Raw genomic sequence first — 94,223 nt, 5'->3', positions numbered from 1 at the left:
TTCGTGAAGGCGGCCGTACGGTAGGCGCTGGTGTTGTTGCTAACGTATTGAACTAATCACTTATTCTCAGTAATGAGATTATGAGTTAGTCATGAAAAAGCCATCCTTATAGGATGGCTTTTTTTTGGCTATGAAAATAGGGATTTGTTTATACAAATATATAAACGCACGACTTTGTAAGCATACTTGCGATAAGCTTTGAATATATAATTTAAGCATAACCAAATGATAAAAATAAAAGGAGGGGCCGTGTTTACAATAGCGCATTTACCACTCAATACAGAAAAGCGTCAGCAGGTCATTCAAGCAGTCGCACATATTGAAGCATTGGTTCAACAGCACGATGCGTGGATTTATCAGACGTTGGCTGAATTGCTTGAACAAGACAGTATCGATATGCTAATCGTTTATGAGCAAGCGCCATCTACTATCATTATTGATAATAAAGTGGTTGGCTATTGCTTATATCAGGTGGTTTTTGAGCAAGCAGAGATTTTGCGTATTGGCACCCATCCTGACTATCAACGTCGAGGCATTGCCTCACAAATTTTTGCCAAATTGAATGCAGAATTACAAGCCAAACAAGTAGAGAGTCTGTTGCTTGAAGTACGTGCAGATAATACTCCGGCAATCGCCTTATATGAGCAGCAAGCGTTTGCTGTGATTCATCAGCGTAAAGGTTACTATCACTTACTAGGCCAGCCTGCTGTGGATGCACTCATTATGCAGCGTGTTTATACCCAAGGAGATTGAGTATGGCTTAATAGATTCTCTTTTATGTTGACCTGATTTGATTATATCGACTAGATATTAGCCAGCGTGATTTTGAGCATTACAGTTTTAAAGATTATGGTTTTAAACATCGTGAGGCAGTTTCTTTTTGCATATTTCCACATCAAACTGGTAGTCATTGTCTATTTTCATACGTTCTAGCACATCGATTCGTTCGCTTAGCAACTCTATCATAACGCTGATATTGGCTTGTTGCTTGCGGACTTGTTCTAACTTTTGCTGAGTAATCGTCAGCTGCAAATCAATATCGAGTTGACCGTCATAATAATCATTAAGGTTTTCTCCAATTTCAGTCAGCGTAAAGCCAATAGCTTGTGCGCTTTTGATTAGCTCGATACGTTCAATACATTGTGGATGAAACTCTGTATATAGACGAGAGCCTGCCTGACGTTTACGGGATTTCAGCAAGCCCAGTTGGTCATAATGGCGAACCGTATCTTTGGTGGTATTGGCTTTTGTCGCTAGTGTACCAATGAGTAAAAATGATGTATCAGGTGCCATAATAACCTCGTCGGCAGGTAACTATTATTCTTAGGTAGTATGAGTAATAGTAGGCGATATGAGTAGTAGGGTGCTATAAGCTGTATAAAAGTCACGCTCATCTCATTTGAGCTGCCACGGTTCTGTCGTATCAAGTAGCGATACCGCCAATGGCTTGTGAGAATGGTTGTGCCATTTTACGGACTGATGACTTATTAGTACATCCAATTGAGAGAGAAAATCTGCGCGCGGTAAAGTGGTGGCGCCTAAGCTCATAAGATGGTCGTTTGGTAATTGACAGTCAATGAGTGCTACTTTGCTTTGTTCACATAAGCGTGTTAAGCCCCAAAATGCGAGTTTTGAAGCATTAGAGGCCTTATGGAACATGGACTCACCAAAATAGATGCCGCCTATTTTTAATCCATAAAGTCCGCCAATCAGCTGCCCTTTATCATCCCAAACTTCAATACTGTGCGCATAACCTTGAGCATGCAACTCAGTGTAGGCTGCAATCATTTCCTCATGAATCCAAGTATGTTCACCTTCAGGTAATTCATCGCTACGCGGTAGGCTACAGGCATGTATAACCTCATCAAACGCTTGATTGAGGGTTAATTGCCAACGGGTGCGAGTTGCTTGTTTACGTAGGGATTTACTTGGCTGATAGCCAGTCGGTGCTATCACACAGCGAGGTTCAGGACACCACCATGCAATAGGCTCGTCTTCATTGAACCAAGGAAATAGCCCCTGCGCGTAAGCAGAAATCAGTGTTTCTGGTGCTAAGTCTCCGCCCATAGCGATGATCCCAATGCCATCAGGATCGATAGCAATAGGGTTAGGAAAGTCATAACGCCCAAGACTTTTTAGAGCCTCAGGCGTGATGCTTTTATCATTTTGGTGTGAGAAATTGCCCATTTAGTCTTCTTTATCGGCTGTCAATGTTGATGCGTAGGTATGGTCGGTTGCAGTCGCTTCACCAATAGCGTCTAAATACTTTTCAGCATCAAGCGCTGCCATACAGCCAGTACCCGCAGACGTAATTGCCTGACGATAAACATGATCTGCGACATCACCTGCGGCAAACACCCCTTCGATACTGGTTTGTGTGGCATTACCATTTAGGCCACTGTTGACAATAAGATAGCCGTCTTTCATGTCGAGCTGACCTTTGAATAACTCTGTGTTGGGCTTATGACCGATCGCAACAAACATGCCCATCGTGTCTAGTGTCTTGGTGCTACCATCGATCATCGATTCGATGACCACGCCATTCACACCCATATCATCACCGACGACTTCTTTGACTTTGTGGTTCCACTCGATTTTGACGTTACCATTTTTGACTTTTTCAAACAGCTTGTCTTGTAAAATCTTTTCAGAACGTAGGCCATCGCGGCGATGTACTAGAGTGACTTCAGAAGCAATATTGGATAAATATAACGCTTCTTCGACCGCGGTATTACCACCGCCAATGACAGCGACTTTTTGATCTTTATAAAAGAAGCCGTCGCAAGTGGCACAAGCTGACACGCCCAAACCTCTAAACTTGGTCTCTGACTCTAGTCCTAAGTACTGAGCAGAGGCACCTGTTGAGATAATCAAAGCATCACAAGTGTAATTGCCATTATTACCGGTCAATTTAAAAGGACGTTCATTCAAATTGACTTCATTGACATGATCATAAACCAGCTCCGTGCCAAAGCGTTCGGCATGGGCTTTCATGCGCTCCATCAAAGCAGGGCCCGTTAAGTCATGAGCATCACCTGGCCAGTTGTCGACTTCGGTGGTGGTGGTTAACTGGCCGCCCACTTCCATACCAGTGACCATGACCGGCTTTAGGTTGGCACGTGCGGCATAGACAGCGGCAGAGTAACCTGCAGGGCCTGAGCCTAAGATGATGAGCTTTTCGTGACGTGGAGCTGTAGTGACCATGAGTTGTTCCTTGCTAAATTTGATAATGAAAAGTGTGAATTATAAATATAATAAAAGATACGCGACAAAAGAATCGGCTAATATGGTTTTTCTAATTGCTGTGTGATAATAACATAAGGGCATACGGCAAAAAGTGCAAGTTTGCTAAAACAAACACAAGTATCATTAGAATCAAAGCATGTTTGCCTTGAAATACAATGACGAAAAAGCGCGAGTCTTTTACGGAGTTTAGGCAAAATGGTTAGTAGGATGTGGTTAGCTTTTTTATCTAACAGTACGATTTTTTGCCCAAATCGTATCTTGACTTACTTTCTTACACGCTTTCTTTAGAAGACGGTCGCCACTATAGCTATGTATTTGTTATTATAAGAAGTTATGCCAAGTGTGCGCGGGGTTAAAAGATAACAGGTCTGTACAACTGTTTGAACAAATAAAGCCTCTTAAACATTTCGCTAGGTACGTTTATGTCAGCACTTTATGTCAGCATGATTAGACTTAGTCATGCGTTGACGACCATTTAGTATTAATAACAAGGCAGATCTTACGTGATATCAGCACCGCTTATTGAGTATTTGAAAAAAGGAATATTTACCCTCCTTGGGTTAATACTGGCCGTTTATCTGTTTGTCATTTTGATGACTTACACAGGTAATGATCCAAGCTGGTCGCACATCAGCAGTGATATGACCACGATTAATAATGTGGGCGGTGAGACAGGTGCGTGGTTGTCTGACTTGCTTTATAGCTTCTTTGGGTTTGGTGCATGGTGGCTGCTGGCGTTTGTGGTTTATGAGTCTATCCTTATTTGGTGGGACAATAAGCCTACGTTTTGGCTGATGCGCTTGGTGGCGTATGTGTTTTTGTTGTTGAGTGCCAGTGCATTATTTGCACAAATTTTAGCGCTAGTGCAGCAAATTACCAATCCTGCGTCGACAGAACTGGAAGGTTTGGCTGGCGGCATTATTGGTCTTGAGTTACAAGCACGTTTGGCACAGCTTTTATCGCAGTGGGGGAGTGTGGTTTTTTTGACAGTATTTGTCGTGATTACCGCCACTTTTGCCTTTAATATTCATTGGCTGGCGATTTATCAGAAGATTACGGCGTTATCATGGCTTGGCTCAGGTATAAAAAACACAGACATGTCGCCTGACAATGGGTCAACGACTCAAGAAAATGCCATCACCAAGCAGAATGATAAAAACACCGCAAAAACGACTACAGAATCGGCCGCATCAGAGTATGAGCAGTTGCCCCTTGAGTTGCAATCTGCTGACCACGCTAACCATAGTCAAGCGGCAGATAACAACGGTCGGTTTGGTAATGTATTGTCAGAATTTTTAGTCAATTCGGGACTTGCCGATAGTGTGAAGGCTTCTATGGCGGCGACGCAAGCCGCTATGTCTAGTAGTGATAAGAGTGAAGATCTAAATACGTCAGCAACCGCTAACGGGGCTATAACTAACGGGGCTATAACTAAAGGGAGTATGGCTAACGGGAATATGGATAATATGGTTAGTCAAACCAATACATCGGTGACTGCTAACCCTACCATGCTGCCAGCTCGTAAAGTTGAGCCAAGCTTTGCATGGAACGATGCCAATACTGTAGATGATTTATTAGCAAGTGAGCAAACGGCTTATAGCGCGAATGGCATCAGTCATGCTAATGCTGCTTCGATTGCTAATAATGATGCCAGCACAAATTTTATAAGCACTGAATCACTAAGCACTGAATCAATAAGCACTGAATCAATAAGCACCGAGTCATTAGATGAACCATCATCAATTACTACGTCTGCTGACGAGCAGTTGGTGGCTCAATCGACTGGGAGGCTAAAAACAAAAATCGTCGAGCAGCCTATTAAAGAATGGGAAGACAATGAGACCGTCAATCGAGTGGTTACCGAATCTACCTCATTTGAATCAAAAAATATAACGGTAGGTGTGGATACCTTGGCAGATGCATGGTTAACAGAGCATGCTGACGTATTGAAACCTGCTGATGTAGATACTGATAAAGTCGCTCAGACAGACAACATAGCTGAGTGGCCAGCAACAGAAACCGTAGCCGAACCTGAGTTAGAAGTGGTTAGTGATTTTTCAAATGAACCGTCTCATCATGCTGAGTCACCGACAGTATTTAAAACCCCAGCTGTTTTGGCCTCGACAGCAGTTGCTTCACCAGCATCAGAAGCGGTTGTATCGCTATCCGCTGTCTCAGATATGACGCCGACCAATACCCCACCTGCCAATCCAAAAGCTGCGGGGGCGGTCAATCCTACCACAATCACACAGCCCGCCACGACTGCCAAACCAACCGTCAGCTTTGCCGTGCCAGAGGGTGATAGCAGCAACCATATCACCGATATGATGCCAGACGATGATTTGAGCGATTATGATTATAATGATGCACCAGTAATGCCGCATATTAGTGACGATGCAGCGTTTAGTCAAAAATCGCGCTCGATGCAAACTGCTGCCTATCGAAGCAGCTTAACGCCTATTCCAGAAATATCTATACTCGATAAACCGGATCCTGACCGTCAGCCTAGCTATACCATTGCAGAGCTTGAGCAACTCTCGGAGCTGTTAGAGATTAAATTGCAAGAGTTCAACGTAAAGGCGGCTGTGGTCAATGCTATTCCAGGGCCTGTAGTAACCCGTTTCGAAGTGGAGCTTGCTGCTGGGGTAAAGGCTAGCAAGGTCACGGGCATTTCGCGTGACTTGGCGCGTTCACTATCAATGGCGTCTTTGCGTGTGGTCGAGGTGATTCCTGGTAAACCTTATATTGGCATCGAAGTTCCCAATAAACAGCGGGAAATGGTGCGTTTGATTGAGCTGCTCAATACCGAAAAATTCAATGACCCCAAAGCCCAAATCAGTATGGCGATGGGTAAAGACATTGGTGGCAATCCAATCATCACCGATCTTGCTCGCGCACCGCATATGTTGGTTGCTGGCACGACTGGTTCTGGTAAATCTGTATTGGTCAATTCAATGCTGCTATCGATGCTGCTCAAATACACACCAAATGAGCTGCGGCTTATTTTGATTGATCCAAAGCAGCTCGAGCTTGCCAATTATAATGACATTCCGCATCTGCTAACACCTGTGGTGACCGACATGACTGAAGCGGCCAGTGCCTTGTCATGGTGCGTGGCAGAGATGGAACGTCGATATCAGCTAATGAGCTTGCTTAAGGTTCGCAAGCTGAACGAGTTTAATAAAAAAGTCATCGCAGCTGAAAAGTCAGGCAATCCAATGCTTGATCCTTTATGGCGACCGCATGATAGCGTGAGTATTAGCCAAGCGCCAAAGCTCAAAACCTTACCGATGATTGTTATTGTCGCGGATGAGTTTGCCGATATGATTATGCAAGTTGGTAAACAAGCCGAAGAGTTGATCACTCGCTTGGCACAGAAATCGCGGGCAGCGGGTATTCACTTGATGCTTGCTACCCAGCGCCCGTCAGTAGATGTTATCACTGGTTTGATTAAGGCCAATATCCCAGTACGTGCGGCACTACGAGTGAACTCAAAAGTCGATTCACGGACGATTTTGGATAGTGGCGGTGCTGAAGACATGCTAGGTAACGGTGACATGTTGTTCTTAGGGCCAGGGCAAATTGAGCCAGATCGTGTGCATGGGGCTTATGTCAGCGATGAAGAGGTCAATCGAGTGTGCGATGCTTGGCGTGAGCGCGGTGCACCAGATTATATTGACAATATGGCAGGTAATTTTGAGTTGTCTAGCCCAAGTAGCGGTAGTACTGCCAATGCGTCTGGTGAAGACGATGACTTATATAATGACGCGGTTGCCTTTATTATGGAAACGCGTAAAGTCTCTGCCTCTAGTATTCAGCGTAAATTCAGCATCGGTTACAACCGTGCTGCGCGCATTGTGGATTCGATGGAAGAGGCTGGATTGGTCAGCTCAATGGGCAAAAGCGGTAAGCGCGAATTATTGATGTAGTAACGCTTGAGTTTGACTGAGTGATAAACATGCTAAAAAAGCGAGTTGCGAAAGTGGCTCGCTTTTTTAGCATAAGCGTGAAAAGTTGTTGGACGGATAAATGTTTTTAGGATATTTGTCCAACCGTTCTGTAATTCGATATACTAAGTAAAGTCACTTACCAAGGAAGGTTTATTATGTTTAAAGAGTATACCCAGTACGATGCCATAGGTTTGGCGACCTTAGTTAATTCAGGCGAGGTCAGTGCAAAGGAGCTATTGGACGCAGCCGTTTATCAAGCCAATAAGCTGAATCCAAAGTTAAATGCCATTATCCACCGTTTTGATGAGCGTGCTTATAATGCGGCGCAAGCAGGATTACCGTCAGGGGTGTTCAATGGCGTACCTTATTTGCTCAAAGACTTATCCTTTAGTTTCGCTGGTGAACCTATAACTATGGGCAGTCGTAGCGTCAATATCATCTCAGAAAATGACAGCGAAATCGTCAAACGTATGAAAGCCACAGGTGTCAATACCTTTGGTAAGACCAATACCCCTGAGTTTGGCTTGATTATCACTACTGAACCAAAAGCCCATGGTGCGACTCACAACCCTTTCAAAAAAGGCTATAGCTCTGGCGGCTCATCTGGCGGTAGCGCCGCGGCAGTGTCTAGCGGTATTGTGCCAATGGCAGGTGCGGGTGATGGCGGCGGCTCGATACGTTTCCCTGCCGCTTGGTGCGGTGCATTTGGATTAAAGCCGAGCCGTGGTCGTAATCCAATGGGCCCCAAATTTGGTGAAGGCTGGGAGGGGGCAGTTGCGGATCACGTGATTACCCGTTCGGTACGTGACAGTGCCGCGATGCTTGATGCTACGAGCGGGGCAGAAATTGGCGCGCCCTTTGTCATTGCCCCGCCCAGCGGCACGTTTTTGCAAGCAGCGATGCGTGCGCCGCGACCATTGAAAATTGCTTTGCAGCAGCAGCCCTTGATCGCCAATACCGCAGTGGACAAAGAAGTGCTTGCCGTACTTGAGCAAACGGCCAAGCAACTAGAAGCGATGGGTCATCAGGTGATACCCGCTGAGCCTAATATCAATATCGAGCAGTTTTGGCATGATTTTATCGTCGTGGTCTGCGCGCACACGGCCTTTACCATTGACAATATCGAGCGTGAGTTTGGCGCAAAGCACATCAAAAACCTAGAGCCGCAAACCTATAATATGGCATTGCTAGGACGTTCGTTATCAGCAGTTGATTTGGCGCATGCCAAGCATGGTTGGCATCACACTCAGTATCAAACAGGCTTACTGCTCGAAACTTACGATATGATCTTGTGTCCAACCGTTCCGACTGTTGCTGTAAAACATGGCGTGCTACCACCTAGCCGTATGGATGAGATGATGATGCGTAGCGCTGGGATACTTAATAAAGGCTTTAATATGGGGAGATATGCCTTTAGCTCAGGCATGATCGAAAAGCTCAGCCAACCTGTGCTTGGTAAAATGGCCTTTACGTTATTGGGTAATGTCACAGGATTGCCAGCGATGTCATTGCCCGTTGGCATGAGCAAAAAAGGCTTACCTATTGGTATGCAATTGATCGGGCGTATGAATGATGAGGCGACGCTATTGAGTCTGGCAAGTGAGATGGAACGGGCAGGTTTGTTTACCAAACCGGCGTTTGAAAAGTAGGTTTGTTTTTCTGGTTAGCCCATTTAGATGACTATCGATTGAATTGAATACATGCCCTAATCAAAGCGATAGATATCCATGCCCAAACTATGATGAGCCATGCTTTGATGAACGACCGAGACGCGCTGACCTGCTCCCAGTGCAAAAAATAATGGCAGCAAATGCTCATCGCTTGGATGGATGTTTTTATAATCAGGGTACTGTTGCCAATCTAGTGCAGTAGGAATGTCGGTTTTGAGCTGCTGCAATAACCACCGCTTAAACTCTTTTGCTGTCTGATCAATACTGTCCGCTTGCCAGCGTAATGACTGCAAATTATGGGTGATACTACCGGAGCCGATAACAAGTATTTGTTCTTCGCGCAGGCGGGCAAGCTGTGCGCCCAACTGATAGCAAGCCATACTGTCATAGTGCTGCGGTAATGATATTTGTACGATAGGCACATCTGCCTGTGGATACAGATGTTTGAGCGGCGCCCAAACCCCATGGTCACAAGCACGCATTGGATTGACCCTACAAGTGATACCGCGTGTCGTGAGCTGATGCGCAAGCGTTTCCGCAAGTGCTGGCTGCCCAGCAACGGGATACTGTAACTCGTAGAGCTCAGGCGAAAAACCTGAAAAGTCGTGCCAAGTCTTTGGTTGTGGGTTGCTACTGATTTCTAATTTTGCGGACTGCCAATGCGCTGACATAATGACGATGGCACGAGGCTTGGGTAAATTTTGCCCGATACGTGCTAGTGCACTGGTCGTAGAAGATTGTTCAATCGCAAGTGTGGGCGCGCCATGCGAGATAAACAATGCGGGTAGTTTGGCCAAATTGGTAGCATTGGACACGGCAGCAGACGTATCTGCCCAAGCGGTGACAGGGCTATGTATATCACCCTGATAGTTGTCATGGTGATTGGTATGAGAGGCGTTGGGTGTTGCGTGTTTTGGATATTTCATGTTTCCTGTATTAGGGCACGCGCCAGTTTTTCAATCTGTTTTACGATGGAGATTTTTAGAATAGCGTGCGCTCACTTTTAATCCATTTAGGTGGTTTTCAATTGAATTGAAGACATGCCCTACGATTGAATTGAGTACACGCCTTAGCCATCCTAGCTTTTTGCTTTATTTAATTGCCACGATGATAAGGGTGGTTGTTATTAATACTCATCGCTCGATATAATTGTTCCATCAACACGACGCGTACCAAAGGATGTGGCAATGTCAGCGCTGACAATGACCACTTTACATCGGCTTTTGCTAAGACTTCGGGTGAGACACCATCTGCACCGCCAATGACTAGGGCAATGTCGTCGCCTTGTTGCATACCCTCTGCCAATTTATCTGCCAACCCTTCTGTTGATATCATCTTGCCTTTAACATCCAATACCCATAATTGCTCACGTCCAGCCGCATTATGAGCGGCCAAAATTGCCTGACCTTCTTGCTCACGATATTGTGACAAATTGGCCTCTGAAGGGTTTTTTGCTCGTTTTGCAGCGGCAATTTCGATGATTTCTGTACTGAGCATGGGTTGAATGCGCTTGTGATATTCGTCAAAACCAGTCTGCACCCAGTTCGGCATTTTATTGCCAACGCTCAAAATTCTTACCTTCATAGTACCTGTCACTCCTAGCGCTTTAATAATGGGAGAAATATCATGGAAAATGCTTTTTTTAAATAAACCTAAGCAATAACTTTTTATAACCTATAATCTACATCAAAGGCGCAATGGTTTGTGAGACGTCGTTGTTTGCATTTTGACTGCTATCGCTGTCGTCGGTCGAGCTGGGTTTTGGAATAATAGTAAGTTTGGCATCAGATTCAAAGACAATGGCTTCCACATCATCGAAGCTGTTTATCCCATCAGAACGCATCGCACATTCTATCTCTTGCCGAGTCAGGCGCTCAGCACGCATAGCGTCTGGCAAAAACTGTCCTTGATAAAAAACAATACGTGGCTCGGACAAAATAAAGCTGCTGAATTGCGGTGAGATAGACGCATATTTGGTCACCAAAAACTGTAATAGATAAAGTGTCAGAATAGCAGAAACCCCTTCAATAAAAGGGATTGCTTTGAGCAAAATGGTACTGGCACCCAAAGAGCCAATCATGACGGTGACAATCCAATCAAAATTGTTGAGCTGTGACGTAGAGCGTTTACCTGAGGCCTTAGTAACCAGCACGATTAAAACATAAACCATAACCGTCGTCAGAACAATACGTCCAAGCTTGTCTATGCTGTCAAAAAAAATCATATCCATGACGATATCTCCTATTATAAATAAAACAGCACTTTTTATAAATAAAACGGCATTTTGTTAAAATTTATACCTAAAAATTTAGCCTAACGGATTTTGTGCCGCAATAGGAAAATATTTGTGCCAGTCTCGCGTCACAATATTATTTATCTATTTTATTTGGTATCGACTATAGCAATCTCGCTATATTTAAAGCGTTTTACGTTTGGGGTCAAGCAAGCGATTGAATACCCAAATGCTTATGCGCGCACCGACCAATGTCAGTATCATTATCATGATGAGTGACGAGAGCAGCGGTAGCGGTCGTTGTGTTGCCATTTCAAACAGCACTTCGCGGCTCACTGCATCAAACAACCAAAACCATATGCCTAAGAAATAAATAATGGTTAGCAACCAAACGACCGCAACGCCGCCAAGCATCAACCGATTAAGCTCACTGATATCCAATGCGCGCTGCTGATGTTTGACAAACTTGTGTACAGCGATATAAGCGCCAATAATGATGGATAGTACCGTGACCAATTGTGAGTTTAGCGCCATTTGGGTTTGTATCATCATAAATATTGCGCTGGCTAGTGTATAACCGATCGCGAAAAACCCAATATATGACGCCATTTTAGGGTGAGTGGCACGATGGTTTTGCGGCAAGCCATTAGAACCTAAATGCGTGTTAGGTTTGCTGAGATTGGTTGTCTTACGTGACATAATCTGACCTTTATAAAGGGTAAAAACAAGGGATTAAAATAGGGTGTGTTTCACATTCACCAACAGGTATTTCCGATAGAAAAAATCAATGCTTTGCTGTCCAGTCAAGCATGGTATCTAATACAGTTCTGGCTGCATAGGTATTTAACGCGTGCTCACTATTGATAAGGCCAACGACAACATAGTCCTGTCCTGAAAGCCCTTTGACATAGCCTGCCACAGACGTGACATTGTTCAAAGTACCTGTTTTTATCCACGCGCGGCCGATGGCTGCCGACTCAGGTAAACGCTCACTATGAGCAGTAATAGTGCCACTGACACCAGCCACGCCTAATGAGTGGACGTAAGCGTCAAAACTTGGCTGATTATAAGCATAGGTTAGCAATTCGCTTAAATTAGCGGCAGTAATGGTGCAGTCTCGGCAAAGCCCTGAGCCATTGGTTAAGTGCGGCGGCGGGGTGTCTAGGTGATTTTGCCACCATTGATTGATCGTCTGTAATGCCGCAGGATAGTCCGTTGCCATTGGTTTGCCGAATTGATACAAACTGCTGGCTTTATGGTGACTATCCTTATAATTCATGGTTTGGTTGTTAATCGTTTGGCTATTTACGTTTTTATTAGCATTGTTTTCTGTTGGATTTTCTTGATGATAAGCGCCTATCGATAGTGCCACTTGCTCAGCCATGACATTGTTTGAGAAATGATTGATGTCATGAACCTGCTGCCTTAAATTTAGCGAGGCATAGCTAACAATGGGCAAGGGTGACATAGGCAAAGCAGCTAGACCTTGTGCTGGCTTTATCTTTTTTGCTGGATCGTAAGGGGTTTCTTGGGTAATGACGCTGCCACTCAGAGTATTGCCCAGCGCTTGCCATTTAGCGGCCATGACCCGTGCCGCAAACTCCTTGGCATCAGGATACGCAATATAAAAAGCGTGCTCTTGACAGCTGTTTGGCAGATCAGTATTAAGTACCAAGCGATTGGGTTGCCACTTTGGTGCGAGACTGTAGCGTGCTTGACCACAGGCCGCTGGGCGCACATCTATCCTGCTGGGCATTTGATAGTTTGCCAATTGCGGTGTATAGGTGAGGCTTGCTGTACCGTTGTCCGCCGGATAGCTTTTGATACCGATGGTGCTAAAATTGACCAAAAAACCATCAGGACTGGCGTTATAAGGACGAAGCGGTGCATTATCAAAGGCCGCGGGGTCTTTAGTCACGTTGTGAAAAATGGCACTATCGACAATCATATCACCGTTGATATGGCGAATACCTGACGCTTGTACTTGATAGAGCAGCTGATTTAGACGCTCATGAGTCATCTTGGGGTCGCCACTTCCTTGAATAATCAAATCGCCATACAGCGTATCTTCTATAATCAAGCCAGTATGATAGACACGCGTATGCCAGACAAAGTCAGCGCCGAGCGTATCTAAAGCAATAAAACTGGGGACAAGTTTCATCGTACTGGCAGGGGTGCGGGCGATATCAGGTTGATGACTCAGTAACGGAGAAAACGAGATTTTGATAGTTGAGGCAGTCGTATTAGTATTGGTGTTTTCTGCGCCACTATTGCTATTATCCAGTGTTGCTTGCTCATTGGTTGATTGATGATGAGCTGATTGATGATTAGCTGATTGATGACTATCAGGTATTAGCGTTGGGATACTCTCCAAGCTTTGATAAATATAAGGATCGTCCGTATAAGCGTTTAGCCTTTGCTCGTGCTTTTTAATCGTTCGCTTCTCGATAGTCGTCAGGGTATTGGGCGTGAGAGCAACCTGCTGGCTCGATGTGTTTTTACCTTCATTGTTATGATTCTGACTGGTTTTTTGATGGATGGTTTTGGCGCCAGAATTGATATCTGTTAGCGCCGAGCTACCGCTATCGATCACTTGGATGGGCGATGGGAGGTGGCTGGCATTTTTGTCACCGATTGGTGTGATGACAATACTGATGTCAGACGCTGACAAATCTGCACGTAATGAAGCCGCTTGTATGGTCTCTGGTAGCGCTGCTTGCGCATAGAGGGGTGTTGCCATAATGGTGGTTACTATGACAGACAACGACAAGCGTTTTCCCGATTGAAAAAATGCTCGAAAATAGTGCTCAGCCGGCTTTGATTGGCTGCCAGTTTTGGTATAAAGGGCGTCAGTTTTTTGGTAGGTGAGACATTGTGTAGAGGTGGGCGGCATAAGCATATGTCTATCAGGTAAAAAAATAGCTTATGGTAACACGAGTTGCTGTTTGCGCGTAGAGGCGGGGCGTCGTTTGCCGTCTGCGCTGTCGGTCTATATAGTCAGGTCAATATAAAAGAGAGTCAGAGAGATGAGGATGCATTTTGTCGCCTCTGGCAGCAAACGGAACAGTAAAAAAGAAAAATTTGTGCCAGTCCCGCATCATAATGTTGTGCAGCCATTTTATTTGGTATCGACTATAGCTTTCATCATGAGCGTGAGCGCAGATGCAAAAACGCCATCGCTGTCATAATGGCGTCATTATAAGCATCATGCGCACCCAGTTCAGGAATATTATAATGCGCCAAAATATTGGTCAAACGCTGCGATTGACTGGGGATACCTTGAGTACGGTCGCCCATTCGCTGACTATACAACTGACGAACATCAATGATTTTATTTGGCAATGTTGTGCCCATATAGCGCTTGACCACAGGATTCAAAAACCCAATATCTATTTGGGGACAGAATCCAACGATTGGCCGATTGTCTATAAAGGGCAGCAAGAGCGCCAGCATTTCATCGTAACTCATACCGTGCTCAACATCAGCGGTACGCAGACCATGAATAACAATAGTGTCACGGTCTGGCATCACAGGGGGTCTGCACACCAAATGCATACCATTACCTGTATCGATGGTATCGTCATTGATATGAATCGCTGCTACCGATAACAAATGATGCTTTTTTGGGTTAAGCCCAGTCATTTCACAATCAATCGCCACCCACTGCTTAGCTAAGGGTTCGCCAAACATTGATGCCAACTCTGGACGTTGTAGCTGCGTCTTTTGCCAATGACACGATAACTGCTGTAGCCAATTCATATCCGTTACTTATCCATTTATCATGCTTTTATATAGTTAGGTCAATATAAAAAAGCGTTAGCGAGACTGGGATAAATTTTTTGTAGCCTCTGTCTCCAACGGCACAGCAAGCAAGAAAAATTTGTACCAGTCTCGGATCGTCATGTCGTGTAGCCATTTTACTTGGTATCGACTGTACTTCTACATTTATTATCATTTTCAAAAAATTGAGTAGCAAGGAAAACGAGTACAAGTTTTAGCGGTTATACACTCAGCGAATTTGATAATGATAATCATATTTTTTGGCATTGGTATTATGAAATCTCTAGTTGATAGTGCTGGCGTAGCTGCGTTTTGAAGCTTTTGACCACTGCCAGACACTCTTTTAACAAGTCACGCTCAAGCGCGGTTAAGGTGGTTGGATCGACTTGCCGTGCCTGCCTATCATCTGTCGAGAGTGCCACTGATAAACGCTGTGCCATAAAAAACTCCAACGCTTCTAATAACGTGTCGGCACGCTCTTGGTTGATGGCTTGAGCTTGAACCAAAGCTTTTAGACGGTCTTTGGTACTGGGTACTTCTAAAATGTCATTTTCTAATGCCAAAGTGCGAATGCCATGAACCAGTGGAAAGATACCGGCTTTTTTTAGGTCGATGTCTGGCGCAACAGATTTGCCACCGAGCAGGGGCATAAACTTCTGCCACCACTGATTGACATCACCAAACTGTAGCGCTGCCCGTGCGAACTGACGGACAAACATGGGATCTGACTGACGGTGGGCGATTTTGAGGTGTTGACGTACTTGCGTCAGAAGAGATTCATCACCGCAGACGTATTCGCCGTCGAGTATGGCGGCCAAATAAATACCATGCATCGGATCGGTGTTTTTAAACCATAAGCCAATTTGGGCATTAAACTGCTTTAGTGGTTGCCGCCACATGGGATTGGTCATCATGATATTGCCGTCACACAATGGATAACCCAGTTTTTCTAAATGGTTATTAAAGCTATCAGCAAACTGTGCCAAATTAGGATGGCTGTAGCCATCACGCAGGATGAGTGCGTTATCTTGGTCAGTACGCATGATTTGCTCGCCGCGACCTTCTGAGCCCATGACGATGAGGCAGCTATTTACCACGACTTCGTCAGGTACGATCAGTTGCCAAAGCTTGGTAAATACCTGTGCATTGAGTGTCTGTACCATGCGGCTGATATTACCAATTTTGACACCGTTTTGATGCTGAGCACGAATATAGCGACCGATAAGCTCTACGGCAGTATCTAAGCTCGATAGGTCTTTTGCTTGCTCAATCTGCATACTAATGAGCTGTGAATGGTGGCTAATATGAGCGAGCATGTCGCTTTGTCCAAGCACGCCTACAACGTTGCCGTCATGGTCAATGACCGGCAATCTATGGATGCGATAGCGGGTCATGGTGAGTAGGGCATCGCCAATCTCGTCATTCGCTCTGATCGTACGTAGATTAAAGTTGGCGTAACGCTGGCAAGGTGTCGTGGCGGGATTTTGCTGATCACTCACCGCGCGGCAAATATCCGTGTCGGTCAAAATACCTAATAGATGACCTGTACGCTGTGGCAATGACATGGTATTTTCCGCATGATCTGATGGTCGCACCAGTACATGCTTTAATCCCGCTTTTGTCATGATAGCAGCGGCTTCATAGAGACTGGCGTGGGCATCGACAATATGTACTGGCAATAACGTTACATCAATCACTGGTTGCAGCATGATTTGCTGCACTTCTTGCTGCTCATTATAATGAGAGGAATCGATGGCCTTGCCACGACGCCGTTGTTGTAAAGCTTTTAGGCGTTCGGGCAGTTTGTCTGATAATAGCTGGCGTACCAGATGGTTTTGTGCACTGATTTTATCAATGGCATCGCCCGCTACTTGCAACAGCAAAGTATCTTCGGCCGCTCGAAACTGGTAGGTTTGTACGCCCTCAGTGTTAGAATCATCTGCTGGTGAGCTGTTTTTGCTGAGTGATTCAGGCAAGCGGCGGCTATCAAACCAGTCATTGTTGCTGGGGTTGTCAGAGTGGTTGCTACCCAAGTAAGCGGCCACAAACTCTCCGTTGAGTAATTGCTCAATTTGTCCTTTTATGACCACGTAAAGGTACGCTGACTCTTTTACAGATAAGCTTTCATCTTTGGCAAGATAGCGGATTTGAGTGTGTTTTCTGATGCTTTGGCGCTCCGCTAAGCTCAGTACATCAAAGGGCGGTTGGGTAAAGTCAAGATGGGGCATGGCATCATCCTTGATGGCGCATTTAAAAGACAGTTCACTATATAGTCAATCTAGAATAAAAATGATATATACGTTAACTACGTTCTGCTGGTATAAATTTTCCTCGCTGGCTGTTCGCAAGCGTGACAGATGCTTCATAAAATCCATACCCGCAGAACGATAACGATTTTAGAATGGATCGACTATAGCGCTATTCACTATAGCATTATCCAAACAAAAAGCCTCTAATAACCATATTTATATTATGGTTATTAGAGGCTGGTGTTTTTTTGAAATTTTACGCGTGTAAAGCGACTGCTTATGCACCCAGCAATGTACGAATACGATCAATCGCCTCACGGCTTTCATCGACACTAGCGACCAACGCAATACGGACATAACCTTGCCCAGGATTGTAGCCATTAATGTCACGGGACAAATAGCGTCCGGCTAAGGCGTGAATGTTGGCCTGCTCATAGAGCGCTTTGACAAATAGCTCATCATCACCATCGAACTGATCAGGGGCTTTTATCCAAAAGTAAAACCCAGCTTCAGGCATACGCAGCTCTAACAGCTCACCAAGCTCAGACATCCATAACGCAAATTTTTCTTGATAAAGCTGACGATTGTGTTCCACGTGCTTTTCATCTTGCCACGCCGCGATAGAAGCGAGCTGATGCGGTATCGGCATCGCACAGCCTTGATAGGTGCGATATTGCAAATAAGCCTGCAAAATCTGCGCATCACCTGCCACAAACCCTGAGCGCAAACCGGGCAAGTTTGAGCGTTTGGATAAAGAGTGAAATACGATACAGTTATGAAAATCATGTCGACCAAGAGCCGCACAGGCTTGCAGTAAGCCAATGGGCGCGGTATCAAAATACAGCTCGCTATAACACTCATCACTCGCAATGACAAAACCGTATTGATCTGACAGACGAATCAGATGCTCCCAATCCTCCATAGTCATGACAGAGCCTGTCGGATTGTTGGGGCTACAGACAAACAATAACTGTGTGCGAGTCCAGACCTCTCTTGGGACAGCACGGTAGTTACCTTTAAAGTCATTGTCGATGCTACAAGGCACAAAATAAGGGGTCGCTTGTGCGAGTATCGCGGCGCCTTCGTATATTTGATAAAACGGATTGGGCATGACAATCGTTGGCGGTTGCATTTGCTTACTTGAAGATTTTTGATGATTCTCAGAGGCAGCGTCTTTATGGTCAATAACCGCCTGCACCAGACTAAAAATGGCTTCGCGCGTGCCCATGACGGGTAGGACTTGCGTATTGGCATCGACGTGATTGAGATAAAATCGCTTTTCAAGCCAGTGCGCAATGGTTTGACGCAGCTCGAACATCCCATTGGTGGTTGGATAATGACTTATTTTGTCCAAGTTTTCGTGTAGTACGTCCAGTACAAAGGCTGGCGGCTCATGTTTTGGCTCTCCAATCCCCAGCTTAATTTCGTTGTAGCCTTTGATTGGCGTGCTATTGGCAAGCAATGCTGCCATCTTGGCAAAGGGGTAAGGGTGCAAATGCGTTAAGTTGTGATTCATAAGTGTGGTAACTATAATAGACAATTAATAATAAAGTTATAAAGAAAAATTACATTTGAGCAGTGTAGCACTTCTCTTGTTTTTTGTCCTTTTCTTCTTATGTTGCTACGGCAGAACAGTGAACCACCCTCATTGATTGAGAGAAGATGGATTTGGAAGTGCGCAAAAACGTTAAATAAAGCCTATAAATTGGTAACTTATAACGATAAAAAATATCGCTGTCAGCCCTAATAATAGAGTATTGTAAGGATGATTTGATATGCCAAGTATGTTAAGAACTGAAGATATCCATAATGAAAATAGTAATGTAGAAGATATTAATATTGTCGAAGATATCCATAATGAAAATAGTCGTGCGAAAACTATCAGAAATGCCCACGTTGATAATAGCCAACAACGTACGAAATTGTACGAACTATTGGAACAGCGGGAACAATGCTGGTGGCAGGCTCGCCAGCAACTGATTACCCAGAAAGAACGAAAAATAGTTTGGTATGGCGAAAACAGTTTAATGATGTGGTTGCTGTGGCAATTGGTCGGTTATGTAGTCGTGGCTATGGTGCTGATGTTGCTCAATAATGTGTTAGATATCTCACTAACTTTGTGGCATTACTTTGCCTTATTTGTTTTGCAGACCGTGATTTTTATCTTTATGTTGGCGGCCAAAGGACGAACGGCAAGTACCTTACAACGCAAAATTGACAAAGATGAAATGGTGCGCGAAGAGACATTTAATGAGATGGCTATTTTAGCAGAAGACAGCTTGTATCCAGATGTCCATGTTAACTCACCCATTTCTTTAAGACAGTTGCATGAGTATTTTGACGGTCGCTTTCATCTTGCCACGTTACATTGCTTATTACAGAAAGAAGTCGATGCGGGACGCCTCGTGTTAGGGGAACAGCAGATCGATGCCAAAATTTTGCCACCAGATCTTGCTGACGATGAGCTTGATGAACATGCCAGCGAGATGATATATAAAAGCACGTTATAAACGGCTTGCTGCTACTATAGAGACAGAACGAACACGAAAATATCGCCTGCTAACCCATATTGAAGCATCAGTTTGGTTCGTTAACGGTAGGGCATGCTCCACATGCCCGAATAATGCTATCTATAGTGACTTGTTATATTTTACCCGTAATATCAATTAAGTCACACGAGTATCTTTTTGCACACTCAAACTCGCAGTCAATGCGGACTTCAATGTTTCAAGCCGGTCGGCAGATAGGGGCTCATCATTTTGGTCACTGATATAAAACATATCCTCTGCACGCTCGCCCAAAGTAGTAATACGAGCAGCATGTACCTCGATTTGTTCCTGCAAAAATACTTGTCCCACTCGTGCCAATAGCCCCGGTTGATCCAGCGTTTCTAAGCTCATAATATGCTGATCTGAAGCATCATTAAACTCAAAATTAATCACTGTGGTCACTTCAAAATGCTTAAGCTGGCGCGGCATACGTTTATTGGTGAGTTTTAGCACGGTCGGGTCTTTAAAAGCATCAATCAAGCGCTGTTTCAGCTCTTGCTGACTGTCTTCATCAACCAATAGCGTGCCACTAGGATCTAGCAATACATAAGAGTCCAATGCAAAATCACGAGTGGCCGTAATGATGCGAGCATCTAAAACATCGAGGTTCATCTGGTCAAATACTGCCATGGTAACGGCAAACAGATTTGTCTGATCTTGGGTATACACAAAAACCTGTACGGCATCAAGCGCCAGCTCTCGATGCTCACGCAGTACAACCAATGGCGGGCTGTCTGCATTGGAGGCAAGCCCAATCGGTGGATGATTCAAGATCGCTTCGGTGTGCCATAAGATATCCTCAGCAATCTCGCGCAAAAAGTATTCATCGCCCAGATCGTCCCATAGTCGCAATACTTCATCGCGATTCATATGCTGGTTATCAACCTTGTCTAACATCACCAGAGCTTGTTGCCGTGTGGCGCTAATCATGTCTTGGCGATTGGTGGGCGCATCGATATCAGCGCGCAAAATGCGCCGAGTTTGTGAGTATAGTTGTTTCATGAGTGTGGCGCGCCAACTGTTCCACAACTGTGGGTTGGTGGCGTTCATGTCTGCGACAGTCAATACGTACAGATGATTGAGGTGGGTAACGTTGCCGATTAAGTTGGCAAAAACGGTGACGACTTCTGGGTCTGATATGTCTTTTTTCTGGGCAGTCAGTGACATCAATAAATGATAGCGGGTTAGCCAGCCGACTAAGTTGGCATCTGCCAAACTCATGCCATGAGCCAAACAGAAATCAACCGATTCCGTTTGCCCAAGCTCACTATGATTGCCGCCGCGACCTTTGGCAATGTCATGAAACATGGCGGCCAGTACTAAGATTTCTTTGCGCTCGATACGTTGAAAGATAGAGCTGACCAGTGGGAAGTCTTCATAAAAACGTGGATCAGTAAAACGGTGCAAAATGCGAATCAAAAACAACGTATGCGCATCTACCGTATAACGGTGAAACAAATCGTACTGCATGAGACCTGTGACTTGAGCAAACGCAGGAACGTAGTTGCCTAACACGCCACAGCGGTTCATGGTACGTAAGCGATGAAAGAGATAATTTTGTTCTTTTAAGTTGGCCAAAAACAGTGCTTGGTGAGTGGGGTTATCACGATAAACCTGATCAATACCGCGGGCGGCGACTTTTAGGGCGCGTAAGGTATGCGTACGGACGTTTTTGATACCGTATTGACCCATCAGCAAAAACATCTCCAAAATTGATTCAGGATGCTGGGCAAAGACCCTGTGATGCGATATGGCGATTTGGTCACCGACTTGATTAAAGCGGGCATTGATTGGCTGCTTTTTGGGGCGTTCCTCATCTGGCAGCTGCGGCTCTATAATCGTCTCATAATAGTGATTGATCAGCATCTCAGACAACGTCGATATCCGCATGGCACAGCGATAATAATCGCGCATAAAACGCTCAACCGCCGCATTGGGTTCGTCATCTGGCTGGGTCTCATAGCCCATCAATTGAGCAATCTCACGTTGATAATCGAACAGTAGCTTGTTTTCATTACGGCCCGTTAATACATGCAAATAATGACGTATTTGCCATAAGTAGCCTTCTGCAAAGCTCAGATCATCAAATTCTTTTTCGGTCAAAAAGTTTTGTTGGACGAGATCATAAAGCTTGCTAACGCGAAAATAGCGTTTGGTCACCCAACCCACGATATGAATGTCTCGCAGGCCACCGGGAGCTGTTTTGATATTTGGCTCAAGATTGTACTCTGTGGCATTGTGCTGCAAGTAACGTACTCTGGCTTCTTCGATTTTTACATCGAAAAAGGCACGCGGTGACCACTGCTTATTGACAATTTGAATAGGCACTTCTTGTAAATCTGCATTACCGATCAGTAGCCGAGCTTCTAACTGGGCACTGGCAATGGTGTGGTCAAGTACCGCTTCCAACGCATCACTGACGCTACGCACCGAGAGGGCAGGCTCTAGCCCTATATCCCAGAGTAGTGCCACCAAACGATCAATTTTGCCACTAGTGTCGCTGTCAATCTCATCAGGAGAGAGCAGCAAAATATCGATATCTGAATACAGCGACAGCTCACCACGACCATAGCCACCAGTAGCAAATAATGCCAAATCTGTCTTGTCTAACTCAAACCAATTAAACAAAGCAATGAGCAAGCTATCGATAGCGCAGGCACGTGCCGCGACCAATTGGCGGATATTGACCCCACGTTCAAGTGCGCGACTGATATCGTCATTGATTTGTGCCAGCCACTCAGGAATACCCAGTAGCGACTTTTCTGGCGCATTGGTGTCTGCTGACACAGGTGCGTCTGCCGCCACATCATTTGATAGCAACAATAAAGGTAAGGGCGTCAGATCAATAGAGGCGACATCACAAGTAAACATGAGTGTTATCCAGTTATGAATGTATAAGTAAATCGGTCAAGCTAAAATGTCTAGGACAACCCGCGTACGGATAGCTGACGGATAGCTGATAACAGCCATCAATAAAAAGTATAAGCTCATCAGAGTATAAAGATAAAAAGCCTGTCAGTACAATACTCAAGATGGCTTAATTATCAGCCAAAAAATAATAAGCCAAAAAAAAGACCGCCTAGGCGATCTTTTGTGACATTACTGAGTCAAAAAACTCAAATCTTCTTCAGGGCGGGTAGTAAATACTTCACAGCCATTGTCGGTCACCACCATGGTGTGCTCCCACTGAGCAGACAACTTACGGTCCTTGGTAATCGCAGTCCATTCATCGGGCAAAATCTTCGTCTGCCACGTGCCTTGGTTAATCATAGGCTCGATGGTAAAAGTCATGCCAGTTTTTAGCTCAAATCCTGTGCCTTTTTTGCCGTAGTGCATGACTTGTGGCTCATGGTGAAATTCATTGCTGATGCCATGACCACAAAACTCGCGCACGATACTAAAGCGTTCAGGTTCGACCACTGCTTGAATAGCAGCACCGACATCGCCTAGACGTGCGCCGTTTTTTACCACGCTCATACCAGCATACAGCGCTTCTTGAGCCACTTTGCAGATACGCTGTGCCATGATAGAAGCATTGCCAACGATCCACATTTTTGAGGTGTCACCATAGTAGCCGTCTTTAATCACCGTGACATCGATATTGATAATATCGCCATCTTTTAACAGCTTGCTCTCAGTTGGGATACCATGACAAACCACGTGATTGATTGAGGTACAAATGGATTTTGGGAAACCATTATAGTTAAGCGGCGCAGGAATGGCTTGCTGCACATTCACGATATAGTCATGAGCAATTTGATTCAGTGCTTCGGTACTGATGCCTACTCTAACGTGTTCGTCGAGCATCACCAAAACATCGCTGGCAAGTTTACCGGCCACGCGCATTTTTTCTATGGCGTCGGCGGATTGGATAAGAGATTTTTTATTCATCATTGTCTGTCTTATAATTATGGGTTTATTGTGGATGAATTATACCATAAACGTACGGGTGACACTTTGACGTTAAGTGATAGCGAACCTATCATTATTATTAATAATAATTACTTTACAACGTGGTGAACGCTTATATGACTCATTAGTCATACTAATATATTCATATTTGCGAAAATTGGTTGAATGTTGCAAATTATATAAGTATTGTAAATTTAGTTGCTAAAGGAATTAGCAACCATCTTTACCGCTTTTGTGAGTACATAGGCAAGGTAAGGAAGATCAAACTTAATGACAACAAGGACGTTGCGATGACTATCAAAACCTATCTCTGCACGGCACTAAAGCCAAACCTATTTTTACCATCACTTGGTGGCATTGGCGCAGGTGTCTTATTGCTCACGATACAAACCACCTCTGCGCAAGCGGCAGGCCAATATTATAATTGTGCCAATGCTAACGGCTGCACGCTAGTCGATAGCAAATACTTTACTTCTAGCTATACAAAAACCCAATATCCTGTCGTTATGGCGCATGGACTCGGCGGTTTCACCAAGCTATTTGGGGTCATTGATTACTTTAATGGCATTCCGGGTGAATTGATAAAAGGTGGCTCAGAGGTGTACACCACCAAAACCTCTGCCGTCAATAACAGCGAGGTTCGCGGTGAGCAGCTGCTGCAACAAGTCAAAACCATCACGGCCATTTCAGGCAAAGCTAAAGTCAATTTATTCGGGCACAGTCAAGGCGGTATAGATATTCGTTATGTCGCTGGCGTGGCACCAAAATATGTCGCCTCAGTCACAGCGGTATCCAGCCCAGAACAAGGCTCAAAAACGGCAGATTTTGTCAAAAATACGCTTGAGCCAAATAACACATCAGGCAGTCCGTCAAACGTCACGACAGAGTTGGTATCAGGCGTGTTTAATTTAATTGGAGGCTTTACCGACATTGGCTCGGGTATCAGTTTTAATCAGATACAACAGCAAGATGGCTGGCAAGCACTCGTCGCGTTATCAACAAGTGGCGCTGCGAATTTTAATGCAAAGTTTCCAGCAGCGATGCCAAGATCGTATTGTGGTCAGCCCGCGAATACCAATGTTAATGGCATTAAATATTACTCATTTAGTGGGGTTGGGCAACTCACTAGCGCACTCGATCCTAGCGACTATCTATTGGCAGCAACAGGCGTCCCGTTCGTAGGTGAGTCTAATGATGGTTTGGTCTCTGCCTGTTCCAGTCGCCTTGGCTATGTGATTCGTGACAACTATCGAATGAATCACTTAGATTCTGCCGATCAAGTGTTAGGTTTGACCGCATGGGGAGAGTCTGAGCCAAAGTCTATCTATCGCACTCAGGTCAATCGCCTCAAAAACGCAAATCTCTAAACTGACTGATAAAATAAGAACTCTCACTTATGTCAAATGGTCGCCGTTCCGCTTATTTATCAATCGCTATCATCGCTATGGTAATCATAGTCACGGTGGCGATTATCCTGTGGTTCAAACCCAGCGCTGGTAAGAATTTGGCGCAAGCCATTCCTCTCTCTCTTGCCTTTAATAATAAAGCGGGTGGCTCAGTCCCTATCCTATCTGGTGCTGATAAAGCCATCCAAGCCTCTGATACCCAAAACTTTACCAGACTTACCACAGGTTTAGAGGATTTGCCGCAATCTTTACAAGGGGCAGAGGTGGATGGTGAAATTATTATTGATGAAAATAAACAACTGGTCGTCACCGAAGGCTTACGGCGGCTGTTTGATTATTTTTTATCGGCACTCGGAGAGGAGGACGAAGCTGCAATATCAGCGCGTGTCGACAGTTACATTCGCCACCACACGCCAGAGCCTGCCGCCAGTCAAGCAGTTACCATATTTAAGCAATATATTGCCTATTTAAAAGCGCTTCCAGAGATAGAGAAGCGCTATGGCAATCTTCAGCTACAAGCGACCAAAAACGGCGCGCTGGATTTGAGCGTCGTCACTCAGCAAAAGCAAGACGTCGCCAATTTGCGTCAGCAGTATTTTGAAAAACCAACCATCACAGCTTTTTTTGGCGCTGAAGATGAATACGATGAATATAGTATGGAAATGATCAGAATTGGGCAAAACGAGCAAATGTCTGACAGTCAAAAACAAGCCGCAAGACAAGACTATGTCAGCCGTATGCCAGACAATACCGCCAAAGCCAATATCGAGCAGCAAGCCAATTTAAATGAATTGATAAATCGTACAGAACAGATGAAAGCCAAAGGCGCAACGCCTGAAGCCTTATATAGTATGCGCCGTGAGCTGGTAGGTGCGCCAGCAGCAGCAAGGCTTGCCCAAGTAGATCAAGAAGATGCCGATTTTGACCAGCGTTTTACTCAATATGAAACACAAAAACAGCGCCTTTTGAGCCAACAGACGGACAGTACACAAGTTCAAGCTCAGATTGAGCAAATCGAACAGCAGTTATTTAATGACAGCGAACGCAAACGTCTGGCAGGGTATGCAGCGCTACAACAACAAGAAGCGGCCAATCTCAACTAAAGCGTCGAAAATTTTATCCCAAAAATCAGTTAGCAGCAAATGCACTGTCTCGCAATGCCCATTAGCAAAAAATCATAAAGTAAAACAAATCATATCGCAATCATACACCCAACCTATAATGACAGTAAGACAAGTGCTGTGCATAATAGCCATATTGTTTAGGTATATGAATAAAACAATAAACAAATCATAATAATAGAAGCCATTCTGCATAAAAATATGCCAGTTTTTTATACTAGGACACGCCCTAAATAAAATAATAGAGGAATTAAGATGAAAAATATGACTAAAATGATGATGGCAACAACCCTTGCTGTCGGTACGCTTGCGGCTGGCTGCCAAACTATCCCCAATGTGACGGCTCCCGTGACGCAGCCAGTGACTTCTGATATTCTACAAACATATAACTGGCAGCTTGTTGATGCCAAACGCACCAACGGTGATAAAGTTAGCCAGCTTTTCTTTAATCCTGCTAAGCCCTTAACGCTAAGCTTCTTCACCGATAATGGCAGTAACCGTGTCAGCTTTATCAATACTTGTAATAACATGGGCGCTGAATACAGTGTGGTGAATGGTAACGTACAGATTGCCAATGGCATCAGCACCATGATGGCATGCCCTGAGCCGCAGGCAAGCTTTGATACGGCGACATTGGCAACCGTACAAGGTAAATACAGTCTCAATAAAAATGCTAATAACACGCCTATTTTGACCATCAAAAATGACAGCCAAGTGGCGTATTTTAAAGCCATTGCCAAATAACTTGGTGATTGAGTAAAGCGATATAGACATTCTGGTTAGATTTGATAAGGCCTCACTAATAAGTGGGGCCTTTTTTTATCCAAAGTTTGATTTAGTTTAGGCTACACTAGAGTAATGCTGCTGTCATACTTTAGAGATTTTATTGGATACTACTTTATGTTTAAAACCATTATGTCAAAACCACTTACGAATAGAATCACGATAAAAGGCGCTACGACAATCGCTGTATTGACGGCTCTCACTGGCTGCCAGACACTGTCTAGTGCTGAAATTAAAAAGCCGACCAGTCCTATCAGTAATCCGCTGACGGCTCAAATGTCCGTACCGGATCGTCAAGGACATATCGCGTATGTGGAGGAGCAAGGCGTCGGCGCTGCAAAGATATCGACGCTTTATAGCATCCGTCCTGATGGTAGCGACCGCCAACTGATAGATCAATTAAATGGTTATATCTATGCGCCAGCGTGGTCAGCAGATGGGCAGATGCTTGCTTATAGTAAACAAGCCTCGCGTGAGCATCCTATGATTTATATTTATGACCGCAAAAGCAATGCGCGTCATTTAATCGTCAATGCTGAGGGCAGTAATCTGTCGGCCTCATTCTCACCCGATGGACAAAAACTGCTTTACAGCTCCACTGTGGGTGGCAATGCCGATATTTATGAGATGCATCTGAGCGATGGCAGTACCAAACAGCTCACAACTTTACCCAGTACCGAAGTACAACCGAGCTATGCCGCTGATGGCAAAAGCTTCGTTTATACCAGTGACAAAGTCCGCGCAGGTCGTCCCAGCATTTATCGTTATCATTTTGATACTGGTAATGCCGCACTCCTATCCACAGGCAGTTATGCGGCCAGTCCTCAGCTTAGTTTGGACGGTCAGCGTATGGGATATCTTAACGGTCGCAAGGCTGCGGTCATGACGCTTGCCACAGGGCAGATTGTCAATCTGGCAGAAACTGGACTGGATGAGCCAGTACGACTGTCACCCTCAGGGCAATATGCGATTTATCCAACGCGCACCTCACGCGTAAGCGGACAAAGTGGCGGCAGTTTGGTTATTCACTCTTTGTCTGTTAACACCAGCTATGCCATTAGCAGTCAGGCTGGTGGAGTCGTGCGCTCACCCGTCTGGGGACGTTAATGGTAAAACCTATGTATTATGTAAGGGAATGTATATATAATCATCCATAAAGAAACATAAGTTGATTCTATAGCCCTAAGTTTTTGGGGTTGCTTGGTTAAAGAGATAAGGTGTCAAAATGGTTTAAGCCAATTAGGGTAAAGCCCAATCACTTCAAGTTGTATCCTACCAAGTGGTATTGCCGAGTCATAAAGATAGCCAGTTAGATGAACAAAAGGAGCGTGCCATGCAGGAATCTTTTTTAGTATTTATCACTAAAATCAGTTTATACCCCACGATTATTTTTACGGGGCTTGTGATGTTCGTCACCTTATATTGGGTGGTGTCTTTACTCGGTATGGCAGATATGGACACCGTAGAGCTTGGGGAGTCAGGAGGGGAAGTTGCTGACTTATCCTCAGCTGGCTTTTTTACAGGTCTCATGCTCAAATTTGGTCTTTATGGCGTGCCTTTAATCATCATACTAAGCTTAGTTAGTTTAATTGGTTGGTTGTTAAGCTACTTATATACCAGTTTTCTACATCAGAATTTTGACTCGGGTATTTTATATTATGTCTTTGGCACAGGAGCGCTTATTTTTGTATTGGTCGTATCCATGTGGCTGACAGGAATGATCATTTCACCCATTCGCAAAAACATAGCCAAAATTCCCAAACGTAATTCGTCTAATAATGTGGGTAAAGTCGCTGTGGTACGCACGCTCAGTGTGACCGACAAACATGGTGAAGCAGTGCTGAGTGATGGCGGTGCAGGATTGATACTCAAAATTCGATCAGACATCAATGACAACTCGCTAAAACAAGGCGATAAAGTGGTGTTGGTAGAGTATTTGGATGAGGCCAATACCTATCGCGTAACACCTGTTAAAGAGAAATAACACGCCCTAATAATTCAACCCTGATGGTTTTTATAATTACTTTTAGCGCAAATCAACCGCGATCAAATAAGAAAAAGAAAACTAATCGACTGGCAAAAAATATTAACGGTTTTAAATTTGGTTATAGTCGGTTTAAGGTAATTCAGAGACAAGGAAGGCCAGTGAGAGCACTATAAATAGTATGCTGAACAAGCCTGACACCGTAGCTGGTTTATATAGGATTGACTATAGAATGTTTTAATTAAAGGAATGAACATGGACATACTCATTATCGTCGGCGTGGTTGTGGTGCTGGCGTTTGTTTTCATTATGGCAGCACTTTTGATGCTCAAAGCCTTTTATATCAAGGTGGATCAGGGCACAGCGCTCATAATCAACGGCGTCAACAAAATCGCTGTACGCTTTGATGGTGGCTTTGTGTGGCCAGTCATCAACAAAAAAGAACTCATGAGAATCTCGCTGCTCACTCTAGAGGTGGACAGACGTGGTAAAGAAGGACTGATTTGTGCCGATAATATGCGTGCTGATATCACGGTGGCATTTTATTTGCGTGTCAATGAGACCGAAGAAGACGTCCTAAAAGTAGCCAAATCAGTTGGCGTAGACAGAGCGTCAGACAAGGTAGCGGTCAACGAGCTATTTAATGCAAAATTCTCAGAAGCGCTAAAAACGGTTGGTAAACAGATTGATTTTGTCAAGTTGTTTGAAAACCGCAGCCAGTTCCGTGACAGTATCGTTCAAGAAATTGGTAACGATCTAAACGGTTATGTCCTAGAAGATGTGGCGATTGATTACTTAGAGCAAACGCCAAAGACATCATTAGACTCAAGTAATATCTTAGATGCTGAAGGTATCAAAAAGATTACTCAGCTAACCGCCTTTCAAAACGTTATCACTAATGAGCTGGAGCGTGACGAAGAGCTGGCTGTTAAGAAAAAGAACGTTGAAACCAGAGAGGCGATGCTGGAGCTAGAGCGTCAACAAGCTGATGCTGAAGCCAAGCAAAAACGTGAAATCTCATCTGTGATTGCGCGTGAGACCGCGGAAACGCGTAAGATTGAAGAAGAAGAGCGTAAAAAGTCAGAAACTGCCGTTATCATGGTTGAGCAAGACTTGGCGATTCAGCGTGAAAATCAGCAACGCGAAGTCGAAGTGGCTGGGCAAAATCGTCTGCGTGCCGTGGTCATCGAAGAAGAAAAAGTGACGCGTGCTCGTGATTTAGAAATCGTCTCTCGTGAGCGTGAAGTTGACTTGCAACGTATCGAAGCAGAGCGTGCAATTGAGCTTGAGAAAAAAGAAATCGCCAACGTCATTCGTGAGCGAATCGCAGTAGACAAAACCGTGGCGCAAGAAGAAGAGCGTATCAAAGAAGTTCGCGAAGTCAGTGAAGCCGAACGCTCTAAGCAAACGCGCGTACTGGCAGCAGAAGCGGACGCTGAAGAAATCAAAGTACGTCAGGTGAAAAAAGCAGAAGCAGAAGAGTTGTCAGCCAAGCATAAAGCCGTCGAGATTACCACGCTTGCTACTGCCAATCTTGAAGCCTCTGCTAAAGAGTCAGAAGCCAAAATCAAGATGGCGGAAGGTATCAAAGCCGAAGAGTCTGCACATGGCTTTGCTGAAGCGGCTATCCAAGAAGCCAAGTCGGTTTCTTTGGAAAAAGAAGGCATTGCTAGAGCCAATGTTATTAAAGCGACTGGACAGGCTCAGGCTCAGACAGACCGCGAAAAAGGGATGGCTGATGCCGAAGTTATCGCGGCTCGCGGCGCCTCTAAAGCAAAAGCTGAGCGTGATATTGGTATGGTAGACGCAGAAATTATCGCGGCTCGCGGTGAATCTAATGCCCAAGCCGAGCGCGATGTCGGTATGGCAAATGCTCAGGTTATTGCCGCTCGCGGTGAGTCAAATGCCAAGGCAGAACGTGAAGTTGGACTGGCAAAAGCCGAAGTGACTCGTGCACATTTCCAAGCCGAAGCAGATGGTTTGGTCGAGAAGTTTAATGCCATGGGTAGCATGAGCAAAGAAGCACGCGAGCACGAAGAGTTCCGCATGAGTCTTGAGACGGCCTTGCAAGAAGCGCTGGCGTCAATCGAAGCAGGTAAAGAGATTGCCAAAGAAAATGCTGAAGTCTTGGCAGTGGCGCTACAAAAAGCCAAAATCGATATCGTGGGCGGTGAAGCACATTTCTTTGATAACTTTGCTAAGTCACTGTCGATCGGTAAAGCCATTGATGGCCTAGCGGGTAAGTCAGACACATTGAGCGGTATTATCAATGGCGTAATGGCCAATCAAGTGATGAAAGCCAATCAGTCAAATGATGACAAAACAGCTTAAACGATGGGCGATTGGTATAAATTTCAGTATTTATAAGCAATTTGTCATTTAGGTGGCAGATTGCTTTAACCAACTTACTTTCAATGTTTTCGCTGAAAATGAGTTGGCTAATCTAAAAAATCAGCAGTGATGACGCGTTTTTTTAGATTAGCCAAGTGCTTTTTTACGCATAATACTTCTTTAATATAAATATAGTCGGTTCAATATAATTTAGATACAAGGAAGCTGAGTGAAAGTACTACAAGTAGTAGACTGAACGAGACTGACACCGTATCTAATTTATAGAGGATTGGCTATAGCTTTTTATTTTCCTGATTGCCCAATAATAAAAATGGACGAGCAACAATGGCGGACACGCAAAAACCAACCGATGCGGCTAGCAAAGACACTCACAACCAAGCCAATCAAACCGATCAGGCAGTTGCCTCTGGTAATGCTTATGAGCTCATCAAAAAGCGTCTGACCGAGCAAGGCAGTCGTCTAGAGCAACAAACGGCTACCCTGAATAATGCACGCTTGCAAGAGTTCGGCAGCACCCAAATGCAAGTCATTGCCCGCACGCGTATTCGTACCGAACATAACTGTGTGGCGCAGGATATGGTGCAAGTCGGTGATTATCTGCTATTTGGCTACAACGTGTTTATGGGGCTAAAGCGGGCAAGTAACATTAAAGATGTGCTGTCATTATATCGCTTGATAGACACTGCTGATAAAGATGGTCGTGATGAAAGTCAGCAGAGCGATCTCGGTAGTGATGATAGCATTCATAAAGAAAGCACTGAGCAAGACTATCAGCTTGAAGAGGTCGATTTAAAAGGGACTTTTTTAGCTCAAGATGCCTTTGTCCAAGACTTCAATGAGTTATATCGATATTACAAGCAAACACGCCTCATTCAACTGACCGTTAAAGACAGCAAACTGCTGTTGGCGTTTCAAATTGGTGAGCGCATCACCGATATTCGAGTGTTTCGTTTTGCATTAGATTTTAGCCAAGGCACACCAAAGTCAGCGCAAGTCGCCTACGTCGATAATCGAGGAGAGCGTGACATTGAGTTGCCGCCTGCTTATGACTTTGATTGGATCGATACCACACGTGATCAGATGGTCAATGGTAAGTATCCACACATGAATATCTTAGATACGATATTTGTGGAAACGGTCGGTGGTGATTTGACCATTAAGATTGAGGACAATACGCAATCAGGGCAGGGTATTTATAGCGAGCCTGTGAATGATCGTACTCAGTCGCTGACTGATGCTGAGATTGCTTATGCCAAAGTCGGTAGCCTCATACTGCTCAAAATACTGCCTTATCGCGAGGACAGCTATCGTTATTTCGTTTATAACACCTTAACCGAAGCGGTGCTGCGTTTAGATGCGATTGGTCAGTCGTGTGTGCAGCTGCCAGAAGACCACGGCATTATATTTCCGGGTGGTTATTATCTGCAAACGGGCGAATACAAGCTTTTCGATGCCAACAGTGTCGGCGCCACAGACTTAAAGTTTAAACGTAAGATCATATCGCCAAATGGTGAGGATGTTTTATTCTTATTTTATGATAGAGATTTAGGTGTCACGGGGTTATTTCCGTATAACTTGATCAAAAAACAATTGGCAAATCCTATCTATTGCAATGGTATGGCCTTGGCAGACAATGGTCGCTTGGTGCTGTTTAGTGATCAAAGTGAGCCGTCGCGCATTCATCCGATGCAAATATGGCATACGCCTTATGCCTCGCCTGAGTATGTGAGCGAACTGCCTGAGAGCACCAGCTTTTATGGCAAAATCGGGAACAAAGAGCTGGTGCGTGGCATCTCTGATCTTTATAGCATTACGCGTCTTATTGACAATCAAAGCGTGTCGCAAAAACTCTATGAAGAACTGTCGGACAATACCAGTCGGCTTTTTGATAGCTATTATTGGCTGTCTGAGCCTGAGTTGACTGACGTCGCCAGTAGTATTAAAGAAGTGACGGCGACCGCTGAGCTGGTCATTGATGAATTTGCCAAAGTTCAAAGTATCCAAAAGCAAACGCAAACCGCGCTCGCGGATGCCGAAGCTCAGCAAAATGAGATTTTGCGGCAGATACGGGTCACGACGTTTGAGTCTGCCAGCGATTATGTCGATCAGCTGTCGGCATTAAGACGACAAAAGGGTCGCTTGGTCAGCTTGGAGGATTTGCGCTATTTAGACAGTGGTAAATTAGAAGCGTTGCAGGCGCAGCTAGAAGAAGCAGAAAGCGAGCTTGCCGAAAAAACCGTGCTGTTTTTAAGCGGTGAAGAAGCATTATCAAGCTATGAAGGGATATTGGTAGATGTCAGTGAGCGCTTAAACACGGCAGAAACCAATGCCGAACTAAAACCTGTACTAGAAAAAATTGACGAGACAGCGCAAGGGCTAGATTTATTGACCGAGTTGCTAGGTACGTTGGATGTTGCTGATGCCACAGTGCGTACGCAAATCATCGATGACATATCGACCATTTATGCCAGCCTGAATCAGAGCAAAGCCAAGCTCAATCATAAACGCAAAAACTTAGGATCGGCTGAGGCCGTTGCGCAATTTGGCGCGCAGTTTAAGCTGTTTGGTCAGTCGATTGCTAATGCTTTATCGATCGCCAATACACCTGAGAAATCAGATGAGCAAATGGCAAAACTGCTGGTGCAGTTAGAAGAATTGGAAAGCCAGTTCGCTGATCCAGAGACCAATAGTGGCGATCAGTTTTTAGCAGATATCATTAGCAAACGTGAAGAGATTTACGAAACCTTTGAAAATCATAAGCAGCAACTGCTCGATGCCCGTAATCGCAAAGCGCAAAACTTAGGCGATGGTGCGCTGCGGATGCTTGAGAGTATCAAAAAACGCACGCAAAGCACAGGCGTCACTGGCTTTACAGAGGAAGAGGCGTTAAACACTTACTTTGCCTCAGATGGTCTGGTACAAAAAGTACGTCACATCGCAAAAGAGCTGCAAGCGATGGGCTTTAGCGTCAAAGCCGATGATATCGACGCGCGCCTGAAAGCCATTCAAATCGAGAGCTATAAGAGTCTAAAAGACAAATCGGACTTGTTTGAAGATGGCGGTCAGATCATCAAACTGGGCAAGCACCGTTTTTCGGTCAATACGCAGCCCTTAGATTTAACCTTGCTCAGCCGTCAACAGTCAGATGGCAAGCGTGTGCTGAATTTGCATCTAACGGGGACAGATTATTATGAAGTGCTCAATAATACTGAGCTAAACGCTTTGCGCCCGTATTGGGATATGAATATCGCCTCCGAGTCTGACAAGGTGTACCGTGCGGAGTACTTGGCTTATAGCATTATCGAAAGTGCTAAGAATAGCCAAGATGGCTTGACTGAAACGCGTCTATATCGTGCGTATGACGAGACCGTTATTACCCTAGATGTTAATGGTGATATTGATAATGACAGTCCATTGTCCAAATTGGTCAAAGCCTACGCCACCCCGCGCTATCAGCTGGGTTATGACAAGGGCATTCATGACCATGATGCCACGCTATTATTGATGCAAATATTGCCGACATTACGCGCGGCAGGGCTACTCATTTATACGCCGCAAGTACGAGCACTGGCGCAATTATTTTATTGGCAGTTAAATATCGTACAAGCACTTGGTTTAGACAGCTTGCGCCAGTTCGGTTATGACAATTGGCTGAATGAATCAGTGCTGACGCGTGCGAGCAACTGGACGGATAGAGCGGCTACCGCTGAGCAACTGCGCCTCGCACTCGGCAGTGACACGGCGAAATCTTTGCTAGTTGAAGACATGAGCCAAGTGATGCGTCACTTCGTCATAGCTCATAATGACGATGCTAAAAAGCCGTCAGATGCCGCATTGGATTCAGAACTCAATTCAAATACCAGCGACATTCATAAGAGCAATATCTTTAAACCAAGTTATGTTCAGCTGGCTAGTGAATACTTAGTTAGCGTCATGGGGCAGTCGGCTGAATCGAATGCAGGCGCATATAACGCAATAAGCTGGCAAACCAGTCAACAAGCGCAGCAGTTGTGTGAGCAACTAAGCCAAACGTTGAACAGTGCTTCAGGCAGCGCGCAACATACTGCCAGCTTTGAGCAACTACAATCTGCAATCGGTAAGCTTGGCTTTCAACCCAAATCTGCTTATGAGCTATTAGCCACATGGTTTCATGCGTTACTTGATAAGACTTACGGTAATACTGAGACGCCTAGTGATCAAACGGATGGTAAAGAAGGCGCACTCAGTGAAGAGCAGATTGCTGAGAGTAAGGAAAAAGAGGCGCTACGCAAACAACAGCTAGAGAGTGGTCGCCATTATGTGCCTGAAGCCATTGCTGTTTTACTTACCCAATTAAATGATACCCAGCGTGAAGCCTTGGTACAGCGCCTTATTGACTCAGGCGCGAGCTTTGATAAAGGGGCGCTTAATAAAGGTCAAAACAATAACGGTCTAGGTAATCAAGGTACAAATGCTACGCCATCTGCCTTATCATTTTCCTCAATCACCTCATCACCCATGTCATTGACCAGTATCAATAACCCACTCAATCCAGTGCAGAGTTTTGAGCGTAGCACGGGTAAGGTATCGCTTGAGAGTCAAGTTAACAATCTATTGGGTGAGCATGCGCGTATTCATCAGCAGACTTTAACCTTTGCTGTCGATGATTTCTTAAATCGTCTGCATCATCATGATACTCAAGTCATCCCTGCTTACAGACGTTATCTGGCGATGCGTTCAGAGATATTGCATGACTCAAAAGAAACGTTGCGACTGGATGAGTTTATGCCGCGTCCATTGTCCTCATTTGTGCGTAACCGTCTGATTAACGAGAGCTATCTGCCACTGATCGGTGACAACCTCGCCAAGCAGATGGGCACGGTCGGCGAAGATAAGCGTACCGACTTGATGGGTATCCTCATGATGATATCGCCACCAGGTTATGGTAAAACGACCTTGATGGAATATGTAGCCAATCGTCTCGGCCTTATCTTTATGAAGATTAACTGTCCGTCACTCGGTCATGATGTCACCTCATTAGATCCAGAAAAAGCACCCAATGCCACCGCAAGAGAAGAGCTGAATAAAATCAACTTAGCCTTTGAGATGGGCAATAACGTCATGCTTTATCTCGATGACATCCAGCATACACATGCGGAGTTTTTGCAGAAGTTTATTTCATTGGGCGATGGCACACGCCGTATAGATGGCGTCTGGCAAGGTAAGACCAAAACCTATGACATGCGTGGCAAAAAGTTCTGCGTGGTCATGGCTGGTAATCCGTACACCGAAAGCGGTGAAGCGTTTAAAGTGCCTGATATGCTCGCCAACCGTGCCGATATCTACAACTTAGGCGATATCATGAGCGGCATGGAAGAGATTTTTGCACTCAGTTATATCGAAAACTCGCTGACTTCTAATACGGTTCTAGCACCACTGGCCAACCGTGATTTAAGCGATGTACATCGTTTGATTAAAATGGCAAAAACGGACAATGCCAACCTCGCGCAAGCACAAAGCAGCGATCTGACTTATCCATATAGCACCTCAGAGATTAATGAGGTTGTCGCCATCTTGCGTCATATGTTTCGGGTGCAAGCAGTCATTCTCGATGTCAATCAAGCCTACATTGCTTCTGCCTCGCAAGATGATAAATATCGTATTGAGCCGATATTCAAGCTGCAAGGCAGTTATCGTAATATGAATAAGATGACTGAAAAGCTGTCGGCGGTCATGAATGAAGCAGAGCTTAACCAGTTGATAGACGATCACTATTTGGGCGAGTCGCAACTATTGACCCAAGGTGCAGAGAGTAACTTGCTCAAGCTTGGCGAGATGCGCGGTGTCTTGACCGAAGCAGAAAAAGCACGATGGTCGCAAATCAAAGCCGACTTCTTACGTAACAAAGCCATGGGCGGCGAAGACGGTGATACGGGCGCGCGAATCGTCGCGCAGTTGGTGGATTTGGCGAGTGGCTTCAATGCCATCAGCAGCCAGTTTGAGACGTACTTAACCAAAAATGACCCAGAGCAAATCGCTCGCTTACGAGAAGTAGAGCGCCAAGCCCAGTTAGAGACTCAGATTGAGGCGCAGTTAGCCTCACAAAAAATCCTAGCCGATAGCGTGATCAATAATGCCAAAGTCGTCAGCGATAGCATCGATAATGGCTTTGAGAAAAGCGTGAGCCAATTGCTGCAAATATATAAGCACGATCATAAAGCCGAAGGCGAGTATCTCAAGCAAAACCAAGACGTGCAAAAAGCACTGATGACACAGCTGGTCGATGCCGTTGAACAGCTGGCACAAAACATGGCGGATAGCTTGTCTCATAGCTTAACGGAGAACCTGATTAAGAGTAATGACGATCAAATAGCAGATAGCGATACGCCTGATATTCATCAGCAGACCGCACTCATGGCAAATGCCCTTAAGCAAGCATTAGAACCGCTGACTATACGTATGGACGAGAAGCTGGCGATTGATAGCAGTACCGATCAATCTGGCAAGCTAATCGTCAGTAGCCTCAACAGGCTAAACAAAATCTTCGATGACTATGAGTAGTATGTAGATGATTAGACTATACTGGCAAGTGACTAATGTCGTAAACAAACCAATGAGAAATGTATGGCGCACAAAAAGAAGAACGTTCGAAAAAAACTCTGTCCTGTCTGCGAGCGTGAGTTTAGCTGGACTAAAAAGCTCGATAAAAACTGGGAGAGTATGGTCTATTGCTCAGACCAATGCCGTCGAATTAAGAAGTATGAAGGGTTGGATCATCAAAAAGAAGATAAATAGGCGTTAATAATCAGTTAGAGATATATGGGAAAAGGGAGCAGACAATGGCACATAAAAAAGCAAACTTACCGCAAAAAATCTGCCCCGTCTGCCAGCGCCCGTTTACGTGGCGTAAGAAGTGGGAGAAAGACTGGGATCAGGTGATTTATTGTTCTGAGAAGTGTCGGCGGGGGAAGAAAGGCGACAAAAAGTAAGTCGCCTTTTTATCAGATGTCTACAGATAGCTTTGAATAATAACGTACTTTCTGCCTACGCTTGCATCGATAAGAGCTTGAGCTTGTGAAATACGATCTTGAAGTTCACTTACCGTATTGACTAATTCAATTTGTTCATCAAGACTTGGTAATGGAATTTCGAGATTTTGATAAAAGCTAGCTGGTACACGACGATGACCGCTTGAGCCTGTCACATGCTTTTCAGCTTCTTGTCTAATGGTTTCACGATTTAAAAAAGCGAATACATAATTACTTGAACTAATCTCGCTATCTACTCTAATGACATGGAACTCTGAACTACCGAAACCTATATTATTGGTAAGTCCCGTAACTATCGCACATTTACCGTTTTCCATACAAGGTGTAATTTTGGCAATAATGATATCATTTTCTGCAAAATATTTATAACTGCCTTGCTTAACATCTTTAAGTAGTCTGTCTTCTTTGTAGTCGATATAGCCTTTCTCATTAACAGATGACATTTCAATAAAAGATACTTCTAAATTATCCTGCCTTGAACTTACCTCACTTTTAGAAGGATTAAACAGAGCAAAGTCATTCAGTTTTTTAATTGGATAACTTTTTCTATAATACTCATTAATACCTTTTTCAATAAGCTGCGATATATCTTTAATACTGTCTTTTGCTTTCTCGACTTCATGATCTACTATCTGACATTCATCAATTATCTGCTTTTGAACGTCTATAGGAGGTAATGGGAGATTACTATTTTGAATAATACCTTGAGATAAATTTAACCGTGCAACACCTATTCTTAGTTTTAACAAGTTTTCAAGCTGAGTTGATAAAAAATAAAATAAATACATAGGTAGGCATTTTTCGTTCGTTATCATTCCACATACAGCTTGATTTGTACTTGATGTAAACTTTAAGATACCTACTTGACCAGCAGTAGCACCATACATAGCCACAAGCACAGTATCAATTGGAAATATTTTAGCCGATGAGTTCTTTAATCCTTCCTCCGTAATGTAGTTTTTAGTTCCAGTTATCAAACCATTCTTTACTTCTCCACTATTGAGCCAAGGAATAGTGCCACCATCATAAAATTGATGATTATCTGATTTCGGTGTACCGCCTGAACTAGTTTCAGCGATATCTGATATACGAACTAAATCCCATTTAGTATCAATTTTAATATCTTCTTTAAGAGTCAAACTAATTGCCTTATTAAAATCAACCACGGTAAAATCAAGCATATCCATCAACCGCGCTTTGGTGACAAAAGGCTTTAACTCCTCAGAAATACTAATTGCTTCTTTCTGAAAGTTCTGGCTGATTAAGTGATTGATCTTATTGGCATCCTGTTTATCCTTCGGGTTATAAAGCGGTGTATTGATATTCTCCAAATTATATAAATTGCTAAGTACTCGCTTGTCTTCCTCTTCTAGTGCTACCTCGCCACTATCTTCATCAACTGGTTGTTCTTCAGGTAATTTTGTCCCGCCCAAGTATTTGATACCTTCATTGCCTTTGGCGCTACTCCACTCATAACCCAAAAATGCCTTCATCTCTTTGGTTTTACTAGGACTTTTGATAATCAAAACAGGCTGAGGATTTAGGCTGGCTAAAACGAAATAATACATCTTGTCCTTTTCAGCGGTTTTCAAATACTCAACCAAACGCATATCCAGCACTGCTTTTTGCTCATCGGTAGATAACGCCTTAAAAGACTGACGCTTTTTGAGGTTTTTAATCTCTGACCATTTATCGAACTCTTTGACATAACTGGCAAAATACTCGCTATTAAGTAGCGCTTCATTAGGAGCACCCACGAGTAGGGTTTTATAATTGTCAGCATCTAACTCAAGATGAGCACAATAGTCATCGATAAAATGATTGTCATCAAATACAGTACTGGTATCTACAGACGTGCTTGTTGACGCGTTACTATTTTGAATAGGGTTAAACCAATGCTCTACTCGTTCTGCATAGTGGTCGGCTTCGCTGGGTGCATCCGTCGTTTTTCGTCTCAAAAACAATGTCACGGTATTAGTGCCTGTTTTGCCAAAAGTACCACTGCCAAACTCTGCTATCGCCACGATATCAAAGTATTTTAATAAGATTTCACGAGTAGCGACATAGATATTTTTGGAGGATGAGGTACTACTGGCTTTACCTTTAGTCAGAATGGAGGAGGGCACAATAATAGCCGCCACGCCATCCGTTTTTAGTAGCTGTTTGGCACGCTCGATAAAGAAAGTCTCGATGCTATTATTGACGGTATAGCTTTTTTCATCAATATAGTTGAGTAGTTCAAACTGTCTGCGCTCACTGGGCTTTAGCGTATCCAAAAATCCTTTAACGCTATAAGGGGGATTGGCTACCAATATTGAGTAAGTATTATTTTTGATGTCTTCGTTACCGCCCAAAGCATCAGCATAAATGATATTGATATCATCTTGTCCATACATAAAAGCGGAAACTTTAGCGACTTTTGACAGTCGATATTCTTTTTCAATACCAGTAATACTGTCATAATATTCTGCTAAATTTTTAGCAGGGTCATTTTCGATAATAGGTCTTATCGAGGAGGCATACTCGTTTAAAAAATGTCCTGCACCGCAAGCATAGTCAATAACTTTGGGGATTTCCTCTGAGGTAGCAATAATTTTATCCAAAGGTAATGCGTTCATGATGAACTTTACAATTGGCATTGGCGTAAAAAACTGCCCTTCTGACTGTTTAACGCCTTGGTCTAAAAAGCCTTCAAACATATCACCTAAGAACTGATTTTCTTCATTGGTTTTTAGGCGGATGTCTTGGAGCATTTTGACTATCTTAAGAAGTACCACTGAGTTTTGCTGAAACAGTCTTTCGTTGTGTACATCGATAAAAGCAAAGTCGTTGTTCGTAAAAAATTTAAGACGACGAAACATTGCTTTGATGGCTTTTTGGGTCTCTACTGGGTCGTTTTTATAGAATCGAAAGGCTGTTTCAACTTCATCATCTCGAACATAAGTAACTTCCTCATCCAAGAATTTTTTCATACCTTGCTGATAGAGCGCTTGCAAACGATCTTGCAGATCAAAAGGACTGTCGTAGCTGATACCTTTCCAGTGGAATTTTAGGTCTTGAGAGTTGTTTGTCTCATCAACGATTTTACATAAAAACAAATTAACAAGCTTATCGAATGCGTTTTCGCGACCTGAAACATTATGCTGACGCATGATAGTTGCAAACTCATTATATTTACCTTGAATATCGCTGCTACTGATGGTTATCAAATCATCCAGTGAGTAGTTTTTTTACCGATATGATAGGCTTGGATATCAGACTCAAACAATCCTCGCGTCGTGTAGTCGCGCTGATAAGTGTCTTTCCATGTGTTAAAGATATCTTCTACCGCACGCAACTTGCTGTCTGCATAGGTCAATACAGGAATATCACTAATTTCATTCAGCTCATTAATTAACCTCTCATTATCGTTTAGCGAAATAAGATAATAATCAGGTTTGACTTGGTCATCAATCCAATTAGATGCGTAAAGACAGATGAATTGAGTGGTACTGGTCTGCTTAACATAACTAAATAGTTGCCCACCATCTTGTAGTGTTCGACTCCATGCTTTAGTTAGCTCATTGCCGGCTGTTTTACACTCGATAATCAGTAAGGTATCGCCTTGATTGTCTTTGATCAGAACGTCGGCACGTCCACCGCTAGCACCATGACCAACTTGCCATTTTGGTTCAAGCTCGATATGTTCAGGCTTGTACCCTTGAGCCAGTAAGCGATGAACACATTCAAAGACGACAAAATTTTCATTCTGTGTAAAGTTGCAAGTTTGACGCTCATTAATATTCAAACCTCTATCTTCTGGATAAATTAGCTCTTTTTTATGGAAATCAACTTTTAGATAAGCATCATTATCATATCGTTGAATAAAAATATCACCATTTTCTTCAAAATCTAAAAATCTAAGTACATCTTTGAGATTGTTTTTGTCTATCATTTATTGTGTCCATTACAATGTATAGTTGTTAATTCATTACAAATTCGGATTTAACCACTTCTCAGCAGTTTTCATATCCCAGCCTTTACGCTCAGCATAACTCTCTAACTGATCGCGGCTGATCTTACCGACATTGAAGTACTCACTTTCAGGATGCGAGTAATAAAATCCGCTGACGGAGGACGCAGGCCACATCGCATAGCTTTCGGTCAAGGTCGTGCCGATAGCGTCAACGGTACCGAGCCAGTCAAACAGTTTGCCTTTTTCGGTGTGTTCAGGGCAAGCAGGGTAGCCAGGGGCAGGACGGATACCGACGTATTTTTCTTTGATCATCTCATCATTGGTGAGTGATTCGGTCGGTTGATAGCCCCAATAGTTTTTACGAATCAGCTCATGCAGATGCTCGGCAAAGGCTTCTGCCAAGCGATCAGATAGCGCTTGCACCATAATAGCGTTATAGTCATCGCCCGCCGCTTTATACTTTTCAGCCAATGCTTCTGTACCGACGATGGAGACGGTGAAGCCGCCCAAGTGGTCGGTATGCGTGTCTGATGGCGAGATAAAGTCCGCCAAGCTAAAGTTTGGCTTGCCACTGGCTTTGTCGCTTTGTTGACGTAAGTGCTCAAACTGATAGGTCGGTTTGCCGCCATCAGCAGGCGCATTGTCATAGACAGTCACGGTATCTGTACCAGTACGACGAGCGGGCATAAGCTTAAACACGCCTTTGGCCACGAGTGACTTCTCATCGATCATTTTTTGCATCAGCTCATTGGCATTATCAAACAGATCTCGTGCTGCTTCACCGACGACATCATCTTGCAATATTTTCGGGTATTTACCCGTCAGACCCCAAGAGATAAAGAAAGGCGTCCAATCAATATAAGGCAGCAGGTTGGTGATCGGGTAGTCGTCAAATATCACTTGTCCTAGCTTATTAGGGACAGGTGGGACGTAATTTTCCCAATCATACTGAAAGCCAATCTTGACCGACTCGGCATAGGTAACCTTGGCCGCTTTTGGTTGACGCTTGGCGAGGCGTTCACGTACTTTGACATACTCTGCGCGCGTCTCATCGATAAGCGCTTGACGGTGCTCTTTTGACAGCAGCTTGGTGACCACGCCCACGGAGCGCGAAGCATCAGTGACGTAGATGACACCATCGTTTTGATATTGCGGCTCAACCTTGACGGCAGTATGCGCTTTCGACGTCGTCGCCCCGCCGATCATTAGTGGTAGCGTCATACCGCGCTCTTGCATTTGCTTGGCGACATAGACCATCTCGTCGAGACTTGGGGTAATCAGACCTGACAGGCCGATGATATCGACTTTTTCTCTGATAGCGGTATCAAGGATAGTCTCACAGGGCACCATCACCCCCAGATCGACGATGTCGTAGCCGTTACAGCCGAGCACCACACCAACGATATTTTTGCCGATATCATGCACATCGCCTTTGACCGTCGCCATCAGGATTTTACCTTTGACTTCGCCTTCAACCTTTTCGGCTTCGATATACGGGTTTAGCCACGCAACGGATTGCTTCATCACGCGCGCCGATTTTACGACTTGGGGTAAGAACATTTTGCCCGCACCGAATAAATCACCGACGATGTTCATACCGTCCATGAGTGGCCCTTCGATGACTTCTAATGGTTTGGGATATTTCTCCCACGCTTCTTTGGTATCCGCTTCGATAAAGGTGGTGATGCCTTTGACCAGTGCATGAGCGATACGCTCTTCTACTGTCCCTTCACGCCAGCTCATATCAACCGTACTGTCTTTTTTCTTACCACCATCTTGGTAGTTTTCAGCGACCGTCATGAGACGTTCGGTTGCATCTTGTCCCGTCTCACCTTGGTTGCGGTTGAGCATGACATCTTCGATGGCGTCACGAGCCTCGGTAGGAATATCATCGTACAACTCAAGCATGGCAGGATTGACGATACCCATGGTCAGGCCGTTTTTGATTGCATGGTATAGGAACACAGAGTTGATGGCTTCACGAATGGGGTTACCACGGAAACTAAATGAGACGTTTGAGACACCGCCTGAGACCATAGCATTAGGCAGGTTTTCAGTGATCCAGCGTGTGGCATTGATAAAATCCGCGCCATAATTGTTATGTTCAGTGATACCAGTAGCAACAGCGAAGATATTCGGGTCAAAGATAATGTCTTCAGAAGGAAAGCCTACTTCATTGACCAATACATCGTAGCTGCGTTGACAAATCTGGATTTTACGCTCGTAGGTATCGGCCTGACCGTCTTCATCAAATGCCATAACGATAACGGCGGCACCGTAGCGCATACATAATTTGGCACGCTCAACGAACTCAGCATGACCTTCTTTTAACGAGATCGAGTTGACGACAGATTTGCCTTGTGTGCGTTTGAGACCTTCTTCGATGATGTCCCATTTGGATGAGTCAATCATCAAGGGCACACGGCTGATATCAGGTTCACCAGACACCAAATTGATAAAATGAATCATCGCCTGCTTGGAGTCGAGCATGCCCTCGTCCATATTGATATCGACGATCTGCGCACCGCCTTCGACCTGATCGCGAGCGACATCAAGTGCCTCAAGATAGGCTTCGGTTTTAATCAAGCGTAGGAATTTTTTGGAGCCAGTGACGTTGGTACGTTCACCCACGTTGACAAACAAGCTGTCAGCATTGATAGTAAATGGCTCTAGACCTGATAAGCGGCAGGCAGGTGCTATCTCAGGAATGACGCGCGGTGCATAGTTCGCCACCATTTTAGCGATTTGGCGAATGTGCTCAGGCGTCGTACCGCAGCAGCCGCCGACGATGTTTAAGATACCAGCCTTGGCAAAGCCTTCGAGTAGGGCAGCGGTTTCTTCAGCGGTTTCGTCATACTCACCAAACTCATTGGGCAGACCAGCATTTGGATGGGCAGAGACATAGGTGTCCGCGATATTGGATAGCGTCTGAATATGTGGCCGCAGTGCATCGGCACCAAGCGCACAGTTAAAGCCAACGGACAATGGCTTGGCATGTCGAATAGAGTTATAAAACGCCTCAGCTGTCTGACCCGATAGCGTTCGACCTGACGCATCGGTAATCGTCCCCGAAATCATGATCGGTAGCTCAAAGCCAATGTCTTCAAACACGCCAGTTACCGCAAATATCGCTGCTTTGGCGTTTAGCGTGTCAAAGATCGTCTCGATCAAAATGATATCGACGCCGCCTTCTATCAGGCATAAGGTCGCTTCACGGTAATTTAATACCAATTCATCAAAGGTAATGTTACGAAAGGCAGGATCATTGACATCAGGGGATAGCGAGCATGTGCGTGAAGTCGGGCCAATGACGCCTGCGACAAAACGTGGCTTGTCAGGGGTCTTAGCGGTAAATGCATCAGCCGCTTCCCGTGCAAGCTTGGCCGCCGCTTTATTCAGCTCAGGCACCAGATATTCCATATCGTAGTCGGCCATCGACAGACGCGTACCGTTAAAGCTATTGGTCTCGATGATATCTGCCCCAGCAGCCAGATGATCATCATGAATCTCTCTAATCATATGCGGCTGCGAGAGCACCAGCAGATCGTTATTGCCCCTGACGTCTTGGCTAATATCCGCAAAACGCTCACCACGATAATCGGCTTCTTCCAGCTTATAGGTTTGAATCTGTGTACCCATTGCCCCATCCAACATCAAAATTCTGGACGCCATTTGCTCGGTAATACGGGCACGCGCAGCCAACTGCTGCTCCTTATAAGGAAACACCGCAGGTGGCGTCAAGATAAAGCCATCTGTAGAGTGGGAGTCGTGAGAAGTAGTAACCGTTTGGGAAGAAGTTTTTGGCGTCATCGTTGGAGTCATAGGAGCGCTGCTTATATCGTCAATATTATGAAGGGAAGGAGTAATGAATAGCGTACAAAATCTCTAAAAGGAACGAGCAAATCCGCATTATTTTAGCATGAAAAATATGTAGTACACGGGATAGTACTTATTCTGCTTTGGCAACATGATAACCATATTGCTTACCCGTTAAATGACTGAGCATGACACCAAATGCTATTGCATATCACGGATAAATCGTCATGAATAAATATAATGGCCTTTCAAATGTTACACAAAGGGGTGCTTTTCTCCGGTAAAGGCAGCAGCGACGCGTATTAGACGGACACAATTTACATCGTTACTACAAAAAATAGCGAAAAGGGGAATTGATAAAGGTCTTGTATATGTTAGTTTAATTTCAGAAGGATTAATGTTTTGTAAGTAATGCTTACTAGTAAATGTTAATGATTTTTATTCTCTTACTATTTGCTCGTGGCAGTAGTATTAAATTAAGTCATTGCTTTGAGAGAAAGACAATTTAACCTGCAAAATCATAGTCAATAAAGACTCAATCATTAAGGAAAATGTTATGAAACTTACCAAAATCGCCACTATCGGTACATTAGCCATTTCAATCGCTGGTTTAAGTGCTTGTAACAATATGATGCCAAGCAAAAGCGCTACTGCGGCTACGCCTGTGCATAGCCAATCTATGGCAAAAATGAATGTGGTACAAGTTGCCCAAAGCAACCCTGATTTCTCATTACTGGTTGAAGCCGTTGTTGCAGCAGATTTGGCAGGTGCGTTGTCTAATCCAAATGCCAACTATACGATATTTGCCCCAACCAATGCCGCGTTTGCACAAGCATTGCAAGAAACTGGCATGAGCAAAGCACAATTATTTGCTAACAAGCCACTATTAACCAAAATTTTAGGCTACCACGTTATCAATGGTGCGGCGCCAGTATACGCAAAAGATGTGAAGCCTGGTAACGTTATGATGCTAAGTAAAGATACCCTAATGGTGACAAGCCAAGGTAAATTGATGGACGAAATGGGTCGTACCACTAATATCGTAAAAACAGACATTGCCGCTACTAATGGTGTGGTACACGTCATTGATAGAGTATTACTGCCTAAATAAGGCTTGGATTGTCGTGGTGAAGCGAATATTCACAAGGACAATGAGGTAGTACACGTGATCGATACAGTGTCGCTACTTAAATAAGCATCAATTTAAAATTAATCAGTTAAAATTACAGTTATTGGCATAACAGATTTGATGTACTCGATGCCATTTAATAGTGGCATTGCTTGCAGCAAGGAGGTTTTACAGTCAGGTGATTTTTGCATTGTTGTATTTATTACTTAAGACACCTTATCTGTTAAGCACATAATTTATCCATTTATCCATAAGGAACGACCTATGCTAAAGAAGAACCTATTATCTATCGCCGTTATTACTGCAGCCATGTCGTTGGCAGCTTGTAATGATACCGAAACCGTTGCTGATCCAGTTGAGCCAGAAGTCACTACTGAAGAAGTAGTAGTAGATCCAGTTGTTGAGGCTGAACCAATGGTTGAAGCAGATCCAATGGCTGATGCTGCTGCTACGCAAACCATTGCTGAAATCGCAGCTGGCAACGAAAACCTAACCATCTTAACCGCTGCACTACAATCGGCTGGTCTTGATACGATGATGATGGAAGACGGTACTTATACGGTATTCGCACCTACTGACGATGCGTTTGCTCCTGTATTAGAAAAGTTAGGCGTTACCAAAGAAGAGCTATTGGCTAACACAGAACTGTTAAATAAAGTACTTCCATATCATGTACTACCTATGATAGTTATGGCAGCTGATATTCCTTATGGTACTGACGTTGCTACTGTTAATGGCGCCACTATCAACATCAGCGATGCTAACGTGATTACTGATGCAGCTGGTAACACTGCTAATATTACTGGTACTGATATCATGGCAACAAATGGTGTGGTACACACTATCGATGCAGTATTAATGCCTGAGTAAGTTGTTTCTATAAACAATTTATTGATAACACTATAATAGTGAAGAAGCCTAGCCATTGTGCTGGGCTTTTTTGTGTCTGTAGAATGGTGATCCCAATCTTACAAATTAGGGTAGCAAGGAAAACGAGTGTAAGTATCATACATAGTATAGCGAGTTCAGTATAAAAACGACAAAGCAAGACTGGCATGAATTTTTTACCGCCTCTGTCTGCGAAGGCACAGCAAGCAAGAAAAATTTATGCCAGTTCAGTGTTGGAATATAATGCATCTGTTTTATTTGGAATCGATTATGGGCTAAAAAAATTTGATAAAGCTAACTGTATTTTTTGATTTGGTAAAAAATGCAAAAGCCCGAGACGATGGTCTCGGGCTTTTGCTTAAAATGGTAAATATTCACTACACTAGAAAATATTATCTATGTTCTTTACGTAATGGATCTGCGTTCATTCTTTTTTGTTCTGCTAAATGACGCTCTTCCCAATACGGTGCGTTTTTGATACCAAATTTTGCAGGATCAAAACTATAGCGCTCAACACCCGCTTTACGTTGTGCTTCGTAGTCTTTAAGCATGGTAAGAGTTGGACGAGCCACAATAAAGATGACCAAGATACCAACAATGTTGAGCCAAGCCATAAGACCAACACCGATATCACCAATTGCCCAGATGTAACCGGCTGAGTTTAGACCACCATAAGCAACCATCGCCATGATTAAGACTTTTACTAAGAACAAACCTGTCTTATTAGCACCGCGACCAAGAAAACGTGTCAAGTAAGCCACGTTTACTTCAGCGATGTAGTAGTAAGCCAAAATGGTAGTAAAGGCAAAGAAGAATACAGCGATGGCGATAAAGACATTACCAAACGTACCGTATACAGATTCCATTGCCATTTGCGTAAAGGCAGGCGCATTGATTTCAGTAGTAGCAGCGACGTTCTGTACGATGAACTGACCATCTGGTAATGTACCTTGAATGTTGTACATGCCAGTAGACAAAATCATAAAGGCAGTAGCAGAACAAACCAGTAGCGTATCAACATACACTGAGAATGCCTGTACTAGGCCTTGCTGTGATGGATGCTGAACTTCAGCAGCAGCAGCAGCGTGAGGGCCTGTACCTTGACCTGCTTCGTTTGAGTAAATACCACGTTTTACACCCCAACCAACTGCCGCACCAAAACCTGCTTGAGCGGTAAAGGCATCACCAACGATCATACCAAATACGTCTGGGATCAAACTGAAGTTGCTGAACATGATGATTAAGGCTAAAGCAATATAACCAACTGCCATAAACGGAACGGCGAATTCAGTAAAGGTTGCAATACGTTTGATACCACCGAAGATGATGATACCTAGTACGACTAAGATGATAGCTAAGCCGACCAAACGCATAGAGCCGACTTCTAAGCTGCCAATATTCATGACAGTGCCTTCACCCATGACCTGTGCAAACGCATTGATAACACCGTTTGCCTGTACACCTGGTAAGAACATACCACAAGCTAGGATAGATGAGATTGCGAAGAGGATGCCGTACCACTTTTGACCGAGTGCACGCTCAAAATAATACGCAGGGCCACCGCGATATTCACCAGTGACCACATCTTTCTCTTTATAAATCTGTGCCAGTGTAGACTCAACGTAGGCAGTAGATGCGCCTAAGAAGGCCACAACCCACATCCAAAACACAGCACCTGGACCACCGAAGCCGATAGCAGCAGCTACCCCAGCGATGTTACCCATACCCACACGTCCTGCGAGTGAGACGGCAAGTGCCTGAAATGATGAAATACCTTGCTCACTAGACTTACCACTGAAGAGCAGTTTGATCATTTCGCCGAATAGACGTACTTGCACGAAGCGCGTCATAATGGAATAGAACAGGCCCGCACCCAAGCACAGATAGATCAGTGCGGGGCTCCAGATAATTCCGTTTACTAAGTTAACTAAACCTTCCATATGTATATCCCTAGTACTGTCTCAAAGTGGCTCTGTATGCTAGGAGTAAGCTAACTGGTTAACTTACTTATTTAAGTTAAGCAGTTAAATTATCTACATCGACTCATGTATATAAGTTAAGTCTCATACGTGCTTAGCCACTAAGAATGGACTGTAGTTGTCTGTATTTATCCACTTGGCTTATCAGCAATATTGACGATTTAGTGGCAGTCACTATGCCTGTGCTGTCTCAATTACTGCGATATCCTATTATCACGTTATAAATGAGATACACTATAACTAGGCCAATGGATAAAATAGTCGATTATGTAATTAAATACGGATCATGCCAATAGCGTTTAACTTGCTATGAGCAGTACTGAGTGATGACATTATTGGCGTGGTGCTTGATATGTTTCTATAGGAATCGAGGATTCACTAATACTAATCAAACGATAAGTCCACTACCAAATGTATTCAAACCGTACGGCTACGTAACTGCAATTTGCCATATTTCTGTACCAATTACTAGAATTTTCTTTATATATAAAAATTTATATTTGCTTTTGATGAAATGAATACCATCACAAACCACGATAAAGTATCGCATGTACTGACAGTTCTTGAGTCTTAAGCTAAGGCACAAAGGTATGTAGGAATAGTTACAAGTAGCTCTGATAGCAGCTGCTGGTTTATTTAAACACGCTAGATGAGGCATAACTGAAAGTGCGTGCGGTTGCTTCAATAAATTTCACAACGCTCTGTTGGATAAAGGGAAAGTCAGAGAGAGAATAGAGATTAGGTTTTGCGGTTGTGTTTTGGTAACGATGAATTGTAAAAGTACTGTGATAGCGCCATTATTGTCAGGAAACCTCGCGGGTGATAATCTTTAATATAGTTGATACTAAATAAAATGGATACACGAGATTATGATTCGAGACTGGTACAAATTTTTCTGGCTTACTGTGCCTACACCGACAGAGGCTACAAAAAATCTATACCAGTTTTGCTGACTCTCTTTTATGTTGACCTGACTTGATACATTTAAAAAATTATTAAAAAACGTGTTACTGGCTATTTGTTATTTATCATTATTAGGAGAGACAACGATGACGCGTCAATCAATAGCAAAACCTATGTTGCTGGCAGCAGTATTAGCGACTTCTACAGTTGGTCTAAGCGGTTGTGGTTATAACAACCTACAAGCACAAGACGAGCAAGTGACTGCTTCGTGGTCAGAAGTGGTCAACCAATATCAGCGCCGTTCTGATTTGGTACCAAACTTAGTCAAAGTGGTACAGCAATATGCGGAGCAGGAGCAAGAGGTGTTTACTCAAGTGGCTGAAGCTCGTTCACGAGCTGGCGGCATCACAGTGACGCCTGAGGTGCTCAATGACCCAGAAGCGATGGAGCGTTATGCGGCTGCCCAAGAACAAATGACGGGTGCATTATCACGTCTAATGGCAGTGTCTGAGCGTTATCCTGAGCTAAAGTCAGATGCGTTGTTCCAAGACTTGCAAGCACAGCTTGAAGGCACTGAAAACCGTATTGCCGTGGCTCGTAACCGCTATATCCAAGAAGTACAGGGATACAATACAACGGTGCGCCAGTTCCCAACCAACATCACCGCAAAAGTATTTGGGATGGATGCCAAACCGAACTTTAGCGTGGCAAATGAAGAGGCTATCTCAACGGCGCCAAGTGTTGACTTCGGTGACGACAATGCAGCGCCAGCTGAGTAATATTGAATCAGTATAGTTGAACCAGCATAAAAGTAGCGCGCTATATTTGCCGCGTTACTGGTTTGGATTACCTTGCCAAACTTTTTTAAAGGCATTGATGGATGCAAATGCTTATTAATTTAGTATAGATGTCACTTGAGGTGGTATAGATTAGATGAATAATTCAAAAGCAATCTTATCAGCATTATTGGTCACTCTAAGCATGAGTGGTACGTCTGTGCTGCATGCTGCGTCTGAAGATGCGGCGGTGTCTACAGATAACACCTCGAGCATGCAAAATCGTAGCGTTGAGGATTTGGTGGCGATTGCCAAAGCAGGTGAATCCAACGAAGCCATCAATGATACGGTGTTGGGTAACGAGGCCATCAATGGCGCCATATTGGGCAATGATGCCATCAACCCTAATGCGGCTAATGATAAAACCACAACTGAAGCAACAGCTAATACGCAAACACCAGCTCAGCCACCAGTAGCGTCAAGTGCTGAGAGCGTCGATGCTGATAAACTGATATTGAATGAACCTGTCGTTGATCAGGCCAATATATTAAACCCTCAAGAAAAACAACGTTTGGAAGCGCAGCTTAGGAGTATTTATCAGCAAGGCTTAGCCCAAGCTGCTGTCGTTATCGTACCGACGACCAATGGTCAGCCGATATTTGATTACGCCTTGCAAGTGGCCGAAAAATGGCAGCTCGGTGATGACGCGATCGATGACGGTCTGTTGATAGTCGTCGCGGTCAATGATCGTGATATGTATATCTTGACAGGCTATGGATTGGAAGGCGTATTACCAGATGCTGCCGTCAATCGTATCATTCGTGAGGATATCACGCCTTTATTTAAACAAGACAACTATGGCGCTGGGATTTTGGCAGGGGTGAATGCACTACAAGCGCGCCTGACTGCTGATCCTGAGGTTTTAGCTCGTGCGGATGCTCAAGCTGCCGAACGCAGCACTCAGCAAGGATCAGATGAGCTGCCATTGCCTATTTTCTTATTTGTCATGGCGATGATATTCGGTAGCTTTATTACTAGTATATTTGGCCGCGTGTTTGGCTCTATCCTTGCTGCTGGTGGTTTCTTTGCTGGTGCATTGGCATTGGGCGGCGGCTTTTTTATGACATTGATTATGGCCATATTCATCTGGTTGTTTTTGATTTCACGCGGCGGTGGTGGCGGTAAAGGCGGCGGTGGTAAAGGAGGTGGCCGCAGAGGCGGCGGCATGATCTTCCTTCCCGGTATGGGCGGCGGTAGTGGTGGTGGCTTTGGCGGTGGGGGTTTCGGTGGCGGCGGCTTTGGCGGTGGTGGTGGCGGCTTTGGTGGCGGCGGTGCTGGTGGCTCTTGGTAGACTTATTCACTAACTGACCGTCAGCAATGACGTATTTGAGGAAATATACAATGGCAGAAAATAACGCTTCACATTCCAGTTTTGCCCGCTGGTGGCGTCAAGTTTTATTTGTCCCTTTATTACATAGTAAATGGCTGACAACAGAAGCAAGGGCACGTCTGACAGATAAAGTAACGAGTGCTGAACGCGGACATCGGGGAGAGGTGTTTTTGATTATAGAAAACCATCTCCCTATTCAAGAAGCCTATCACGTCGGCTGCCGTGACCGCGCGATTGACTTATTTAGCGAATATCGAGTCTGGGATACCGAAGAAAACACGGGTGTCTTGGTGTATGTCAATATTTGTGAGCATCAGTTAGAAATCGTGGCTGATCGCGGTATCAGCGCTCACGTCAGCCCAACGGTTTGGCGCGCGATGTGCGAAAAAGCCGTATCGGGCATTGCCCATAAAAAAACAGAAGAGAGTTTGGCTGAGCTGTTAGATGAGGTGGGGCAAGTATTGCGGCAGTATTATCATCTTGAAAACAATCCAGAAGGCAATGAATTGTCGGATACGGTGGTGTTTCTGAAGTAGAGGTGCTGTCCATGCGTTTGTACAAACCGCACTACTGATAAGTAAGGCGCACTATGAGGACAGGGCGTAATCGTATTAAATGATTTGCTTTTAGGCTATGGGGTTTTGGCATAAATTCAAATATAATAGCGCTCCTAGAAATAGTGCGTTATTTTATTTATAACAGTTAAGTATACATATCGTCTATGACAGCATCTCTTGATAAAAACCATCGTTGGAACCCTATGATTGATTTGATAAAGAAACTACCGAAAGCTGAGCTACATTTACACATCGAAGGCTCATTAGAGCCAGAATTGATGTTTAGATTGGCCAAAAAGAATCAGGTGGAGATTCCTTATAAAAGCATAGAAGATGTACGCAATGCTTATAATTTTACCAATCTACAAACCTTTTTGGATATTTACTACGCGGGTGCCAATGTCCTTCTTACCAAAGAGGATTTTTATGATTTGACATGGGAATACATTCTTAAATGTGTCGAAGACAATGTCATTCATACGGAGATATTTTTTGATCCACAGACCCACACAGAAAGAGGCGTACCTTTTGAGGCTGTGATAACCGGTATCAAAGAAGCGCTCGCAGATGCCAAAGAAAAGTATGGCATCACCTCTTGCATCATTATGTGTTTTTTGCGTCATCTGTCACAAGCAGAAGCGTTTGAGACGTTAGAAGAAGCGTTAAAGTTTAAAAATGATATTATCGGGGTCGGTCTTGATTCATCAGAATTGGGCAATCCGCCGTCGAAGTTCAAAGAAGTGTTCAAAAAAGCCAAAGATGAAGGTTTTAAATTGGTTGCCCATGCTGGCGAAGAGGCAGATTTTTCTTATATCTACGAAGCATTAGACTTATTGAACATCAATAGAATCGATCATGGTGTGCAGTCTATAAAAAGCCCAGAGCTGATGCAAAGGCTCAAGATAGAGCAAATGCCGCTGACGGTTTGCCCGAACTCCAATATTGAACTCAAGGTTTTTGAAACTTACAAAGAACACAATATTAAAGAGCTTTTGGATTATGGTTTAAACATCAGCGTTAATTCAGACGACCCAGCGTATTTCAAAGGCTATATAAATCAAAATTTTATTAACTTACATGAAAATCTGCCGATAACGGAAGAAGACATCATTACATTGGTAAAAAACTCGTTTAGATCAGCATTTATAGATGATGAGTTAAAAGAGGCTTATTTGGCAAAAGTTGATCTTGCATTGCAATAAGCCCTGATCAGATCGTAGTTTAATAGCTAAGGCTTAATGGTTAATATCAACCGTTAAGCCTTTTTACTGTCTTATAGAAAAACTCCAATGAAATCAGAATTTTATTTGATTTATTGTTCTTCATAAAGCCATGATTATAGATCAGCGATTGCTTGTATAAGCACTGGCATGATCACTCCCGCTTTTGCTGCTAAAGTTATATCAACGATGATATTTGGTGTGGGATCAGGGTTTATTTCAATAATTTTGGCACCATTTTGCTTGGCTAACTGTGCCAGCCCTGCGGCAGGATAAACGAGGCTCGATGTGCCAATACTGATAAATACCTCACAATGAGCAGCTGCCTCTTCTGCCGTTTGCCATGCTTGTAATGGCAACGTCTCCCCAAACCAAACGATATCCGGTCGAATGTACCCAGCGCAATGCTTACAAGTGAGTAATGCTTCATCAAAATTAGTGATATCTTTGCTACTAGATGCGCCTTCTGGTTTGTCTTGGTAGGGCGCCTCACATTGACTACAACGGTTGTGCCACAGATTGCCATGCAGATGAATCACCGTACTGCCAGCTTGCTCATGTAAGTTATCGACATTTTGAGTAATGAGCGTTAACTGCTGGTAGGTTGATTCTGCATGTTGCTGCCACTGCGCTAAGGCATCGTGTGCTGGATTCGGTGTTTTATCCGCGACCAACTTTCTGCGCCACTGATACCACGACCAAACCAGTTTTGGATCACGAGCAAAAGCATCTGGTGTGGCCAAATCTTCCGCCCTATAATTTTGCCATAAGCCTGTTTGTTTATCCCGAAAAGTTGGAATGCCACTTTCTGCTGAAATCCCTGCACCCGTTAAAATACAAATACGCTGTTTCGAGGCCAATAGTTTGGCGGCACCCTGCACTTCTGCTATTAACGCTGGTGATAATTCTGCTAACATGAGCCAACCCTTGTTAATAATGGATATCTTTCTTATGATAGACGGAATTTGGTGGCTTGTCATACTGTTCGTGGTTATTGCAGCCTTATGGCTATTAGCAAAATCGCGCGGCGTAAAAACGGATGAGATATCTCAGAATGTGTCATCAAAAAACACAAAAGCCCCTGTTCATGATGGCTTGCAAAAAACTTCAGCGTTGCTAAAACAGTATTTTCCAAATTATAGAGTCACACGTAAACCCAATCATTTACTGCTCAGTCAGCAAGACAAAAAAATTGCGATGATTACCATAGATAAAAAGCTTGCGATAGGCCAGCGTCGTTTGGGAAATGTGCCTGTAATTAATTATCACCGTGTACCCAGTCGCGCACAATTAATGGCCAATTTGCAAGATATGGAGTAGGGTTAAGGCATAACGTCCTATTCCGATTTGTCCCAGTCTCGCCCTATAATAGTATATATCTATTTTATTCAGTATCGACCACAGTCTATCCTGCGACTCAATACTATCCTCAATCATTATTATCAATGATATGTTGTTAATTATTCAATATAAACTGTCTTACTCTTTCTTAACGTTGATAGTAAAGTAGGTTTATGCCCGATGGCTAACCCTTAACCCTTGTACTTGAATCCAACGTTACGGAGTAATCAAAAATGAACACCTCATTATTAAATAAAATTCTAGAATCAAAAGCAGGCTATGCAGCCTTAATCCTCCGTGTGCCAGTAGGTCTGATTTTAATGGCTCATGGTGCTCAGAAGCTGTTTGGTTGGTTTGACGGTGGTGGCTTAGCAGGCACTGCTGGTTGGTTAAGCAGTATTGGTATGGAACCTGGTTATTTGATGGCTATATTAGCAGGCAGCGCAGAGTTCTTTGGTGGCATCGCTTTAGTATTGGGTGTGCTGACTCGTCCTGCCGCACTGGTGGCCGCTTTTACGATGTTGGTTGCTATTTTTTCTGTTCATATCAGTAACGGACTATTCGCTGACAATGGTGGCTATGAATATGCATTGACTTTGATGGTGGCTTTGGTTTCTTTAACGATACAAGGTGGCGGTTACTTGAGTATAGATAAAGCGTTATCAGAAAAATCAAACCACATTTAACAAAGGCGGCAAGCGATCAGTAGATTGTCTTTTGATACCAAATAGCGACGTCTATCGTCATCCTATCTGTTGCTCTTATTATAAATAATGAGGTAAAAGCCCATGAATTCTGAATCAATTTCAATCACGCAGCCCGTATTCTTTGTACCTCATGGCGCCGGACCTTGCTTTTTTATGGATTGGCAGCCTACTGACACTTGGGAAAAAATGGCAGAGTTTTTACAAAGCATTTCTAGTCGTTTACCACAGCAACCCAAGGCTATTATGATAATCAGCGCGCATTGGCAAACACCTGTGTTTAGTATCACTGCTGCCAAGCAACCAGAGCTGATTTATGATTATTCTAGATTTCCTAAGCATACTTACGAACTGACTTATCCAGCACTAGGCGCACCAGTATTGGCCGAGCAAATCAGTGAGTTGCTGACGAATGCAGGTTTAGACAATGAGCAAGATGCGATAAGAGGTTTTGATCATGGGGTATTCATTCCGCTAAAAATGATGTTTCCTAATGCGGATATTCCGGTAGTACAGTTGTCATTACGTCGAGATCTCGACCCTAAAGCGCATCTAATGGCAGGCAAAACACTGGCATCTTTGCGTGAAGAAGGCGTGTTGATCATTGGTAGCGGCATGAGTTTTCACAATATGCGCGGCTATGGCGATGCAAACTTTACCGTCCCCTCAGAGAAGTTTGATGAGTGGTTAACCGAAGCGGTCGAAGCTGATCCAAGTGAGCGATTTACGGCGCTCTCTGATTGGTCACAAGCGCCCCATGCTTTGGATGCGCACCCACTAGGCGCAGAAGAGCATTTACTGCCTGTAATGGTTGCAGTAGGGGCCGCAGGAAATGATCAAGGTAAGAGAGTTTATTCTCAGCACGTACTCAAAACGCAATTATCCGCTTTTCAATTTGGTTAATTGGTTAGAAACAGGCATAAGAACTGTAGAAGGCGTTAGAGATATTAGGTAGTACTAGGAAAGAGTAAATGCGGATTATTGGTGCGCTCGGCGGGAATCGAACCCACGACCCTCGGCTTCGGAGACCGATACTCTATCCAACTGAGCTACGAGCGCGTTATGACAATTGATTGCATACCTTATTAATCAATACCGTGCTTAAACGAGCGTTGTAAGCAGTATGAGTATCGAAAAATAAAGACCGCTTAGTCTAACAAATAAAAGTCATAAAGCCAATGGATGAAGGCTGTGATTGATGTTTTTTAAGAAAAAACAGGATAGTCATTAATCAGGCATGGCAATTTACCTGCCTTTTCCCTTATAATGTCAGGGAGAATTCATATTTATAATCACCGATTACAAGTGTGCTGGCACGCGGGATGGCTGTTTGCTATTGATGATGAGAGGTCATCAAAGGAGGACAGACAGAATGTCTGAGCCGTGCAAGCCTTTGTATACGTAATAAGAGAACGTGACGAATGAGAAAAGTAGTTATGTTATCGGCAGCTGCCATTCTAGGAATCGCTAGTATCGCGGTGAGCCAAGCTGAAGATGTCGCAGTGACTCCTGTAACCGTTACTGATGTCGCAGAAGCGCAGGAAGTGGTAGAAAATGTTCCTCAAAAAGTGGGTGATGAGACCAAAGCTGCTGCAGATACCACAGGCAATGCGCCAGCTGATGCTGATGCCACCGCACCAGTAGATGGGGCTGCGTCTGCAGAAACTGCCGCTGCAGCGCCTGCTGCTGAAGAAGAGCCAATTCCGCAAGACACACCACAAGTGCAAAAGCTGATCGCTCTATATCCTAACTTGATTGCTCGCATTCAGCCTGTTGCTAAAGTGTGCTTTGAAGAGGATGAGGTTTGTGATGTAACGGCACGCGCAGCTGGTCCAGCAGCTGGTGACGGTCCTCGTGAGGGTAAAGCCGTGTACAATGCTGTGTGCCAGACTTGTCATGCCGCAGGGTTACTTGGTTCACCAATATTGGGTGACGCTGGTGCATGGGGACCACGTATAGCAAAAGGTAAAGAGACCTTATATACACATGCTATCAATGGTTTCAATGCCATGCCTGCAAAGGGTGGTGCTGATATTCCTGATGAAGAAGTCCAAAATGCAGTAGATTATATGGTTGATGAAGCCAGCTAGTTTTTATCAAGTGTTTTGCTAAGATTTTTACGATACATATATCTGTAAAGCGCCTATTTCATGTAATGAGATAGGCGCTTTTTTAATCATCAGTATTATCAATATAGTGCTTCTAAAACATCGCAGTTGAAATTCACCAGTCATAGCCTCATTTCATCAGATTATATCGTCTCTTCTATATACTTATTTTCTAACAACGTTCTTATAACCTTTTCAAAAATTTGAGTAGCAAGGAAAACGAGTGCAAGGACTATATTTATAGACTGAGCAAGTTTGCCATAGCGAAGCAGGTTTTTTGGAATTGGTATTATGTAAATTCATCACAAATAAAGAGGTATTCATGTCTGAAGTACCAGCCCTTACTATCCAAAATTTATCCAAAACCTATGACAACGGGTTTTCGGCACTAAAAGATGTCAGCTTAACCGTCCCGCAAGGCGGGTTTTTTGCGTTACTTGGTCCCAATGGTGCCGGTAAATCTACGATGATTGGCATCATCAGTTCACTATTCAAACCTACCACAGGCAGCGTGCATATTTTTGGCACAGACTTGCTAGAGAATCCTTCGATTGCCAAACAATACCTTGGGGTTGTACCACAAGAGTTTAATTTTAATATGTTTGAAAAAGTCGAAGATATCTTGATTACTCAAGCGGGCTATTTTGGTATTCCTGCCAAAGAAGCACGACCACGAGCAAAGAGATTATTAACAGCGCTTGGTCTGTGGGATAAGCGCGATAGTAAGTCGCGTGAGTTATCCGGTGGTATGAAACGCCGTTTGATGATTGCGCGTGCGTTGATTCATAAACCAAAGTTGTTGATTTTGGATGAGCCAACAGCTGGGGTCGATATCGAGCTGCGCCGCTCTATGTGGGAGTTTATGCAGCAAATTAATATTGAAGAAAACACCACGATTATTTTGACCACTCATTATCTTGAGGAAGCCGAGCAGCTGTGTAAACGCATTGCGATTTTGGATCATGGTGAGATTCGTATCAATACAGAAATGAAAGACTTGCTGGCACAGCTATCGGTTGAGACGTTTGTTTTCGATCTAGATACACCGCTCATGCGTCAGTTAGCTTTGACAGGTGTGACAGACGTTTTTCAGCCAGATAACCAGACACTTGAAGTTACGCTGACTGAAGGTGAATCGTTAAATGATGTCTTCAATCAGCTGTCTGAGCAAGGCATTACCGTGGCTAGTATGCGTAATAAGGCCAATCGATTAGAAGAGTTGTTTATGCGTTTAGTAGATAAAAATATTCAAAGTACAGACAGCATGAAGGAGGCGGGGTTATGAGTCAGGAAATGATCGATCATAATAAAACCATGTCATGGAATAAGAAGTGGATCGCGTTTCGCACCATTTGGTTTAAAGAGATTCGCCGGATTTTGCGTATTTGGCCACAGACATTGCTTCCACCAGTCATCACCATGAGCCTCTATTTCGTTATTTTCGGTAAGATGATTGGCTCGCGTGTGGGTGAGATGGGCGGAGTGCCGTACATGCAATTTATCGTACCTGGTTTGATTATGATGTCGATCATCACTAACAGTTACTCCAATGTGGTCTCAAGCTTTTTTAGTGCCAAATTTACATCCAGTATCGAGGAGCTTTTGGTCTCACCTGTCTCCAAGCATGCTATTTTGATGGGATACATCAGTGGTGGTATCTTTCGCGGCTTGGCCATTGGTATTATTGTCTCGATAGTAGCGTTATTTTTTACTGATTTGGGTATTGAGCATTTATTTGTGACAATATTTACGGTACTTGGTACATCTATCTTATTTTCACTTGGCGGCTTTATTAATGCAGTGTTTGCCCGCTCATTTGATGATATCTCTATCGTTCCAAGCTTTGTGCTAACACCGTTGACCTATCTTGGTGGTGTGTTTTATTCGCTAGAAAACTTATCGCCATTATGGCAAAACATATCGCTTTTGAATCCTATTGTTTATATGGTCAACGCCTTTCGTTACGGTATTCTTGGCTACTCCGACGTAAATGTTTGGTATTCAATGGTAGCTATTTTTGCATTCTGCGTGGTATTTTATGTCATTTCTTATCGCTTGCTGAGCAATGGCTCACGCGTGCGTTTATAATATGTTTTGTCCAACAGATAGCATAAATAAAGAAAAAACGCCTCAATGTATTTTTGATAACACAAACTCATTGAGAGCAGAGCAGCACAATTTTTTAACGGTTTAATATTAGGAAAGTAAATGAGTATTCACGGTATCTTAGGCGAACAAACCACCGATTATCCCACCAAGTATAATGCAGAAACGCTATATCCTATCGCGCGCAGCATGGGACGTGATGTTATTGGTTGGCACGCAGATAAATTAGCGGTTGGCATGGATTGGTGGCAAGCTTTTGAGATGTCTTGGCTCAACACTCAAGGACTCTCTCAAGTCGCCATTGCGCGCTTTAGTATTCCGGCCAGCTCACCATTTATCGTCGAATCAAAGTCGCTTAAACTATATCTAAACAGTGTTAATTTTACTGAATTTGCCAGTTGGGAAGACGTAGAGACGTTGATTGCCAAAGATTTATCAGCGTGTGTGCAAGCTGATGTGACGGTTGAATTATTTGGGTTAAAAGATAATTTATCAGACCTACTGATTGCTCAACCTGAGGGCGTTTGTATTGATAGTGCGCTGGCAGATAACACGGAAAAAGTTGCATTAACTGAGCATCCTGATGCTTCACTACTAAGCGATGACGAAACAGAAGCGCGCAGTGAGAGTGTGGTAAATGACGGCAATCAGCCTTATGCTTTTTACTCTAATCTGCTACGTAGTAATTGTCCGGTGACCAATCAGCCAGATTGGGGCACATTGGCGGTGTCGATAACGAGTGAAAAACCAGTCAATGAAGCAAACATGCTACGTTATATATTGAGTTTCCGTCAGCACAATGGTTTTCATGAGCAATGTGTTGAGCAGATATTTGCGGATTTGAGTCAATACTATCAGCCAAGTGAGTTAATGGTACGTGCTTGGTACACGCGCCGTGGCGGCATCGATATCAATCCTTGCCGTGTCAGTGATATTGATTTACTGCCTAAGCCTAGCCGTCTCATTCGGCAGTAAGATGTTCATTAATATTATTGAGCAGACAACCTTATAACAATAAAAAAGCGCCTACCTTATTAGATGAGATAGGCGCTTTTTTTGGACAGTCTTTACTGATAAAACTACTTACCGCTTACTTTTGCCAAAATCTCTTCACGGCTGAGCATTTGTTTCTCTGCTTCGCGGCGATTGACGTATTCGTATTTGTCTTCGGCAAGATTGCGATCAGAGACAACGATACGATGTGGAATACCGATCAATTCTAAATCCGCAAATTTAACGCCTGGACGCTCGTTACGATCATCGAGTAGCACATTGATGCCTTGAGACTTTAGCTCTTCGTACAGTGCCGTCGCCGTTTGCATGACGGTCTCTTCTTTTGACTTCATCGGTATGATGGCCACTTCAAAAGGCGCTAGTGAGTCAGTGACTGCAGGCGTATTTGGCCACATGATACCGTTTTCATCGTTGTTCTGCTCGATGGCCGCTGCGATAATACGGCTAACACCGATACCATAACAACCCATCATGAGAGTGACGGGTTTGCCATCTTCACCAGATACCGTGCAGTTCATCGCTTGTGAATACTTGTCACCCAACTGAAAAATATGGCCGACTTCGATACCGCGTTTGATTTTTAGGCTGCCTTTTCCATCAGGAGATGGATCACCTTCTTGCACATTACGGACATCAACGATGCGAGTGATACGGGCATCGCGCTCCCAGTTCAAACCAATGGTGTGTTTGTTCACTTCATTGGCACCAGCCACAAAATCTGACAAGGCGGCTGCCGAACGATCAACGAATACAGGCATATCTAAGTCAACACCGATATAGCCTTTATATAAACCAGCAGCCTTTAATTCTTCATCAGATGCCAAGGTCAATGGCACGTTGGCTTCTTCGATTTTCTCAGCTTTGATGGTGTTAAGCTGGTGATCACCGCGTAAGACGATAGCAATCAGTTGTGGCTCATTGTCTTCTGTGTGACCATGTACAATCAAGGTTTTGACCGTTTGTTCTAAAGGAATGTCTAAATGCTCAGCGACCATCTTACAGGTGGGCATGTTCTCTGTTAAGACGTCTTCGCGTTCTCGGCTAGGCGCTTGACGTTCAGCAGTGCTTACCGATTCGGCCAGCTCAACGTTGGCAGCATAGTCAGATGAGTCTGAGAAGGCAATGTCATCCTCACCGCTATCTGCCAACACATGAAACTCATGGGACGCAAAGCCACCAATAGAACCTGTATCCGCTTGTACTGCACGGAAATCCAGACCCAAGCGGGTAAAGATGCGAGTATAAGCTTCATACATATCGTGATAGGTTTTGGCCAATGACGTTTGATCAACATGAAATGAATAGGCATCTTTCATCGTAAATTCACGAGCGCGCATCACACCAAAACGTGGACGAATCTCATCACGGAACTTGCCTTGAATTTGGAAAAAAGTGATGGGTAGCTGTTTATAACTACGAAGTTCGCCTTGGGCTAGATTAGTGATGACTTCCTCATGAGTGGGGCCCAGCACAAAATCACGATCATGACGGTCTTTAAAGCGCAACAGCTCAGGGCCATAATCGTCAAAACGTCCCGTCGTCTGCCAAAGCTCTGCAGGTTGTGTCATCGGCATAAGTACTTCTTGTGCACCCACATTTTGCATCTCTTCACGAACAATGCGTTCGACCTTTTGTAAAACGCGCAGCCCCATAGGCAACCAGATATATAATCCAGAAGCAATCTTACGAATAAGACCGGCACGCACCATCAATTGGCTTGAAGCGATATCGGCATCATTTGGGGTTTCTTTTAGGGTAGCAAATAAAAATTGACTGGCTTTCATAAATAAAGCGTAACCTTATCAACGATAAAAAATAAGAAGAAGTAGTAGGATGTTGAGCGTATGGCTAATCGTTTCATTGCCGCCGCAAGCTTACCTTTATCACTTAGCAATAATCTAGGATACGTCCTAGTGACTCATATACTTGTAAATGAGCACATAAGTAAAACTCTTTTAACCATAGAGGGATAAACTATGATTGATCTAATGATATATCGAGCGCTTAAATGGATTATTTTCAAGTCAAATGCCTGAAAACCAAATCTATATCGACGTTTTATCAATGCAATCTGACTATGTTAGGTAAAGTTTGGCTAAGACGCAATGACTTTTTGTTGTTTCAGCCCGAACGTTACTGAAAGTGTCAGATTAAAACTCTATGACTGGATTATTTAATCGTTTTGAGTATATTTATAGTGAATAAATAGAGTATGGTTTAGAAATGCGGCTATCAGAAATTGTGTAGCATATTGGTAGTCATTACTTGAAGTCGCTGCCTAAAAGCGGCATTTATATATGAAACAGTTGTTTGGCATATACTTTATAAAAATAAACGTTAAAATTTTGAGGTGGCTCATATGAACAATCCTGATGATCGCTCTTCTGTTGAGCACAAGGTGACGAATCCACAAGTGAAAAAACCGATTGCCATGATGTCATGGATTGTATTACTGATTGGTCTAGCCGCGCTCGTATTTGCTATTTATAGTCTGCAAAATATAACAGAAGAAAAACCCATAGAGACCATTACTCGCGAGGGTGTCATCACTCAGATCCAACAGCTCAATCGTCTGCAAACGGTCGCATTCAGCGTAGATACAGTCATCACTAGCGAGCGCCCTGGCAGTTGGATGAAGCTATGGCAGGATGAGCAGAAGGCATTGTTTATTGCGCGTGGTCGTGTAGAAGCAGGCATTGATTTGAGTGCCTTGACGCCTGAAATGGTACAAGTAATACCGCCTACAGCACCGCTCAATGCTGACCAAGAAGAGGCTTCAGCTGCTCTCATGCCACAAATCAACATTACCTTGCCACCATCAGAGATATTCTCCGTATATCTAGATGATATCGAGATTTATGACTGGCAGACTGGTGCTTTTGGTATGATGCAAGTCGATCCCAAGATATTGGCGCAGGCACAGACTATGGCCAAAAAAGAGGTCCTTGAACGCGCATGCCGTGGTGATGTCATGAACATGGCACTAAAAAATGCTCAAACGCAATTGCAGCAATTATTTGCCTTGACAGGTGCAGTTGTGACGGTTACGACTCAGGGTACAGGCGCGTGTCAGTTGCCAATAGCCACATCAAATGCTAGCTAACCTCATAGCGAATGTTGAAGTTAGGTCAATATAAAAGAGAGTCAGCAAGACTGGTACAAATTATAGTTTCGTATATCCATGTTATTTAGGGCGTGTTTGATGATTCAAACACGCCCTAGTATCGACTGTATTATTTTTGAGCTGACCTGTTATTTTTGAGTCCAGCCGTTATTTTTTAAATTCTGCAATGGCGAGCTGGCGTGCTGTTTTATGCTCGACCATTGGTACAGGGTAGTCGAGGTTGGCAAATTTACCCCCTTTACTGAGCGCTTTACGGAGCTTTTCTTCTGAATGCAAAATACTGGTAGGAATGTCTTTTAATTCAGGAAGCCAAGTCTTAATAAACTCACCCTTAGCATCATGAGTACTGGCTTGGCTAAAAGGATTCATAATACGAAAGTAGGGTGCAGAATCTGTACCTGTTGAGGCGCTCCATTGCCAGCCGCCATTATTAGAGGCAAAGTCACCATCGATGAGCTGCTGCATAAAATAGCGTTCGCCCAAGCGCCAATCAATCAGTAAGTCTTTGGTCAAAAACATGGCAGTAACCATCCGCAGGCGATTGTGCATAAAGCCAGTTGCATTGAGGTTTCGCATGGCGGCATCGACTAATGGCACACCTGTTTTGCCCCTGCACCACGCTGCAAAATCATCAGTGTTGTATGACCAGCTGATATTTTTATCTGTCTCATTTTTATAGGCTTGATGACGGATCAGCTCTGGCTTTTCTACCAATACATGACGATAAAAATCTCGCCACGCCAGCTCACTTATCCAGCGATTGATATCTTCATTATCACTATCATTACCATGCAATTTTTCTTGTGCTTTATTGGCTTGTAGGTAGCAAAGTCTGGGGCTGATTGACCCAATCGTGAGGTAAGCAGATAACTGACTGGTCGCCTGTAGGCTCGGTACATCGCGACTCACATCATAGTTATCGATATCTTCTGCAATAAAGTCCTCTAACCGCTGACAAGCATCCGTTTCCCCAGCAGGATAGGCTTCACGTGCTTGCGTCATCTGAGCCTCTATATCGATATGCTGTAGCGATTCAGTGTCTTGCCGTATTTTTTGGTAGTCGTTGGTGGTCTTTGTGCCGAGCGTCTTTATCTCGTCAATGGTGCTTGCACTGTCTTTTGGCAATGTTACCTGAATGCTTTCGTGTTGGTTTACGCTTGGTGCTTCATGAATCTGCAAGGTGCTGACATCTAGGGTATGTCGCCATTTTTTATAAAACGGCGTAAACACTTGGTACATGCTGTCGTCATTGGTGGTAATGCTTTGCGGTGGCAAGATACATTGATCATGGAAACGGATAAATTCGATGTCATTTTCTGCAAATCGTTCCATTAATTGTTCATCACGCGCAATTTCATTGCCTTCGTATTCATGATTTGCCATGATACAGGTGATATCATTGGTCGTGCAAAAATCACTTAGCGTCTCAATGCAGTCAGAAAAGTGTTTTGATCCCTGTACGATGAGCTTGATATTGAGTTGTGTTTGCAAATTTTGTGCGAGTAGAGGTAAGGTGCGAGTGATATGATTTACCTGTGCAAGCGACATATCGTGCGCTTGCCATTGCTCAGGCGTCAGAAAAAACACCGCGCTGACTTGAGCGTTGTCTGCGTTTGCTCGTTCACAAAGCGCCGCTAAGGCAGTATTATCATGAACGCGTAGATCACGACGAAACCACATTAAATAATGCAACGGACTGCCGTTAGTACTTGTATCGTTATGGTCGGTGTTTTTAGCGGTTGCCGACGCAGTGTTAGACATTCAAATATCCTTATCTCAATCATAAACAAAATTAAGAATAAAAGTATGCTAGGATAAGTTTTTGGATGCAATTGATTTGCTGTTTTTTTAACAAATTATCATCATAGTTAATCGTTGGCAGTGACGACTGGCCTTTATCGCTAGCTGGTTCATCATTGTTATACTGAGTGTCATATCTAAGGTCATATCATGCACGTTAAGTTTTGCGGTTTTACCCAGCTTAGTGATGTCCAGACTGCTGTGCAATTGGGTGCAGATGCCGTCGGTTTGGTGTTTTATCCACCAAGTCCGCGCGCTGTGACGATAGCTCAGGCACAAGTATTGACGGCCGCTGTACCGGCTTTTGTCAGCGTGGTGGCATTGGTGGTGAATATGTCTCAGGATGAAATGATTGAGCTAGCAAATAATGTACCTTTTGATATCATTCAGTTTCATGGCGATGAAACACCAGAGCAGTGTCAACAGCTGGCAAGTAGCGTCAATAAGCGCTGGATTAAAGCGCTGCGTATTAATGCTGAGCAAGACACTATTGCTGGCGTGAATGCCCAGATTGACCAGTTTGCCGCAGCAGGGGCGAGTAGCATTTTACTTGACGCGTATCATCAGCATAAATATGGTGGTACGGGCGCACGCTTTGATTGGAATTTAATACCACAAGACAGCGCGCTGCCCATTGTCTTAGCGGGTGGATTGAATGCCGAAAATGTCGCTGCGACTGTAGAGCTGCCTATTTATGCGGTCGATGTCAGTGGTGGTATTGAGCAGGATAAAGGCAAAAAAGACGCCGCCAAGATGCGCGCCTTTATGAAAGCAGTAAAGCGTGACCGATGGCAAAACGAGACGCTTAGCGAACCTTCGAACTTGAGTAGCTAGCTCTACCAGTCAAACCGTTAACTACTCAAACTATTTTTCCCCTATTTATTCCAAAAAATACCACTTATTACAGTAGGAATTATCATGAGTCATGTCGCTAACAAAGATTTATCTGCTACCGCACAATCCATCAATACGTTTAACAATCCCGAAAACGTTTCCGACTTTAACCAGTATCCCGATGCCCGCGGACATTTTGGGGTACATGGGGGTCGTTTTGTTTCTGAGACTTTGATGGCAGCGCTTGAGGAGTTAGAGGCGCTATATACCAAAGTAAAAGCCGATCCTGCGTTTTGGGAAGAGTATCACAATGATTTGGTCAACTATGTCGGTCGTCCAACACCGCTTTATCATGCCAAGCGTTTGAGTGATGAGATTGGCGGGGCGCAAATCTATTTTAAACGTGAAGACCTCAACCATACTGGTGCTCACAAGGTAAATAACACCATTGGACAAGCATTGCTGGCCAAAATGTGTGGCAAAAAACGTATCATCGCTGAGACGGGTGCAGGACAGCATGGCGTGGCAACAGCGACGATTGCGGCACGCCTAGGGCTAGAGTGTATCGTCTACATGGGTGCCGACGATGTCGAGCGTCAAAAGATGAACGTCTATCGTATGCGCTTACTTGGTGCGACTGTAGTGCCAGTGACTTCTGGCTCGCGCACCCTGAAAGACGCGATGAACGAAGCGATGCGCGATTGGGTCACCAATGTAGACAGCACTTATTACATCATCGGTACGGTTGCAGGGCCACATCCTTATCCACTATTGGTACGTGATTTTCAAGCAATTATCGGTAAAGAAACGCGTATCCAGCATTTAGAAAGAACGGGTAAATTACCAGACGCCCTAGTCGCCTGTGTTGGTGGTGGCTCAAACGCCATTGGCTTATTCTTTGACTTTTTAAATGATACTGACGTAAAAATGTACGGCGTTGAAGCGACTGGCGATGGTATCGAAACGGGTCGCCATTCAGCACCGTTAGCTGCCGGTCGTATCGGCGTGCTGCATGGTAACCGTACGTATCTGATGGCAGATGATGACGGTCAAATTCAAGAAACCCATTCTATCTCAGCGGGCCTTGATTATCCGGGTGTTGGCCCTGAGCACAGCTTCTTAAAAGACATGAAGCGCGTTGAATATGTCGGCTGTACTGATAAGGAAGCGCTAGAAGGCTTCCACGAGGCTACTCGTAAAGAGGGCATCATCCCAGCGCTGGAAACGGCTCATGCGGTCGCTTATGCATTGAAGCTTGCCAAGACCATGACGCCAGATCAAACCATTGTCGTCAATATGTCGGGTCGCGGTGATAAGGATCTGCATTCAGTGATGAAGGCAGAAGGGATTGAGATGTAGTAACGGTTATTTTTGTAAATAACTATCTTCTCCCTGATAAGAAAAATTGCTTAGCACCCTTCATTCATTATTTGATGAAGGGTCAACAAAGCCAGCTTATAACAATAAAGAGAACCCTATGACCCGAATTGAAAGCACTTTTGCAAATCTAAAATCACAAAATAAAAAAGCCCTCATTCCTTATGTGATGGCAGGCGATCCGAATCCCACGACTACCGTAGATTTGCTTCACGACTTGGTCAAACACGGCGCAGATATGATCGAAGTTGGCTTGCCATTCTCTGATCCCATGGCAGATGGTCCAGTCGTCGCTTTGGCAGGCGAGCGTGCATTAGCCGCAGGTACGAGTACGCGTGATGCGTTAAAAATGGTCGCAGAGTTCCGTCAGCAAGACACTCAGACTCCAATCATCCTGATGGGTTATCTCAATCCTGTTGAGATTATTGGTTATGATAACTTCGTCGCCTTATGCGAGCAGTCAGGCGTTGATGGTATCTTGATGGTGGACTTGCCGCCAGCAGAGGCGGGCAGCTTCACTCAGCATTTGACTGAACATTCGATGAATGAGATTTTCTTATTGTCGCCAACCACTTTGCCTGAGCGCCGCGAGCAAGTATTGACCCACTGCGGTGGTTATATTTATTACGTGTCTTTAAAAGGGGTGACAGGCTCGGCAACACTCGATACTGATGATGTTGCGACTCAGGTTCAAGCCATTAAGGCAGAGACAGAGTTGCCAGTGTGCGTGGGTTTCGGTATTCGTGATGCCGCTTCAGCTAAGGCAATAGGTACTCATGCAGACGGTATTATTGTGGGCAGTGCATTGGTACAGAACTTCGCTGATATCGATGCCAACGATGCTGATGCAGTTATAAATGCCCAGCAAAAAATCATGGCTAAGATGGATGAGTTGCGGACAGCTCTCGATAGTTTAAGTGCATAATCTGATAAAGTTGATCCTAAAAAATCATCATTTATAGTGAATGAACTATGTATAAAGAGTGCAGCTGTTAAAGCAAATTCACAGCTGGGGCAATTATAAATGACACATTTGGCGCTCAAATCATATGAATGTGAGTGCTAAAGTTTATCAGGGTAAAATGGCTGAGTGAAGTTATCGTCACAATGTTTATAAAGACCAGTTATAAAGATGAGGTCAAATGACTTTGCTAAAGTTAGTTTACGTGTGTAAACTAACATCACAATATAAATTGTTACAGTTGCGCGTAAGCGTGCTTTATAACTGCTCATGTTATGACTGTATGTGACTCTTAAATTTACTCTTAAGGACAAGTGAATGAGCCAACTTGCCGATAAGCCTTCGATAATGGCGAATAATATGACTGATACGATAACAAACTCCAATTCTAGTAACGATAGCGCGCCTAGCCTTGAGCAAAATCGCAATACCGCTGGGCAATCATGGTTTAATCGCTCGATACCAGGTATTAAGCAACAACTGACTGCACCATTGACGGCGGTAGAGACAGAGCCATCAACGAAATGTAGCAGCTGTCACTCGATGATTACCAACACGGCGCTGATTTTTAATAGTTATGTGTGCCCACATTGTGACCATCATTTACCGATGAGTGCTCGTGAACGCTTGAACTGGCTACTTGATACAGTAGATGGGGAGCTGGGGCAAGAATTTACCGCCAAAGACCCATTACGCTTTGTAGACAGCAAGCCGTACCCTGCGCGTATGAGTGAAGCGCAAGAAAAGACGGGCGAGTCTGAAGCGTTGATTGTCATGTACGGCAAACTGCGCAATCTTGCTGTGGTAACGTGTGCCTTTGATTTTCGTTTTATGGGCGGCTCTATGGGGTCGGTGGTCGGGGATCGTTTTGTACAAGCGGCCGAAAAAGCACTTAAAGATAACGTGCCTTTGGTTTGTTTTGCTGCTTCGGGCGGGGCACGTATGCAAGAAGGGCTGTTGTCATTGATGCAAATGGCACGAACCGCAGCTGCCATTGAACGTTTGAGAATTGCTGGCGTGCCGTATATTGTGGTACTAACCAATCCTGTGTATGGTGGCGTGACGGCATCACTTGCGATGCTTGGTGACATTCACTTGGCAGAACCAAAAGCGATGATTGGTTTTGCGGGTAAGCGAGTGATTGAGCAGACAGTGCGTGAGACGTTAGAAGAGCCGTTCCAGCGTGCAGAGTTCTTATTAGAGCATGGTGTGGTTGATGAAGTGGTGCATCGTCATCAATTAATTGACACTATTTATCGTCTACTGGCGAAGTTATGCAGTGTACCCAATGTTGACGCTCAATAGGTCAATGAGTTTATTGGGTGTATATTTAATCCAGAATAAAAATGGTATATACGTTAATTGTGTTCTACTGGTATAAATTTTCTTCGCTGGCTGTTCGTAAGCGTGACAGAGGCTTCATAAAATTCACACCAGCAGAATGGTAACCTTTTTAAAATGGATCGACCATATAACGATTTAGCGTTGTGCCAATATCTACTAAAGAAGTAGTATTTACCATCTAAATAAAACCAACGAATAGCATTTATCGTAAATAACGGTAAATGCTATTTTTTGTTTTGACCAAGCTCGTTATACTGTTTTGATTCTTTATCAAAAAATGTTATATAGGTTTTTTCCATGTCTGATTCTTTAATTTCTCATACGCATAGCCTTAATGATAAAGCCAGCCTAACCGAATGGCTGGATTATATGCAGCAGATACACGTCTCTGCGATAGATATGGGGTTGTCACGAGTATTGCCCGTCGCTGAGGCGCTCGGTGTGGTGCAATCTGCGAAAGATGATGCCTATGTGTTTACCGTGGCAGGTACCAATGGCAAAGGCTCAACCACTGCTGTCATTGCCCAAATGTGTCAAGCCGCTGGCTATAAAACAGCACTATATCAATCACCGCACCTGAGTGTTTTTAATGAGCGCGTCCGCATCAATGGTGAGATGGCCAGTGATCAGACATTGATTCAGGCCTTTAGCAAGGTAGAAGCCGCACGGTTGCAGTGTGATTTGACGTTATCATTTTTTGAGATGACGACTTTAGCGGCATTGCTGATATTTGCAGAAGCGGATTGTGATGTGTGGGTGTTAGAAGTGGGGCTAGGTGGGCGATTGGATGTGGTGAATATCATCGATCCTGACATGGCGGTCATTACCAATATCGGTATCGATCATGTCGATTGGCTAGGTGATAATGTTGAGGATATCGGTCGCGAGAAAGCAGGTATTTTACGTGACGATATGACGTTAATTTATGGCGCTACTGAGATGCCAAATAGCGTGCAGCAAGCGATCTCTCAGCATCAGGCGACTTGCTATCAGTTTGGGCAAGATTTTAGTTACCGTACAATGAACGCAACCACGTGGCAGTATAGTAATGCTGCTGTCACGATGCAACTTCCTCGCCCAGCACTATCATTGACGAACACCGCCAATGCCTTGTCAGCTGTATTGGCAAGTCCGTTAAACATTAACATGAGTGCTATCGAGCAAGCATTACAATCTGTTAAGCTGGCAGGTCGCTTTGATTATCGTGAGACAAAAAACCGTCATTGGCTGTTTGACGTGGCGCACAATGAGCAAGGCGTTACGTTTTTACTGGCGCAATTGTTGCCATTTTGGCAGCAGCATTTGGCCGAGCAACCTATAGAGGGTCAAGCCAGCCGTGCACCTACGACCATTAAAATGCTATTCTCGATGCTGGGTGATAAAGACATCGATAAAGTCGTGCAGCGTTTGACTGATGCAGGATTGCCCATTAGTGAGTGGTTTATTGCTGAAATTGATTATCCACGCGCGGCCAGTACCGAGCAGTTACAAGGCATTTTAACGAACTATGTCGATGGTGCTCAAATACATGAATTCAATCGTTTATCAGAAGCAACTTGTGCGGTAATAAATGCCAGTCAGCCACAAGATTTAATCGTGGTGTGCGGCTCTTTTCATACCATTGGAGAGACGCTGGCTGCGCTTGAGGTATAAGGATTCAAACCAAAACTGGGTTTGTTTGATGGTAATCTTGGCAATAGAACGATGGCAGACAGCACAAAAAATATGCTTTATAATCAAAGTGATTTAGACAGATAGCATATAATTGACACATAATGAAGGCAATCGGCGACAATGACTGAGTATCGATGCTATACCTGGCATAGTTTTGAGACCGCAACGGCGCCGCTCAATCAACCTTATTACCAACTAAGAGACGTAAACGGATGAACTTTTCGAGACAAGCCTTATTGGGCATTGGGATGATTCTAGGCGGTAGCGTGATGCTATACGCCATGGTGCAACAGATTGGTGATAGTAATAAGCCGCAATCAACGTCAGCGATGATAGACAAACCAAGTACTGAACAAGACTCTCCGCAGCCACTGACTACTGATATCGAGACCGAAAAGCGTATCTTAGCGCAAAAACAAAAAGAGCGCGCGGCTCGCGTGGCAGAACAAGAAAGACGCGCTCAGCAGTTTTTAACAGAACAGGAAATGGCTGAAGCAGAAGCATTAGCAAAAGCCCGTGCCGAAAGTCAGCAGTATGTAGAAAATATTGCATCAACAAATGAGCAAAATGCTGAGGCAGAAACCGAAAAAAACACAGAAAATGATGTGAAGAGCAAAGAAGCGCAAAATACTGAGAAACTGGCTAAAGCAGCAGATGAGGCAGTACAAGAAGCCAAAGCGAAAAAGCAAGCAGAGGCTAAGCAGCAAGCAGAAGCACAAGCAGAAGCTGAGAAAAAGCGAGAGACCGCTGAAGCAGCAAAAAAAGAGCCGCCAACGTCGACTTCTGATTATCAAGTCAAAAGAGGTGACGGACTCATCAAACTAGCAAGGCAGTACAACATGCCAGTAGAAGTCTTGGCGCAGGCAAATGATATGTCGCCATCGACATCGCTACAGTTGGGGCAAAACATAACTATTCCCTCACGTAATCAGGTGCAGCGTTTAGAGCGTGAAGCGGCCGCTGCTGAGCAAGTGCGTGAAGACAAGCGTCAAAAAGAAGAGGCGTTGGCCAAGAAGTCGGCAGATGCGAAACGTGATGCCCAGCAAAAACTCAGTGACGCGCGTAAAGAAGTCAAAGAAACAGACGCTAAAGGCAGCTTTGGGGTACAAGTGGCATTGGCGAATGACCAAGGCAAAGCGGATGAATTGGCAAAAAAATTCCAATCAGCAGGCTATCAGGTTAAGACCAGTGCTACCAGTCGCGGTGTTCGAGTCATTGTAGGGCCTGAACGTGGTAAAGTGGCAGCCTTAGCCTTAAAAGACAAAATCAATAGCGATCCCAAGGTAAATACGACCAGTGCTTGGGTGCTTTACTGGCGCTAAAAGGCGGTCTAGGCCGCTTTGGTTAGCGCCTTGCTTAGTAAATAATCCTGCTTATTTATATTTGTTTAACCTTCTATTTTTTCTTACTGAACACGACATCTATTGTCGTGTTTTTTGTTTTATCGTTTGCTGATTGGCGCATGTTTGGTTACGATGAGCAGCATTTTATTTTCTCTTTTTTATAACCTGTCAGTCTGCAAGGGCTGCCCTGTTGTGATTGACTAGTGCTGACCTTGATAAAGTCGTGACATATAGCCAATCATTCTCATATTGTATAAGGTAAAACCATGTCATTTGGTGTTATATTTTTAATATTGGCGGTTGGATTTTTGGGGCTGATTACGTTACCAAAATTGCTATCAAAGCGTAAACGTCAATATATCGAGCCTGAACCGAAACCTGTGCGCGGCGATGATTTGGCCATTTGGCCATTCGCGCCAATGCCAATTATGACTGATACTGAAGTGATCTTTTTTAAAAAGTTAAAAAACGCGTTGCCGGAGTATCATATTTTTGTGCAAGTTCAGTTGTCACGAATCATTGAAGCTAACAGTGATGAGACCTCTGAGCGTAGCTTTTGGTTCAATCGCATCTGTCGTCAAAGCGTCGATTATGTCATCGTTGATGTGGATTCACAGACCACGCTACTGGCTATCGAGCTTGACGACTGGACGCATAGTAGTAAAGCACGCCAAAAAGCCGATGACAAAAAAGATAAAGCCTTGGCTAGTGCAGGCATCGCCATTGTCCGCTTTCACGCGGAGCGTATGCCCAGTGCAGACATGCTCAGATATGAATTGATGCAAGTGATTGAAACGTATTGAGGGTTTTACGAGCGCGCGTTAAAAACTATCGTGAGCTTGATCGCGCTGATGAGGGTAAATAACAATCGGTCTATCGCCTTCAAAATATAATCCGGTTCTAAGGGTTTCGGTTTCAGAAAAGCTAAGCGGTGGTAGACGTTCATCATAGCTATCATAAAAGCTGCGTTTGCTAAACCATTCAATATAGCGTGCGGCTCTTAACGCTGTGATATCAATTGTCGCGAGATTCACCGTATCATTCTTATCACACCATTCATGTATCGGAAAGCTGGGCGTTAGCCAAACAGGCCAATCATAATGTTCAAAGCGGGTAGTGTTGATTGGCAAAAAGAATCGCCCTTTGATGACCCCATAACGCTTATCAATTTTAACTTGTCCGTGATTTTCAGTATCTACCCAGACTGACCGAAACTGCTTGGTTTGCATATGCGTCATTTTACGCTGCAAATTGTCTTTGGAATTAATCCCAACCCAATTCTCGGGCGCAAAAGGCGCTGATCCCATAAAAAACTTAATGGCCAGCTCCCAATGCTCGACAAGCCTTTCTTCATGATTGTACAAGATCAAATCCAGCTCACCAGTCGTTTGCTTACCGCTGTATAACTGCACGTTATTAGCCAGCGTTTCGTATGGATGTAGCTTGCGCGCAAAACCATCCTCTAACCAAAACGACAATAACCCTTCAAAGTGAAAGCCTAAACGGTTCGGGCTGGGTCTTTTTAATAAATAGCGAGTTAGCGCTTGATAAGCGTTTGTAGAGTCCAGCTCGGATAAACGCTGCTGATACTTCTCAAATTGTCCCAGCCAAAAGCTGGCGCTATGTACGGCAACCTCATGTGTGTTTTGATGCGGCGCAAAGTCTAGCCAATGCGTCAAGACGTTAGGGCATGCCAGCACATAAGCCAAATCACGTACAAAGGGACGCTGATAAGTTTCCCAAGGTGCGTAATCTGTAAGCGAAGAGGAAGGCTGAACGAGAGTTCCGGACATAGGATAAACCACATAATGGTAGAGCATTTACCCTAACTGCTCACCTACTAAAAGTCTAGTTATGGTGAGTATCAGTCAGGGCATTGCGCACGCTGTCGTTATGAGGGAAGGGCGATAGTAATGTGATAAATATAAATGCTGATATCAGGTGACGATAGTAGGTAAGGTAGTAGAATACTGAGCACTGCTCTAAGTAAAAAACGTTGCCACTTTTTTAGTTTGGTAGATTGGGTTTTAGGTGATTGTTGTGAGTGCTGGTTTAGGTGGGTCATTTGTATAGCTCCATATCGTATAAGTTGCATCGCTGCGTTGTTCTGCGATATGGATAGTTTAGATGTAGGAGGGTAGGGACTCGTAAGGGGCTAAGGCTAAAATAAATCAGCCCCCTAGCAGCCCCTATATATTGCTAGGTCTTATAAATCCTTTTTGACTGTTGTACTCGCAAGCACAGCTTTAGGATTAGTTATAGTTATGATACGTTCTATAGCTTTAGCGTTTACAGTAGAATCAGGATAACTGTTTAAGTAGTTCGCTACCTGTTTACCATGTGGTAAATGTGAGTTATTGCCATTCTTATATAACCCATTCCATGTGTCGTGACATAACTTCATTTCGATAGAAAAAAACTTATTATCAGGATCTAAATAGCCTTGGTTCTCTGCTGGCTCGCACATTTTAATCTTAGCTAGTTCAGCCTTTAAATTATCATTTTCAGCCTTAATGTGGTCAATGATAGTTTGTTGTTCTATATCAGTGTTAATCAACCTTTTTATTTGCTCACTGTCAAAGCGTAAAAGGTCTTTTAATTCGTCTTGATTTTTATAATTCTTAAACCCACTAAAAAATATATGATTTTCATCATATGGTATTGGATCAAATGGCACTTTATCGAGATGATAGTCCTCTAATAGCTCGTGTATTTTTAACATATGAGGATCAATAATCAATCCATCATCAAAAACACTTCCTTCACAAAAAATTGAATGGCTGTGCATTCTTTTAAAGATGCCTTTCAATGCTACATATCTAAAATTGTATTTAGAATTTCCATCATTATCAATTGTTTCTAATCTAATTCTAGGACTGGTTAAGTATAAATAAGTTTCTATTTTGTTTTCAGTTTCTAATTGATATATATCATCAAGTGTATAGTCATATCCATTTTTATCTTTTAGGTATAAGAACACCTCATCAAGCGTTGAATACTTTTTCAATAATTTCACAATTCACACCTCTATATCCTTAAATTAAAGTAGCTGCAAGGCAATATCAGCCTAAAGGTGCATGAGTAACTAGCTTTCGGTTGCTCATGCACCTTGTAAGACTTTTACTATTATTTGCTTAATGAATCATCATACAAGCACCAGCCAAATTTAGCACAAAAAAAAGCCAACCATTGAAAATCAATGATTGGCTTTTCTCTTTACTACTATGTTTGGTCGGAACGGCAGGATTTGAACCTGCGACCACTACACCCCCAGTGTAGTGCGCTACCAGACTGCGCTACGCCCCGAATGACTGACTATTTTACGCAAAATTCGGCACATTGCAAGAGCTATTTATTTTAACCAAAATCTATAACTCTAATTGACGTATCACAGTCAGCATAACCAATCAGCAATTAACCCAATAGCTCTTTTAGGATTTGGTTGACTTGCTGCGGGTTAGCACTACCACGGCTGGCTTTCATGACTTGCCCGACCAGACCGTTAAAGGCTTTTTCTTTACCGCCGCGATACTCTTCGACCATTGCTTCATTTTTAGCGATAACCTCTTCAACGATTGCTTTAATAGCGCCCGTATCGGTTTCTTGCTTGAGGCCTTTTTCTTCGATGATTTTGTCTGCCGCATCATCAGCATCGCCACCTTCGCGCTCATACAACGCAGTGAAGACTTTTTTAGCCATTTTACCCGACAGCGTGTCATCATTGATACGTTTGAGCAGTCCTGAGAGCTGTTTGGCACTGATAGGCGCATTAATGATGTCCGTATCGTCTTTATTGAGCGCGCCAAGCAGTTCACCCATCACCCAGTTACCAGCCATTTTTGCGTGCGTCTCACCAACATCAGCGACGACGTCTTCGAAGTAATCGGCAAGTTGACGGCTTCCAGTTAGGATACGAGCGTCATATTCTGAAAGCCCCAGCGCCTCTTCGAAGCGGGCACGACGAGCAACGGGAAGCTCCGGCATCGCAGCCTTAATCGCGTCAACTGTGTGCTGCTCGATACGCACAGGTAGCAGGTCAGGATCAGGGAAGTAGCGATAGTCGTTGGCATCTTCTTTGGTGCGCATGGTACGAGTTTCATCACGCTCTGGGTCATATAGCATCGTTGCTTGTACGACCTTACCGCCTTCTTCGATGATGTCAATTTGACGCTCGATTTCACGATTGATGGCGCGCTCGATGAAGCGAAACGAGTTCAGGTTTTTTAGCTCAGTACGTGTACCAAGCTCAGCACCAGGCTTACGAATAGAAACGTTACAATCACAGCGGAATGAGCCTTCTGCCATCACTGCGTCTGAGATGCCGAGCCACGTGACCAGCTGATGAATGGCTTTGATATAAGCGAGTGCTTCATGGGCCGAGCGCATATCAGGTTCAGAGACGATTTCGATCAGTGGCGTGCCAGCACGGTTGAGATCGACGCCAGTCATACCATCGATGGCGTCATGTACGGATTTTCCGGCATCCTCTTCCAAATGCGCGCGGGTGATGCCCATACGTTTTGGATATTCGTTCTTTTCCCCTTCATTGACCACGACATCGATGTACCCTTCGCCAACGATGGGATTGGCCATTTGGGTAATTTGATAGCCTTTTGGTAAATCAGGATAAAAGTAGTTTTTGCGGTCAAAAGTATTGTATAAACCCAGCTCAGCATTGACACCGATGCCGAATTTTAGGGCACGATCGACCACACCCGCATTTAGAACGGGCAACACACCAGGCAGACCTAAGTCTACAATACTGGCTTGGCTGTTTGCTTCATGACCAAAGTCAGTGGGCGCACTTGAGAATATCTTACTTTCAGTGTTCAACTGGCAGTGAATCTCAATACCAATGACCACTTCATAACCATCGACGAAAAGCTCTTTACGCACGGCGTGTTCACGGACGGCATTGTTATCAGTAGTAGCTGTACTCATTATACCGTCTCCTTCGCGATGGTAGAGTGTTGTAGATGATGGTCAGTATGCTGCTGGAACAGATGCGCAGTCGTGAGCAATTGACTTTCTTGCCAGTGCTTACCGATCAATTGCAATCCAATAGGCAAGCCCTCCAAGGTCAAACCAACTGGCTGGCTAAGTGCAGGCAGCCCCGCTAGGTTGACCGCGATGGTATAAACGTCACCCAAGTACATCGTTGCAGGATCAAGGTTGTCACTGAGCTTGTAAGCGGCAGTTGGCGCGGTTGGGCTAGCAATCACATCGCAGCTGGCAAATGCTTCATCAAAGTCTTTGACGATTAAGCGACGTATTTTTTGTGCTTTAGTATAATAAGCATCAAAGTAGCCAGCCGAAAGGGCATAAGTTCCCGTCAAGATACGGCGCTGTACTTCAGGGCCAAAGCCTTCAGAACGTGAGCGTGTGTATAGGTCAATGAGGTCGGTTGGGTTTTCACAGCGATAACCAAAGCGCACGCCATCGAAGCGTGACAGGTTGGACGATGCTTCTGCTGGTGCCAGCATGTAATAAGTTGCAAGTGTGATTTCAGGATCGGTGATGTTCACTTCCACAATCGTCGCGCCCAGCTCTTCATATTTTTTCAACGCGGCACGTACTGCTTGCTCAACCTCGGTATCTAGTCCTTTGCTGAAGTATTCTTTAGCGACGCCAATGCGCAAGCCGTCGAAGGGTTTATCACCAGCGGCGGCTTCTGCGTCGTTGAGGTCTTGTACGTAATCAGGCTTCTCATATTGAATAGACGTCGCATCACGTGGATCATGACCGATCATTGGTTGCAACAGATAGGCACAATCTTTGGCACTGCGTCCCATGCTACCAGCTTGGTCAAGACTGGACGCATAAGCAATCATACCAAAGCGTGACACGCGGCCATACGTCGGCTTGATACCGGTTAGGCCACAAAATGAGGCAGGTTGACGAATAGAGCCGCCAGTATCACTGCCTGTTGCGACTGGGACGAAACCTGCGGCGACGGCGGCAGCACTGCCACCAGACGAGCCACCAGGGACACGTTCTAGGTTCCAAGGGTTTTGCACCGTGCCATAGTAAGAGCTGCTATTGTCTGAGCCCATCGCAAACTCATCCATATTGAGCTTGCCCAAGCTAATCATGCCCGCTTTGTCGATATTAGAGACAATAGTAGCGTCATAAGGTGAGACGAAGTTATGTAGCATCTTAGAGCCACAAGTCGTCAGTACGCCTTGGGTACAAAAGATGTCTTTATGCGCCATTGGTACGCCAAGCAAGGGACGTTGATCGCCTTGTGCGCGCATCTCGTCTGCTGCTTTTGCTTGTGCGCGTGCTGTGTCAGAGGTATGAGTGATAAAGCTGTTAATCTTACCGTCTAGTGCGTCGATACGCTTGATGTAGTGTTCGGTTAATTCCGCACTGCTAAATTGTTTGTCTTGCAAGCCAGTAATCAGCTGCTCAGTACTTAATAAATGAAGTTCAGACATAAGGTGTCGTCCGTCAAAATGTTAATAGCATAAAATAAAATGAGATAAAGGCAACGATAGCATTGGCAGGCTATTCAATCACTTGCGGCACCAGATACAAGCCCTCTTCGACAGCAGGGGCGACTGACTGATTACGCTCGCGATTGATATCGTGGTTGGCGACGTCAGCACGCAATTCTTGGCAAGCTTCGTGGATATTGGCGAGGGGTTTGATGTCTGTGGTATCCACGTTGGATAGGGTATTCATAAGCTTTAATACTTTACTGATATCACCGGCATAGCTATCGGCAGTATTTTCATCGACACCCAAGCGTGCAAGGTTGGCAACTTCTAAGATTTCTTCACGGCTGACAGTGTTGTCAGACGTTGCTGGTTGCTGAGACATAGTTTCTCCAGTTAAGGACAGTTTTTGTTAGAGTAAGTGGCTAAGAAAAATAAAATACGCAAGTACTAACATAAAATAGGATATAGAATCGTCTTATTATAAAGCATCTGCCCCAAGTTTACAGAGTGGGACGCTAGATTGACGCACAATATCAACCAAGACCGAAGGATTTGTAAAATTGACCGTATAATTTACGATTGATTCTCAATTGCCTACCCATTAGATGCTGAAATACGTTACAGTATGCACTTGCTATTAGGTAAAGTTATCATCTGCTTCTTGTAGAATATTGTTAGTTATTGAATCAAATGATGTTTCATTGAGTCGAATGGCCATTACTGCTATTTCAAACTTTGTAACAATTTTTAGTATTTGAGACCAAAATCCTTGCTTACTGATGCAAATAGCTGTGTTTTTTTTGACTCAAATCGGTATAATTTAGCTCAGTTTTATCATCTCATCATTTTTGCTTAGATTTGACTTGTTGCGATGTTCAACGTCCGCCACAAGTAATGTCTATCAATGACCTACTCAACGCTGACGAGTAACGCCTCAGTCAATCTCATTCGCCTCATTCGTAAGACGCTGGATATATTAGCCATGAACCTGTTTGGATTTTTATCAAATAATATCGCTATCGACCTCGGTACTGCAAACACCCTTATTTTTATTCCTGGTAAAGGCGTCGTACTTGACGAGCCTACGGTGGTTGCGCTACGCAGTAATCGTACTCAAAACCCGACCGTTGCTGCTGTCGGTATTGATGCCAAGCAAATGCTTGGTCGTACGCCTTCCAATATCACTGCCATCCGCCCATTAAAAGATGGCGTGATTGCTGATTTTGAAGTGACACAAAAAATGCTAAAGCACTTTATTGGTAAGGTAAAAGCCAAGCGTTTTATGGCGCAGCCAAACGTAGTGGTTTGTGTGCCTTGTAAGTCTACGCTGGTTGAGCGTAAAGCGATTCGTGAGGCAGTATCGTCAGCAGGCGCGAGTAAAGTATTGTTGTTAGAAGAGCCAATGGCGGCGGCAATTGGCGCTGGCATGCCCGTTCATGAAGCCAGTGGTTCTATGGTGGTTGATATTGGTGGTGGTACGACTGAGATTGCGGTTATCGCGTTGTCTGGTTGTGTCTATGCGGAGTCGATTCGTATCGGTGGTGATATGTTTGATGAAGCCATTATTACCCACGTGCGCCGTACGCATGGTTGCGTCATTGGCGAGACGACGGCTGAGCGTATCAAGAAAGAAGTGGGCTCTGCATTGAATGAAGACAGTCAGCTAGAAGTCGAAGTGCGTGGTCGTAGCATGGCAGAAGGCGTCCCAAAAACCTTTGTCGTGAAATCAGAAGAAGTGCAAAAAGCGCTGAGCGACCCATTGAGTGGTATTGTTAGTGCTGTAAAAGCAGCACTTGAACAAACACCACCAGAGTTGTCATCAGACATCGCTGAGCGTGGCATTGTACTGACTGGTGGCGGCGCGCTATTACGAGATTTAGACAAATTGATTTCGAGAGAAACAGGTTTGCCGGTGACTGTCGCTGAAGACCCACTGACTTGTGTCAGCCGTGGTGGTGGTATCGCGCTTGATTTTATCAATAACAAAAGCCTAAATATGATTTTTGTGTAGACTGTTTTGATTTAATACGGACTCATGCCAATAAATCCATACTAAATTATGATGAGCATAAAATGCCAGCCTAAAAAAATATAAAATTAAAGGTAGCCCGTCGCGCTGCCTTTAATCACATTAGTAAGTGCCAGAACCCATTATTGGCTATTGATTGTTTTATAACCTCTGAATTAGACGACTTATGACCCCAAGTATTTTTGCGCGCCAGCCATTATCACTTCGCAAGACTGTTATCGTATTGATAGCGGCCTTGATACTGATGTGGTTCGATAGCAAAAACTCACAATGGTTTAATCCGGTACGCAACACCAGCCATGCAGCCATGCAGCCTATTTATGAGTTGTCATTGTTACCTAGCTATGCCAAGCATTGGGTGAGTGGCAGCTTGCAATCTAAAGAAGCATTGCGCCGCGAAAACATACAGCTAAAGTCACAGTTGATTCACGCGCAAGCCAAGCTGCAACAGCAAGACTATATCTTGGCACAAAATGCGCGTTTGCAAGGTATTTTATCAACCACCAAGCCTGAGCAGTTTGATCTCAATCTAGCCCAAGTTATTGGCACAGATACCAATTTGCTCAGACAGATTGTGGTGTTGAATAAAGGCGCGCAGGATGGGGTGCAAGTGGGACAAACGGTCATTGATGAAAAAGGTATTTTGGGACAAATCATGAATGTTTATCCCAATACCAGTCGTTTGCTATTGATTACCGATGAACAGCAATCGGTTGCAGTTACTGTCAAACGTACGGGCCAACGTGCTATCGTCACGGGGCAAGGCATACCAACGTCATTGAGTCTCGATTATGTTTTTAAAACCTCAGACGTGCGCGTGGGTGATGAGCTGGTGTCATCAGGATTGGGTGGCCGTATCCCAGCAGGTTATCGTGTTGGCCGTATCGCCAAGATTGAAGATGTACAGGCCGCTAACTTTAGAAGTATAGAAGTGACACCAGCGGCAAACTTTATCGATAATGCTTATGTATTAGTGCTCCAAGATAAGCTGGTGAATAAAAACAACCTTGCTATCGCTGAGCGTTGATCAAGTAGTCGCATAGTTATCGAATAGCAAGCCTATCCACACCTCTTCAGCCACAGCGCTTATCCTATTAAATGCTTAATCATGATTTAATAGCCGCCGTTAACACTCGCTAAGGTAGTAATCATGTCGTATCCTGACTCTGAGAATGCAACGGTACTTTTGATTGCTACCATTATTCTCAGCTTTGTCGTTGCTTCATCACTTAATGTTTATCCATTAAGTCCTAGCATGGCAACATTGCGGCCGATGGTCATGATGATGGTACTGACTTTTTGGTTGTTATTTCAGCCGCGTTATGTTGGTGTTTTTACGGCATTTACCATTGGTCTTATTGCCGATTTGCTAATGGATACTCACTTGGGACAGCAAGCCTTTGCTGCCGTGATAGTTGCACTTCTTATCAAAATCACCAGTATTTATGTCAGACAATTAAATACCCTTAGTGCATGGCTCATTGCAAGCTTTGGATTGGTCGTCTTTCAATTGATTTTATGGATATTACAGATGTTTATCCAAAACGTCTTTATCGCCCAATCTGCCTTATCATTATTGATGAGTATTCTAAGTTGGCCGCTGGTGCTATTTACTCTACGAAAATTTGTACGTTAATACTGGATACTGTTATAGCAACAGTTTTTAAAGCAGTCATTATTATTAATAGCTTACTCTGATTTGCCCATCTGCAAAATTTCGAAATAAAAAACACCTCAATTTATATACTAAGAGAATAGCGATGGATATTATTTTAGCGTCCAGTTCACCGCGCCGTCGCGAGTTACTGGCAAGCGCGCAACTGAATTTTAGTACCTTAACTGTGGATATCGATGAAACGCCGTATGATAACGAATCGCCAAAAGACTATATTGAGCGCATGGTCGCTACCAAAGCAAAAGCGGCGATACGACAGTTAAATGATCTATTTCAAACAAACAAAGACAGTTTTTCTGAACCACTTATTATTTTAACCTCAGACACTATTGGGGTGCTACCAGATGGTCAGACGGTGCTCGTAAAACCAATGGACCGCGAACACGCTTACAGCATGTGGCAGCAAATGTCTGACAGTATCCACGAAGTGTGGACGGCGGTTCAGGCAACCCAAGTAGCGTTACGACCTAAATTGGCTCAAACACCAAACCATGAGCAAGCGTTACAAGTTGTCAAACAACAGCAAATCACTGAACGCACAGAAGTGACCTTTATTCCGCTGACAGCAGCAATGATGAGTGATTATTGGGACAGTGGCGAACCTGCCGACAAAGCGGGTGGTTATGGCATCCAAGGTTTGGGTGCTGCTTGGGTTAGCCGTATTAATGGCAGCTATACCAATGTCGTGGGATTGCCTCTAGCGCAGACAGTGGCGTTAATCAAAGAAATGAGATAGGTGGGTGTAGCGGCTATCAGTACATTAGAGAAGGTTTGCTTATTTTCTGCACATAATGACACGGTAGGATAATGGGCAAGAGTAAGCCGCATTTGTTACACTGTCAAGAGAATAGGCGACCAACGCCTCACAAAAAGCTGAGAGATAAGAGAAAAACATTATGTCCGAAGAGCTGCTGATTAACATTAGTCCCATGGAATCCCGAGTCGCAGTGTTAGACAACGGTATTTTGGGCGAGATTTATATTGAACGTCATCATAAGTTGGGTCTGGTTGGCAATATCTATCTGGGGACAGTCGTTCGTGTCTTACCCGGTATGCAGGCTGCATTTGTTGATATCGGTCAGTCGCGGACAGCATTTCTACATGTCAATGATATGCAACGTGAGCCTCGTCCAGTATCAGAAAGTAAAAACACAACGACCACTAAAGATATTAATAAGAATAGCGAGGCTATAGACGATTTAGTCAAAAATTTGGCGGTCGCACCACCTGTGGTTAGTGCACAAAATACCGAGGTTGTGCCTGTTTCCAAAACACTCATTCAACATCGTTTGCACGAAAGCCAGCGTATTTTAGTACAAGTGACCAAAGATCAGTTGGGTAGCAAAGGGGCTCGCTTAACCACTAATATATCGCTGCCGTCGCGTTATTTGGTTTATTTGCCATCGAGTGAACATATCGGTATATCACAGCGCATTGACGGCGAAGAAGAGCGCACTCGTTTAAAAACAGAGCTGAACAGTTTGATGCAGACTGTCAATCTAAAAGGTGGTCTCATTGCTCGTACCGCCGCAGAGCATGTCTGTGTCGATAAGCTGGAAGAAGATATTTATTATCTATTGCAACTTTGGCGTACCATCTGTGCTCGTCGCCAAGAAATCAACCATCATCAAAGCTCAGAGCTTATTTATCAAGAATTGTCATTGCCACTGCGTTCTATTCGCGATTTGGTACATTCCGATACCGAAAAAGTTGTTATCGACAATATACAAATTTATGAACAAATAAGATATTTTGCCAAAGAATTTGTTCCGTTTATCTATGATCGAATCGTGCATTATACCGCAGAGCAGTCGTTATTTGATGTTCACCGCGTCGAAGATGACTTGCGTGATGCTTTAAAACGCCGCGTAGACCTAAAGTCGGGTGGTTATCTGATTATTGATCAAACAGAAGCGATGACCACTATCGATGTCAATACAGGCTCTTTCGTAGGTGGGCGTTCATTAGAGGACACCGTTTATAAGACCAATCTAGAAGCGACTCATGCCATTGCCCGTCAATTGCGTCTGCGTAACCTAGGCGGTATTATCATCTTAGACTTTATTGACATGTTGGAGCAACAGCACAAAGACGATGTGCTTGAGAGTCTGCAATCACAGCTGGCACAAGATTATGCCAAGACCAAAATCACACAAGTGAGTGAGCTGGGCTTGGTAGAGATGACACGTAAACGCACACGTGAATCTTTAGGGCAGCAACTTTGTGAACCATGCTCAACGTGTCAAGGGCGTGGCTTTGTAAAGACGGCAGAGACCGTCTGTTTTGAGATATTCCGTGAGATTATGCGCTGTGCTCGCACGTATAACTCTCCAAAGAAATTCACCGTCGTCGCCCATGCTGCCGTCATTGATTTATTGTTAACGTCAGAGTCGGATACCGTGGCAGACCTAGAGTACTTATTGGGTAGAGTGATTACTTTTGATGTCGAAAATTTATATACCCAAGAGCAATATGATATTGTTTTAGACTAAGGCGTGTTTGATATTCACAAATAGGCACTGCTGATTGCTAAAACGGTTCCAAAAAAGGCGCAAGTCGATGATAATGTTCATACCTTAGCGAGACTTGCAACGCAGTATGGGGCAGTTTTAGCATCAGCCCCAATCATAAAAACAGGGGACAGGACTCTTTTTTGCCGCTTCATTGCTAAAAATAGCCGTATAGAATGACTATACTCACTATTTTTATCTTCGAATCGCCTAAAAAATAGTCTCTGTCAGTGCCATGGCTGAATTATCAAACACGCCCTACTTTGAGCCTCATTAATGAATCTAAATATAGCTATTGTGAGTAAATGCAATAATATACAAAGGATAATAGCTTAAAGCACTTTTATATTGCTCTTGCAATGCACAAAATACTATGTATAATATACACCACTGAATTATATATGCGCAGCCGACTAAAAAAGCTGGCGCTATTACAGCTAGAGCATCGTTTCTAGCACTATTTCATTATGCCTTTGCTGACATCCATTATAGGAGGGTCGGCGGGGCTTTAAACTATTTTACTTTTGGCACGCTATAAGTTCGGATAAAGAACTCATTCTGGTTAAGAACAGAAGGCCGCTTTAAGTGAATATTTAACCAAACTGCTTTTGATCATGATCTTGCAACGCAAGAATGACGAAAGCACATATTAGGAGCTTGCTGGCATGGCTAACCAGAGAATCCGTATCCGTCTTAAGTCTTTTGATCATCGTCTGATTGATCAATCTGCACAAGAGATTGTTGATACTGCAAAGCGCACCGGTGCGCAAGTTTGTGGTCCTGTACCGTTGCCGACTCGCATTGAGCGCTTCAACGTTCTAACTTCACCACATGTTAACAAAGACGCTCGTGACCAGTACGAAATCCGTACTCATAAGCGTATGGTTGATATCGTTCAGCCTACTGACAAAACTGTGGATGCGCTAATGAAATTAGATTTAGCGGCGGGTGTTGACGTCCAAATTGCTTTGGGTTAATGCACATTACACACCCAACCCATTAATATAAGATATAAAGAGGTCTAAAATGGCGATCGGTTTAGTCGGTAAAAAATGCGGCATGACCCGTGTCTTCACTGAAACGGGTGCATCTATCCCTGTGACAGTGGTTGAGATTGATGCAAACCGTATCACTCAAGTAAAAAATACTGATGTAGATGGTTATCAAGCCATCCAAATCACCACAGGTACCCGTCGTGACAGCCGCGTAACAGCCGCACAAAAAGGTCACTTCGCTAAAGCTGGCGTTGCCGCTGGTCGTGGTGTTTGGGAATTTCGTGCCAATGAGAGCGATCTTGAAGGTCGTGAAATTGGTGGCGAAATCCTAGCTGACTTGTTCGAACAAGGTCAGATGGTTGATGTGACAGGAAACAGTAAAGGTAAAGGTTTCCAAGGTCCTGTAAAGCGTCACAACTTTAGTATGCAAGATGCTACTCATGGTAACTCAGTGTCTCATCGCGCGCATGGTTCAACTGGTCAAAACCAGTCACCAGGTAAAGTATTCAAAGGCAAAAAGATGGCGGGTCAGATGGGTAACAAACGTGTTACTGTTCAAGGCCTAGAAGTGATTTCGGTTGATGCCGAAAAAGGGTTACTTGTCATCAAGGGTGCTATCCCAGGTGCCACCGGTGGCGATGTTATCGTACGTCCGTCAGTCAAAGCCTAAGCAAGGGGATTAACGTGGATTTAAAAACAGTTACAGGTGCGGCGGTTGAGCTTTCTGATACGGCATTTGGTCGTGAATTCAACGAAGCACTAGTGCATCAAGTCGTCACCGCTTATTTAGCTGGTGCTCGCCAAGGTACACGCGCACAAAAAACCCGTGCCGAAGTTTCTGGCGGTGGTATTAAGCCATGGCGCCAAAAAGGTACTGGTCGCGCTCGTGCGGGTTCTATTCGTAGCCCAATCTGGCGTTCAGGTGGTCGAGCATTCGCTGCAAAACCACAAGATTGGTCACAGAAAGTAAACCGTAAAATGTATCGCGGTGCGATGCAGTGTATACTAGCCGAATTGATTCGCCAAGAGCGTTTGATTTTGGTGGAAGAGTTGAGCGTTTCTGGGCCGAAAACCAAAGAACTGATTGCAAAGCTAAATGAGCTTGGTGCACCTCGTGCACTAATCGTCACCAAAGAAGTTGACGAAAACTTATACTTAGCCGCTCGCAACATTCCACATGTCAATGTACTTGGTACAAGTGAAGTGGATCCAGTGAGTTTGATCGCGTTTGATAAAGTGATCATGTCAGTTGAAGCTGCGAAACAATTTGAGGAAGCACTAGCATGAACAACGCAAGACTTTATCAGGTCTTAAGAGGGCCTGTATTCTCAGAGAAATCTCAAATGCTTGGCGACTCACTTGGTGTGCAAGTATTTAAAATTGATTCTAATGCTACTAAGCTTGAAGTCAAAAAAGCAGTTGAGTTGATGTTTGAAGGTGTTGAAGTCACTAAGGTGAACACTTTGAATGTTAAAGGTAAGACAAAGCGTTTTGGTAAAAGCATCGGCCGTCGTAACGACTATAAAAAAGCCTATGTTACCTTAAAAGCTGGTCAAGATGTACAAATGGCTGATGCTGGTGAAGAGGTCGCAAATACGACTGCTTCTACTAGTGAAACAGCGAATAACGAATAAGGATTACACTCATGCCTATCGTAAGAGCAAAGCCAACATCACCAGGCCGTCGTTTTGTTGAAAAAGTGGTGCATCCACACCTTTACAAAGGTCGTCCTTATGCAGCGCTTCTAGAATCAAAAAGTAAGTCAGGTGGTCGTAACAATAATGGCCGTATCACTACTCGTCACATTGGCGGTGGTCATAAGCAACATTATCGCATTATCGACTTCAAACGTACTAAAGACAATATCCCAGCAACGGTAGAGCGTATTGAATACGATCCTAACCGTACTGCTCATATTGCCTTACTTAAGTATGCTGATGGCGAACGTCGTTACATCATCGCTGCTAAAAAGCAAGCAGTTGGCGATACAGTAATGTCAGGCGAAACATCTCCAATCCGTCCAGGTAACTGTTTACCGCTGAAAAACATCCCATTGGGTACTGTGATTCACAATATCGAGCTTAAAATCGGTAAAGGTGCACAGATGGCTCGTTCTGCGGGTGCTAGCGTTCAGTTACTAGGTCGTGACGGTATCTATGCTATTCTACGTATGCGCTCTGGCGAAACACGCCGTGTACACGTAAATTGCCGTGCTGTTATTGGTGAAGTTTCTAACACTGAAAACAACTTGAAATCACTTGGTAAAGCTGGTGCTTCACGTTGGCGTGGTGTTCGTCCTTCAGTTCGTGGTGTCGCTATGAACCCGGTTGATCACCCACATGGTGGTGGTGAAGGTCGTAACAAAGGTCGCCATCCTACCAGCCCTTGGGGTCAGAAGTCTAAAGGACTTAAAACGCGTCACAATAAGCGTACTGACAACATGATCATCCGCCGCCGCGCCAAGAAGAAATAAAGGAAGAATTTCATGCCTCGTTCATTGAAAAAAGGTCCATTCATAGATGCGCATTTGTTTGCCAAAGTTGAGAATGCATTAGACACCAACTCACGCAAGCCAATTAAGACTTGGTCGCGCCGCTCGATGATTCTGCCACAAATGGTTGGCCTAACTTTATCTGTTCACAATGGCCGTACTCATGTACCGGTTATCGTGAGCGAGCAGATGGTTGGTCATAAACTAGGTGAATTTGCCCCGACTCGTACGTATCGTGGTCATGGCATTGACAGAAAAGCTAAGAAATAAGGTGCTTACCATGGAAGTAACTGCAAAATTACGCGGTGCCGCCATTTCGGCACAAAAAGTTAGACTCGTTGCTGATGAAGTTCGTGGCAAATCTATTGAGCGTGCTTTGGATATCCTAACGTATAGTAATAAAAAAGGCGCTGTGTTTGTTAAGAAATGCCTTAACTCAGCCATCGCCAATGCCGAACATAATCACGGCTTAGATATTGATGACCTAAAAGTCGCTACTATCTATGTTGATGAAGGCATTACGCTAAAACGTATCCTACCACGTGCCAAAGGTCGCGCTGATCGTATCAGTAAGCGTACTTGTCACATCACTATAAAGGTAGGAGAATAAGTTATGGGTCAAAAAGTACATCCAATCGGAATTCGTCTTGGTGTTGTAAAAAAGCATAATGCAAATTGGTATGCTAACCCTAAACAATACTCAGAATACCTCATTAACGACATTCAAGTTCGTGAGTATCTACGCAAAAAGCTAGATAATGCTATGATTAGCAATATCATGATTGAGCGTCCTACTGGTGCTGCTAAGATTACCATCGCCACTGCGCGTCCTGGTATCGTGATCGGTAAGAAAGGCGAAGATATCGAAAGACTTCAAAAAGAATTGACCAAAATTATGGGCGTACCTGCTCAGGTCAATATTGAAGAAATCACTTCACCTGATCTTGATGCACGTTTGGTAGCAGACGGTATCGGAAGCCAGCTTGAGCGTCGTGTTATGTTTCGTCGTGCGATGAAGCGTGCGGTACAGAACAGCATGCGTTCTGGTGCTAAAGGTATTAAAGTTGAGTTGTCTGGCCGTCTTGGCGGTGCTGAGATTGCTCGTACTGAATGGTACCGTGAAGGTCGTGTGCCATTGCATACACTCCGCGCTGATATTGACTACGCGTCAGTACGTGCAGAGACCACTTATGGCACTATCGGTGTAAAAGTTTGGATTTTCCGTGGCGAAATCCTTGACGGCATGAACAGTGTATATAATCCCGTCAAAGAAGAGCAGGCTCGTGCGCCAAAACGCCGTGGTCGTGGAAACGGAAACCGTCGAAACACAGACAGAGGTTAAACTATGTTACAGCCAAAACGTACCAAGTTTCGTAAAATGCACAAAGGTCGTAACACTGGGCTAGCTCATCGTGGAAGCACCGTTGCATTCGGACAAATTGGTCTAAAATCGTTGACTCGTGGTCGTATGACTGCCCGTCAAATTGAAGCAGCACGTCGTACCATCACTCGTAAAATTAAGCGTGGCGGTAAGATTTGGATTCGCGTATTTCCAGACAAACCAATTACCAACAAACCATTAGAAGTACGTATGGGTAAAGGTAAAGGTCCAGTTGAATATTGGGTATGCGAAATCAAACCTGGTAAAGTGCTATATGAAATCGAAGGGGTCTCAGAAGAGCTTGCTCGCGAAGCCTTAACGCTTGCTGCAGCAAAACTGCCCTTTAAAACTACCATTGTTAAGCGGACGATAATGTAATGAAGATCAGTGAATTACGTGATAAATCATTAGAAGAACTGACCCAGTTACTTGATGAAAAGCAACTTGATGCTTTCCGTATTCGTATGGCTAAAGCAACCGGTCAGTTGGGTAATACCCATGAAGTCAAAGGCAATCGTCGTATGATTGCTCAGATTCAGACTTTGATTAACGAGAAACAACGAGGCGACTCATGAGCGATAACAATCAAACAGCTACCAATGCTAGCGTATTGACAGGACGAGTTGTCAGTGACAAGATGGATAAATCCATCACAGTTTTGATTGAGCGCTTGGTTCGTCATCCTTTGTATGGCAAGCAGCTTCGTCGTTCTACAAAAATCAAAGCACATGATGAGAATAATGTTTGCCAACAAGGCGATCTTGTCCGCATCAAAGAAACGCGTCCAATCTCAAAAACCAAGTCATGGACTTTGGTTGACGTGGTTGAAAAAGTAGAAAAAATCTAAGTAAATTGCATTAAAAGCCAGAAGCTGTTAAAATAGCCGCCTTTTTAAGGATGCTGATTGCGCCGAGCGTATATCACTTACATTAAGAGTAGCCGCGGTTATTATTATTAAAATGCCGACTACTCATACTGTGCTAGCGGCAGCAACTGGTTTTTATTGCTCATACGTGTGGAGTAACGCTATGATTCAGGTTGAATCGATGCTGGAAGTTGCAGATAATAGCGGTGCAAGACGAGTTCAGTGCATTAAAGTACTGGGTGGTTCTCATCGTCGTTATGCATCAGTTGGCGACATTATTAAAGTAACGGTTAAAGAAGCCATTCCTCGCGGTCGTGTTAAAAAAGGCGACGTGATGAATGCTGTAGTTGTACGCACCAAAAAAGGCGTTCGTCGTCCTGATGGTTCTGTTCTGCGTTTTGACGACAATGCTGCGGTATTGTTGAACCAAAATAAAGCACCGATTGCAACTCGTATTTTTGGACCGGTAACTCGTGAACTACGTGGTGATCAGTTTATGAAAATTGTATCACTAGCACCAGAAGTATTGTGAGGTAATCCATGTCAAAATTACGTAAAGGCGATACAGTTATCGTGATTGCTGGGAAAGACAAAGGCAAGCAAGGTACTGTACAAGCTGTAAAAAATGATCGTATTAAAGTTGAAGGCATTAACATTGTCACAAAACATCAGAAGCCAAATCAGGCGACTGGCGTTGAAGGTGGCATTCTTAAGCAAGAAGCTTTTCTACATATCTCAAATGTCGCAATATTAAATGCGCAAACCCAAAAAGCAGACCGTATTACTTATCAGTTTGGCGAAGACGGCAAGAAACAACGCGTCTATCGTTCAAGCGGTGAAGTAGTGGCGACTGCGTAAGACACTAAGGGTGTAATGGTAATGGCAAGATTAAAATCTTTATATAATGATGAACTAAAGCAGCAAATCAAAGAAGAGCTTGGTTTGGCAAATGTGATGCAAGTGCCTAAAATCACTAAAATCACACTTAACATGGGTGTAGGCGGTGCGTCTCAAGACAAGAAATTGCTTGAAGGTGCAGTAGCTGACATGACCGCTATCGCTGGTCAAAAACCTGTCGTCACCAAAGCGCGTAAATCAGTTGCTGGCTTTAAGATTCGTGAAGAATGGCCAATTGGCTGTAAAGTAACGCTACGCGGTGAGCAAATGTACGAATTTTTAGATCGTCTCATTGCCATTGCAATTCCTCGTATTCGTGATTTCCGCGGTTTTT

77 protein-coding genes, 2 tRNA genes and 1 pseudogene (1 of these 80 cut by a window edge) are annotated in these 94,223 nt (G+C 44.1%); 53 read left to right on the top strand and 27 right to left on the bottom strand.

Annotated features, from left to right (window positions below):
* Positions 1-249: 249 nt before the first annotated feature.
* Positions 250-753, top strand: a complete 504-nt coding sequence (rimI, locus tag JMY02_RS07325; protein ID WP_227678441.1) for a ribosomal protein S18-alanine N-acetyltransferase — start codon at positions 250-252, stop codon at positions 751-753.
* Positions 754-855: 102 nt separating this feature from the next.
* On the opposite strand, the gene JMY02_RS07320 is transcribed toward rimI, so the two are convergent.
* The 3 genes from JMY02_RS07320 to trxB form a co-directional block, all read right to left on the bottom strand.
* Complete coding sequence (locus JMY02_RS07320) at positions 856-1,293, bottom strand: MerR family DNA-binding protein (protein ID WP_201596702.1); 438 nt, start codon at positions 1,291-1,293, stop codon at positions 856-858.
* 102 nt (positions 1,294-1,395) lie between these two features.
* The gene (gene aat / locus JMY02_RS07315) at positions 1,396-2,187 is read right to left on the bottom strand and encodes a leucyl/phenylalanyl-tRNA--protein transferase (protein WP_201596700.1); all 792 of its coding nucleotides are present in this window, start codon (positions 2,185-2,187) and stop codon (positions 1,396-1,398) included.
* A complete protein-coding gene (gene trxB / locus JMY02_RS07310; protein WP_201596698.1) occupies positions 2,188-3,204 on the bottom strand; it encodes a thioredoxin-disulfide reductase in 1,017 nt (338 codons plus the stop codon).
* 545 nt (positions 3,205-3,749) lie between these two features.
* Between trxB and JMY02_RS07305 the strand changes: the two genes are divergently transcribed.
* Both JMY02_RS07305 and JMY02_RS07300 read left to right on the top strand, forming a co-directional pair.
* Positions 3,750-7,175 carry a DNA translocase FtsK 4TM domain-containing protein gene (locus tag JMY02_RS07305; protein ID WP_201596696.1) on the top strand — a complete coding sequence of 1,142 codons (3,426 nt, stop codon included), beginning with the start codon at positions 3,750-3,752 and terminating at the stop codon, positions 7,173-7,175.
* A gap of 176 nt (positions 7,176-7,351) precedes the next feature.
* The gene (locus JMY02_RS07300) at positions 7,352-8,845 is read left to right on the top strand and encodes an amidase (protein WP_201596687.1); all 1,494 of its coding nucleotides are present in this window, start codon (positions 7,352-7,354) and stop codon (positions 8,843-8,845) included.
* A gap of 56 nt (positions 8,846-8,901) precedes the next feature.
* On the opposite strand, the gene JMY02_RS07295 is transcribed toward JMY02_RS07300, so the two are convergent.
* From JMY02_RS07295 to dapC, 8 genes are all read right to left on the bottom strand, one after another.
* The gene (locus JMY02_RS07295; RefSeq protein ID WP_201596685.1) at positions 8,902-9,792 is read right to left on the bottom strand and encodes a DODA-type extradiol aromatic ring-opening family dioxygenase; all 891 of its coding nucleotides are present in this window, start codon (positions 9,790-9,792) and stop codon (positions 8,902-8,904) included.
* A 169-nt stretch (positions 9,793-9,961) separates the two neighbouring features.
* Positions 9,962-10,450, bottom strand: coding sequence for a 23S rRNA (pseudouridine(1915)-N(3))-methyltransferase RlmH (rlmH, locus tag JMY02_RS07290; RefSeq protein ID WP_201596683.1), 489 nt, complete (start codon positions 10,448-10,450; stop codon positions 9,962-9,964).
* A gap of 97 nt (positions 10,451-10,547) precedes the next feature.
* The gene (locus JMY02_RS07285) at positions 10,548-11,096 is read right to left on the bottom strand and encodes a DUF421 domain-containing protein (RefSeq protein ID WP_201596681.1); all 549 of its coding nucleotides are present in this window, start codon (positions 11,094-11,096) and stop codon (positions 10,548-10,550) included.
* A gap of 186 nt (positions 11,097-11,282) precedes the next feature.
* Positions 11,283-11,798 carry an ABZJ_00895 family protein gene (locus tag JMY02_RS07280; protein WP_201596679.1) on the bottom strand — a complete coding sequence of 172 codons (516 nt, stop codon included), beginning with the start codon at positions 11,796-11,798 and terminating at the stop codon, positions 11,283-11,285.
* Between the two features lie 85 nt (positions 11,799-11,883).
* Positions 11,884-13,992 carry a D-alanyl-D-alanine carboxypeptidase/D-alanyl-D-alanine-endopeptidase gene (locus JMY02_RS07275; protein ID WP_227678440.1) on the bottom strand — a complete coding sequence of 703 codons (2,109 nt, stop codon included), beginning with the start codon at positions 13,990-13,992 and terminating at the stop codon, positions 11,884-11,886.
* A gap of 251 nt (positions 13,993-14,243) precedes the next feature.
* The gene (locus tag JMY02_RS07270; protein ID WP_201596675.1) at positions 14,244-14,858 is read right to left on the bottom strand and encodes a 3'-5' exonuclease; all 615 of its coding nucleotides are present in this window, start codon (positions 14,856-14,858) and stop codon (positions 14,244-14,246) included.
* Between the two features lie 293 nt (positions 14,859-15,151).
* Positions 15,152-17,107 carry a DUF294 nucleotidyltransferase-like domain-containing protein gene (locus tag JMY02_RS07265; RefSeq protein WP_201596673.1) on the bottom strand — a complete coding sequence of 652 codons (1,956 nt, stop codon included), beginning with the start codon at positions 17,105-17,107 and terminating at the stop codon, positions 15,152-15,154.
* A 298-nt stretch (positions 17,108-17,405) separates the two neighbouring features.
* Complete coding sequence (gene dapC / locus JMY02_RS07260) at positions 17,406-18,644, bottom strand: succinyldiaminopimelate transaminase (protein WP_201596657.1); 1,239 nt, start codon at positions 18,642-18,644, stop codon at positions 17,406-17,408.
* A 259-nt stretch (positions 18,645-18,903) separates the two neighbouring features.
* On the opposite strand from dapC, the gene JMY02_RS07255 reads away from it, so the two are divergent.
* Positions 18,904-19,638 (top strand): hypothetical protein, encoded by a 735-nt coding sequence (locus JMY02_RS07255; protein WP_227678439.1) that lies wholly within the window; start codon positions 18,904-18,906, stop codon positions 19,636-19,638.
* A 156-nt stretch (positions 19,639-19,794) separates the two neighbouring features.
* On the opposite strand, the gene glnD is transcribed toward JMY02_RS07255, so the two are convergent.
* Positions 19,795-22,548 carry a [protein-PII] uridylyltransferase gene (gene glnD, locus JMY02_RS07250; protein ID WP_201596655.1) on the bottom strand — a complete coding sequence of 918 codons (2,754 nt, stop codon included), beginning with the start codon at positions 22,546-22,548 and terminating at the stop codon, positions 19,795-19,797.
* 228 nt (positions 22,549-22,776) lie between these two features.
* Complete coding sequence (gene map, locus JMY02_RS07245; RefSeq protein WP_201596653.1) at positions 22,777-23,571, bottom strand: type I methionyl aminopeptidase; 795 nt, start codon at positions 23,569-23,571, stop codon at positions 22,777-22,779.
* A 308-nt stretch (positions 23,572-23,879) separates the two neighbouring features.
* On the opposite strand from map, the gene JMY02_RS07240 reads away from it, so the two are divergent.
* The 9 genes from JMY02_RS07240 (at position 23,880) to JMY02_RS07200 (ending at position 38,203) form a co-directional block, all read left to right on the top strand.
* Positions 23,880-24,956: an esterase/lipase family protein gene (locus JMY02_RS07240; protein WP_201596651.1), complete on the top strand. Its 1,077-nt coding sequence runs from the start codon at positions 23,880-23,882 to the stop codon at positions 24,954-24,956.
* A gap of 29 nt (positions 24,957-24,985) precedes the next feature.
* On the top strand, positions 24,986-26,098 hold the full coding sequence (locus tag JMY02_RS07235; RefSeq protein ID WP_201596649.1) for a lipase secretion chaperone: 1,113 nt from the start codon (positions 24,986-24,988) through the stop codon (positions 26,096-26,098).
* A gap of 273 nt (positions 26,099-26,371) precedes the next feature.
* Positions 26,372-26,860 carry an META domain-containing protein gene (locus tag JMY02_RS07230; RefSeq protein WP_201596647.1) on the top strand — a complete coding sequence of 163 codons (489 nt, stop codon included), beginning with the start codon at positions 26,372-26,374 and terminating at the stop codon, positions 26,858-26,860.
* A gap of 156 nt (positions 26,861-27,016) precedes the next feature.
* A complete protein-coding gene (locus JMY02_RS07225) occupies positions 27,017-28,006 on the top strand; it encodes a PD40 domain-containing protein (protein ID WP_201596645.1) in 990 nt (329 codons plus the stop codon).
* Between the two features lie 226 nt (positions 28,007-28,232).
* On the top strand, positions 28,233-28,883 hold the full coding sequence (locus JMY02_RS07220; protein ID WP_201596643.1) for a hypothetical protein: 651 nt from the start codon (positions 28,233-28,235) through the stop codon (positions 28,881-28,883).
* Positions 28,884-29,138: 255 nt separating this feature from the next.
* The gene (locus JMY02_RS07215) at positions 29,139-31,214 is read left to right on the top strand and encodes a flotillin family protein (protein ID WP_201596641.1); all 2,076 of its coding nucleotides are present in this window, start codon (positions 29,139-29,141) and stop codon (positions 31,212-31,214) included.
* A 345-nt stretch (positions 31,215-31,559) separates the two neighbouring features.
* Positions 31,560-37,775 carry a DNA repair ATPase gene (locus JMY02_RS07210; RefSeq protein WP_201596639.1) on the top strand — a complete coding sequence of 2,072 codons (6,216 nt, stop codon included), beginning with the start codon at positions 31,560-31,562 and terminating at the stop codon, positions 37,773-37,775.
* A 63-nt stretch (positions 37,776-37,838) separates the two neighbouring features.
* The gene (locus JMY02_RS07205) at positions 37,839-38,009 is read left to right on the top strand and encodes a DUF2256 domain-containing protein (protein WP_082787268.1); all 171 of its coding nucleotides are present in this window, start codon (positions 37,839-37,841) and stop codon (positions 38,007-38,009) included.
* Positions 38,010-38,053: 44 nt separating this feature from the next.
* Complete coding sequence (locus JMY02_RS07200; protein WP_201596637.1) at positions 38,054-38,203, top strand: DUF2256 domain-containing protein; 150 nt, start codon at positions 38,054-38,056, stop codon at positions 38,201-38,203.
* 20 nt (positions 38,204-38,223) lie between these two features.
* Here the strand turns inward: JMY02_RS07200 and JMY02_RS07195 are convergent, their stop codons facing one another.
* From JMY02_RS07195 to metH, 3 genes are all read right to left on the bottom strand, one after another.
* Positions 38,224-41,235 (bottom strand): restriction endonuclease subunit S, encoded by a 3,012-nt coding sequence (locus JMY02_RS07195; protein ID WP_201596635.1) that lies wholly within the window; start codon positions 41,233-41,235, stop codon positions 38,224-38,226.
* A 233-nt stretch (positions 41,236-41,468) separates the two neighbouring features.
* Positions 41,469-42,197 carry a type I restriction enzyme HsdR N-terminal domain-containing protein gene (locus tag JMY02_RS07190; RefSeq protein ID WP_201596633.1) on the bottom strand — a complete coding sequence of 243 codons (729 nt, stop codon included), beginning with the start codon at positions 42,195-42,197 and terminating at the stop codon, positions 41,469-41,471.
* A gap of 36 nt (positions 42,198-42,233) precedes the next feature.
* Complete coding sequence (gene metH, locus JMY02_RS07185; protein WP_201596730.1) at positions 42,234-46,028, bottom strand: methionine synthase; 3,795 nt, start codon at positions 46,026-46,028, stop codon at positions 42,234-42,236.
* Between the two features lie 562 nt (positions 46,029-46,590).
* Here metH and JMY02_RS07180 point away from each other — a divergent pair.
* The gene (locus tag JMY02_RS07180; protein ID WP_201596631.1) at positions 46,591-47,145 is read left to right on the top strand and encodes a fasciclin domain-containing protein; all 555 of its coding nucleotides are present in this window, start codon (positions 46,591-46,593) and stop codon (positions 47,143-47,145) included.
* A 282-nt stretch (positions 47,146-47,427) separates the two neighbouring features.
* Entirely contained in the window at positions 47,428-48,033 is a 606-nt protein-coding gene (locus JMY02_RS07175) for a fasciclin domain-containing protein (RefSeq protein WP_201596629.1), read from the top strand.
* A gap of 410 nt (positions 48,034-48,443) precedes the next feature.
* Here the strand turns inward: JMY02_RS07175 and JMY02_RS07170 are convergent, their stop codons facing one another.
* Complete coding sequence (locus JMY02_RS07170; protein ID WP_201596627.1) at positions 48,444-49,991, bottom strand: alanine/glycine:cation symporter family protein; 1,548 nt, start codon at positions 49,989-49,991, stop codon at positions 48,444-48,446.
* 1,088 nt (positions 49,992-51,079) lie between these two features.
* Between JMY02_RS07170 and JMY02_RS07165 the strand changes: the two genes are divergently transcribed.
* The 4 genes from JMY02_RS07165 (at position 51,080) to JMY02_RS07150 (ending at position 54,858) form a co-directional block, all read left to right on the top strand.
* Positions 51,080-51,712 (top strand): LemA family protein, encoded by a 633-nt coding sequence (locus JMY02_RS07165; protein ID WP_201596625.1) that lies wholly within the window; start codon positions 51,080-51,082, stop codon positions 51,710-51,712.
* 154 nt (positions 51,713-51,866) lie between these two features.
* Positions 51,867-53,060 (top strand): TPM domain-containing protein, encoded by a 1,194-nt coding sequence (locus JMY02_RS07160; RefSeq protein ID WP_201596623.1) that lies wholly within the window; start codon positions 51,867-51,869, stop codon positions 53,058-53,060.
* Positions 53,061-53,110: 50 nt separating this feature from the next.
* Positions 53,111-53,635: a TPM domain-containing protein gene (locus JMY02_RS07155; RefSeq protein WP_201596621.1), complete on the top strand. Its 525-nt coding sequence runs from the start codon at positions 53,111-53,113 to the stop codon at positions 53,633-53,635.
* Between the two features lie 224 nt (positions 53,636-53,859).
* Positions 53,860-54,858, top strand: a complete 999-nt coding sequence (locus JMY02_RS07150) for an adenosine deaminase (protein ID WP_201596723.1) — start codon at positions 53,860-53,862, stop codon at positions 54,856-54,858.
* Between the two features lie 134 nt (positions 54,859-54,992).
* Here JMY02_RS07150 and JMY02_RS07145 read toward each other — a convergent pair whose 3' ends face one another.
* Positions 54,993-55,793: an SIR2 family NAD-dependent protein deacylase gene (locus JMY02_RS07145; RefSeq protein ID WP_201596619.1), complete on the bottom strand. Its 801-nt coding sequence runs from the start codon at positions 55,791-55,793 to the stop codon at positions 54,993-54,995.
* Between the two features lie 34 nt (positions 55,794-55,827).
* Here JMY02_RS07145 and JMY02_RS07140 point away from each other — a divergent pair, with 34 nt between their 5' ends.
* The 3 genes from JMY02_RS07140 (at position 55,828) to JMY02_RS07130 (ending at position 57,824) form a co-directional block, all read left to right on the top strand.
* On the top strand, positions 55,828-56,196 hold the full coding sequence (locus tag JMY02_RS07140; protein ID WP_021813335.1) for a hypothetical protein: 369 nt from the start codon (positions 55,828-55,830) through the stop codon (positions 56,194-56,196).
* Between the two features lie 254 nt (positions 56,197-56,450).
* The gene (locus JMY02_RS07135; protein WP_201596617.1) at positions 56,451-56,903 is read left to right on the top strand and encodes a DoxX family protein; all 453 of its coding nucleotides are present in this window, start codon (positions 56,451-56,453) and stop codon (positions 56,901-56,903) included.
* Positions 56,904-57,005: 102 nt separating this feature from the next.
* Positions 57,006-57,824, top strand: coding sequence for a DODA-type extradiol aromatic ring-opening family dioxygenase (locus tag JMY02_RS07130; RefSeq protein WP_201596615.1), 819 nt, complete (start codon positions 57,006-57,008; stop codon positions 57,822-57,824).
* A 79-nt stretch (positions 57,825-57,903) separates the two neighbouring features.
* Here JMY02_RS07130 and JMY02_RS07125 read toward each other — a convergent pair.
* Positions 57,904-57,980: transfer RNA gene (locus tag JMY02_RS07125), tRNA-Arg, on the bottom strand.
* 362 nt (positions 57,981-58,342) lie between these two features.
* On the opposite strand from JMY02_RS07125, the gene JMY02_RS07120 reads away from it, so the two are divergent.
* The 4 genes from JMY02_RS07120 (at position 58,343) to queF (ending at position 62,110) form a co-directional block, all read left to right on the top strand.
* Positions 58,343-59,011: a c-type cytochrome gene (locus tag JMY02_RS07120; protein WP_201596613.1), complete on the top strand. Its 669-nt coding sequence runs from the start codon at positions 58,343-58,345 to the stop codon at positions 59,009-59,011.
* Between the two features lie 340 nt (positions 59,012-59,351).
* Positions 59,352-60,314: an ABC transporter ATP-binding protein gene (locus JMY02_RS07115; protein WP_201596611.1), complete on the top strand. Its 963-nt coding sequence runs from the start codon at positions 59,352-59,354 to the stop codon at positions 60,312-60,314.
* Between the two features lie 29 nt (positions 60,315-60,343).
* Complete coding sequence (locus JMY02_RS07110; protein ID WP_201596721.1) at positions 60,344-61,117, top strand: ABC transporter permease; 774 nt, start codon at positions 60,344-60,346, stop codon at positions 61,115-61,117.
* Positions 61,118-61,237: 120 nt separating this feature from the next.
* Positions 61,238-62,110, top strand: a complete 873-nt coding sequence (queF, locus tag JMY02_RS07105; RefSeq protein WP_201596609.1) for an NADPH-dependent 7-cyano-7-deazaguanine reductase QueF — start codon at positions 61,238-61,240, stop codon at positions 62,108-62,110.
* A 104-nt stretch (positions 62,111-62,214) separates the two neighbouring features.
* Here queF and JMY02_RS07100 read toward each other — a convergent pair whose 3' ends face one another.
* Positions 62,215-63,933 (bottom strand): proline--tRNA ligase, encoded by a 1,719-nt coding sequence (locus tag JMY02_RS07100; protein ID WP_201596607.1) that lies wholly within the window; start codon positions 63,931-63,933, stop codon positions 62,215-62,217.
* A gap of 575 nt (positions 63,934-64,508) precedes the next feature.
* Here JMY02_RS07100 and JMY02_RS07095 point away from each other — a divergent pair.
* Positions 64,509-65,252, top strand: a complete 744-nt coding sequence (locus tag JMY02_RS07095) for a DUF4230 domain-containing protein (protein WP_201596605.1) — start codon at positions 64,509-64,511, stop codon at positions 65,250-65,252.
* 168 nt (positions 65,253-65,420) lie between these two features.
* Here JMY02_RS07095 and JMY02_RS07090 read toward each other — a convergent pair whose 3' ends face one another.
* Complete coding sequence (locus JMY02_RS07090; protein ID WP_201596603.1) at positions 65,421-67,034, bottom strand: cryptochrome/photolyase family protein; 1,614 nt, start codon at positions 67,032-67,034, stop codon at positions 65,421-65,423.
* A gap of 189 nt (positions 67,035-67,223) precedes the next feature.
* On the opposite strand from JMY02_RS07090, the gene JMY02_RS07085 reads away from it, so the two are divergent.
* The 7 genes from JMY02_RS07085 to JMY02_RS07055 all read left to right on the top strand — a co-directional run bounded on the left by JMY02_RS07085 (position 67,224) and on the right by JMY02_RS07055 (position 75,409).
* The gene (locus JMY02_RS07085; RefSeq protein WP_201596601.1) at positions 67,224-67,907 is read left to right on the top strand and encodes a phosphoribosylanthranilate isomerase; all 684 of its coding nucleotides are present in this window, start codon (positions 67,224-67,226) and stop codon (positions 67,905-67,907) included.
* A gap of 84 nt (positions 67,908-67,991) precedes the next feature.
* Positions 67,992-69,266: a tryptophan synthase subunit beta gene (gene trpB / locus JMY02_RS07080; protein ID WP_227678437.1), complete on the top strand. Its 1,275-nt coding sequence runs from the start codon at positions 67,992-67,994 to the stop codon at positions 69,264-69,266.
* 118 nt (positions 69,267-69,384) lie between these two features.
* Complete coding sequence (gene trpA / locus JMY02_RS07075) at positions 69,385-70,209, top strand: tryptophan synthase subunit alpha (protein WP_201596599.1); 825 nt, start codon at positions 69,385-69,387, stop codon at positions 70,207-70,209.
* 384 nt (positions 70,210-70,593) lie between these two features.
* Positions 70,594-71,550, top strand: coding sequence for an acetyl-CoA carboxylase, carboxyltransferase subunit beta (gene accD, locus JMY02_RS07070; protein ID WP_201596717.1), 957 nt, complete (start codon positions 70,594-70,596; stop codon positions 71,548-71,550).
* 336 nt (positions 71,551-71,886) lie between these two features.
* Positions 71,887-73,242, top strand: a complete 1,356-nt coding sequence (locus JMY02_RS07065) for a bifunctional folylpolyglutamate synthase/dihydrofolate synthase (RefSeq protein ID WP_201596597.1) — start codon at positions 71,887-71,889, stop codon at positions 73,240-73,242.
* Positions 73,243-73,475: 233 nt separating this feature from the next.
* Positions 73,476-74,585, top strand: a complete 1,110-nt coding sequence (locus JMY02_RS07060; protein WP_201596595.1) for a LysM peptidoglycan-binding domain-containing protein — start codon at positions 73,476-73,478, stop codon at positions 74,583-74,585.
* 287 nt (positions 74,586-74,872) lie between these two features.
* Entirely contained in the window at positions 74,873-75,409 is a 537-nt protein-coding gene (locus JMY02_RS07055; protein ID WP_201596593.1) for a DUF2726 domain-containing protein, read from the top strand.
* A gap of 18 nt (positions 75,410-75,427) precedes the next feature.
* Here JMY02_RS07055 and JMY02_RS07050 read toward each other — a convergent pair whose 3' ends face one another.
* From JMY02_RS07050 to gatC, 6 genes are all read right to left on the bottom strand, one after another.
* Positions 75,428-76,399 (bottom strand): DUF1853 family protein, encoded by a 972-nt coding sequence (locus JMY02_RS07050; protein ID WP_201596591.1) that lies wholly within the window; start codon positions 76,397-76,399, stop codon positions 75,428-75,430.
* 413 nt (positions 76,400-76,812) lie between these two features.
* On the bottom strand, positions 76,813-77,622 hold the full coding sequence (locus JMY02_RS07045; RefSeq protein ID WP_201596589.1) for a hypothetical protein: 810 nt from the start codon (positions 77,620-77,622) through the stop codon (positions 76,813-76,815).
* A gap of 213 nt (positions 77,623-77,835) precedes the next feature.
* A tRNA-Pro gene (locus JMY02_RS07040) sits at positions 77,836-77,912 on the bottom strand.
* Between the two features lie 108 nt (positions 77,913-78,020).
* Complete coding sequence (gene gatB / locus JMY02_RS07035) at positions 78,021-79,547, bottom strand: Asp-tRNA(Asn)/Glu-tRNA(Gln) amidotransferase subunit GatB (protein ID WP_201596587.1); 1,527 nt, start codon at positions 79,545-79,547, stop codon at positions 78,021-78,023.
* Positions 79,547-81,043, bottom strand: coding sequence for an Asp-tRNA(Asn)/Glu-tRNA(Gln) amidotransferase subunit GatA (gene gatA / locus JMY02_RS07030; protein WP_201596585.1), 1,497 nt, complete (start codon positions 81,041-81,043; stop codon positions 79,547-79,549). Before gatA ends, gatB begins: the two co-directional genes overlap by 1 nt.
* A gap of 70 nt (positions 81,044-81,113) precedes the next feature.
* Positions 81,114-81,428 (bottom strand): Asp-tRNA(Asn)/Glu-tRNA(Gln) amidotransferase subunit GatC, encoded by a 315-nt coding sequence (gene gatC, locus JMY02_RS07025; protein ID WP_201596583.1) that lies wholly within the window; start codon positions 81,426-81,428, stop codon positions 81,114-81,116.
* A gap of 591 nt (positions 81,429-82,019) precedes the next feature.
* Between gatC and JMY02_RS07020 the strand changes: the two genes are divergently transcribed.
* From JMY02_RS07020 to rplE, 19 genes and pseudogenes are all read left to right on the top strand, one after another.
* On the top strand, positions 82,020-83,057 hold the full coding sequence (locus tag JMY02_RS07020; protein WP_455233768.1) for a rod shape-determining protein: 1,038 nt from the start codon (positions 82,020-82,022) through the stop codon (positions 83,055-83,057).
* A gap of 184 nt (positions 83,058-83,241) precedes the next feature.
* Entirely contained in the window at positions 83,242-84,102 is an 861-nt protein-coding gene (gene mreC / locus JMY02_RS07015; RefSeq protein WP_201596581.1) for a rod shape-determining protein MreC, read from the top strand.
* 123 nt (positions 84,103-84,225) lie between these two features.
* Positions 84,226-84,711: a rod shape-determining protein MreD gene (gene mreD / locus JMY02_RS07010; protein ID WP_201596579.1), complete on the top strand. Its 486-nt coding sequence runs from the start codon at positions 84,226-84,228 to the stop codon at positions 84,709-84,711.
* A 124-nt stretch (positions 84,712-84,835) separates the two neighbouring features.
* A complete protein-coding gene (locus JMY02_RS07005) occupies positions 84,836-85,486 on the top strand; it encodes a Maf family protein (protein ID WP_201596577.1) in 651 nt (216 codons plus the stop codon).
* A 160-nt stretch (positions 85,487-85,646) separates the two neighbouring features.
* Positions 85,647-87,242 carry an Rne/Rng family ribonuclease gene (locus JMY02_RS07000; protein WP_201596575.1) on the top strand — a complete coding sequence of 532 codons (1,596 nt, stop codon included), beginning with the start codon at positions 85,647-85,649 and terminating at the stop codon, positions 87,240-87,242.
* 683 nt (positions 87,243-87,925) lie between these two features.
* Complete coding sequence (gene rpsJ / locus JMY02_RS06995; RefSeq protein WP_010196670.1) at positions 87,926-88,237, top strand: 30S ribosomal protein S10; 312 nt, start codon at positions 87,926-87,928, stop codon at positions 88,235-88,237.
* Between the two features lie 49 nt (positions 88,238-88,286).
* Complete coding sequence (gene rplC, locus JMY02_RS06990) at positions 88,287-88,925, top strand: 50S ribosomal protein L3 (protein ID WP_201596573.1); 639 nt, start codon at positions 88,287-88,289, stop codon at positions 88,923-88,925.
* Positions 88,926-88,939: 14 nt separating this feature from the next.
* Positions 88,940-89,542 (top strand): 50S ribosomal protein L4, encoded by a 603-nt coding sequence (rplD, locus tag JMY02_RS06985; protein WP_021813369.1) that lies wholly within the window; start codon positions 88,940-88,942, stop codon positions 89,540-89,542.
* The gene (gene rplW / locus JMY02_RS06980; RefSeq protein WP_040641832.1) at positions 89,539-89,889 is read left to right on the top strand and encodes a 50S ribosomal protein L23; all 351 of its coding nucleotides are present in this window, start codon (positions 89,539-89,541) and stop codon (positions 89,887-89,889) included. Before rplD ends, rplW begins: the two co-directional genes overlap by 4 nt.
* Before the next feature lie 11 nt (positions 89,890-89,900).
* Entirely contained in the window at positions 89,901-90,728 is an 828-nt protein-coding gene (gene rplB, locus JMY02_RS06975; RefSeq protein ID WP_021813371.1) for a 50S ribosomal protein L2, read from the top strand.
* Between the two features lie 12 nt (positions 90,729-90,740).
* Complete coding sequence (gene rpsS / locus JMY02_RS06970; protein ID WP_021813372.1) at positions 90,741-91,016, top strand: 30S ribosomal protein S19; 276 nt, start codon at positions 90,741-90,743, stop codon at positions 91,014-91,016.
* Positions 91,017-91,026: 10 nt separating this feature from the next.
* Entirely contained in the window at positions 91,027-91,356 is a 330-nt protein-coding gene (rplV, locus tag JMY02_RS06965; RefSeq protein WP_021813373.1) for a 50S ribosomal protein L22, read from the top strand.
* Between the two features lie 3 nt (positions 91,357-91,359).
* Positions 91,360-92,152, top strand: a pseudogene (rpsC, locus tag JMY02_RS06960) (30S ribosomal protein S3).
* Entirely contained in the window at positions 92,092-92,505 is a 414-nt protein-coding gene (gene rplP, locus JMY02_RS06955) for a 50S ribosomal protein L16 (RefSeq protein ID WP_075102274.1), read from the top strand. Before rpsC ends, rplP begins: the two are co-directional and overlap by 61 nt.
* Complete coding sequence (rpmC, locus tag JMY02_RS06950) at positions 92,505-92,702, top strand: 50S ribosomal protein L29 (RefSeq protein WP_201596569.1); 198 nt, start codon at positions 92,505-92,507, stop codon at positions 92,700-92,702. The genes rplP and rpmC overlap by 1 nt, the downstream gene beginning before the upstream one ends.
* The gene (rpsQ, locus tag JMY02_RS06945) at positions 92,699-92,974 is read left to right on the top strand and encodes a 30S ribosomal protein S17 (RefSeq protein ID WP_021813375.1); all 276 of its coding nucleotides are present in this window, start codon (positions 92,699-92,701) and stop codon (positions 92,972-92,974) included. Before rpmC ends, rpsQ begins: the two co-directional genes overlap by 4 nt.
* A 181-nt stretch (positions 92,975-93,155) precedes the next feature.
* Positions 93,156-93,524, top strand: coding sequence for a 50S ribosomal protein L14 (gene rplN / locus JMY02_RS06940; RefSeq protein ID WP_010196702.1), 369 nt, complete (start codon positions 93,156-93,158; stop codon positions 93,522-93,524).
* Between the two features lie 8 nt (positions 93,525-93,532).
* Entirely contained in the window at positions 93,533-93,850 is a 318-nt protein-coding gene (gene rplX, locus JMY02_RS06935; RefSeq protein ID WP_101204866.1) for a 50S ribosomal protein L24, read from the top strand.
* Positions 93,851-93,871: 21 nt separating this feature from the next.
* Positions 93,872-94,223, top strand: the 5' portion of a protein-coding gene (rplE, locus tag JMY02_RS06930) for a 50S ribosomal protein L5 (RefSeq protein ID WP_021813377.1). 185 nt of this gene lie beyond the right edge of the window; only the first 352 of its 537 coding nucleotides appear in the window; it begins with the start codon at positions 93,872-93,874; its stop codon lies off the right edge, out of view.

It is taken from the genome of Psychrobacter vallis, assembly GCF_904846715.1.
Classification (GTDB): domain Bacteria; phylum Pseudomonadota; class Gammaproteobacteria; order Pseudomonadales; family Moraxellaceae; genus Psychrobacter; species Psychrobacter vallis.
The sequence above is the reverse complement of the archived record's forward strand: the minus strand, read 5'-3'. Positions and strand labels throughout refer to the sequence as shown.

Bases quoted from the DNA above. Each gene is read 5' to 3' on its own strand.
- JMY02_RS07235 (WP_201596649.1), top strand. From the start codon at position 24,986: ATGTCAAATGGTCGCCGTTCCGCTTATTTATCAATCGCTATCATCGCT.
- JMY02_RS07165 (WP_201596625.1), top strand. From the start codon at position 51,080: ATGACGCGTCAATCAATAGCAAAACCTATGTTGCTGGCAGCAGTATTA.
- JMY02_RS07225 (WP_201596645.1), top strand. From the start codon at position 27,017: ATGTTTAAAACCATTATGTCAAAACCACTTACGAATAGAATCACGATA.
- JMY02_RS07095 (WP_201596605.1), top strand. From the start codon at position 64,509: ATGAACAATCCTGATGATCGCTCTTCTGTTGAGCACAAGGTGACGAAT.
- mreC (WP_201596581.1), top strand. From the start codon at position 83,242: ATGACCCCAAGTATTTTTGCGCGCCAGCCATTATCACTTCGCAAGACT.
- trxB (WP_201596698.1), bottom strand. From the start codon at position 3,204: ATGGTCACTACAGCTCCACGTCACGAAAAGCTCATCATCTTAGGCTCA.
- JMY02_RS07060 (WP_201596595.1), top strand. From the start codon at position 73,476: ATGAACTTTTCGAGACAAGCCTTATTGGGCATTGGGATGATTCTAGGC.
- JMY02_RS07270 (WP_201596675.1), bottom strand. From the start codon at position 14,858: ATGAATTGGCTACAGCAGTTATCGTGTCATTGGCAAAAGACGCAGCTA.
- JMY02_RS07140 (WP_021813335.1), top strand. From the start codon at position 55,828: ATGATAGACGGAATTTGGTGGCTTGTCATACTGTTCGTGGTTATTGCA.
- JMY02_RS07265 (WP_201596673.1), bottom strand. From the start codon at position 17,107: ATGCCCCATCTTGACTTTACCCAACCGCCCTTTGATGTACTGAGCTTA.
- JMY02_RS07130 (WP_201596615.1), top strand. From the start codon at position 57,006: ATGAATTCTGAATCAATTTCAATCACGCAGCCCGTATTCTTTGTACCT.
- JMY02_RS07085 (WP_201596601.1), top strand. From the start codon at position 67,224: ATGCACGTTAAGTTTTGCGGTTTTACCCAGCTTAGTGATGTCCAGACT.
- rplP (WP_075102274.1), top strand. From the start codon at position 92,092: ATGTTACAGCCAAAACGTACCAAGTTTCGTAAAATGCACAAAGGTCGT.
- JMY02_RS07280 (WP_201596679.1), bottom strand. From the start codon at position 11,798: ATGTCACGTAAGACAACCAATCTCAGCAAACCTAACACGCATTTAGGT.
- JMY02_RS07190 (WP_201596633.1), bottom strand. From the start codon at position 42,197: ATGATAGACAAAAACAATCTCAAAGATGTACTTAGATTTTTAGATTTT.
- rplX (WP_101204866.1), top strand. From the start codon at position 93,533: ATGTCAAAATTACGTAAAGGCGATACAGTTATCGTGATTGCTGGGAAA.
- JMY02_RS07275 (WP_227678440.1), bottom strand. From the start codon at position 13,992: ATGCCGCCCACCTCTACACAATGTCTCACCTACCAAAAAACTGACGCC.
- JMY02_RS07170 (WP_201596627.1), bottom strand. From the start codon at position 49,991: ATGGAAGGTTTAGTTAACTTAGTAAACGGAATTATCTGGAGCCCCGCA.
- JMY02_RS07160 (WP_201596623.1), top strand. From the start codon at position 51,867: ATGAATAATTCAAAAGCAATCTTATCAGCATTATTGGTCACTCTAAGC.
- rplC (WP_201596573.1), top strand. From the start codon at position 88,287: ATGGCGATCGGTTTAGTCGGTAAAAAATGCGGCATGACCCGTGTCTTC.
- JMY02_RS07285 (WP_201596681.1), bottom strand. From the start codon at position 11,096: ATGGATATGATTTTTTTTGACAGCATAGACAAGCTTGGACGTATTGTT.
- trpA (WP_201596599.1), top strand. From the start codon at position 69,385: ATGACCCGAATTGAAAGCACTTTTGCAAATCTAAAATCACAAAATAAA.
- gatA (WP_201596585.1), bottom strand. From the start codon at position 81,043: ATGTCTGAACTTCATTTATTAAGTACTGAGCAGCTGATTACTGGCTTG.
- rplN (WP_010196702.1), top strand. From the start codon at position 93,156: ATGATTCAGGTTGAATCGATGCTGGAAGTTGCAGATAATAGCGGTGCA.
- rplV (WP_021813373.1), top strand. From the start codon at position 91,027: ATGGAAGTAACTGCAAAATTACGCGGTGCCGCCATTTCGGCACAAAAA.
- rpsJ (WP_010196670.1), top strand. From the start codon at position 87,926: ATGGCTAACCAGAGAATCCGTATCCGTCTTAAGTCTTTTGATCATCGT.
- JMY02_RS07000 (WP_201596575.1), top strand. From the start codon at position 85,647: ATGTCCGAAGAGCTGCTGATTAACATTAGTCCCATGGAATCCCGAGTC.
- rpsS (WP_021813372.1), top strand. From the start codon at position 90,741: ATGCCTCGTTCATTGAAAAAAGGTCCATTCATAGATGCGCATTTGTTT.
- rplB (WP_021813371.1), top strand. From the start codon at position 89,901: ATGCCTATCGTAAGAGCAAAGCCAACATCACCAGGCCGTCGTTTTGTT.
- JMY02_RS07120 (WP_201596613.1), top strand. From the start codon at position 58,343: ATGAGAAAAGTAGTTATGTTATCGGCAGCTGCCATTCTAGGAATCGCT.
- JMY02_RS07220 (WP_201596643.1), top strand. From the start codon at position 28,233: ATGCAGGAATCTTTTTTAGTATTTATCACTAAAATCAGTTTATACCCC.
- JMY02_RS07240 (WP_201596651.1), top strand. From the start codon at position 23,880: ATGACTATCAAAACCTATCTCTGCACGGCACTAAAGCCAAACCTATTT.
- gatC (WP_201596583.1), bottom strand. From the start codon at position 81,428: ATGTCTCAGCAACCAGCAACGTCTGACAACACTGTCAGCCGTGAAGAA.
- map (WP_201596653.1), bottom strand. From the start codon at position 23,571: ATGATGAATAAAAAATCTCTTATCCAATCCGCCGACGCCATAGAAAAA.
- JMY02_RS07295 (WP_201596685.1), bottom strand. From the start codon at position 9,792: ATGAAATATCCAAAACACGCAACACCCAACGCCTCTCATACCAATCAC.
- JMY02_RS07100 (WP_201596607.1), bottom strand. From the start codon at position 63,933: ATGAAAGCCAGTCAATTTTTATTTGCTACCCTAAAAGAAACCCCAAAT.
- JMY02_RS07150 (WP_201596723.1), top strand. From the start codon at position 53,860: ATGATTGATTTGATAAAGAAACTACCGAAAGCTGAGCTACATTTACAC.
- JMY02_RS07155 (WP_201596621.1), top strand. From the start codon at position 53,111: ATGGCAGAAAATAACGCTTCACATTCCAGTTTTGCCCGCTGGTGGCGT.
- JMY02_RS07200 (WP_201596637.1), top strand. From the start codon at position 38,054: ATGGCACATAAAAAAGCAAACTTACCGCAAAAAATCTGCCCCGTCTGC.
- JMY02_RS07215 (WP_201596641.1), top strand. From the start codon at position 29,139: ATGGACATACTCATTATCGTCGGCGTGGTTGTGGTGCTGGCGTTTGTT.
- JMY02_RS07180 (WP_201596631.1), top strand. From the start codon at position 46,591: ATGAAACTTACCAAAATCGCCACTATCGGTACATTAGCCATTTCAATC.
- mreD (WP_201596579.1), top strand. From the start codon at position 84,226: ATGTCGTATCCTGACTCTGAGAATGCAACGGTACTTTTGATTGCTACC.
- JMY02_RS07050 (WP_201596591.1), bottom strand. From the start codon at position 76,399: ATGTCCGGAACTCTCGTTCAGCCTTCCTCTTCGCTTACAGATTACGCA.
- JMY02_RS07255 (WP_227678439.1), top strand. From the start codon at position 18,904: ATGCCAAGTATGTTAAGAACTGAAGATATCCATAATGAAAATAGTAAT.
- JMY02_RS07145 (WP_201596619.1), bottom strand. From the start codon at position 55,793: ATGTTAGCAGAATTATCACCAGCGTTAATAGCAGAAGTGCAGGGTGCC.
- JMY02_RS07320 (WP_201596702.1), bottom strand. From the start codon at position 1,293: ATGGCACCTGATACATCATTTTTACTCATTGGTACACTAGCGACAAAA.
- queF (WP_201596609.1), top strand. From the start codon at position 61,238: ATGAGTATTCACGGTATCTTAGGCGAACAAACCACCGATTATCCCACC.
- rplW (WP_040641832.1), top strand. From the start codon at position 89,539: ATGAACAACGCAAGACTTTATCAGGTCTTAAGAGGGCCTGTATTCTCA.
- JMY02_RS07115 (WP_201596611.1), top strand. From the start codon at position 59,352: ATGTCTGAAGTACCAGCCCTTACTATCCAAAATTTATCCAAAACCTAT.
- JMY02_RS07230 (WP_201596647.1), top strand. From the start codon at position 26,372: ATGAAAAATATGACTAAAATGATGATGGCAACAACCCTTGCTGTCGGT.
- rlmH (WP_201596683.1), bottom strand. From the start codon at position 10,450: ATGAAGGTAAGAATTTTGAGCGTTGGCAATAAAATGCCGAACTGGGTG.
- metH (WP_201596730.1), bottom strand. From the start codon at position 46,028: ATGACGCCAAAAACTTCTTCCCAAACGGTTACTACTTCTCACGACTCC.
- JMY02_RS07300 (WP_201596687.1), top strand. From the start codon at position 7,352: ATGTTTAAAGAGTATACCCAGTACGATGCCATAGGTTTGGCGACCTTA.
- JMY02_RS07195 (WP_201596635.1), bottom strand. From the start codon at position 41,235: ATGAAAAAATTCTTGGATGAGGAAGTTACTTATGTTCGAGATGATGAA.
- accD (WP_201596717.1), top strand. From the start codon at position 70,594: ATGGCGAATAATATGACTGATACGATAACAAACTCCAATTCTAGTAAC.
- rpsQ (WP_021813375.1), top strand. From the start codon at position 92,699: ATGAGCGATAACAATCAAACAGCTACCAATGCTAGCGTATTGACAGGA.
- rpmC (WP_201596569.1), top strand. From the start codon at position 92,505: ATGAAGATCAGTGAATTACGTGATAAATCATTAGAAGAACTGACCCAG.
- glnD (WP_201596655.1), bottom strand. From the start codon at position 22,548: ATGTTTACTTGTGATGTCGCCTCTATTGATCTGACGCCCTTACCTTTA.
- gatB (WP_201596587.1), bottom strand. From the start codon at position 79,547: ATGAGTACAGCTACTACTGATAACAATGCCGTCCGTGAACACGCCGTG.
- JMY02_RS07005 (WP_201596577.1), top strand. From the start codon at position 84,836: ATGGATATTATTTTAGCGTCCAGTTCACCGCGCCGTCGCGAGTTACTG.
- aat (WP_201596700.1), bottom strand. From the start codon at position 2,187: ATGGGCAATTTCTCACACCAAAATGATAAAAGCATCACGCCTGAGGCT.
- JMY02_RS07210 (WP_201596639.1), top strand. From the start codon at position 31,560: ATGGCGGACACGCAAAAACCAACCGATGCGGCTAGCAAAGACACTCAC.
- JMY02_RS07110 (WP_201596721.1), top strand. From the start codon at position 60,344: ATGTCATGGAATAAGAAGTGGATCGCGTTTCGCACCATTTGGTTTAAA.
- JMY02_RS07090 (WP_201596603.1), bottom strand. From the start codon at position 67,034: ATGTCTAACACTGCGTCGGCAACCGCTAAAAACACCGACCATAACGAT.
- JMY02_RS07055 (WP_201596593.1), top strand. From the start codon at position 74,873: ATGTCATTTGGTGTTATATTTTTAATATTGGCGGTTGGATTTTTGGGG.
- JMY02_RS07175 (WP_201596629.1), top strand. From the start codon at position 47,428: ATGCTAAAGAAGAACCTATTATCTATCGCCGTTATTACTGCAGCCATG.
- JMY02_RS07065 (WP_201596597.1), top strand. From the start codon at position 71,887: ATGTCTGATTCTTTAATTTCTCATACGCATAGCCTTAATGATAAAGCC.
- trpB (WP_227678437.1), top strand. From the start codon at position 67,992: ATGAGTCATGTCGCTAACAAAGATTTATCTGCTACCGCACAATCCATC.
- JMY02_RS07205 (WP_082787268.1), top strand. From the start codon at position 37,839: ATGGCGCACAAAAAGAAGAACGTTCGAAAAAAACTCTGTCCTGTCTGC.
- JMY02_RS07135 (WP_201596617.1), top strand. From the start codon at position 56,451: ATGAACACCTCATTATTAAATAAAATTCTAGAATCAAAAGCAGGCTAT.
- dapC (WP_201596657.1), bottom strand. From the start codon at position 18,644: ATGAATCACAACTTAACGCATTTGCACCCTTACCCCTTTGCCAAGATG.